We start from the raw sequence: 111,819 nt of genomic DNA, 5'->3' as shown, positions 1-111,819 counted from the left end.
CCTCCGCGGTGCGGCTCGAAGCCGGGCAGCGGGGCCTGCTGGTGGCGGGTCATCTGCGCTTCGTGCAAGAGCGCGAGCAGGCCATCGAGGCGCTGCGTGCCGGCGTGGCCGAACTGCAGCACCTGAGCCGCGCTGACCCCGACCGGCAGGCCCGCCTGGCGCTGCTGGCAGCCCGCATCGCCGATCGCGTGCAGATGGCACGGCGCAATGAGCACGCCGTGCGCGAAGGCCTGTTCGACCGGCAGGCGGCGGTCGAATCGGCCGAAGCCGGGCAGGCGGCCGGCGCCGTGGCCACCGCGATCTCCGAGCTGCGCTCGCACGAGCGCCGGCAGCTCGAACGCCAGCGCGCCCGAGAACTCGACCTGCAGCGGCGATCGGCGGTCCTGCTGGCCGGCGCCTTCCTCGGCGGCGGGCTGCTGGTGGTCCTCATCGTCTGGGGCTGGCGGCGCCAGGCGCTGCGCAACGCCGCCATCGAGCTGCGCATGCACGACCTGGTGCAGGCCCTGCCGGTCAGCCTGTGGCAGCTGCGCGAGCGGCCGGGCGGGCGCATGGCCTTCGAGTTCATCAGCGACAACGCCCGCAGCATCCGGCACATCGACGTGGACGCCGTCCGGCGCGACCAGGCGCAGGTGATGGCCAACATCCATCCACCCGACCGGCCCGTGGTCGAACAGGCGCTGCGCCAGTCGTCGCAGACGCTCAGCCCACTGGACCTCCAGTACCGCGTCGACGCTGGCGCGCAGGGCCTTCGGTGGATCCACAGTGGCGCCACGCTGCGCCGCCAGCCCGACGGCTCGCTGCTGTGGTCCGGCTACTGGGCCGACATCACCGCGGAGCTGGACCTCAAGCAGGCGCTGGAGTCCGCCACCCAGGCGGCCACCCAGGCCAACGCGGCCAAGAGTGCGTTCCTGGCCGCCATGAGCCATGAGATCCGCACCCCCATGAACGGCGTGCTGGGCCTGCTCGAACTGCTCTCGCTGTCCCGACTGGACGACGAGCAGCGCTCCACCCTGGCGGTGGTGCGCGAATCGGGACGCTCGCTGCTGCGGATCGTGGACGACATCCTCGACTTCTCCAAGATCGAGGCCAACAAGCTGAGCCTGCATCCGGAGCCCTCGTCGGTGGCCCAGGTGGTGCAGTCGATCTGCCAGATCCATTCCAGCATGGCGTCCTCCAAGGGCCTGCTGCTGCAGGCGCACACCGATCCGCGCATCAGCCCCGCCCTGATGTTCGATCCCCAGCGGCTGGGCCAGATCCTGAACAACCTGGTGAGCAACGCGCTGAAGTTCACCCAGCGCGGCAGCGTGAGCGTGAATGTCCAATGGCTCGGGCACAGCGAGCGGGGCGAGCGCCTGTGCTTGGTGGTCAGGGACACCGGCATGGGCGTGCCGCGCGAGGACATCGCGCGGCTGTTCCAGCCCTATGTCCAGTCGCAGCAGGCCGCCGCCCGATTCGGCGGCACCGGCCTCGGGCTGGTGATCAGCCGGCGCCTGGCCGAGATGATGGGCGGCAGCCTGGAGATGGACAGCGAGCCGGGCCACGGCACCACCGTCACGCTCCGCTGCGAGTTGATGGTGGCCGCCGACCCCACCGACCCAAGGCGGCCGCCGGCGCAGGAGCCGGCATCCGGGCATCACCCGCCCCGCAGGCCGACGCCAAGCCGCCAGCAGGCCGAGCACGAGGGCCGCCTGATCCTGGTGGTGGACGACCACCCCACCAACCGCATCGTGTTGCGCCGGCAGGTGAACTCCCTGGGCTATGCCGCCGAAGTCGCCGCCGATGGCCGGCAGGCCCTGGACGCCTGGCGCACGGGGCGCTTCGGCCTGGTACTGGCGGACTGCAACATGCCCGAGATGAGCGGCTACGAGCTGACCCAGGCCATCCGCCAGGACGAGGCGGCCCGGGGCCTGCCGCGCACGCCGGTGCTGGCCTGCACCGCCAACGCCATGGCCTCGCAGGCGGCCGCCTGCGAGGAAGCCGGCATGGACGCCTGGCTGGTCAAGCCCTGCGGCCTGCATCAGCTGTCCGAGCAGCTCGGACGCTGGCTGCCGCATCCGGCCGACGAGCCCGGCCACCCTGAGGACGAAGCAGCCATCGACATCGCGCTGCTCGATTCGCTGGTGGGTGACGACGCGCCCGCGCGGGCCGAGATCCTGGCCGATTTCCGACGGGCCACCGAGGCGGACGCCACCTCGCTGCGCACCGCCGTCGCCGATGCCGACCTGGGCACGGTGCGGGCCACGGCTCACCGCATCCAGGGCGCCTCACTGAGCCTGGGGGCGGCGGCGCTGGCCCGGTCCTGCGGTGCGCTCGAGCAGGCGGCGCGGGACGCGGACAGCACCGCCCTGGCGGCGCTGATGTCCACCTTTGAACGTGAGTTCGCCCGCGTCTGCGCGCAGCTGGACGTGCTGCGCGTTGCCACCCTGTAAGGAGGAACACCGCCCATGCCCTGCCGCCACCTGCGCTTCCTGGTCGTCGAAGACCACCCCGTGCAAAGCCGCCTGGCCGCCGCTCTGCTGACCAGCCTGGGCGCCGAGACCGTCCATGTGGCCGCCGATGGCGGCGCGGCGCTGGCGGTGATCCGGGATCCGGCGCGCCCGGTGGACATCGTCCTGAGCGACATCTCCATGCCAGGGATGGACGGCGTCGACTTCGTGCGCCATCTCGCCGCCGCCTCGTCGCCGCTGGCGCTGATTCTCAACAGCACCCTGGGTGCGGCGCAACTCGGCGAAATCGCCCGCCTCTCGCTGGCCTACCAGATCAACCTTCTGGGCGCGATCCGCAAGCCGCTGGCGGCCGTGAAGCTGGTCCCGCTGGTGCAGCGATGGCGGGCGGCGCACACCTGTGCCGTGCGAAACGCGTTCAGCTTCGCGGAGCTTGCCCGGGCCTGGGAGCGCGACGAGTTCCAGCCCTTCTTCGAGCCCCGGGCCGATCTGTCCAGCACCGCGGTGGTCGGCTTCCATGCCACGCCGCACTGGCGTCACCCCGAGCGCGGGGTGCTCGGGCCGCGCGCCTTCATGGACTCGGTCGACGCCTACGGCCTGCACGACGAGATGGTCTGGGACGTGCTGGCCGCCGGTGCCCGCGAGTGCGCCGGCTGGCGCGCGCGCGGCCTGCAGCTGGACCTGTCGGTGTCGCTCTCGTTGTCCTCGCTGGCCGAGCCGGGTCTCGCGGCGCGCCTGCTGAAACTGGTGGACGACGCACGGCTCGAGCCGGCCGCCTTGGTGCTCGGTGTTGCCGCTGCGACCGTGGAGGTCCAGCGCGCCGGCGCCCTCGACCAGCTCGAGCGACTGGACCAGGCCGGTGTCCGGCTGGCGCTGGAAGATTTCGGACAGGCTGCGCTGTCTTCCGGCCTGCTGAACCGCTTGCCGTTGCAGCAACTGAAGATCAGTCGCAACCTCATCGCCGGCCTGAGGGCCGACGCCACCGAGCGTGCCGGCTCGGTCGTCGCCCTGGACGCCGCACGGCAGCACGGCCTGGCCGCCGTCGCGCGGGGCATCGACACACTGGACGACTGGAACCGGCTCCAGGGCTGGGGTTGCGACTTCGGCCAAGGCCGCCTGGTCGGCCCGCCGCTGCCGGGGTCCGAGATCGAACGCTGGCTGCACACGGGCAGTCGCCAGGTGCGCGCGCTCGGCGCAGCCGGCAGGGACCTGGACCTCCGCCTGAAGGATTGAGAGCCACCCAGGAACCGGCTTTGCCGGGCCGCTGGTTGCGCCCCCCCCCTGGGCTGACCGCCGCCCAGGCCACCGCGCAGCGGTAGGCCCCTCCAGCGGCTACCGCGGAACCGGCTTTGCCGGGCCGCTGGTTGCGCCCCCCCTGGGCTGACCGCCGCCCAGGCCACCGCGCAGCGGTAGGCCCCTCCAGCGGCTACCGCGGAACCGGCTTTGCCGGGCCGCTGGTTGCGCCCCCCCCTGGGCTGACCGCCGCCCAGGCCACCGCGCAGCGGTAGGCCCCTCCAGCGGCTACCGCGGAACCGGCTTTGCCGGGCCGCTGGTTGCGCCCCCCTGGGGGGGAGGCGGCGAAGCCGCTCCGGGGGGGGTCACGTCACCGCCACGATCGCCTGCAGCAACAGGTGCGGCGTCAGCGGCTTGCCCAGGTGCAGGTCGAAGCCGGACGCCAGCATGCGCTCGCGGTCTTGCGGGCGCCCGAACGCGGTGAGTGCGATCACCGGCAGCGGACGCGAGCGGTCGCGCTCCATCAGGCGCACCCGGGCCAGCAGGTCATACCCGTCGCGGCCGGGCAGCCCGATGTCGCTGACCATCACCTGCGGCCAACGCTGCGACAGCGCCTGTACGGCGCCCTCATAGTCACGCTCGACCCGCACGTTGGCCCGCCGCTCGGACAGCACCAGTTGCAGCATCTCGGCGGTTTCGCGGTCGTCTTCCACCACCAGCACGTCCAGGCCGTCCAGGTCCAGCGCTTCATGTTCCTCGGGGTCTTCGGGCGCCGCATCGGGAGCGGCCGGGCCGGCCTGGTTGACCGGCAGCCGCACCGTCATGGCCGCGCCCTGCCCCACCCCGGGGCTGGCCGCACTGACGCTGCCGCCATGCAGTTCGGCCAGGTGCTTGACGATGGACAGGCCCAGGCCCAGGCCGCCATGGCGGCGGCTGCCGGGCGAATCGCTTTGCGTGAAGCGATCGAAGAGGTGCGGCAGGAACTCCGGCTCGATCCCTCGGCCATGGTCGCGCACCTCCAGCTCCAGCACGTCGCCGCAGCGACGCAGCAGGACCTGGATCACCCCGCCGGTGTCCGAGAACTTGATGGCGTTGGTCAGCAGGTTGAAGAAGATCTGCTGGAAGCGCGTGGGGTCGAGCCACGCCGGCTCGTGCGCCGCATCGATGTCGGTCTGCACCCGCAGCTGTTTTTCGTCGATGCCCGGGCGCAGCGAAGCCAGCGACTCGGCAACCGTTTCCGCCGGATCGATCTCTTCGCGTTCGAGGTGCAGCTTGCCGGAGTTGATGCGAGAGACATCCAGGATGTCCGAGATGATGCGCGCCTGCGTGATCACGTTGCGCTCGATCGCGGCCAGGCCCCGGGACGACTCGGGCAGCTCCGGCAGGCGCCGCTTCAGGATGTGCACCCAGCCCAGGATCGCGTTCAGCGGCGTGCGCAGCTCATGCGACAGCACCGCGATGAAATCGTCCTTGGTGCGGTTGTGACGCTCGGCGCTGGCGCGGGCCGCCTGTTCCCGCTCCAGCACCTCGCGCCGACGCTGCTCCAGGTCGTGGCGCTCGGAGGCATCGATGGCCACCGCGATGCGACGGCCGGGTTCGATGGGACCGGACACGCTCCAGTCCACATAAACCAGGCGGCCGTCCGCGTGCAGCAGCGGAAACTCGCCTCGCCAGCCTTCCTCGCCCGCGGCCAGCAGGGCCGGCAACTGCCGGGCGGCCTCCGAGCCCGGCCCGCCTGGCGCGAAATCGATCACCGACCGGCCGCTGACTTCATCCGCCGGACGCCCCAGCATGCGCAGCATCGCCGGGTTGGCCTCGCGGAAGCGGCCATCGCCGTCGATGGTGGCGATGCCGCTTTGCGCGTGCTGGTAGATGGCGCGGAAGCGGTGCTCGCTCTGGCGCAGCTGCACCTCGGCCGTGCGGGCGCGGATCAGGGCCTGCACGGTCCCGATCAGCAGCGCCGGTTCCACCGGATGGACCAAGTAGGCATCGGCGCCCGAATTCAGGCCGTGGATGCGGTCCCGGTCCCGCACGTACGCCGCCGACAGGTGCACCACCGGCAACAGCTCCGTGCCGGGGCGCTCGCGGATCCTGCGGCAGACCTCGAAGCCGTCCATGTCGGGCAGGTGCACATCCAGCACCACGGCCGACACCCCGTCCGCGCTGCGCTCCAGCCCCTGGGCGCCGGTCGCGGCTTCGTCGGCCTGGAAGCCGGCCGCGCGCAGCACGCGCACGGTGGCATAGCGGGTGGCGGGGTTGTCATCGACCACCAGCACGGTGTGGCCCGCCCGGTCGATTGTGGTGTTGATGGCGTCGACGTCACTGTCGCTCATGGCCCTCCTCTCCCAGCCGCAGCGGGATGGTCACCGAGAAGGTCGAGCCTTGTCCTGGGGCGCTCTCCAGGTCGACGCTGCCGCCGAGCAACTCCGCCAACCGCTTGCTCAGCGACAGTCCCAGGCCGGTGCCGCGCAGGCGCTTTTGCAAGGGCGAATCCACCTGCGAAAAATCCTGGAACAGCCCGGCCTGCATGTCCGGGGCGATGCCGATGCCGGTATCGACCACGGCGAAGCGGACATGCCCCGCGCCGTCGCGCCGTGCCGTGACCCGCACTTCGCCGCTGGGGGTGAACTTCAGGGCGTTGGAGATGAAGTTGCGCAGGATCTGCGAGAGCTTGCGGTCGTCGGTGTAGAGCTTGGGCACGTCGGCCGGCTCCTCGAAGACGAGGTGCACCGCCGGGTTGGTGAGCACCGGGCGGAACATGCCGCGCAGGGCCGAGAACAGGTCGACCATCTCGAACCAGGCCGGAGAGATCTCCACCCGGCCGGCTTCGACCTTGGCCAGGTCCAGCAGGTCGTCCACCATGTCCGAGAACTCCGAGGCGGTCTGCTGGATGAACTCGACCTGGCGACGCTGCTCGGTCGACAGCGGGCCGTCCACCTCGTCCGCCAACAGGCGCGCGATGCTGCGGATCGAGCCGATGGGCGTGCGGAATTCGTGGCTCATGTAGGCCAGGAAGCGGCTCTTGAGGTCGGTGGCGCGGCGCAACTGCTCGGCTTGCTCGTCGAGCTCGGCATAGAGCGCGACGACGCCACGGTTGGTCTCCTCGAGTTCGGCCCGGAGCGCTTCCAGCTCACGCTGCAGTTCGGTTTCGCGCGATGCCTCCATGCTGCATCAATCCTTGCGCCGTATGACGGCAACGGTTGCGTCGTCCCGCCCGCGGCTGTGGTCCCGCAGCAGCACGGCCGCCGCCAGGGTGGGATCGCGCCGCAGCAGCGGGGCCAGGGCATCGGGTCGCCAGCGACTTTCGATGCCGTCGGAATGCGCCACAAGCAGCGCGTGTTCGGGCCAGGGCGTCTGCGCCACGTCGACCGATCGGATGGTGAGGCCGGCAGTCCCGTGCTGGGTGACCAGGGTTCGATCGGTCACACCTGAAACCAGCCGGGCCAGCACGTTGCCTGCGCCGGCATGCTGGACCGAGGCGTCGTCCCCGTCGAGCCGGTACACGGCGATCGCCGCACCGCGCGTACTCCTCAGGCGGTGGTGGGCCTGCTGCACGAATGCACGGCAATCGGCGAAGGGATCGGCCATGAACGCCTGCACCGCGGCCTGCGCCGCCTCGGCCGCCTGCGGCCCGTGCCCCAGGCCGTCGGCCACCAGCAGGCTGCCGCGCGCGCCGTCCAGGCCGAAGCACCAGGCGTCGCCGCAGACCACCTCGCCGGGCGCGCAGACCGACACCGCACCCACGCGCAGGCTCCGCACGGGGGCCGGGGAAGTTGCCGACCTGACCCGCGCCAGCACGGCCGTGCCCTCGGGCACCGTGCTGTGGATGTCGAAGTCGTCGGCCAGGCGAGCCACCGCGCCCAACCCGGTGCCGGGCGTGCCGCCGGTGGAAAAGCCGTCACGCAGGCTGCGAGCCACGTCGGGCATGCCGGGCCCCTTGTCCAGGGCGATGACCTCGACGTCCGCCGACGAGGTGCGGGCCAGCAGCAGCAGGCCCTGCTTCGCGTGGCGCAGCAGGTTGGTGGCCAGTTCGGTCACCACCAGCGCCACCCGTCCGGCGTCGACCTCGCCCATGCCGGCCTCGTGCGCCAGCTGCACGGCATGGCGCCGCGCCTCGCCGACCCGGCTCGGGTCGGCGATCGGGAAGGCGGCATGCACCGTGCCGTGGATCACTTCCACCGCGTGATACTCACCTGGGTGCCCTGGCCGGGCGCGGATCGGACTTCGAACTCGTGCACCAGGCGCTTGCTGCCGGGCAGCCCCAGGCCCATGCCGCCGCCGGAGGTCCAGCCGTCGGTGAGGGCGAGGTTCAGGTCCGGTATGCCGGGGCCGCTGTCCTCGAAATGAAGGCGCAGTCCGCGCCGCAATCCGTCGTCCAGCAGCTCCCAGCGCATGTGCCCGCCGCCGCCGTGGATCAGCGTGTTGCGCGACAACTCGCTGGCCGCCGTCACCATCTTGGTCTGGTCGACCAGGGAGAACTTCAGCTGTTGGCTGAGCGCCCGCACCTTCTGGCGACTGGCGACGATGTCCTCTTCGGCCCGCAGCGGCAGTTGGCCGCTTGATTGTTCATCGGCCAAGCGAGCCCTCCAGCCGGGCCCGGCGCAGCAGTTCCATGCCCAGCTCCACGTTGAGCGCGGTGCGCACGCCTTCCAGCGACAGGCCGAGTTCCACCAGGGTGATGGCCACCGCCGGCTGCATGCCCACCACCACGGTGGTGGCGTCGAGGATGCGGGCGATGCCCGAGATGCTGGCCAGCATGCGGCCGACGAAGGAATCGACGATCTCCAGGGCGGAAATGTCGATCAGCACGCCGCGCGCACCGGTGGCGGCGATGCGGTCCGACAGGTCTTCCTGCAGCGCCATCGCGGTCTGGTCCTGCATGTCGACCTGGATGGTCACCAGCAGGCAGTCGCCCATGCGCAGGATGGGGATGCGAACCATTGCTCAGCGAGCCTCGCCGGTCCGCTGGATGACGTAACCCCGCTGGCGCAGCGCCAGCGCCAGCGCGTCGGCCAGGCTGGCCTTGGAAGCGATGCCCTCCAGGTCGATGCCCAGGTGCACGATGGTTTGTGCGATCTGCGGGCGGATGCCGCTGATGATGCATTCGGCCCCCATCAGCCGGATGGCGCTGACGGTCTTGAGCAGGTGCTGCGCCACCAGCGTGTCCACGGTGGGCACGCCCGTGATGTCGATGATGGCCAGCGTGGAGCCGGTGTCGACGATGCGCTGCAGCAGCGTCTCCATGACGATCTGCGTGCGGCTGCTGTCCAGCGTGCCGATCATGGGGACGGCCAGCACGCCTTCCCAGAGCTTGATGACCGGCGTGGACAGCTCCAGCAGGTCCTGCTGCTGGCGGCGGATGATCTCCTCGCGGCTTTGCTGGTAGGCGGACACGGTCCACTGGGCCAATCGATCCACCAGCATGGACACGCTCCAGACCAGCGCCACCAGGGCCGAGGCATCGTTGCCCATGGCCTGCTGCAGCGCCTTGAACAGGGGTTTCTTGAAGGCCAGCACGAAGACGCTGGTGTCGGCCGCGCTCTGCCCCTGGGCTGCCCGCGAACGGGACAGCGACTGCAGCACCTCGCGGGCGCGGCCCCAAGCCGAGTCGTCCAGCTGCGCCAGGTCCGCCCCCGACTGGAGCGCCTCGCGGATGCCTCGCAGCACTTCGGCGGCCTCGGAACGCAGGGTCCGGCGTGCGGCGTCGCCGGGGTTGCCGCTGCCCGCGAGGGTCTCTTCGACCCACTCATTGAGGATCCCGTCCTCCTGCCGGGTCAGCAGGTCCAGCAGGACGTCACGAGGGTTGGTGTTCATCAGGGCTCCGGATTTTTTGGCTTTTTGAAGCGGGGCAGTCTACGAGCAACGGCTGAGCGTGCCTGTAGGACGGAACCGCCGCAGCCGGAGGCGCGGCAGGCGGCCAGGCTCAGGCGCGGGCGGCGTCGATGAAGCCGGCCACGAGGTCCAGCTGGCCGGGTACGTTGAGGGCTGGCGCATGGCCGCACCCCGGCACTTCGACCACCCGCAGCAGCCCCAGCGCCCCGGGGCCGCGTCGCTGCATCTCGGCGGTGGTCTCGGGCAGCACCAGGTCGGATTCGGCGCCGCGCAGGCACAGCACCGGAATGCGCAGGCGATCGTAGTGGTCCCACAGCTCGTAGTCGTCGGGATGGTCGACGAACTGGCGGGCCATGGCCGGGTCGTAGTGCGGCGTGACCCGGCCATCGGGCAGGCGCCGCACGGACGTCTCCGTGAGGCGCCGCCATTGCGCGTCGCTCAGCCAGCCATACGGCTTGTAGACCTGCCGGAAGAACGCTTCGAGTTCCGTCACGGTGTCGAACGCCGGCGGGCTGCCGGCATAGGTGCGGATGCGCTCGATCGCCGGCGCGGCCAGGTGCGGTGCGTTGTCGTTCAGCACCAGGCTGAGGATGCGCTCCTGCATGCCGGGCCGGCTCAACCCCGCCGCACAGACCGTGCCGACGGCCCCGCCCATCGAGGTGCCCACCCAGTGGGCGCGCCGGATGTCCAGCTGGTCCATCAGGTCCTCGGCCAGCCGCGCGTAGAACGACAGCTGGTATTCGGCGGACGGATCGGGGCTCCATTGCGACAGGCCCCGGCCGATGGTGTCGGGGCAGATCACGCGCAAGCGCGGCGCCAGGTGCGCGGCGAGCTCGTCCATGTCGCGCCCGGTGCGGGCCAGGCCGTGCCAGGCGATGACGGTCTCCACCTGGCCGGGCTGGCCCCAGTCCATGACGTGCAGTTGCCGCCCGGCACAGGTGAGGTAGCGCGACTTGGGAGTCATCGGGTGCTCGCCTGCACCGCGGGGGCGCCGTTGTGGTCCTTCGAAGGCAAGACCGCACGACGCGCGCTCAGCGCCCGCAGCCGCCCGACCACGCCGGTGGGGAAGTAGTAGACCGACAGCACGAACAGCAGGCCCAGCCAGAGCAGCCACCGGTCGGGCGAGAGCAGCGCGGCCAGCGCCGGCAGTCCGGACACGGATTCGCTGGCCAGCCGCAACAGGTCTTGCAGGTAGCTTTGCGCCACCAGGAACAGGGCCGATCCGATCACCGCGCCGTACAGCGTGCCCATGCCGCCGATCACGACGATCAGCAGCACGTCCAGCATGATCTCGAAGGACAGCGAGGTGTCCGGGCCGTTGTAGCGCAGCCAGAGCGCCAGCAGCGCGCCGGCCAGGGTGGCGAACAGGGCCGACAGGATGCTGGAGACGGTGCGGTAGACCACCACGCGGTAGCCGATGGCCTCGGCCCGGAACTCGTTCTCGCGGATGGCCTGCAGCACGCGGCCGAAAGGCGAGTTGACGATGCGCAGCATCAACAGGAACAGCACCGCAGCCGCGACGAATAGCAGCCAATAGCAGATCAGGCGGCCGTCGATCGTCACTCCGAGGAAGGGCGCCTCGAACGGCTCGAAGCTGGGCGACAACCAGGCCGGGACCTTGAAGCTCAGGCCGTCCTCGCCGCCGGTGAACTCCGACAGCTGCGACGCCAGCGTCTGGAAGGCCGCGGCGAATGCCAGCGTGATCATCGAGAAGAAGATCGCCCTCACCCGCAGCGAGAACAGCCCGATGGCCAGGGCCAGCACGAAGGACAGCGCCAGCGCGCAGGCCATGCCCACCGCCAGGGAACCCCAGCCCGCGCCCATGCGCGTCGAGGCGATGGCCACGCCGTAGGCGCCGATGCCGAAGAACATGGTGTGGGCGAAGCTCACGATGCCGGTGTAGCCCAGGAGCAGGTCGAAGCTGGCGACGAGCACGATGAACACCAGCACCTTGGCCGCCACGTTGAGCGCCTTCACTCCCGGGAAGATGAAAGGCGTGAAGGCCAGCGCGAGCACGATCGCGGCCAGCACCACCGCCAGCAGGCGGTTGCGCGGCAGGTCGTTGGAGAGCAGGCGGATGAACATGTTCCTGCCTTTCAGCGGCTCAAGGCGTAGACGCCCTGGGGCCGCCACAGCAGGATGGCCATCATCAGCGCGATGTTGGAGAAGAGCGCCGCCTTGGGCACCAGGAAGCCGGTGTAGTTGGCCACCAGCCCCACCAGCAGCGCGCCCACCAGGGCCCCGGTGGTGGACCCCAGGCCGCCGATGATCAGCACGATGAAGATCAGCACGTTGACCTGCGCGCCCATCTGCGGCACCACGTTCTGCTGGTACAGGCCCCACATCACGCCGCCCAGGCCGGCGAGCGCGCTGCCGACCACGAACACGCCGATGAACAGGTTGCGGATGCGATAGCCCAGCGACTCCACCATCTCGCGGTCCTGCACGCCCGCCCGGATCAACAGGCCGATCTTGGTGCGCGTGAGCGTCCACAGCAGCGAGCCGAACACCACCAGCCCCACCACCACCGCGATCACACGGTACTTCTCGACCGCGGCGTCCCCCAGCAGGATGCTGCCGCGCATGCCCTCGGGCAGCGGCAGCGGGATCTGCAGCGGGCCCCAGATGACCTTGATCAGTTCCTCGCCGATGATCAGGCCGCCCATGGTGATGAGGATCTGCTTGAGGTGGTTGCCGTACACCGGCCGCACGATGAAGCGCTCGAACACCAGGCCCAGCGCGCCGGCCACGGCCATGGCTGCCAGCATGGCCGGGAACACCGCCACCAGGTTGACCCACAGGCTGCCCGACGCCGTGTAGTCGCCCATCGCGCCCAGCACGGTGGTGGCGACGAAGGCGCCCAGGGCGATGAACACGCCGTGGCCGAAGTTCAGCACGTCCATCAGGCCGAACACCAGGGTCAGGCCCGAGGCGATGATGAAGATGATCATGCCCATGGCCAGGCCCGCCACCGTGAGCGTGAGCCAGGTCGAGCCCGACCCGATGAAGGGCAGCACCACCAGCGAAAGGACCGGCACCAGGGCCAGCGGCTTCCAGTCGACATCGAGGGATTTCATAGCGCCAGTCCCAGCAGCGACCGCTGCAATTGCTCGTCCTCGGCCAGGTCCTTCATGGCACCGGCATGCACCACGCGCCCGTTGTCCATCACGGCCACGGTGTCGCCCAGGCGGCGGGCGAAGTTGAAGTTCTGTTCGACCAGCAGGATGGTCACCCCGCTCGCCTTGAGCTGGCCGAAGGCCTCGATCATGTTGTTGATGATGGCCGGCGCCAGCCCCTTGCTCGGCTCGTCCACGATCAGCAGGTCACGCGGCTCGACGATGGCGCGGGCGACGGCGAGCATCTGCTTCTGCCCGCCCGAGAGCTTGCCCGCGGGGTGGTTCCAGAACTTCTCCACCGCCGGGAACAGCTTGAAGATCCACTGCAGCCGGTCGCCGTCGATCTGCGCCAGGCGCTGCGCCGAACGGGCGGCCAGCAGCATGTTCTCCTTCACGCTCAGGTCCGCGAAGATGCCCATGTTCTCCGGCACGTAGGCCACCCCCAGCCCGGCGATGCGCGGCGTGTCGAGCGCGCCGATGTCGCGCCCCGCCAGCGTGATGCGGCCGGCCGATGCGCGCCACAGGCCCATGATGGTCCGCAGCGTGGTGGTCTTGCCCGCGCCATTGCGCCCCAGCAGCAGCGTGAGCTGCCCACGCGGCACCCGCAGGTCCACCCCGTGCAGGATGTGGTACGCGCCGATGTGGGTGTGCACACCCGAGAGGGTCAGCAGGTCGGTGGTCATGCGGACTCCTCCTGCGCCACCGCGGCGGTGCCCAGATAGGCCTCCTGCACCACCGGCAGCGCGATCACCTCGGCCGGCGCGCCGTCGGCCACCAGCGTGCCGTTGTGCAGCACGATGATGCGGTCGGCGAGTTCGCGTACCACGTCCATCTTGTGCTCCACCAGCAGGATGGTCTTGCTGCGATCGGCCTTGAGGCGGCGGATCAGGTCCAGGATGACCGGCGCCTCGGCGGCGTTCATCCCGGCGGTGGGTTCGTCGAACATGAACACCTGCGGCTCCAGCGCGATCAGCAGCGCCACCTCCAGCTTGCGCTGGTCGCCGTGCGGCAGGTTGGACACCAGCTCGTCCTGCTTCTCGTGCAAGGCCACCTCGCGCAGGATCTCGCGCGCCCGTTCGGTCAGGGCGTGGTGGTCGCTCCAGATCGACCACAGGCTCAGCCCCCGCCGGTGAGGTCCTTCGCGGGTGGCCTGCACGGCCAGGCGCACGTTCTCCAGCACCGACAGCCGCGGGAACAGGTTGGTCAGCTGGAAGGCGCGCCCCAGCCCCGCGCGCGTGCGCTGCGAAGCCGACAGTCCGGACAGGTCGCGCCCATTCAGCAGCACCCGCCCCGCGCTCGCGCGCAGTTGCCCCGAGATCAGGTTGAAGTAGGTCGTCTTGCCGGCCCCGTTGGGACCGACGATGGCCGTGAGCGTGCCCGGCTCGAACGAGCAGGTGACGCCGTTCACCGCCACGTGCCCGCCGAAGCGGATGGTCAATTCGTGGGTGGAAAGCATAAGGGTCCAGGGCCCTGGGGCGGTGCGGCCGGCCGTTTCCCTAGCCCTGGCCCCCAGCCCCCCGGCCCCTGAATGAACTTCAGGCCCCCTTGTTGCGCACCGGCACTTTCATGTCGGCGGGCTTGAGCTCCCGCACCAGTTCCAGCTCGATGGGCTGGCCAGGCTTGATGTCCGGCGCCACGCGGAAGTGGTACATGGACTGCATGGCCTGGTGGTCTTCCTTGCGGAAGGTCATGGGGCCCTTGGGCGTCTCGAAGGTCATGCCTTCCATCGCGGCGATGAGCTTGTTGGTATTGGCGTCGCCGTTGGTCTTCTTCAGCGCCTCGACGACGGCCATGGCGGCGGAGAAGCCGCCCGCGGTGAAGAAGTCGGGCGGGCTGTTGAAGCGGCGCTGGTGTTCCTTGACCAGCCAGTCGTTGGCGGCGTTCTTCGGGAACTTGTAGTAGTAGTAGCTTGCGCCTTCCATGCCGGGGAACTGGCTGTAGGCGGCCATGGCCGGCAGGATGTTGCCGCCGGTGGAGACCTCGATGTTGAAGCGCTTTTTGAGGTCCAGGTCACCCAGGCGGGCGAAGGGCGAGTTGCTGCCGGCCCAGACCACCCAGATCACCTTGCGGCCGGGCTGGTCCTTCAGGCGGTCGATGATGCGCTGCAGGCCCGCGGTGAAGTCGGTGGTGGTGGGCGGCAGGTACTCCTCGTGCACGATCTTGGCCTTGCCGAGCGCGTCCTTGAAGGCCTTCACGCCGTCGCGGCCGAAGGCATAGTCCTGGGCCAGGGTGGCGATGTGCACGTTGGGCTGGTCCAGGCTCACGGCGTTGGACACCGCGTCCTGCGTGCTGTTGCGGCCGGTGCGGAAGATGTACTTGTTCCACTTGTCGCCGGTGATGGCGTCGGCCACGGCCGGCTCGACCAGCAGGATCTTCTTGTATTCCTCGGCCACCGGCAGCAGGGCCAGGGCCACGCCCGAGGAGGTGGGCCCGATCGCGAGGTCGGCCTTGTCGTCGGAGTAGGCGGTGGCCAGCAGCGACTTGCCCAGGTCGGGCTTGCCCTGGTCGTCCTTCTCGATCACGGTGAGCTTCTTGCCGTTGACGGCCATGGTGCCGTTGGTGGCGAACTCCAGCCCCAGCATCAGCCCGGTCTGCGTCTGCTTGCCGTAGGCCTCGAGCGGGCCGGTCCGGCTGTAGACGTGGGCGATGCGCACCTCGCCCGACTGAGCGAGGGCGAGCGGGGTGAAGGCGGTACCGGCGGCGAGGACCGCGAGGGCGATGACGCTGCGTCGTTGCATGCTTGTCTCCTAGTTGGTGGGGGCACCGTTGCATGGCCCATGCCAGCCCGCGGCCAACGGGCGCCACGCGCATGCGTCGCACCACGGACGCGCGGACTGTCCAGCAGTCAGACAGCCGGTGTCCGGATTTCAGGCAAATGTCCGGTTTTCGGTCAGCTGGGGCAGACGCTCATAGAGCGTGGCCCGGGAGATGCCCAGCAGCCGCGCGGCCGCCAGCTTGTTGCCGCCGGTGTGCGCCAGTGCGGCGCGAATGGCCTGCTGCTCCAGCTCGGCCACCTGCTCGGCCAGCGGGCGCAGCCCACTGGCCGCGGGCCGCAGCGGCGGCGCGACATCCGACGGCGGCACGGCCGCGCCGATCGACTCGCGCAGCAGCACCATCAGGTCGTCCGCCGCGATGCGGTCGGACTCGCAGCGCAAGGCCGCCTGCTCCAGCACGTTGCGCAGTTCGCGGATGTTGCCGCGCCAGGGCTGCGCGGCCAGCACCTCCAGGGCCTGCGGATCCAGTTCGGGCGGGTGGATGCCGTTGCGCAGCGCCATGTCTTCGCTGATGGCCTCGACCAGCGCGGCGATGTCGCCGCGCCGCTCGCGCAACGGCGGCACCCGGATCGGCAGCACATTGAGCCGGTAATACAGGTCCTCCCGGAAGCGGCCCTCGCGAACCAGCGCAGCCAGGTCGCGCGAGGTGGCCGCGATCACGCGGGCGTCGAACGGCACCACGCGGTTCGACCCCAGCGGCTCGATCTCGCCTTCCTGCAGGGCGCGCAGCAGCTTGGGCTGCAGGCTCGGCGGCATGTCGCCGATCTCGTCGAGGAACAGGGTGCCGCCATCGGCCAGCTTGAACTTGCCATCACGGCCCTTGCGGTCGGCGCCCGTGTAGGCGCCCGGGGCGACGCCGAAGAACTCGGCCTCGAGCAGGGTGTCCGGCACGGCCGCGATGTTGACGCTGACCAGCGGTCCGCCGGCCCGCGGCGAGGCGGCATGGATGGCGTGGGCCAGCAACTCCTTGCCGGTACCGGTCTCCCCCAGCAGCAGCACCGGGCTGGCGGACTGGGCGGCACGCCGCGCCTGCCGCTTGACCTCGACCGCCGCCGGGCTGGTGCCGATGAAGCTGGCCAGGGTGTACTTGGTACGCCGCTGGCGGGCGAGCTCGCGGCGGGCGTCGTCCAGGTCGCGCTGCAGGTTGGCGAACTTGTGGATCAGGGGCTGCAGGGTGGTCTCGGGCTGGTCGAACAGCACGATGCCGATGGCCCCGATCAACTCGCCCGTGGCGTCGTCGCGCAGCGGCAGTCGGCTGACCACGAAGGTGCCGGCGCGGTTGGTGAGCAGGTCGATCAGGATGGGCCGGCCGGTCTCGAGCACGCGGCGCATCTGCGTGTTGGGCACCACGTCCTCGACGGGGTGGCCGACGAACTGGTCGACCGACGAGAACCCCAGCGCCGGCAGGAATCGCTTGTAGCCCTCGCTGACCCAGACGATGGTGCCGCTGCGGTCCACCAGGAACATGCCCTGGCTGATGTTGGAGAACAGCTCGAACATCGACCGCGCGGCCAGCGCGAGGATGCTCTGGCCATCGCGGGGCAGGTTGTCGGGTACAGCGGCCATCGGGCGATGTTAAGCCGCCCGATCGCCGTGCCCGCAACCGGATCAGGGCAAGGGCGGGATGGGCCGGCCGACGATCGTGCGCTCGATCACCGGCGAGATGGTGACCCCGGGCAAGCCGCCGGCCCCGGCGCCGGCGCGAGCCGTCACCACGCCCGCGGCCCCCATCGTGCCGGTGTCGGTCCTGCCGGCGACCTGGGGCACCGGTACGCCCGGCGGCACCAGCTGCGGACGGGGTGCGGGGCCGGGGGCGACCACCGCCTGGTCCACGCCCGCACCGCGCCCCGGCACGACCACGACGCCACGCTGGGCGGGCACGGCGGCCACCGCCGCCCGCTCGGCCTGGGCGCGGACACGGGCCAGCCAGCCTGCATAGCCATTGGCCCGCGCGGTGTCGTCGGCCGAGCTGCCGCCCTCTCCCCCGCCGCCGCCGCCGCCGCCGCCGCCTCCTCCGCCGCCTCCTCCTCCGCCTCCGCCACCGCCACCGCCCCCACCGCCGCCGCCCTGCGCGTACACGAGCGCTGCGCCGCCCAGCCCCAGGGACAGGGCGAGGACAAAGTTCAACAGAGACAGCCCGATCGCTCTGGCCAACGGTTTCATGGGAAAGCTCCTCCAAAGTCACGCCCGCCGGCTGCTTGCCACCCTTCGGGCCGGATGCGCGGATGCCACGGCGTGCAGGCTCATCCTGTGCCCGCGCGGGGGTCGGGCGGCACCGGCCAAGGCGCAAAGCTCGAGTCGCCCGGCGCTGATGTGCGTGTCCGACAAAGCAGACACAGCCGCAGGATCGCGGCACGAGGGCGTGGTGGCGGTCACGTTGGCGCAAAATCGACCCTCGAATGGAACGACAGCGCATCGACAAATGGCTGTGGGCGGCCCGCTTCTACAAGACGCGCACGCTCGCCTGCGAAGAGATCGGCAAGGGCCGCATCGAGGTCAACGGCCAGGCGGCCAAGCCCGCGCGAGAGGTCAAGCCGGGCGACACGGTGTCGATGCGGCGCGAATCGGTCATCCGGACGGTGCTCGTGCGCGGCCTGTCGCCGACGCGCGGCCCCGCTCCGGTGGCCCAGCAGCTCTACGAGGAGACGCCCGAAAGCGTCGCTGCGCGGCTGGAGGCCGCCGAGCAGCGCCGGCTGGCGCGCGAACCGGCGTTGTCCATCGAGCAAGGCCGCCCCACCAAGCGCAGCCGCCGTGAACTCGACGGCGTGAAGCGCGACTGGGACGACCGCTGGAGCGCCTCGCTGGATGACTGATCGCATCGACGGCAGCCCGTGTCCGACACCTGGCCGGCACAGCCGGGCGCAGACTGGCCCGGCCAGCTTAGGCTGGCATCGTCCTGCTCCTTCGGAGGAAACCCATGACCTACCGCATGCGACCCCAGCTGACCGCATCCGGCGCGCTCCTGTTGGCGCTGCTGGCCGGTTGCGGCGAACGCATCGACACGCCGCGTCCGGCGCCGCCCACGCCCAAGGCCGAGGCGGCCGAGTCGACCGTTGCGGCCGCGGCACCGGTTGCCGCTGCGCCGGAACAGCCGTCCACGCAGCCGGGCAGCACTGCTGCAGCCGGCTCCAGCCGACCCGGTCCACGCATGGGCGGGGCCGCTGCCCGTGACGACACCGGGATCGCCACCGCGATCCGCGACGTGCAGATCACCGCCCGCGTCACCGCGGGGCTGTCCGTCGACAAGCGCCTGAGCGCCAGCCCCATCCAGGTGGCCACCGAAGCGGGCGTGGTGAAGCTGCAGGGCCGGGCCCCCAGCGAAGAAGCCCGGGCGCGGGCGGTCGAGATCGCCAGCCATGTCGACGGCGTGGACCGCGTCAGCAACCAGCTGGAGGTGCGCGAGGCGACCACCGGCGAGCGCCCGGTCGATGCGGTGGTGGGCACGGGCCCGATCAGCAGCCAGTCCGTTCCCTCGGCGCCGACGACCGCCGTGCCCGGTAGCAGCGCCAGCGACATCGAGATCACGATGAAGGTCAGCACGGGCATGTCGGTGGATCGGGAACTGGCCTCCGGGCGCGTGGAGGTGAACACCCGGGGCGGCGTGGTCACCCTCAGCGGGACGGCGCCGAACGACCGGGCGCGGCAGCGAGCCGAGCAGATCGCGCGTCATGTCGAACGGGTCGAAGGCGTGAAGAACGAGCTCAAGGTGATCCGACCGGGCTGAGCCTCGTGGCGGCCCGGTTGCCGCCGCTCCTACGCGATGTGCGCAGCAGACGCAGTTCTGCCGCCGGCATGCGCCGACACGCCGCCCGTCCCGGGTCGTCCTATGGTCGCTCGTTCGGCGCCAGCAGCCGAACTTGACCAACAAGGAGAGACCTCATGACACATCGCTTCCTGATCGCACCCGTGGCCGTGGCCGCCGCCTTGTGCTTCGGCACTGTCGCCGCCCAGACGGGCACCGCCGCCAGCACTTCCGGCTCGAGCACGGCCAGCGGCACCGCAGCAGGTGCCGGTACCGCCACGCCTCGTCCCAGCACGCCTGCGCGCGACGCCCAGGCCGGCAAGTCCGAGAAGAAGGACCTGGCCCGGGGCGACCGCAAGTTCATCGAAGAGGCCGCTGGCCACGGCATGTTCGAGGTGCAAGCGGGGCAGTTGGCCGCGCAGAAGGCCAGCAATCCGTCGGTGAAGTCCTTCGGCGAGACGCTGGTCAAGGACCACACCGCCGCCAACCAGGAGCTGCAGCAGATCGCCAGCAAGCTTCAGGTCGAGGTAAAGCCGGAGCTGCCGCGCTCCATGCGCAACAAGCTGGAGAACCTGCAGAAGAAGAACGGTGCGGAATTCGACCAGGAGTTCATCAAGGAAGTCGGCCTGAAAGCGCACGAGGACGACGTCAAGAAGTTCAAGAGCGCCAGCAAGGATCTGAAGGATCCGCAGCTCAAGGCCTTCGCCGAGAAGACCCTGCCGACCCTCGAAAAGCACCTGGCCGAGGCCAAGCAACTCGACCAGACCATGAGCGCGCGGGGCAAGAGCGACTCGCGCACCTCGGCCAGCGGCGCCGGCCCCGCGCCGGCCAGCAAGGCCGGCAGCACAGGCACCACCGGCGGCGGCATGGGCACCGGCAGCACCGGGCCCGGCAAGGGCAGCTGATCGGGTGACTAGCCCAGCCGGCGCTGCACCTGCTGGCAGCGCTGGAGCAGCTTGTCCGCTCCGACGCTTGCGGCCCACTCGGCGAACGCGGGAGTGGGCCCGCGCCAGCGCAGGACCTCCGGGTCCTGCAGCAGCAGGGGATCGATCCGCAGCGTGGCCAGCTGCTTGAACAGGAGAGCCAGGTCGCGCTGTTCCCCGAGAAGCCCGTCGGGCATGGCCTCGATGGGGCCATGCCTGTTGATCAGGCGCGCCGCGCCCACGGGCCCGATGCCGGCAATGCCGGGGTAGCCGTCGGCCGAATCGCCCACGAGAGCCAGCCAGTCCGGAATCAGCTCCGGCTCGACACCGAACTTCTGCTGGATGTCCGACGCGTGCCGGATCTTCCTGGACTTGCGGTCCACCTGCAGCACGCGCTCCCCGCGCACGCACTGCGCGAGGTCCTTGTCAGGGGTCCAGATCAGGACCTTCTGCACGCGCGGGTCGTCGTGCGCCGCGCTGGCCGCGGAGGCGAGTGCGTCGTCGGCCTCGAGCTCCACCATCGGCCATACGACCACGCCCATGGCGGCCAGTCCCTCCTCCAGTGGGTGGAATTGCGCCAGCAGCGCCGGCTCGATGCCGTCGCCGCTCTTGTAGCCGGGCCAGAGTCGGTTGCGAAAGGAATCGATCACGTGATCGGTCGCCACGCCCACGTGCGTGGCGCGAGACTCGATCAGTTCCAGCACCGTGTTGAGCACACCCACCACCGCGCCATTCGGCCGGTCCTCGCCCTTGTGGGCCCGGCGCAGGCCGTAGAAGTGCCGGAACAACTCATACGTGCCGTCGATGAGATCGATGATCATGCGCAGCCGCCCTGGTGGATGCGCCATTCTGGCCGCGCGCCATCGACTCAGGAGGTGGATTTCGCCTTGTCCCCCAGCGAAGATTGCGACATCCACCCGCACGCGGGGCACTGCCGGTCCGCCTCGTTGAAGTGGTAGCCGCAGCCGAGGCAGAGCACCGCGTCGGCCAGGTTGGCGCCGAGGTCTTCCTGCGGCTTGGTTGCCGGCTCCCACCCCATCGAGGACACCTGCTCCTGCAGGCGCGAGATGCGTTCGGCGATCAGGTCCTCTTCATCACCTTCAGGCGTGGGATAGACCGCCCGGCAATAGGTGCACATGCGCAGCCCCTGCCCTCGGGTGGAGCGGGAGAACAGGCCGGCCAGGCGCTTGAAGAAGGACGATGGCGCGCCACTGGGCGCGTCCACCCATTGGGTGCTGTGGCAGGTGGGGCAGGTCATGGCGCAACCCCGTGGAGTCGCGCGGAGCCCGGTAATGCTTGAGGCTGGATCATGGCGCGCGAGTATAGGAAACGCTCGAGCTCGCGCGGGAGCTTGTCGCGTTGCTCGGCATGGGCTGGGCGGCAGGCGTGGCGCCCAGGCGACGCGGTTGCCAACATCAGCGTGCGCGGTGCCAAGGATGCTTGCGGAAAAGTGCGCCGGGCACCGGCCGTGCGGTGAATACCGCCGCAAAAACAAAAACGCCCCGGAGGGGGCGTCTTCATTCGGTGCTTGGCGGAAACGGAGTCCCCCAATCGCTAGCACTGGCGCGGACTCCCAGCGAGATGCACGATTTACCCAACAAAAAACCCAACTACATCACCGTCGACGTTTTGCACTCTTCGCGGGTTGACTCGACTCGGACGCATCCTTGCCGGACTTCTCTTTGTGTGCTCGACCAAAGATGAATGCTGCCAAGACGCTGCCGATTGTGGTGGTGACCATCGTGGCGGCAAGCCAGGGCTGGCCGTTGATACCCACGTATGTGGCGGCCGCGATGATTGCCATCACGAGCAGGAAAGCAAATAGCTGCGCTCTCTCCTGTGTGCGCGTCTTAGACCTGACTAGTGCCGCCTCTTGATTCATCCGATGTTGAGCTTGCTGCTCGACCAGTTGCACAAGGCGTTCTGGAAGCCCTGGCACGATCTCGGCGTAACCTGCAAGCACGCTTGGATGAGGGAGCGGACCAGAGTGCTCGACGGTGGTGTTGTGATGTACCAGCACCCCAAGCACCTGCTCGCGCGTCGGGAGCGGCACTCGTCCAAGCACCGCCTCCACTTCTTCAACCGCCTGCTTGACTTGGGTAGGCAGTTGCTCCGCTACCGGCTGCGGCTGCTTGCCCGCTTCGTCAGTCACTTCCGACTGCGCCGAGCCATGTCGGCGCGGACTGCGTCAGACATGTCCTTGCCGACCGCCGCGAAGTCGCTGCCTATGACGTCCCAGTCGCTCGCAAGGGGACCAAAGGACGGGGTGGGCAGCTGAGTTGCGCCAAGATCTAGCATGCTTCCCGTGGCGTCAAGCAGCCAGTCGATACGCTCGGCTTTAGCCCGAGCGATCCTAAGCGCCTGTTCCTTCGACGAGACGAGTACCTTCCCGCCCTTAAGGGCGATCTTGATAGTCTTGTCCCGAGGATCGAGGTGTTTGGTCACAGCGAAGAGTCTAGCAAGTAGGCAACCGGCAAGATGCCAGCCGAGTCCTACCCTATCGACGCGGGCCGGCTCATCCATGTTGCGATTAGACACACAAGGTCTAGCAGCGTGCAAGCGAATCCGCATGCTTAGGTGCAGACGAACACCACCGGCCGGCGAGCCGGGGCCGCTACCCCCCAGGTGAAGGTCTTGGTTTCGGATACGGTCCATGTCAGGCCGCTCGCGGTGTACTGGGTTTCCCAAGATGACCCATTCCAGCGGTCGACCGTGAAATCAGCGGGCGCCCATACCTGATTGCCGCCGCCTGGCGCAGTCATGACAACCTCTACGATCGACTTGGCCGAAGCGAACTTGTAGGCCAGCCAGCTCGGCACCTCGCCAGTGGAATACGCCTGCCAGCCTGTGCTCGCGTTGTCATCGAAGGCGGCGAAGGCCCCCATCGTGCTGGTGTTGTTCATCGAGGAGGCGAACGCATAGCCCCCTGAGCACTCGTCTGCGCCGCCGGACGATGCCCGCATCTGCACTTCCATCAGGGAGAAGGTGGACGCCCCCCCCTGCTGGGCGGTCATGTTGATGCGCCACAACTGACCGTCTGCGCCGGAGTCGTGGCGCGTGTCTGCGTTCCATACGGTAAAGGTGCCGGTGCCGCGCCAGTTCGTCTCGCCCTTGACTGTAATCAGGGGCGTCCAACTCGAGTTGTCGTCCGAGTATTGAAGCTCGAAGTCCCGAGGGGTGTATTGCGCCACCCCAGGCGACTTGCCCGCGAACTCAACAATATCCTTCGCGTTGCCAGCGCCGAAGTCGTACTTGATCCACGACGGCAAAGTGCCGCTCGAATACCAGCGGGTCGAGGTGTTGTTGTCGAAGGCGTTGGCTGCGGCGTTGATGCCGTCTACCCCCGAGGCCGACGCAGTGCCCCCGGTGCACTCGTCTGCGCCACCGATAGACGCGCGTAACTCCAACTCCAGAAAGCCCGCGTAGCCTGTAGAACCGTTGGAGTTGTTGGCGGTGACGTAGACGCGCCAGTAGCGATGCGCGGCCATCGGCTTACCTCGCCGCCTTCAGTGCAAAGCCGATGTCGGCCAGGGTGGCGTCCGCGGTGGCCGGCGCGACTATCTCCAGCGTCTGCCCGGCGGTCAGCGAGACAGCGCCGCCCGTGGTGGTGAAAGTGCCCGAACTGCCGGTCGCGGCGAAGGTGATCGAGCCGACCGAGGAGCCGTTCGCCTTCACGTCGAAGACGGTCGAAGCGGTCGCGGCCACCTTAGCGACGGCGTAGCTTCCGGCGAAATCGTCCGGGAAGGTGACGGCGACCGCCACCGGCACGTAGAGAACGATCGCGCTATCTTCAGGCTCGCCGGGGTGGAAAGCGCTGGCGATGTGGATCTGGTCGGCCCAGCCCGTGTCGTGATCGGTTGCGCTGAGCTTGACGAGCACTTGGCCCGTCGTGCCGCCCGTTGGCAGGCCCGCGCCATCGGCACCGGCCGCGCCAGGCGTGCCCGGCGCTCCATCAGCCCCCGGTGTGCCGGGAGCCCCGTCAGCGCCATCCGCACCGGCCGGGCCTTCGGGTCCGATCGGTCCGCGCAGCGGTGCGCGCCAGTCCGTGTAGCTGATGGCACTTCCGGGTCCGGTGACGATCTCGTACAGCGCGATGGCGTCGTCCGCAAGGGGGCCGGGCCAGCCCGTGGGCGCGCTCGTTGCCTTCTGCACTGCGCCCGTGGAGTCGACATAAAGGTAGTTCGTCGCGTTGGGCGTCAAGGCAACGGTGCCGTTTGCTACCGCGATGATGGTTCCATCGGGCTTCTGGAACTTGCCGCCGTAGTAGCCCCAGGTGAGCCCCGCCGTCGTTGATGCCCGTCGACCGAACAAAGCGTTCGCCGACATTGAGTCGAAAAGCGCGTTCGCAACAATTTCTTTAGATGCCTGCGAAGACGAGATCAGGTCGAGTGGTGAATTGCTGTCAGACATGGAGTATCCCCATATGAAGCGGGTCTAGTTCTTGTCCACGCCGAAGGCTGTGGCAGTGGCCACGCGCGTCACTCTGTAGGTTCCTGCGCCCGTGAGCAGCTGCGCCGGGAACTGCTTGGTCAGCTCGCCAACGGTGGAAAACGTGCCGTCCGCGGCCTTGATCTGGACCAGCGCGCGGGCATCCGAGCCGGGCGCGCCTCCGGTGATGTAGATGTTGGCGCTGTCGGTGGTGAGGGTGAACTCGGAAGACGACGCCTCGGTCGTTCCGCTGGCGATGATGTTGGCCATTTGTGTCTTTCGTTGTTGAGGGGTGAGGGAGTTCGGCGCAGCTAGTCAGGCCTGCCATGATCCCTCTCGCGGCTACCGGTCAATTGGAAGTAGGTGCCGGTCGCGCAGCCCTCGATGCCACCGGCTCTTGAATCTGCGCGGCTCAAGCGGGCCGCTCCTGGGAAGGAAACTCCCTGCAGTCGGTTAGGCGCGAAGGCCAGTGATCACCGTGAATGCCTTGGCGTACCACAAGGCAACGTCTGCGCGGGCGTGGCAGACGAAACCGATCTCGCCGGTCCCGGCGTAGAGTTCCTTGAGCATCATCATGGAGAACTGCTCGCGCATGATGAATGCCATCTTGGAGAAGTCCCCAAGGTAGATCTCGGTGCAATCGGTCGAAGTGCCGACAGTCAGGTTGTTGGGCACCTGGCTGGTGCCGATCTGCCGAATGCCCTCAAGCATTCGAGGTACGCGCAGCGGTTGGCCCGTTGAGTCCTCAAGCGCGGCGAGCGTGACCAGACTGCGCGGGCTCATGATCGCTGCTGTCGGTGCGGGCGCGTTGGCGTTCAGCGCAGCCTGGACGCCGCTGAAGAAATTCACATAGCCGAGAGTGGCCAGCGACTCGCCGTTCGTCCCGTTAGCCACGCTGTTGATGCCGCTCGTGTTCAGGATGCCGCGGGGCTCGGGATTTGTGCCGCTACCGCGCAAGCCGGCGCGATCGAGCTCTTTGGCCATCGCCTGCGCGCATGCGGTCGTGAGGGCCTCGTCCATGTTGCGGGCGTCCATCAGCAACTCGCGGCTCACCTTGAACATGAACGCGAGCGATTTGGGCGCAGCGACCACGGCGCGGAACGAGGGCTCTGAAGACGTAACACTTCCGGACTCGAGCCGCCACGCTGCCGTCGGGATGCTGTCGATGCCGGCGGTCGTGAAATCCTTGCCTCCTGGCACCGGCACGATGCCAGCGCCCGCCTGCATCAACGAGGAGGCGGGCACCAAGGCTTCCAGAATCCCAGGCATCAGCACATGAGGGACGGCGTACCCACCTGCGGTGTCCGTTCCTTCGGAGAGGGCGGCCTGCACTTCCGGGGTAGTCTTCATGCCGGCGACGCCGCGGACGAAGGCGGAGAACGAGAGACCCTCGCCCGAGCCGACGCCGGCCGCTCCGCTCTTGCGGTAGTGCGCGCGGATCTCCTTGCCAGTGCGCAGTACCTTCAGGGCGCTCTCGCTCGTGGACAGCTCATCGCCCGCCTCTTCCGCCCGGCCGATGATTGCGCGGATCTCCTCATCGATCTTGTCGACGCGAGCCAGGTTCGACTCGACCTTCACCGCCTCAGTTTGGGAATACTTTCCCTGCGACGTGATGGACGAAGACTGTTCGATGAGCTGATCGCGCTCTGCCCGAAGTTCTGCAAGTTTGGCCATGAGGACCCTCCGTTGTTGATGAGCTAATCGTGCGACTGGAGGGGGATGCGCAGCAACGGGCAAACCGGGATCACGTTGGCGCAGCTTGGTGCTGTTGGCGCGCGGCGATCTTCTTGCGCAGCAGCCAGCGCTCGAACTCACTGCGTTCGATCACCTCAATGCCTGGCGTCAGCGCGAAGAACCGCGGGAACTCGGGGTCACGTTCGATCATGCGCCGCAGGGTGTGACGGCTGACGCCCAGCTCATAGGCGACCTGCTGGCGCCGTAGGAATGCGGCGTGCTCCGGGACTCGGCGCTCGCTCATCTCGCCCTCGAGGACATGTTCATCGAGCGGCGCATGATTACCTCCGATCGCACGTAGTCGGCAATCACCGGGGCCAGCAGCAACCCCAAGTCCGCATATCGGCGGGTCGAGGTGAACCCGCGCAGGCTCGCAGCCATTGCCTGTAGGGCCTGCAGATCCAGCGAGTCGCCGGCCAGCACCTGGCGCAGGAACTGCGCCGCATCTGTGGTCGTGGTGGTTTGCTGATTCATTTTGATTTCTTCTGACGGGGAGCAAGGGACCGAACCGCCCGGAAGTAAGGCGTGGCGCGGGTTTCCGGCCGATTGGGATGGGCCGTTTGAATAACGTTCAAAAGGGGGAAAAGTTTTGCGCGTGGGAAACCGTGCGGTTTCGAGATCGAGTCGAGCCAGCCTTTGACCCGCCCCCCGGCCCTCGCGCGCGCGCACGAGAAGTTGTGGGTTAGCGTTAAAGCAAGGCGAACCACTCGGTTTCCGGGTCGGACGGCCGAAATTCGGACGGTGCCCCTGGGGGCTTGTCGCCGGTTGTCTCCTGTCTCCTCTCCTATAGAGAGAGGAGACAGTTGGAGACACCATGTGCCGGTGTCGCCGAATGTCTCTCGGCGACAGTTGGAGACAGTTGGAGACAGCATCAGAAGCTCACTTCCTGAGCCGACTTGTTGAGGGCCACCACGCCTGCTGTCTCGATCAGCCGGTGAGCGTCGAGCAGCTTGTTGATCTCTCGGTAGACCGACTGGCGCTGGTACTGGTCGAGGTGCTTGGCCAAGTCGCCCCGCTTCATGCCGGTACCGCGGGCACGCAGGGCCTCCACAATCGCGCCGGCGACCTCGGATGGCCGCTTACCCTTGGCCACCTTGGCGGGCGCATCTGCGGGCACCACGACGCAGGAGCTGCGGCGCGTGTCCCATTGGCCCGGTCCCAGGTCGACCACCTCCAGGCGGAAGCCGAAGCGAGAGCCCTTGCCAGGGATGTCGCGCTGCTTTGTGATCTCGGCAACTCGCATCCCAGTCGCCTCGTCTGCCGTCACCTCAATCTCGGTGTCGATCGCAGCGCGCAGCCCTGACCAGCCGCGGGCGCCTCGGGCCTGGTCCTTGCCGCTGTGGTGGATCAGGAGCACATGCACCTGCGCGTCCCGCTTGATCTGCTCGGCGTGCTTGATCACGGTGCCCATGTCCTCGCCGCTGTTCTCGTTGGCGCCAGCCGCCATGCGCGAAAGCGTGTCGCCGATCACCAGCTCGCACTTCTCGCCGACCTCGGACTCCAGTTCCCGGATCAGCGTCACCACCGCCTGCGCATCGGCGCCGCTGTCGAACAGGTTGATCGGGCTCTGCACGATGGCGAAGTTCGGCACCTTGCGACCGTAGTGCCGCTGGTACGCCTGCAGACGGGTGCGAACCGACTGCGGCGACTCGGTGGCCAGGTAGACCACAAGGCCGCCGAGCGTGTGCCGGCCCATCCACTTAGAGCGCTGGGCCAGCGCACAGCCGATGTCCACCGCGAGGAAGGTCTTGCCGGAGTTGCTGTCGCCGTAGAGGACCGACAGCGCCAGGCGCCCGATCACGCCCTCCACGAGCTGCTCCTCGGGGTCAGGCCATTCCGGCAGGTCCGCGGCCCAGGCCCAGTCGAGAGCGGCCCGGTCAGGCGGAGGCATCGCTCTGTCGACCCGGTCGAATGCCGTGGCTCGCCTCACGCGCAGGCCTCCGCGATGAAGTGGATCCGGTTCGCGGCCTGCAGCAGGCGATCGAGCTCCGAACCTGCAAGCTCGATCCCACCAGCCACATTGCACGCAGCCACTGCCACCAGCATGGACTCCTCGCGCAGCACGGTCAGCCCGTCACGCGCTGGGAACGGCATCGGCCGGTGCCGGCTCGGTCGGCCATCCCCGACCCATGCGCCGAGAGCCTTGGCAGCCTCGATAAACGTCTGTCCGTGGGCTGCCATCTGGTAACTCAGGATGTCGCCGCCGCGGGCGCCGCACTGGGCCATGCACACGAACGCGCCCGACTCGATGTTGATGCGCATGGAGTCGCTGCCTCCGTGGAACTGGCACTCGGCGCTTCGCCAGGGCTTGCCGCGCGGGCTCAGGCGAAGCACCTGGCTCTCGTAGTAGGAGAGCGGGTCCGGGAGCCGATCTTTGATGAAGGCCATCACCGCACCCCCACCAGCTTGGCGAACGCGGCGAGTGCGCCCATGTCGGGGCAGTGCTTGGCCAGGTTCCAGCGGCAGACGAGAAAGCCACCTTCGCTCGTCTCGTGGACTGCGAAGCCTGCCAGGGCGAAGCGAGCCTTGAAGTCGGCCGTGCGCTTGCGGCCATCGCTATCGTCGGCAACAATCGCGGTGCTAGTTTCTTCTTTGGTGACTTCCTCAGGCCCGGCGACCACTGGGCCTTTTTCTTGGCCGGAGCGCATTACTTCGCCCTCCGCAGTTCGTTCGCGTGGGCCGTGTGCATCCAGCCGCGCACTCGCAACGCGCACTCCGCGGCATCCAGACCGCATGCATTCACGACGGGCGCCCAGTCCGCGAGTTCGGGCTCTCGTCCAGCAAGTTCGGCCTGGTGCTCTATGTCCGCCACCATGAACGCGGCGAGGTAGGCCGCGTCCTCCGAGCCAGGGATTGAGGGGCGCAGCGACACCACGGTGCCGCTTTTCTGGCGTGCGGGGGCGCGCATCACTTGGCGCCCTTCCCTGCCTGCGCATCACGCCAGGCCTGCAGTTGATCAGCAGGCACTACGGTGACGGTCGGGCCGAGCTTGATGAACTTCGGGAAGTCTTCGCGTTCCTTCGACCACCGCCAGAGAGTGGCCAGGGAGATCCCCAGGAACGCAGCCGCCTGGCGGGGCCGAAGTGAAGTCGATTGCTGTCGCATTTCCATTCCTCCAAGCCGCTACACCTGCGGCATGGGGATGGACGGTATGCGTTTGCGTGCGACTGAAACAGCACGCACGGGGGTCCAGATCTAGACCCCGATCGTGCTCCCCCGTTAACGCGAACGGAGGTAGGCGCGGATCGAGCCGCGAGAGTCTTCTTTGATGCGCAGTGCGCGGAACACGCACTCGCACAGGTCATGGAAGGGCGCAGATTCAGATGCCGTGACGTTAATGCCCGCTCGCTCTGCGATGCTCGCGATTCCGCTCACAAGGAACGTGTGTCCCGCCGTGCGCTGCGACTGTTTGGGCATGGAGTCGATTCGGTCCCCCACCGCAGCCGCAAACTGCTGGAGATCCCTGGCCATCTGCTCACCGAGGGGCAAGCCAGCCGCGTACCTGGCGCCCTCAAGGTGTCCCGCGGCGATGGACGGTGCCTGCTCCATCGCCTTGGCCAGTGCGCGGGCTAGGACCTCGATGCGCTGCAGAATGGCACGCGATTCACCTATGGTCGGCTCCGCCGCATCGCTGTCCTCGACGCTCAAAGCGACCTCGACATGCGCTTGCAGCACGTCGATAGCCTGATCATCGAGCCAAGCGCCCAGCGCCTGCCGATCCTTGGCGGTGAACTCGAATCCGGAGACGAGAGCGCCGGTCTGCTCGGCCAGCTCCAGCCCCGCCAGGAGATCGTCAACCGCCAGGGCTTTCGCCCCGGCTTGCTTCTTCGTGGGCATCAGTGCGTGAGATACAACCGGCTCGCGGCTTCCTTCAGACTGCGTTCATCGTCGTCGTCCTGGACGAATGCCTCATGCACGAGTTCACTCAGTTCCGCGACGCGCCGCAGCATGCCCCGGGCAATGACAGTGTCCTCTGAACCTGTGTCAGACCGCTCGATAACGGTCCACAGCGCGCGTGCGAGGCAACGGATCTCGAAGTTCGCTTCCCTGCCCACGTCTTGCCAGGTGAGGTCAGTCATGGCGCACCTCCCCGCCGAGAGCGCTCTGAAGTTCACGCGTTGGGCGCCGGTCGTCACCCGTGGCAAGGGCCGCTTCGTACACGATTTCGCTCAAGTCTTGGATCCGGCGCAACATGCCGCGCGCCACGGTGGCGAGCTCTGAGCCTCGATCATCGTCTTCGATGACCTTGGTGAGCGTCCTCGCCAGCAGCAAGACTTCGTAGTTCGCACTGAACGCTATAGACCGCCGAGTCTTAGCTTCAACGGCGTCGGCGACGCGATGTACAGTTTCGTGAGCTTGCATGTCCGTTTCCTTTCACGGGGTTGGACGTGTGAGTTAGGTCGGGCTTGTGCTTCACCACTTGCCCGGCCGCCTTGCCGCTGAACCGCGCGGCCCGGTGCCTGAGTGCCGTCAGGCGCGGTTTCTCTCCAGCGGCACCATGCCGCCTCCCTTGATCACGTTGCCGCAGAACGCGGCCCAGTCGTCCATCAGTCGGCGGCGCTTCTCGAACACGTCGCCCCGCAGGTAGGCCGCTACCACCTTGTCAGCGATCGCATGCGCCAGTGCCATCTCCACCACCTCATGCGGGTAGCTGGTGCGCTCGCTGGCCCAGTCCCGGAAGGAGCTGCGGAAGCCGTGCGGCACCGCGTCCACCTTCATGCGGCGCATGGCGGCCAGCAAAGTCATATCGCTCAGCGGCTTGAGCATGGTCGACGGGAACACCAGGTCTGTGCCCTCCATCCGCGGCAGCGCCTGTAGCAGTTCCAGCGCCGGCTTGGACAGCGGCACGCGGTGCTCCTTGCCCGCCTTCATCCGCTCGGCCGGGATGGTCCACTCGGCCCGCCCCAGGTCAATCTCGGCCCAGGTGGCGCCGCGGACCTCGCCCGAGCGTGCCAAAGTCAGGATCGCGAACTCCAGCGCGCGGGCGCCCATGCCGGCCTGCTCGCGGAGCCTGGCCAGGAACGCCGGCACGTCGTCGATCGGCAGCGCCTTGTGATGCTGCACCTTGGCCACTTTGCCCCGCGCAGCTAGAAGCTTGTCCAGGTGCCCCTTCCAGCGGGCCGGGTTGAGCCCTTCTCGGTAGCCATGCACCGTCGCCCAGTCCAGCACCGCCTCGATGCGTCCGCGAACCCTGGAGGCCGTTTCGGTCTTGTCGTTCCAGATGGGCTTGAGCACGCCGAGCACCTGCGGCAGGCCAATGTCGCCCACGAGCAAGTCGCCCAATGTTGGGTAAGCGTAAGTTTCGAGTGTGCTGGTCCACTGCGCTGCGTGCTTGGCGTTGGCCCACTCCCGCGACTTGCCGTCGATGTAGGCGGTTGCGCACTGCTTGAAGGTCTTCTGCGCGGCCTGCTGGGCTGCCAAGGCGCTCTTGGCTTGCCGACGCTGCAGGATCGGGTCAATTCCCTTCTCGACCAGCGCCCGGGCCTGCCTCGCCTTCGTCTTGGCGTCCTCGAGCGTGACGCCTGGATAGCCGCCGAGGCCCATATCCCGCCGCTTGCTGCCGACCGTGATGCGCAGAACCCAGGTGCGGGCGCCGCCAGGCGCAACCTGCAGCGCGAGCCCAGGAACGCCGCCGACAACGTGATGCCCTGGCTCAGTCAGCCGACTGACCTCCAGGGCTTTCAGCTCGCGCGGCTTCTTGGGCATCCGAACTAATCTCCAACGTCTTACCCAACTTTATACGCGCGATTGGGTGCGACGACAAGTGCATGGTCTGAGACACCAGCCAAGGCACTTCCCCAATGAAAAACGCCCCTTTCGGGGCGTTCTGGGGGTCGTCTGAGACTTGTATCTGGCGGAAACGGAGGGATTCGAACCCTCGATGCGGCTCTACACCGCATACTCCCTTAGCAGGGGAGCACCTTCGGCCTCTCGGTCACGTTTCCGTATCGGAGCGAGGATTATGCCTCATGCCAATGGCTGATGCGCCCTTGGCAGCTCGAGTTCAGGCAGCGGGCTGGTCGAGGTCGAAGGCGCGGTGCAGCGCGCGAACGGCAAGTTCCATGTACTTCTCGTCGAGCACGACCGAGGTCTTGATCTCGCTGGTGGAAATCATCTGGATATTGATGCCCTCTTCCGACAGCGCACGGAACATCTTGGCCGCGATACCCACGTGGCTGCGCATGCCGATGCCCACGATGCTGACTTTGCAGATGCGGGTGTCGCCCTCGATGCGATCGGTGCCCAGGCTGGGCAGGACCTGGGTCTTGAGCAGGTCCACCGTGCGCGCGTAGTCGTTGCGATGCACCGTGAAGCTGAAGTCGGTGCGGCCATCCTTGGAGATGTTCTGGATGATCACGTCGACTTCGATGTTGGCCTCGGCCACGGCACCCAGGATGGTGTAGGCGATACCGGGCTTGTCGGGCACGCCCAGGATCGAGATCTTGGCTTCGTCGCGGTTGAAGGCAATGCCGGATACGACGGCTTGTTCCATTTGTTCGTCTTCCTCAAAAGTGATCAAGGTGCCGGACCTGGCCTCGTCCTCGATCGGGATGTCCCAGGGCGTGAAGCTGGACAGCACGCGCAGCGGCACCTTGTACTTGCCGGCGAATTCCACGGAACGGATCTGCAGGACCTTGGAGCCCATGGAGGCCATCTCGAGCATCTCCTCGAAGCTCACGGTATGCAGCCGCCGCGCCTCGGGGACCACGCGCGGATCGGTGGTGTAGACACCGTCCACGTCGGTGTAGATCAGGCACTCGGCGGCCTTGAGCGCCGCTGCCACCGCCACCGCCGAGGTGTCGCTGCCGCCGCGGCCGAGCGTGGTGACGTGGCCGTCGCCATCGACACCCTGGAAGCCGGTGATGATGACCACCTTGCCCGCGGCCAGGTCGGCACGCACCTTCTGGTCGTCGATCGATTCGATGCGGGCTTTGGTGTACGCGTTGTTGGTGCGGATGGGGACTTGCCAGCCGGCGTAGCTCACCGCCCCCAGGCCCTCGGCCTGCAAGGCGATGGCCAACAGGCCCACGGAGACCTGCTCGCCCGTGGAGGCGAGCATGTCGAATTCGCGTTGCAGGGCCGACGTGGTGCTGCCGGGCGCCAGTTCCCTGGCCAGTCCGAGCAGGCGATTGGTCTCGCCGCTCATGGCGCTGGGGACGACCACCATTTGGTGCCCCGCCCGCGCCCATTTGGCCACGCGCTTGGCGACGTTGCGGATGCGCTCGGTCGAGCCCATCGACGTGCCGCCGTATTTGTGAACGATCAATGCCATGGAAGAAGGGAGTGTGTGGCGCGCGAAGCTGCCACGAGGTTCGGGGTGGCCGCATGGACTCGGGTAGTCCTGCGCAAAGCCGCGAAATTATATCGCTGGGGTATACCCCAGCCGCTCGCCCGTGCGCTCGACGAAGCCTCGCGCGACCTTGATGCGGATGCGATGGCCGCGCGTGCGGCAGTCGGCGATCTGATCGAGCAATTCATCGAGCTGCGCGGTGCTGGCCGCCACCCCGTGCGAGCCGCGCAGCCAGTGCCGCAAGGCGTTGGCCTGGCGCGCGCGCGGCAGCTGCCGCAGGCCAGGGATGCTGGGCTCGCCGCCCCAGGTGGCGAGGTCCTGTTCGGCCAATGACTCCAGCAGCTCCTGTGCCTGCGCCAGGTGGCGGGCCGAACGCGCGAAGGTCTGCCGGAAGCCGGGAAAGCAGGACTGCAGCGCGGGCAGCAACTGCTGGCGGATGCGGTTGCGGGTGAAGCCCGTGTCGGCATTGCTCGGGTCTTCCACCCAGGACAGGCCCTGCCCTCGCAGGTAGCCCCGCAAGGTGGCGCCGGGCACGGCAAGCAGCGGCCGCTCGAAGGTGATGCCGTGCTTGCGAAACCGTGCCGGCATGGCGGCCAGGCCCGGCAGCCCGGCGCCACGGCTCAAGGCCAGCAACAGGGTCTCGACCTGGTCGTCGGCGTGATGGGCCAGCGCCACGCTGCGAAGCCCGAGCGCGCGTGCCGATTGGGCCAAAGCGCAATACCGGGCGATGCGCGCGGCGTCTTCAGGGCTTTCGCCCAGCGCGTGGCGCGCGTCCACGCGCTGCACATGCAGCGGCACGGAAGACGCGGCGCAGGCCTCGATGCAGTGCCGCTCGAAGCCGGCCGCAGCGGCCTGCAGCCCGTGGTGGACGTGGATGGCGCGCAGTTGCCCCGGCCAGCGACGGGCCAGCGCGACCAGCAAGGCGGTGGAATCGGCGCCGCCGCTGAAGGCCAGGCCCAGCGGCAACTCGGGGTGGAAGGCCTGCAGCGCTCGGTCGATGACCTCGGCTGCGCCGGCTTCAGCGGGTGTCGGCCTTGGTGTCGGTGAAGCGGCCATAGCTTTGCAGCCGCTCGTACCGCCGGTCGAGCAATTCGCGCGGCTTGAGGTCGCTCAGTTGCCGCCAGGCGTCGTTGAGGGCGCGCTTGAGGAATGCGGCCATCTGCTTGTGGTCGCGGTGGGCACCGCCCACGGGCTCGTGCACGATCTTGTCGACCAGGCCGAGCGCCTTGAGGCGGTGCGCGGTGATGGCCATGGCCTCGGCCGCGTCCTGCGCCTTGTCCGAGGTCTTCCAGAGGATGGAGGCGCAACCCTCGGGGCTGATCACGGAGTACACCGAGTACTGAAGCATCAGCACCTGGTCGGCCACCGCGATGGCCAGCGCGCCGCCGGAACCGCCCTCGCCGATGATGGTGGAGATGATGGGCACCTGCAGCTGCGCCATCTCGAAGATGTTGCGCCCGATGGCCTCGGACTGGCCGCGCTCTTCGGCGTCGATGCCGGGATAGGCACCGGGCGTGTCGACGAAGGTGAAGACCGGCAGCCTGAACTTCTCGGCCGTCTTCATCAGGCGCAGCGCCTTGCGATAACCCTCGGGCCGGCTCATGCCGAAATTTCGCGCCGCGCGCTCGCGGGTGTCACGGCCCTTCTGGTGACCGATCACCATGCACGGATTGCCGTTGAAGCGGGCGAGGCCACCGACGATGGACTGGTCGTCGGCGAAGTGCCGGTCGCCGTGCATCTCGATGAAGTCGGTGAAGACCTCGCCCACGTAATCGAGCGTGTAGGGTCGTTCGGGATGCCGTGCGATCTTGGTGATCTGCCAGGGCGTGAGCTCGCTGTAGATGTCCTTGGTCAGCTGCTGGCTCTTCTTGGCCAGCTGGTCGATTTCCTCGGAGATGTCGACGGCGGATTCGGTCTGCACATAGCGCAGCTCGTCGATCTTGCTTTCGAGTTCGGCGATGGGCTGCTCGAAATCGAGAAAGGTTCTCTTGGCCATGTTGTTCTCTCTGTCAGTTCACCACCGTTGCCGAATACCAAGCCGCTTCCGAAGAAGTAGCCAATCCCAGTGCCACCGCGGATCCGGCTCCGCCGGTCCGCCGGTGGCGCCCCCTGGGGGGGAGGCGCCGAAGGCGCTTCGGGGGGATCAATACTCGACCGGCAGCGGGTCGAGCGAGCGCCAAATATACCAAGTGGCCACGCTGCAATAGGGAGCCCAGGCGGCCGCCACTTCCCGCGCGTCGCTGCGGCTGACGGACTCGCCGGAGAAGTAGTTCTGGCTGATGCCGTTGATCAGTCCCACGTCGTCCAGCGGCAGCACGTTGGGCCTCATGAGGTGGAAGATCAGGAACATCTCGGCCGTCCAGCGGCCGATGCCTCGGATGTCGACCAGCTCCGCGATGATGGCCTCGTCGTCCATCTTCTCCCAGGCCGACACCTTGATCGCGCCCGAATCGAAATGCAGGGCGAGGTCGACCAGGTATTCGATCTTGCGGGCCGACAGGCCGGCCGCGCGCATGTCGTCGACCTTGAGCTTGAGCACGTTGGCCGGGGTCATGCGCGGCGGCAGCACCGCGAAGCGGTCCCAGACGGTCTGGGCCGCCTTCACCGAGATCTGCTGCCCCACGATGCTGCGGGCCAGCGTGGTGAAGGCATCGCCACGCGAACGCAGGCAGGCATCACCGAACTGCGGGATAAGCCGCTTCATCACGCGATCCTTGCGCGCCAGGTGGCTGCAGGCGTCTTTCCAGTAAGGGGGCTGGACCGGCTCGACCGGGCTGCCGACAGCGTCGCTCAAGATTGGCTCTCCCAGGTGGTGCCGGCCGGCGAGTCCTTCAGGACAATGCCCTGGGCCAGGAGTTCCGCGCGGATGCGGTCGGCTTCGGCGAAGTCACGCGCCTGCTTGGCCTGCGCCCGGCGTGCGATCAGCGACTCGATGGTGGCCTCGTCCAGCACGGCGCCGCTGCGCAGGAAAGCGCGCGGCTCGTGCTGCAGGAGGCCCAGGCAAGCGCCCAGGGCCTTGAGCAGCCCGGCCACCCGCGGGGAGCGGCCGCGATTGACCTCACCGGCCAGGTCGAACAGCACCGCCACCGCTTCGGGCGTGGCGAAGTCGTTGTCCATGGCCGCCTTGAAGCGGGCGGCGTACGACTCGCTCCAGTCGATGACCACGTCGTCGGCTGGAACGGCATCGAGGGCGGTGTAGAGCCGGCGCAGCGCACCGCGCGCGTCGTCCAGGTGCACGTCGCTGTAATTGAGCGGGCTGCGATAGTGGGCGCGCACGATGAAGAAGCGCAGGGTCTCGGCGTCGAACTTCTGCAGCACCTCGCGAATGGTGAAGAAGTTGCCGAGCGACTTCGACATCTTCTCGTTGTCGATGTTGACGAAGCCGTTGTGCATCCAGAAGCGCGCGAGCGGTGTGTCGTGCGCCCCCTCGCTCTGCGCGATCTCGTTCTCGTGGTGCGGGAACATGAGGTCGGCACCGCCGCCGTGGATGTCGAAAGGCTGCCCGAGCAGTGCGCGGGCCATCGCTGAGCATTCGATGTGCCAGCCGGGCCGCCCGCGGCCGTAGTCACTGTCCCACTGCGCATCGGCGGGCTCACCCGGCTTGGCCGCCTTCCACAGCACGAAGTCGAGCGGGTCTTCCTTGCCTTCGAGCACCGCCACGCGCTCGCCCGCGTGCAATTCGTCGAGCGACTTCCCCGACAGCTTGCCGTAGCCGGGGAAACGGCGCACCGCGTAGTTCACGTCACCGCCTCCGGTGCGATACGCCAGCTGCCGACCTTCGAGCAGCCGGACCAGGTCGAGCATCTGCGGCACGTAGTCGGTGGCCCGCGGCTCGTGCTGCGGGCGCTCGATGCCGAGCGCGTCGAAGTCGCGGTGCATCTCGGCGATCATGCGATCGGTGAGCTGGCGCACGGTCTCGCCGTTTTCCACCGCGCGGCGGATGATCTTGTCGTCGATGTCGGTGATGTTGCGAACGAAGGTCACACGCCAGCCGCTGGCCCGCAGCCAGCGCTGCACCACGTCGAACGCGACATTGGCGCGGGCATGGCCGACATGGCACAGGTCGTAGACGGTGATGCCGCACACGTACATCCGCACGTGGCCGGGCTCGAGGGGAGCGAAATCTTCCAGCGTCCGCGAAAGCGTGTTGTGGATGCGCAGACTCATGGCGTCCTCGCTGCCGCTGCGCGACGCACGAGGCGCCACAGCGGAAGCGATCTGATTCTCAGGATGTTCGGGGGTTGGCCGACGGACCGCTCGAGCGGGGGGCCGTGGCTACAATCGGCCGCAGTATATAGCCCCCTTCCAGCGCCGCGAGTGTGGCGTTCACGCCTCTTGACTCCGAACGGCTTTTCCATTTTCTTCCGCTGGCAACACCATGTGGCTGCGGTGCTGCTGCTGCTTGCCGCTTCCGCGCGTGCAGACACCTATGCCGACATCCAGGCCCTGGTGCGCGACGGCCGCCCTGCCCAGGCCCTCGAGCGTGCGGAGCAGGCGCTGGCCGAGCAGCCCCGCGATCCGCAGTTGCGCTTCCTGCGTGGCGTCATCCTCTCCCAGGCCGGCCGCACCGACGAAGCCCTGGCGGTCTTCACTGGCTTGACCCAGGAATATCCCGAGCTGCCTGAACCGCACAACAACCTGGCCGTGATCCACGCGCAACGCGGCGAACTGGACAAGGCCCGCAGCGCACTGGAAGAGGCGCTGCGGGCCAACCCGGGCTATGCCGTCGCGCATGAGAACCTGGGCGACATCCATGTCCGGCTGGCCGGCCGCTCGTACCGCCGGGCCGCGCAACTGGAGGCGGGCAATGCGGCTCTGCCGCGCAAGCTGTCGCTGGTGGCGGAACTGCTCGAGCCAAAGCGAGCCGCGGAGTCAGCCGGCCGCTAGCCACGCCCATCACAGCGCCACCGCAGGCCCATCCGCTTTTTCGCGGGCCAAGGCGAGCATGCAAGGTGGTAACCTCCCGCGCGAGCCGGAGGGCGCGGCCAGTGGCCATACGTCAATCAAGGAGTAACGCATGAACCCATCGGCAAGCCGCCTGACCCGACGCGCAGTCGCCGCATGCCTGGCCGCCGCGACCCTGTGCGTCAGCAGTGGCGCGTACGCCGAAGAGAATGCGCCACGGGTCAAGCTGGTCACCAGTGCTGGCGAAATCGTGATCGAGCTTTATCCCGACAAGGCGCCAAAGACCGTGGCCAACTTCCTGCAGTACGTGCGAGACAAGCACTACGACGGCACGATCTTCCACCGCGTCATTCCCAATTTCATGATCCAGGGCGGCGGCTATGACCGCCGCTATGACGAGAAGCCGACGCGCGCCCCGGTGGCGCATGAAGGCCGCGAGGCCCTGGAAAAAGGCGGCCCACGCAACGTGCTGGGCGCCGTGGCGATGGCGCGCACCGGCGACCCCCACTCGGCCAGCGCGCAGTTCTTCATCAACACCAAGGACAACGCCTTCCTCGATCCCATCGTGATTCCGCCGGGCGATCCCGTGCCGCGCTTCGAGTACCAGGGCCGCGTGTACGAGAACGTGCCGCGCGATGCGCTGCTGCGCGCGCCGCAGCTGTACGGCTACACCGTCTTCGGCAAGGTGGTCAACGGCATGGACGTGGTGCGCAAGATCGAGTCGATGCGCACCGGCGCCGGCGGCCCATTCCCAAGCGACGTGCCGCGCACCCCCGTCGTGATCAAGTCGGCGACCGTCGTGTCCTGACCCACCCGCTTTCCCGAAAAACCAGGCATCCGCTTTCCAGGAGGACTCATGCCCCATCCCAAGGTCGAACTCCACATCGCCGACTACGGCGTCGTCACGATCGAACTCGACATCGACAAGGCACCCAAGTCGGTCGCCAACTTCCTGCACTACGTGCGCAAGGGCCACTTCAACGGCACCATCTTCCACCGCGTCATTCCGGGCTTCATGATCCAGGGCGGCGGCTTCGACACCGGCATGAACCAGAAGCCCACCGATGCGCCGATCGAGAACGAGGCCAACAATGGCCTGAAGAACGACAAGTACACGGTGGCCATGGCCCGCACCCAGGCGCCCCACTCCGCCACCGCGCAGTTCTTCATCAACGTGGCCGACAACGCGTTCCTGAACCACACCGCCCCCAGCATGCAGGGCTGGGGCTATGCCGTGTTCGGCCGCGTGGTCGGCGGCACCGACGTGGTCGACCGCATCGAGTCGGTCAAGACCGGCCGCCGCGGCTTCCATGACGACGTGCCCAAGGACGAAGTGCTGATCGACAAGGCCGTCGAGGTCTGAGGCCTCGAGCCCCCGTGCACGGCCAGCCGCCCGATGCCTTCCCGGTCCTGGCTGCCAGGCCGGGCTGGGCCGCGGTCGACCTGATCTCCGACCTGCACCTGCAGGCGGAACAGCCCGCCACCTTTTCCGCCTTCCGGCACCACCTGCAGTCGACCCCGGCCGACGCCGTGTTGGTACTGGGCGACCTGTTCGAAGCCTGGGTGGGTGACGACGCGGCGATCGAGCCCGGCTTCGCCGCCGACTGTGCGGCCGTGCTCCGGCAGGCCAGTGCCCGGCGGCCCGTCTATTTCATGCCGGGTAACCGGGACTTCCTGCTCGGTCCCGACATGGCCGCGCGCTGCGGCATGGGCCTTCTGTCCGATCCGACCGTCCTGGTCTTCGGCGGGCGGCGCTGGCTGCTCAGTCATGGCGACATCCTGTGCCTGGCGGACACGGCCTACCAGCGCTTTCGCGAGCAGGTCCATGCGCCCGAGTGGATCGCGCACTTCCTGCGCAAGCCCCTGGTGCAGCGCGAGGCCTTGGCGCGCCAGATGCGCGAGGCCAGCCGCGTCCACCAGCAGGCCTTGCCGGCCTACGCCGACCTCGACCCGGAGGCGGTGCGCCGATGGCTTGTCGCCGCGGGCGCAGGCACGATGATCCACGGCCACACCCACCATCCGGCCGACCACGACCTGGGCGACGGGCTGCGCCGACTGGTGCTCAGCGACTGGGACCTGGAGCCCACGGCCGTCGCACCCCGGGCGCAAGTGATGCGCCTGCACGCCGACGCTGCGCCCGAGCGCATCGACCTGACCGCCTGATGTTCGGCTGGTGGCGCAAGCGGCCGCCGCCGCCCATACCCGAGGCCTTGTGGCAAGGCGTGCTACGCGCCTATCCGTTCCTGGCCCGCCTGCCGACCTCCGAACGCGACCGCCTGCGCGAGCTGAGTGCGCGGTTCCTGCAGGAAAAGGAATTCCACGGAGCGAACGGACTGGTGATCACCGACGAGATCGCCCTGGCCATCGCCGCGCAAGCGGTGCTGCCCGTGCTGCACCTGGGGCTGTCCGGGTACGACGACTTCGTGGGCATCGTCGTGCATCCCGATGAGGTCGTGGCGCGTCGCATCCAGACCGACGAAGCCGGCGTGGTGCACGCCTACAGCGAGGTGCTGTCCGGCGAGGCCATGGAGCGTGGCCCGGTGATGCTCACCTGGTCGCAGGTCCAACCGAGCGACACACACGCGCAGGCCGGCTACAACCTGGTCATCCACGAGTTCGCGCACAAGCTGGACATGCACAACGGCGGCGCCGACGGCTGCCCCACCCTGCCCCGCGGCCTGCGGCGGCGCTGGCGCGAGGTGATGCAGGCCGAATACCGCGCGTTTCGCGAGAAGGTCATCCTGCACGAGCGCTTCGGGGCCGAAGCGCCCTGGCTGGATGCCTACGGTGCCACCGATCCCGGCGAGTTCTTCGCCGTGGCCTGCGAAGCCTACTTCGTCAATCGCGAGCGCTTCGCCGCCGAGTTCCCCCGGCTGCTGGAGCTGTTCGACCGCTTCTTCGTGCCGGGGGGCTGAGCCCCCCCCCCCCCCCGGATCAAGCGCGCAGCAAGACCTTCAGCACGTTCTGCAGGCGGCGCGCGGAGGCCGCGTCGTACGCGCTGCCCAGCACCCGGGCCACGTCCTGGCCCCAGGTCTGCGCAGGCGACGGATCGTTGCGACGCGTCAGCAGCTTGAGCTGCAGCGCACGACGGGCGTCCAGGTGCTCGGCCGGGGTGGGGACCTCGGCGGCGATCTCCAGCCGCAGCAGGGCTTCGCCGGCATCACCGCCAGGCGCGGCGCCCAGCGCCTGGACCCAGCCGCTTCGCACGGCCGGGGGCACGGACTTGCCCAGCTCGCTCTGAGGGGGCACCTGCTCGGCGCTGCGCTGTTCCCAGGCCGCCATCAGCTGGCCGAGCGCCTCGCCGTGCGCCTGCGCGGCCAGCTTGCGCAGGGCCTGTTGCGCGTGATCCAGGGCGTCTCGTTGGGCGCGGAAGGCCACGTCGCCCAATCGAGGGCCGCGGTCCTCCGCGCCACGATCGCCGAAGCGCGGGCCCCGACCCGCGTCGCGACCACCCGCGGGCGGCCGGTCGCCAAAGCGGCCACCCGGCGCGCCGGGCTTGCGGTCGCCGAAACGTCCGCCCCGCCCCGGAGGCGTCGGCTCGTCCTTCTTCATGCCCGGACGGTCGTCGCCGCGACGGGCGATCACGGGCTTGGGCGCCGGCTTGGGCGGCGGCGCGGCGGCGGTTTCGCCTTCCGGCGCCGCTGCTGCATCGGCTGCGGCGCTGCCTTCAGCCGGCGATTCCGACGTGGCCGCGGGCGGCGCGGCCTGGACCCGTGCCTCGGCCTGGCCCTTCAAGGCCGCATCAAGCTCGGCCATGGCAGTGCGAATCTTCTGGGCATCGCCCGTGGCGTTGGCAGCCTCGAGCGCCTTGGACGCCTCGAGCACTGCCCGGTCGCGCTCGCTCAGCGATGAGGCGGCCCGTTCCCGCTCCTCGCTCTTGCGGTTGAAGGCTTCGTCCAGCGGCTTGCGGAACGCGTCCCAGAGCTTCTGCTCGTGCTTGCGTTCCAGCGGCACGGTCTGTGCCTCGGCCTGCCAACGCTGCTGCAGCGACTTGACCGCATCGATGCGAAGCTGAGGCGCCGCTCCCAACGCCTTGGCCTCGTCGATCATGGCGTGCCGCCGCTCGAGGCTTTGCTTCTGGATCGCCGCAAGTGGCGCTTCGGCGGCACTGATGGCCTCCTTCCATTGCGGCTGCAGCTCGGCGAAGGCCTTCTCGCTCAGGTGGCCGGCTTCGCGCCAGCGCTGCTCGAAATGATGGACGGCGCGTCCGAACCCCTTCCAGTCGCCGCCTGCCGCCGTGGGATGATCGGCGGCCCAGGCACGGACTTCGTCGATGAGGGCGAGGCGCCGGGCACGGTGCTCGGCCGATTCGCTCTTCACCTTCTCCAGCCAGGCTTCCACGACCTTGTAGGCCTGATTGCAGGCCTCGTCGAAGCGCTTCCAGAGGGCGTGATTGGGCGCGCCGCCCTGGTCCAGTTGTTTCCATTGCTCGCGCAGGCTTCGCAGCTGCTCCTGCATCTTGCGACCACCGTAACGGGGTTTGCGGACCAGCGCCGCTTCAGCGGACTCCGCCGAAGCGGGTTCGGCGGCAGCACCCTCGTCGGTCGCGGCCTCCGCGCCAGCCGTTGCCTGTTCGGCCGCCCCGCCGTCGGCCGGGCTTTCAGCGGCGGCCGGTCGGGCCGCCTGAGCAGGCACCTTTTCGAACAGGGCTTCAGCCTTCGCCACGAGTTCCTGGCGCAGTTGATCCGTGCGCCAGCGCTGCCAGCCTTCCATCTCACCCGCGGCTGCCAGGGCTCCATGGGCCTGCGTCTCGAGCTTGTCGTCGACCAGCTTGCCGTGTTCCTTGAGGGCGGTACGCAGCGCGGCGGCGGCTCCGGCACTGGCCTTGCCGTGTCCTTGCTTGACCTCCTCCTCCAGTCGCTGCAGGGCGGCAGCGACCGCTTCATTGGCTTGCAGCCGCACCTGCGGATCGACCTTGGCCTTGGCCGGCTTGTCGGGCGCCACCTCGGGCGCCAGCCCGCGCGCCGCGCGCAATTCATCGGCCCAGACCGGCACCGGCGGCAGCGGCGCGGCCGGATCGGCGTCGGCCGCGGCAGCCTGTTGCAGCGCGCTCTGGAAAGCTTCCCAGACGGCCTGGAGCTGACTGCGCGAAGCATCCAGCAGTGGCGGAAAACGCGGATCCACACTCGACCAGCCGGGGTCCTGCACCAGGGCATCGGCCTGCGCCTGCCACTCGGGCACATCGGTGCGCAGGGCGTCGGCGGCCACCTGGGCGTCGCGCCAGGACTTGGTGGAGAGCACTTCGATCCGCTGCGCCAGCAACACGGCCGCCTCCCGCTGGACCTGGACCCGGTGGTGCAGGTCCTCGATGGCGCGGATCCGCTCGTTGAGCTGCGCCTTCAGGCCGGACAGCGGATCGCGACTAAGGGGCGCGCCGGCCTTGGCGGCATCGCGCTGCCAGGCCATCGCGTCGGCGATGTTGAGCTTGTCGTGGGCCAGTAGCGCCTCGGCTTTGGCCTGCCACTCGGCGGCGATGGCTTCCTGCCCTTTGGCGCGCTTGATTTCGTCCAGGCGCTCGCGCACCAGGCGGGCCGCCCCCTTGTCACGGCCGCTGAGTTCCCGGAAGACCTCTTGCATCTGCTCGGGTGCGGGATTGGACGCCAGCCATTCGCGCAGGCGGGAGGCGCGCTCGCCCGAAGTCGGGGCGGTGAACGCGCCACCGGTCAGCGCGTCCAGCGCCTGGGTGTCGTGGGATTTGAGCGTGGCTTGGGTCACTGTCTTGTCTTGGCCGCGGCAGGCGGCTGTCGTGGAGGCAAAGCGCTATTCTCGCCGCGATTGCCCGCATCGGAATCCGCGCGGCCCGGCCCGAAAAAGATAGCCCGGCAGGGACGCGAGTCCCTGCCGGGCCGGTGGCGGTCGGCGCGAAGCCTCGCCGCCTGTCGCGGGATGGGAGCTTGATTGTCCCGCCCGCTTCCGGAGGCAACGATTGCCTCCAACGAGTTGCCGGGGCCGCCTGCAGCGGTTGATCCGGCGCGCCCGAGGAATCGGGCGAAGCCAGATTACTCCCCCACCGATCATCAAGGCCAATCTCACTTGTCAATCGCCGAACGAAGGTCGATTGAGGCCGCGCGAGCAAGTCGACACTCCGCCCAGGCACATACTGCCGAGTGAATCCAGAATAAAGAAGTGCGCTCTTATTCTTGACCAGATATTAGACCGGCTTCTAGAATCCGCCCGCCTCCGCCCGCTGGCGCTGGGGCATCCTCACCCCGCTGCCGGTCCCGGCGCGGTCCGTCCCGCAGCAGCAAGCCTCGCGGGCCGGCTTCGAAGCCGGGTGTACCACCCATCGAGGAGTCCTCCGGACGGCACACGTCGACCGGCAACGGGCTCCCCGCTAGAAAGGAAGTGCCATGACAGCGCCAGGAACCATCCTCGACGGAGTCAAAGTCTTCGCGTCCGACGTGGCCCAGGGCTTTTTCGAGATCACCCATAACGGGTTCGCCGTGCTCGGGCTTCTGGTGGTGGTCGCAGGCCTCGGCCTGGGCACCCGGCCCGAACTGCGGGAGGCCGGTGAACTCCACCTGATGGACTGGCTGCAGGCCCGCAAGGCCGACGCCATGGGCCTGGTGCCCGACCTCACTGGCATTGCCCGCAGCACCGCCGCCGACCCCAAGGATCTGCCCGACCAGCAAGCCGCCGTCGCTTACTGGCTCAGCCGCAAGTACCGCGTGGCCCCCGAGCCGCTCAGCGCCATCGTGGCCGAAGCGTACGAAATCGGCGTTCGGGCCAAGCTCGATCCCACGCTGATCCTGGCCGTGATGGCCATCGAGTCGGGATTCAACCCCTTCGCGCAGAGCAACGTCGGCGCCCAGGGGCTCATGCAGGTCATGACCAAGGTCCACAGTGACAAGTACGAGTTGTTCGGTGGCCGACTGGCGGCATTCGACCCGGTCTCCAACCTGCGCGTGGGCGTGCGGGTGCTGCAGGAATGCATCCAGCGCGCCGGCTCGCTGGAGGCCGGGCTGCGTTACTACGTGGGGGCGGCCAACCTGCCGGACGACGGCGGCTATGCAGCCAAGGTCCTGGCCGAACACGACCGCCTGAAGCAGGTGGCCGCCGGCCGCAACATCTCCCCCTTCGGTGCCACGCCGCTGCGAACGAACAGCCCGGCAGGCCCGGCGCCACTGCCCGACAACGAAGCGCGCGTGGCTGCCGCATCCCTGTCCTGAACTACACTAGCCCGGCGCGCGACTGGCGATAGGCGCGGCACTCCAGCGACGGCGTCGCCACGGGGTGGCCGGCGCCGACGTGGGTCACCACGGGGGAGCGTGCCGCCGGAGCATCCGGCGTTCAGCCGTTCGCCTGGGCAGCCCTTGTTTCGTGAACAGGGATCATCGTCTGTCAGGACTGCCGCCGTGTACGACCGCAACATCCTCATCGAACAAACCGACCCCGAGCTTTTCGCTGCCATCCAGGCTGAGAACCGCCGCCAGGAAGAACACATCGAGCTGATCGCCAGCGAGAACTATGCCTCGCCCGCCGTGATGGCGGCCCAGGGTACCCAGCTGACCAACAAGTACGCCGAGGGCTACCCGGGCAAGCGCTACTACGGCGGCTGCGAAAACGTGGACGTGGCCGAGCAACTGGCGCTGTCCCGCCTCAAGCAGCTGTTCGGCGCCGACGCGGCCAACGTGCAGCCGCATTCCGGCGCGCAAGCCAACGAAGCCGTGTTCCTGGCGTTCCTCAAGCCCGGCGACACCATCATGGGCATGAGCCTGGCCGAGGGCGGCCACCTGACCCACGGCATGGCCCTCAACATGAGCGGCAAGTGGTTCAACGTGGTCTCGTACGGCCTGAACGACAAGGAAGAAATCGATTACGACGCCATGGAGCGCAAGGCGCGCGAGAGCCGCCCCAAGCTGATCATCGCGGGGGCCTCGGCCTATGCGCTGCGCATCGATTTCGAGCGCTTCGCACGCGTGGCGCGCGAGGTCGGCGCCATCTTCATGGTCGACATGGCCCACTACGCCGGCCTGATCGCCGCGGGCGTGTACCCGAATCCGGTACCGCATGCCGACGTCGTGACCTCCACCACCCACAAGAGCCTGCGCGGCCCCCGCGGCGGCATCATCCTCATGAAGTCCGAGCACGAGAAGGCGATCAACAGCGCCATCTTCCCGGGCCTGCAGGGGGGGCCGCTGATGCACGTCATCGCGGCCAAGGCCGTGGCCTTCAAAGAGGCGCTCGCCCCCGAGTTCAAGACCTACCAGCAGCAGGTCGTGCGCAATGCGCAGGTCGTCGCCGAGACGCTGGTGCAGCGTGGCCTGCGCATCGTGAGCGGTCGCACCGAAAGCCATGTGATGCTGGTGGACCTGCGCGCCAAGGGCATCACCGGCAAGGAAGCCGAGGCCGTGCTGGGCGAGGCCCACATGACCATCAACAAGAACGCCATCCCCAACGACCCGGAAAAGCCGATGGTGACCAGCGGCGTGCGCATCGGCACCCCGGCCATGACCACGCGCGGCTTCGGCGAAGAGGAAGCCCGCCTGACCGCCCACCTGGTCGCCGACGTGCTGGACAAGCCGCGCGACCCGGCCAACCTGCAGGCGGTTCGCGAAAAGGTCAACGCCCTGACGCGCCGCTTCCCGGTCTATCGATAACCCGGCCACGAGGCGCCCGCCATGAAATGCCCCTTCTGCGCCAACGTCGAAACCCAGGTGGTCGAGACCCGCGTTGCCGAAGACGGCAATTTCATCCGGCGGCGCCGGCAGTGCAGCCACTGTGAAAAGCGCTTCACCACCTACGAAAGGCCCGACGTCAACTTCCCGGCCGTGGTGAAGAAGGACGGCCGCCGCATCGAATTCGACCGCGGCAAGCTGGTGGCGTCGCTCAGGCTGGCCCTGCGCAAGCGGCCCGTGAGCACTGAGCAGGTCGACCGGGCCGTCGAGCGCATCGAGGAAAAGCTGCTGAACCTCGGGCTGCGCGAGGTGCCGTCCTCGGGCATCGGCGAGCTGGTCATGCGCGAGCTCAAGAAACTCGACAAGGTGGCTTATGTTCGCTTCGCGAGCGTGTACCGCAGCTTCGAGGACGTGGACGAGTTCAAGACGCTGGTGGACGAGGTGCGCCGCTAGGAGCGCCGGCATTCGCCGCCGGCTGCCATCGAGTGCCTGTTCAGCGCCAGCACTCCGCCGCAGGCGAGCCACTTCGGGTCGTCCCCGCTCGCACGCCCGCCTGGTTCAAGGTCAGGGTCAGGCAGTCGTCCGTTGCACTGACCGGCTTGGCCGTGAGGGTGAAGGTCGTGGCATCCGAGACGCTCACCAGAACGTGCGCGGCCTTGTCTGCCGCCGCGCCCGCTGGCGAGTTCTGCAGCCTGGCCGGCAGGCTCGCCCCCACATAGGTGCTCTTCACGGCGTAGTAGCGGTGCATGAATTGCGCCGCTTCCATCAGGGTCGAGCGTGCCTCGGCGCGCTTCGCACGCTGGATGTAGCTGGTGTACGAAGGCAACGCGACCGCGGCCAGGATGCCCACGATCGCCAGCACCATCAGCAGTTCGAACAAGGTGAAGCCGCGGGCTGCCGGGCGGTGTTGCATGGCTTGCTTCATTTGAACGGCAGGTCGTTGACCAGTCGGCGCCACACCCGGTCTTGAACCTGCCGCGTGGCTGTCGTGAACTGGATCTTCCTCGACCCGCCGGTGCTCTGGATGCTCGCGGTCTGCTTGCCATTGGCGGACGCCCCGATCAGCACCGCGTCCACGCCGTCCGAGGAGGTGCCCCAGCCGACCACCGCACCGGCGTCGCTCGCATCGATGGTTCCGTCGCCGTTGACGTCGATCAGCGGACTGGAGAAGGCTGCGCCGCTGAAGGGTGGCACCACCAGGTTGATGCCCCGCGCGGTGGAACCCCGGCACGGAACCGGCTCTCCAGGGGTCACCAGACCCAGCAGGACACCGGCAGTTCCGACCCGCAGGGTGGGCTGCAGGGCGCGCAGCCCCGCGTAGTCGGGCAAGTCGAGAGGAATCATCCAGCCATGCTGCGCCTTCCAATCCACCGGATCACCCGAAATGCTGAAGAACGGCGTTGCCCCCTGCGGCGGCGTGCCCTGGCCCGCGCTGCCGCCCATGTGGCGCGACAGCTTCCGGCCCTGCAGCATCGGCGGGCGAATCGCGACAAACGGCTTGTTGCCCGATTGATCGCGGACGGCATAGATCGCCTGGACGTCCGTCGAGCCGGCATCGGCCGCCGTGATGAGCCGCCCCGTACCGAAAACGAGCAGCTTGCCCCCCGCAGGGTGGTCGAGCACCAGAGGGGGCTGCAGGATGGGCTGGGAGTTGTCGCCCTCGAAGAGCGCCTTGCCGCCGCCCGCAATGCGGAAGCGAGCCACGGCGGAGGCGTCGTACTCGAACTTCCACATGCGTCCTTTCAGGTCACCCGCGTACAAGGCCGTGATCTGGCCCGCGGCGTCCCGCACGGCGCTGACCCCGCCCAAGCCCCCTTCCTTCAGGTCGATGTCGATCTTCTCGAAGCGGCCGGTCGCGATGTCCACCACCAGCAAGGCCGTGCTCGAGGTGCCATAACCGTTGCCGAAGATCGCCTTCCATTCCCCGTTGGGCAGCACCCCCACCTCGATCGGGAAGAACAGGTGCCCGATGGATGGGTCCGAGATCTCCCAGCGCACCTTGTCGGGGTTGGCCGACTCGGGGTCGGTGATGTCGATGGCAAAGACGGCGCGCGGGCCGGCACCCGTCGATCCCAGGAGAAGGTTGCGCCAGGCGCCGCCTGCGCCGCCTGCGCCGTCCTTCAGGTACACATCGGCCTCCCGCAGCACGCCATCCACGAAATACCGATGCTCGTCGGCCAAGCCATAGCCCTCGGAAACGAGCGATTTCAGATGCGCGTGCGCGCTGCCTGGCACATAGGCGAACACCTCCACACCGTCCTTCGCTGGATCGCCGGTCATGCTGTCTCTGAAGCCGTGCAGCATGCCGGCATTGCCGCCGATATAGACGGTGCGGGCGCGTTGGGACTTGAGGGCGCGGTAGTCCGTCCACGCCGCACCCCCAATTGCCAAGCCGCCATACTCCACCGCCACACGCTCGCCGGCGACCAGGGGCGGGCTGTTGATGAAGTCGCCCAGTGGATGCTGCCGCCTGCGAAAGCCCTCCGCTCCTTCGTTACTGCGGTCGCCGCGCACGTAGTTCAGCTGGTTCTCGGTACCGATGCGGCTGCGGGTTTGCGCGCTGAGCGCCGACCACTTGAACGGCACGGCCTTCGGCGGCTCAGTGCCGGCGTCCCAGGTGACGATCTGGCGAGCGTCTGCCGTTGGCAACCCTTTTTTTGCAGACCACGCAAGCCCCTTGACCTGCCCGTCCGCGTCGAGTTCGAACGCCTCGACATCACCGATCCAGATGCCGGTGCGATAGCTGGCGCGGTACTTGCGCGTGCCGTCGGCCAGTTCTCCGGAGGAGGCGGCCACGCCGGTTTCGAGCAACTCACGCTGGACCACCAGGTTGAGGGCTTCCCGAATTGCATCGGACAACTCGGTTGCGTTCGTCGCGCTGAAGTAGCGGCCACGACTGTTGAGCGCGGCATGCCAAAGATCATCGATCTTGTCGCTAGTCCAGCTTTTCTGTCTGGAGGCAAGCGCGGGCAGGTCGGTGGCCGGATCGAGCGTGCCAGTCACGCCTAACCCAATCATCAGATTGCTCATGCCCTGCCAAAAGGATGGGTCGTCGGGCGTAGGTGGAACCTCGTTGGGAATAGCCGGCTGCAGATCTTCCCGCCAATAGTGCATGGCGAAGTCGGCCAGGGTGTCCGACTGCGTGTCCGAGTACGGCGCGTGCGGTCTGTACTGGAAGGATTCCCCCCCCGACCTCTGCACCAAGGGGCCGGTGCCACCATCGATGTTGCCGATACCCACGAAGCGATCCTCAACGGACCAGTACCCGTCGGTCACCAGCAGGTGGTAGGCACGGCGGCAACTCTTGGTTTCCGTGCTGGAGGTGTCGCCCGGCTTGTCGGTCCATGGGCCACCGGCCGCGGACGTCTGGTAGTAGGTGCCGACCGCCCGCACCGCCTCCCGCAGCGGCGTGCCGCTCTCGGGCACGACGGACTCCAGCCAGCTGAAGGCCTGGCTTTTCCGCTTGGGCGTGTAGTCGCGCACGCCGGATTCGACGATTTCCGCTTTGCTCAGGCGTCCATATCCGAGCCGGATGCTGTCTTGCAGTCCGTACAGAGTCTCGGCCATGGCCGCTTTGGCCAGCAGCATCCTCGAGCGGTAATAGGCGTACCAGTTGGCGAAGTTTCGGCGCTCCTCGGCCTGGCTGCACGAACTCCCCGCACAGTCGGTACGTCCCGGGTAGCGGGTGAAGGATGTCGCGGCTTCCGAGTTCAAGTCGAACTCGCGGTAACTGTCCTTTTTGTAGGGATCGCGGTAGTTGCCTGCGCCGTCACGCTGCAAGACATAGTAGAGCCCCGGGTTGAAGGATTGGCTGCTCTTCCCGCAGCTGTTCGGATCGCGCTCGGTGTAGCACCAGACCGCCTCATACGAATTCAGTTGCGCGGAAAAATCCAGCCTGGTGACACCCGCGGCTGACGGGTCCAGGGGGACAGCCGACCAGTTGATATCGCGCAGACGCGACCCGTCGGCCTGGCGCCAAGGCAGGTATCGCACGCGCGGGTCGTAGTAGATGGTGTTGGTGTCGGCCGAGCGCAAGAAGGGCTGTTGCCACACGCTGGAACCCGTGACACCCGCCACCACCCACACTTCATTTTCAGATTGCCTGCCGTTGTCCTTCGGGTGGAGCTTGCCGCCGAGCGGCATGATCACCTCGAAGCGGCCGACCTTGTGCGTCTTGCGCCTGTCCGGCATGTACGTGTTGCGCATCGAGCCCGAATCGTCCAGCGTGATCATCACGTTGGGTTTGACGCGAGCCGCCGCCGGACTCAAGAGGGGTACTTGAGAAGGCGGGGCCGGCACGGTTTGCGCCAGCCCGGTAGCGGCAATGCAGCCACCCCACGCGCATGCAAGACACCACGCCATTCGCAGGCGGTCCCGAAAATACGGTACAGGCAAGGTGTTCTCCCTCGGTTACTGGAGCGCCAGAATCGATTGCAGCCAGACCACGGCCCCGGCCTTGGTTCGACCATCGGGCTCCGCGTCGTAGCCCGCACTGAATCCGCGAGCCGTCACCAGGTACACCGTGTTGACGGCACCGGCCACCTGGAGCAATTCGACGAAACACTGCGGGTTCTTCTTGGGCGGTTGCGAACCGCTCACGAGCGTGCCGGGCACATCCTTGGCAGCGCCGATGCCCGTGCTGGTCCAGGCCGCCGGCTTTCGCCATGTGCCCGCTCCAATTCCGGCGGTCGTCGACAGGTCGGTGTCCTCGAACCCCGGTTCGCGCTGCGCCTTCTGCAGCTCGGATTCGCAATAGCTCAACGCCAACTCGGCGTACTGCTGCGCGAGCGCCTCCTGCCGCATGTTGCTGGAGACCTGCCGCGCGGATCCTGCCATGCGCATGGCCGTCGCCGCTCCCAACCCGATCAAGACCAGGATCACCAACGCGATGATCAGCACGTTCCCGCGGTGGCAGGTGACGCAAGGCGATGAACGGGCCCGGCGCATCAATTCGCCACCTTGCGTCGCACCGCTGCCGTGGAGAAGAACGCCCGGTACAGGCGCTTGTCGCTCGGTGTCTGCGCCAAACCGGAGCAGTCCGTGTAGCCGAGGTCATCCTCGTCCGTCAGCACCGGGCTCGCGCTTCGCATCAACACGCAGATCCGCACGGCGACCACCTGGCTCCAGTTCGTCACATCGGCTGCGGTCACGTACCGCACCGGATGTTGCGTCGAGCGATCGGCCCGATTCCAGTTACTCGCCTCGCCATAGCGCAGGCCCAAGGCGGAGACGTTCTCGATCAAGGGCTCCGGATTGCCGCGGTCGCTGCCGCAGTACAGGCTGGGGATCCCGTCGACGGTGCGCACGAAGTAACGGTGGCTCGCCGACTGTGGATCCGCCGCTGGAATGCTGGTGCCGGTGCAATCGATCGGAAGATTGGCCCCGGTCAAGGCACTGGTGAACGGATCGAGTTCGAGGTTCACCTCGATCGCGGGGCCCTGATCTCCCTTGCCATTGGTCGCGTTGGCGTGGCAGGTCGCATTCGCGAAACCGACGGTGGCGTCCGCCAGGGCGTTGTCGCACCCTTTGATGGGATTGAACGCGGTTTGCTTGAAGGCCAGCTGTCCATTGACGTCGTCGACCTGTTTGACGTTCACGAGCCCGGCCATCTGCACGTCACGCGACATCAGTTGAAGCGCCAGCTGGGCTTCTTCGGTCATGCTGGCCAAGGCGGCCGTCATGCGCCCGCTGTTCGCGCTGGAGCGATACGCCGTGAGGACGGCTCCGAGCACGAACAAGCCGATGGCCATGGCTACAAGCAGCTCGATCAGGCCGATTCCGGCTTGCGCAGCTCGCTTCATAGCTTGACCCGCAGGAAGAGGCATTGGATGCCGTCGCCCGCGCTTGCCTTGAGCTGGGCACAGTCCGTGGTGTCCGCCACATCCTCGTCACTGGCGCTGGCGGGGTCGCGCCAGGCCAGCCACAGCCGAATCACGTCGGTGACGATGGCATCCTTCTCGATGTAGACGGAGCCTTCCGGCAACAGCGCGCGAACGGACTGGCGCCATTGAAGCAGGTCGTCGGCCGCGATCTCCGCCGCACTGCAAGTGACGGCTTTCGTCGCGCAAGCCGGCTCCGTCTTCGGCACCTGCGCCTGGCCTGACCACGAGTTGGTGAACACGTAGTCCCCCGCCTGGTCTCGTCCCCCATTGGCTCGCATGCGCTCCACGATGTCCGTGGCCAGCTGGGTTGCCACGCTGGCGTGATGGGTCTGCTTGACGCTGCGCAGCGCGCTGAGGTGCGACGCGACCAGGGCCAACAGGCCGATGGAGGTGACCGCGATGGCGACCAGCAGCTCGATCAGGCCGACGCCTCGCGCGCGGCTTCGGCGGATCAGCATGGAGTCGTTCCCTCGGGCAGCAGCACCACGCGCCCCCGGCCGGACACCTTTGCGCATCGGCTGATCTCGGGGTCGGCACCGCTGGCCTTGATGCTCACGCTGGCGTAGACGCCGTTGGCCAGCCCATTCGGGTGGAAGGTGAAGGACGACGGGGTTGCGCCGCGATCGACCAGCAGCTCCCGCAGGCCCCTGGCGGCACCCTGCACCCTCAGAACCGCCTCGCCGGCGTCGACCAGGCGGTTGGCATCTCGGTCTGCGAAGACGATCCAGCCGCCCCGCCAGTCCTTGCTGTGGGTGCACGCGAGGCCATCGCTGCTGCCGCAGACCGAGACAGGATGCCCCCGCTTCAGCGCCTCGGTCCGCGCATACCGGAAGTCAGCCATGAAGTCCGCGGCCGCCGATTCGACGGCGCGCCGTGCCAGCAGCGTCCGGAAGCTCGGCGCGGCAATGGCCGCAAGGATGGCGGCGATGCTCAGCCCCACCATCAACTCGATCAACGTCAATCCTCGCTCGCTCCCCATGCCCATTCAAACTTAAATTTCGAGACGCGAACTTTAGCGTGCATCCGGCTCAGTCGACAATCTTGTTTTCGCCGCCGCCCAACCGATGCCACAGCCCCCTGCCCTGCCCCCGCCGATCGAACGCGCGCTGGTCCTCGCACGCAACCACGCCACGCACACCCCTCCCAACCCGAGCGTGGGCTGCGTCATCACGGCACCCGACGGCACGGTGCTCGGGGAAGGGCACACCCAGCCCACGGGGGGTCCGCACGCCGAGGTCATGGCTTTGCGCGATGCGGCCTCGCGCGGCCACGACACGCACGGCGCCACGGCCTGGGTCACGCTGGAGCCCTGCTCGCACGTGGGGCGCACCGGCCCCTGCTGTGAGGCCTTGGTCACGGCCGGCATCGCCCGCGTGGTCGCCTCGGTCGGCGACCCCAATCCCCGGGTGGCAGGTCGCGGCTTTCAGCGCCTGCGCCAGGCAGGCGTGGAGGTCGAGATCGGTCCCGGAGCCGAAGCCGCGCGCGAGCTCAACCTCGGCTTCTTCAGCCGCATGGTCCGCGGCATGCCGTGGGTGCGCATGAAGATCGCCGCCTCGCTCGACGGCACCACCGCGCTCAGCAACGGGACCAGTCAATGGATCACCTCCGAGGCCGCGCGTCGCGATGGCCACGGCTGGCGCGCTCGCGCCGGCGCGGTGCTCACCGGCATCGGCACCGTGCTGGAGGACGACCCCATGCTGGACGTGCGCCTGGTCGAGACCACGCGCCAGCCGCTGCTGGTGGTGGTCGACAGCCGGCTCGAGCTGCCTCCGGGCGCCCGGCTGCTGCAGCCGGGGCGCGCGGTGCTGGTCTACACCGCCAGTGACGACGCTGCCCGCCGCGCGGCGCTGGAAGCGCAGGGGGCGACGGTCGTGTCGCGCCCCGGCGTGGGCGGCAAGGTGGACCTGGCCGCCATGCTGCGCGACCTGGCCCAGCGGGAGGTCAACGAGCTGCATGTCGAGGCCGGGCACAAGCTCAATGGATCGCTGGTGCGCGACGGCCTGGTCGATGAGTTCCTGGTTTACCTGGCGCCCCGCCTGCTCGGGGCCGGCCGCGGCATGGCCGCCTTCGGCCCCTTGTCCGAACTGGGCGCGGGGATCGGGCTGTCATTCTTGTCTGCCGAACCGGTCGGGCCCGACCTGCGCATCGTCGCCCGCGTCGCCGGTCGGGACGCGTTCTGAGGAGGCTCGGGCGGCCCCTGCGCCAATCCTGCGAAAATGCGCCGATGTTCACCGGCATCATCACCGGCGTGGGGCGCATCGCCGCCATCCATGACCTCGGAAGCTCATTGCAGCACGGCAAGCGCCTGACCCTCGAGGCGCCAGCCGGCTACCTGGAGGATGTCGGCCTGGGCGACAGCATCGCCATCAATGGCGCCTGCATGACGGTCACCTCGCTCGACCTGCGCGCCCGCCACTTCACCATCGACATCTCGGCCGAATCGCTGGCCCGCACCGCGGGGCTGGCCGATGCCGGCGCGCGCGTCAACCTCGAAAAAGCCCTGCGTGCGCACGAGCGCCTGGGCGGGCACATCGTCTCCGGGCATGTCGATGGCATCGGCCAGGTGACGCGCTTCGAGGCCGTGGGCGAGAGCATCGAGTTGTGCGTGCTGGCCCCGTCCGAGCTGGCCAGGTACCTCGCCTACAAGGGCTCGATCACCATCAACGGGGTCAGCCTGACCGTCAATCGCGTGCGCGACCTCGACAACGGCTGCGAGGTCAGCATCAACCTCATTCCGCACACCGTGCAGGGCACCGCCCTCGACGAGCTCGCGCCGGGACGGCCCGTCAACCTCGAAATCGACCTGATCGCCCGGTATGTCGAGCGCATGCTCGGCGCCGCCCAGTCTCCGAAAGCACACCCATGAACGCCCTCACCTCGCCCCTCGTCACGCCGGTCGCCATCTCGCCGGTCGAGGACATCGTCGCCGAGCTGCGCGCCGGCCGCATGGTCATCCTGGTGGACGAGGAAGACCGCGAAAACGAGGGTGACCTGGTCATGGCGGCCGACCATGTGACGGCCGACACGATCAACTTCATGGCCCGCTTCGGCCGCGGCCTGATCTGCCTGACCCTCACCCGCGACCGCTGCGAGCGCCTGCGGCTGCCGCCCATGGTCACCCGAAACGGCACCAAGCACGCCACCGCCTTCACCGTCTCCATCGAGGCGGCCGAAGGCGTGACCACCGGCATCAGCGCCGCCGACCGCGCCCGCACCGTGCGTGCCGCGGTGCACCCGCAGGCGAAGTTCGAAGACCTGGTGCAGCCCGGCCACATCTTTCCGCTGCAGGCAGTGGACGGCGGGGTGCTGATGCGCGCCGGCCATACCGAGGCCGGCTGCGACCTCGCCGCCATGGCCGGCCTCACCCCCGCCTCGGTCATCTGCGAAATCATGAAGGACGACGGCACCATGGCGCGGCTGCCCGACCTGCAGCTGTTCGCGGCCGAACACGGGCTGAAGATCGGCACCATTGCCGACCTCATCGAATACCGCAGTCGCAACGAGTCCTTGGTCGAGAAGCTCGGCTCGCGGCCGCTGCGCACCGCGCAGGGCGAGTTCACCGCGCACATGTGGCGCGACAAGCCCAGCCAGGGCGTGCACCTGGCGCTGGTGCTGGGCCAGTGGCAACCCGACGACGTGGTGCCGGTGCGCGTGCACGAACCGCTGTCGGTGCTGGACGCCCTGGAGGTCGGCCGCTCCATGCATTCGTGGCCGCTCGATGCCACCCTGGCCTACATCGCCCGTGAAGGCCGGGGCGTCGCCGTGCTGCTCAATGCCGGCGAATCGGCCGAACAGCTGGTCGCGCAGTTCGAGGGCACGGCTCGCGCGTCGCACGCTCCCGAACGCGGCCGCATGGATTTGCGCACCTACGGCGTGGGCGCGCAGATCATCCGCGAGTGCGGCGTGCACCGCATGAACCTCATGGGCACGCCGCGGCGCATGCCCAGCATGGCCGGCTATGGCCTCGAAATCACCGGCTACCTGCAGAGACCCGAATGAATCCAGACACCGCTTTCAGAAAGGACGGCGCACCTCATGCTTGGCGCTGACAAAGGCACGGCCGGCGAACTCGACGGCCAAGGCCTTCGCGTGGGCCTCGTGCAGGCCCGCTTCAACGAAGCCATCACCGAACCGCTGGCGGGCGCCTGCCGCGCCGAGCTGCAGCGGCTGGGCGTGGCCGAGGCCGACATCACGCACCTGCGCGTGCCCGGTGCGCTCGAAGTCCCCACGGCCTTGCAAGGCCTGGCCGCCACCGGCCGCTTCGACGCGTTGATCGCCCTGGGCTGCATCATTCGCGGCGAGACCTACCACTTCGAACTGGTGGCCAACGAGTCCGGCGCGGGCGTCACCCGCGTGTCGCTCGACCACCGGCTGCCCATCGCCAACGCCATCCTCACCACCGAGAACGAGGCGCAGGCCCAGGCCCGCCAGCTCGAAAAAGGCGCCGATGCCGCCCGCGTCGTGGTCGAGATGGCCCGGCTGCTGCAATCCCTTCGATGACCCAAGACCCGACACCTGAAGACGGCCGGCCGGCCAAACCTGCACGCGGCCTGACCGCCGATGGCGCGCGCAAGGCCTCGGCCAAGTCGGCCCGCACCCGCGCGCGCGAATTCGCGCTGCAGGGCCTGTACCAGCACCTGGTCGGCGGCAACGAGCCCGACGCCATCGACCGCTTCACCCGTGACCTGGCCGGCTTCCACAAGGCCGACTCGGTGCACTACGACGCGCTGCTGCACGGTGCCATCCGCGAGGCGGCCGAACTCGACGCGCTGATCGTCCCCTTGCTCGATCGCAAGCTGCAGGAGATCTCGCCCATCGAGCACGCGGTCATGTGGATCGGCGCCTGGGAGTTCCAGCACGCGCCCGAGGTGCCCTGGCGCGTGGTCCTCAACGAATGCATCGAGCTGGCCAAGGAATTCGGCGGCACCGACGGCTACAAGTACGTCAACGCGGTCCTCAACGGCCTGGCACCGCGCCTGCGACCGCTGGAGACCGGGGCCGACCCCGGACGGAAAGCCTGACCCATGCGCATCGCCCAGCGGGCCCGGCGGGTCGAGCCCTTCTACGTGATGGAGGTCGCCAAGGCGGCCCGCGAACTCGCGCGCCAGGGCGGGCCCGAGCAGGACCCGATGATCTTCCTGAACATCGGCGAACCCGACTTCACGGCCCCGCCCCTGGTCCAGGAGGCCGCCCGGCGCGCCATCTCGGAAGGAAAGACGCAGTACACGCCGGCCACGGGCCTGCCCGAGCTGCGCGAGCGCATTGCCAACTGGTACGGCCAGCGTTTCGGGCTGCCTGTCGCGCCCGAGCGGATCATCGTCACGGCGGGGGCCTCGGCCGCCTTGCAGCTCGCCTGCCTGGCCCTGGTCGATGCCGGTGACGAGATCCTCATGCCGGACCCCAGCTATCCCTGCAACCGGCAGTTCATCAGCGCGGCCGAAGGCCGCGCCGTTCTCGTGCCCACCAGCCCCGCCGAGCGCTTCCAGCTCAGTGCCGCCACCGTCGAGGCGCACTGGAGCGATCGCACCCGCGGCGTGCTGCTGGCGTCGCCGTCCAACCCCACCGGCACGTCCATCCACCCGCGGGAACTCGAACACATCCACCAGGTGGTGCGCTCGCGCGGCGGCATCACGCTGCTGGACGAGATCTACCTCGGGCTGTCCTACGACGAGACCTTCGGCCAGACCGGCTTGCACCTGGGCGACGACCTGATCAGCATCAACAGCTTCTCCAAGTACTTCAGCATGACCGGCTGGCGGCTGGGCTGGATGGTGGTGCCGCCGGCGCTGGTCTCGGTCATCGAGCAACTGGCGCAGAACCTTTTCATCTGCCCCAGCACCGTGGCGCAGCACGCGGCGCTGGCCTGCTTCGAGCCGGACAGCATCGCCGAGTACGAGCGCCGCCGGGCCGAGTTCAAGGCGCGGCGCGACTGGTTCGTGCCCCGGTTGCAGGCCCTCGGCCTGCCGGTGCCGGTGGTGCCCGATGGCGCGTTCTACGCCTGGGCCGACTGTTCCGGCTGGTGCGAGCGCATGGGCCTGGAGGGCAGCTGGGAGTTCGCCTTCGCCGCGATGCGCCAGGCCCGTGTGGTGATCACGCCGGGGCGCGATTTCGGCAGCCACGACACGGCGCGCTTCGTGCGGTTTTCCACCGCCAGCTCCATGGAACAGCTTCAGCAGGCGGTGTCGCGGCTGCACATGCTGCGCGAGATGACCGGATGAGCTTTTCCTTCCCCATCCGCGTCTATTGGGAGGACACCGACGCCGGCGGCATCGTGTTCTATGCCAACTACCTCAAGTACTTCGAGCGCGCCCGTACCGAATGGCTGCGGGCGCTGGGCTTCAACCAAAGCCGCCTGCGCGATGAAACCGGAGGTATCTTCGTGGTGAGCGAGACTGCGGTGCGCTACCTTCGGCCCGCACGGCTGGACGATGAGCTCATCATCACGGCCCGGATCGAAAGCGCGGGCAAAGCCTCCCTGGTGGTGGCCCAGCAGGCGCTAGGCAGATCCAGCGGCCAGCTGATGGCCGAAGGTTCCATCCGTCTCGGCTGGGTCGAAGCGGCAACGCTTCAGCCTGCCAGAATCCCATCCATCGTCATTGAATCGCTCCTCGACAAGACATGAATCAAGAAATGTCCATCATCCAGCTGGTCCTGGGTGCCAGCTGGGTGGTGCAACTGGTCATGCTTCTGTTGATCTGCGTGTCCATCGCCAGCTGGGCCGCCATCTTCCAGAAGCTTTTCTCCCTCAAGCGCATGCGCTCGCTCAACGACGACTTCGAGCGGGAGTTCTGGTCGGGCACCAGCCTGAACGAGCTGTTCGCCTCGGCCGCGCACAGCCCCCGCAGCGCCAGCCCCATGGAGCGCATCTTCGCCTCGGGCATGCGCGAGTACCAGAAGCTGCGCGCCGGGCGCATCCATGACCCGGCCATCCTCCTGGAGGGCGCCCGGCGCGCCATGCGCGCGAGCTACCAGCGCGAGCTGGATTCGGCCGAGAGCAACCTCTCGTTCCTGGCCTCGGTCGGATCGGTCTCTCCCTACGTGGGCCTGTTCGGCACGGTGTGGGGGATCATGCATGCCTTCACCGGGCTGGCCAGCCTGCAGCAGGTGACGCTGTCCACCGTGGCCCCCGGCATCGCCGAGGCCCTGGTGGCCACGGCCCTGGGCCTGTTCGCGGCCATCCCGGCGGTGCTGGCCTACAACCAGTTCGCGCGCGACATCGACCGCGTCTCGATCCGCCTGGAAACCTTCATCGAGGAGTTCTCCAACATCCTGCACCGCAACGCCGGCGCGGCCGCCGCGCAAGCGCCCAGCAGCGCCGCGCCGCACGCCCCGGCCATCGCGCAAGCGGCCGCCCCGCAGGCGCCCATCTTCCGCTGAGCCATGCCGAACGTCTCCTCCCGCGGCCGGGGCCGGCGTGCCGTGAACGAGATCAACATGGTCCCGTTCATCGACGTGATGCTGGTCCTGCTGATCATCTTCATGGTCACCGCCCCCCTGATCACGCCCAGCCTGATCGACTTGCCCTCCATCGGCAGCGCCAGCCGGCAGCCGGACGAGAAGATCGAAATCGTGGTCAACAAAGACGAGTCGCTCGAGATGCGGCTGGATGGCCGCGCCGAACGGCTCTCCGCGGTCAACGTGCGCTCCGCGGTCCTCAATGCGCAAGCAGGCAAGCCCGCCGGCAGCGTCGCCGTGGTCATCAGCGCCGACCGCAGCGTGCGCTATGAATCCGTCGTGCGGCTGATGGACACGCTGCAACGCGCGGGCGTGCAACGGGTCGGGCTGTCCGTGCAGCTCGCACCCGACCGGTGACGGGCAGGCTGATGGCAGGACCTTCAGACCGCTACGCCCCGCCCCCACCGCCCGGCCGCGCCCGGTCGGTGGGCCTGGCCGTGCTGGTGCACCTGGTGCTGGTCGGCGCGCTCACCTGGGGCGTGAACTGGCGCGACGACCCGGACCGCCTCAACGCCGAAGCGGAGTTGTGGGCCGCCAACGTGCAGCAGGCCGCCCCCCGTGAAATCGAAGCCCCCCCGCCACCGCCGCCGCCGCCGCCTGCTCCCGCCGTGCAGGCGCCGCCGCCGCCGCCGCCTCCAAACGAAGCCGACATCGCGCTGCAGCGCGAGAAGGAACGAGCCGCCGCCGAGGAAAAGCGCCGCCAGGAGCAGTTGCAGGCCGAGCGCGAACGCCAGAAGCGCCAGGAAGCCGAACGCCTTGAAAAAGAGAAGGAAAAGCGCCTGGAGGCCGAACGCGCCGAGGCGCGCAAGCGCGAGCTGGCCGAGCAGAGAAAGCGCGAGGAAGAAAAGCAGCGGCTGGCCGCGGAGCAGAAGAAGCGCGAAGAAGCCAAGCGCCGCGAGGCGCAAGAGCAGCAGGAAGCCCGCCGCATGGAGCAGTTGCGCGAGGAGAACCTGCGCCGCATGCAGGGCCTGGCCGGCGCCAGCGGCGGTCCCACCGCCACCGGCACCGCGATGCGATCGACCGGTCCATCCGACTCCTACGCCGGCCGCATCCGCGCTCGCGTCAAGCCCAACATCGTCTTCACCGATTTGGTCGCGGGCAATCCGAGCACCGAGGTCGAGGTGCGCATGGCGCCAGACGGCACCATCACCGCGCGCCGCATCACCAAGTCGAGTGGCGTGCCCAGTTGGGACGAGGCCGTGCTGCGCGCCCTGGACCGCACGCAGGTTCTGCCGCGCGACCTCGATGGGCGGGTGCACAGCCCGTTGATGATGGAGTTTCGGCCCAAGGGGTGAGGGGGCGGCGCCCGTCGGGCGCATGGCACACCGCTGCAAGCGACCATGAAGAGCAGGTGTCGCAGGCGCCTGTCGGATGGGTTGGTGCTCAAGCTCGCAGCAGCGACATCCTTGGCCCGACACCCTCGGCCGGCTTCGCCACGCCGGACGACTACGGCACGAACGCCCAGCGTGTCAGGTGAAAGAAGATGGGGGCCGAGAACGCCACCGAGTCCAGGCGGTCGAGCATGCCCCGTGCCCAGGAATGCTGTAACCCCAATCCTTCGCACCCAGCGAGCGTTTGACGGCTGAAAGCACCAGGCCACCGAAGAAGCCGGTGACGACAACCGCCAGCGCCATGAGCGCAGCCTGCTCCATCGAATACGGCGTGAACGGATGCAGCGCCGCGCCCAGCGCCGTGGCCAGGGCGCCGCCTCCCAGCAGGCCTTCCCAGGTCTTGTTCGGGCTCAGGACGGGTGCGACCTTGTGGCGGCCGAACAGCTTTCCGCAGACGTACTGCAGGACGTCCGACATCTGCACGATGAGCAGGTAGTACAGCAGGAGCGCACCGCTGCCGCTGTCATACCCGGGGATATCGAGGAACAGCAAGGCGGGCGCATGGCTGACGCCATAGACGCAGACGATGACGGCCCACTGGATCTTGGCGACGCGTTCCAGGAAGTGCTGCGTGTCCCCGTCGAAGGTCGACACCGCCGCGAGCAGGAAGAACCCATAGACCGGCAGCATGACGGCGAACAGCCCGTACCACCCTGCGCCGGTCAGGGCGTACTGGAAGGGAATGGCGACGAAAAAGGCCAGGAACATGGCCAGCCGGTCTCCCCTTCGCGTGGGCGTGAGGGAGACGAACTCTCGCAGCGTCATGAACGACATCAGGGCAAACAACGAGGTGGTTGCGATCCTGCCCATGGCCAGCAAGGGCACGGCCACGCCCACCAGGCGGCGATCCGGTCGTTGAGGTTTCGGATCGTTGGTGTGGCACCGACGCTCCAGGTCAACGCCCGCGAGACGAAAGTGGCGAGCACAAGAAACGCGGAAATACCCGCGGCGAGTGTCCAGAAAGGCGTCATGGTTCAGTGCCCGGACACAGCTCGCAGACGGCGGCATGCGCGCGGGCCAGGAAAGTGGTCTTGTCCTCGGCCTGCAAACGCGCAAGCGCCTGGCCGAAGTGCACCCGATTGATGAGAGGAAGCGGCAGCATGGATCCCTTGGGCAGGATGCGGTGGAGGTTCTCCAGGTAGACGGGCTTCAGGTGCAAATCGGGGAACTCGCTCGCCAGGCGGTAGATGCCGCTCTTGAACTCGCTGGGAAGTTGCTGGTCTCGACGCGTGCCCTCGGGAAACATGATGAGCGACCAGCCTTCGGCCAGCGCGGCTCGCACCGGGTCCAGCGGGTCGCCTGCCTGTCGTTGGCGGTCGATGAACACCACGTTGAGCACCTTCTCGGCCACCCAATGCCGCAGGGGACTCGCACACCAGTAGTCACGTGCGGCCACGGGCCGCGTACGTGCGCGTGCACCCGGGCTCAGGGCTGCCAGCAGCGTGAGGGTGTCCAGATGACTCGTGTGATTGGCGAAGTAGAGGGTCTGCTCGGGGCCGTCGGGTTCGTTGCCCGCCGGGTAGGCCCCGATGAGAAATCGAACCACGACGCACAGCGACTCGCCAAGCAAACGATGAAAGCGAGGGCGACGGGTCACTGAGGCTGCCCCTGCAATCCTGAGCAGATCGCGCGCGTTCGACGGATGCAGGTCAACGCGGCGCCGCCCACGATGAGAAGCAGGCAGGCCAGCGAGAGCCTCGCCGACCATGCTGTCGGCAGTCCGGCCATGCCGATCAAGGCCACCGTGACCACCGCCATCCGATGCTGCTTGGCCATCGGGCCCAGGAAGGACTGCGCTTGGCCCAGGGAACCGCCGAATATCCGAACGTAGGCCGTCAACGCAGCGAGCAAGGCAGCAAGCCAGCCGAGCGCGGGCTGCGACACCGCGTAGCCGAAAGCCACTAGAACGATGGAATCGGCGATGCGATCCGGAAACTCGTTGTACAGGGCGCCGACCCGTGAGCCCTTGCCGCCTTCCACCGCAACCAATCCATCGAGGACGTTGGCTAGCAACCGCAATTGAATCCCGCCGATCGCCACGGCTGCTCCAGCGACCCCATCGATTCCGAACAGCCCTGCGGGAACCAGCAGCGCGAAGAGCACGCTCGCTACGGAGATCTGGTTGGGGGTGATGGACGTCCTTGCCAGCTTGGCGGCTGCGAGCTGTATCCAAGGATTGGAGCGAGAGGTGACGAGACGGCGATCCATTGAGAGGTCTCCTTCTAAGGGTCGACAGTGTGCATCAAACTTAAGTGTCATCTTTGACACGGACATTAGTCACGTCGAATTAAAGTCGCACCTCATTTCGGGCAGATCGAGGGAACATGGACTGGAACTCATGGTGCGCGGCGATCTTGCGAACGGATGGGCATGCCTCCCTTGGAAAGCGCTCCGGACTGATTCAGTTTTTGGATCGGTCTCGCGAAGGGTGCGCAGCGGACGCCGATCATTCAACTGCACTGAGCCGCCCATGGGCGTGATGGTCACTCGGGCCACACACGGCGGCTTCTCAGCCAGGGCCCTGCTGCGCGTCAGTGCGGCGCTGCTGCTGGTGGCACTGGCCGCATGCGCCACGCGGCCGCGCCTCGTGGTGCATGGCCTCACCTACGACGGCTGGCGAGACCGTTGGCATCCGCAAGCCACCTTGCTGGAGTACGCCTACGGCGACAGTTACCTCATGACCTCCCAAAAGATCGAACGCGGACTGCTGCCTGCGAGCGCCGTCTTTGGCGCCATGCCCTTTGGTGAGTTTCTGTACGTGAGATGGCGCCTGAAAGCGACCGGCGAAACCTTCCACGTGCGCGTGGACCTGCGCAATCGACTGCCGGCTGACCTGTTGCGCCACGAACTCACGTTCGTCATCGATGGCAGTCAGCTCTATGTCTTCGTGGTGACGCCCGAGCTCATCAAGCCTCATCTGAGCAGCCCCCCACTCAAGACATGGCGGTCAGCCCACAACGTCACCTACGAAATCTTTCCCACGCTCCGCTCGCCGGATCGCACCGACCTTGGAGAAGCAGCGCCATGGGCACCAGCGTCACGCGACCAGTGACTCCAGCTGAAATGCAGCAGTTGGCAGCGCAGCTCAACTCAATGCGAGACGCGGCCGGTCCGCCGCCTGCAGCGGCGGTTTCGCGCGGGGTTGCTGCGGACTCGGATCACCGCACTGCGTTGACGCGATGATGGGACTGACGGTCACCCGATCCGCTGGCAAGGCCTTTTCGGCACACAACCTGCTGCGCGTCATCGTGGCGCTGCTGCTGGTGATGACACTCGCCGCATGCGCCACGCGGCCGCATGTGGTGGCGCATGGGTTTGCCTTCAACGGCTGGCGTGATCACTGGTATCCGCAGATCACCGTGCTCGAGTACGCCTACGGCGACAAGTACCACATGACACGGCGAAAGAACGAAGACGGAGTGCCACCAGGTACCGCCGTTTTCGGCGCCATGCCGGTTGCCGATTTTCTGTACGTGAGATGGCGTCTGCAGGAAACCGGGGAGACGTTCGAAGAGCGGGTGGATCTTCGCGATCGATTGCCTGCCGACCTTTGGGCCCACTACATCACCTTTGTCATCGATGGCCCACAGCTCTATGTCTACGTCGTCACGCCGGAGCAAATCAAGGTGCGGTTGACCAAGCCGCCTCTGAGGACGTGGTGGTCGATTGACCGGGTCACCTATGAAATCTATCCCACGGTCCGTTCGGCGGATCGGACCTACTTAGGAGCAGCCGCACCATGGGCACCAGCATCGCACGAACACTGACCCCGGCCGAAATGCAGCAGTTGGGGACGCAGCTCAATGCAATGCGAGACGCTGCCGATCACCCGCCTGCAGCGGCGGTTTCGCGCGGGGTTGCTGCGGACTCGGATCACCGCACGGCGTCGACGCGCTTATGCGACTGACGGTCACCCGATCCGCTGGCAAAGCCTTCTCAGCACGAAGCTTGCTGCGAGTCATTGCGGCGCTGCTGCTGGCGGTTGCACTGGCCGCATGCGCCACGCGGCCGCATGTGGTGGCGCATGGCTTCACCTTCGACGGCTGGGACGACCACTGGTATCCGCAGATCACGGTGCTGGAGTACGCCTACGGCGACAAGTACCACATGACACGGAAAAAGAACGAAAACGGGCTGCCACCGGGGACTTCCGTCTTCGGGGACATGCCCGTTGCTAAGTTTCTGTATGTGAGATGGCGCTTGAAAGCGACCGGCCAGACCTTCGAAGAGCGCGTCGACCTGCGCGATCGACTGCCGGCTGACCTGAGCGGCCACGACATCACCTTCGTCATCGATGGCAGCCAGCTCTACGTTTTCGTCGTGACGCCAGAGCAGATCAAGGTCAGGTTGACGAAGCGACCCCTGAAGACCTGGTGGTCGACGCACCGGGTCTCCTACGAAATCTTTCCCGCGGTCCGGTCGCCGGATCGCACCCACCTCGGAGAAGCAGCGCCATGGGCACCAGCATCACGCGAACACTGACGCCATATGAGATGCAGCAGTTGGCGGCGCAGCTTGCTGCAGTTCGAGACGCTGCCGGACCGCCGCCGCAGGCATCAAACAAGCCGATCTTCTTCGCTGCGTTCGACGGTACGAACAACGACAAGGACAATCTGCCGCTGTCGGGCTCTCCCTATCCAACCAACGTAGCCAGGCTTTACGAACAGGCACAAGAGGCTAGGGCTTCAAACCCAAACCTCCGGCCTTATTACTACCCCGGTGTCGGCACCGGCGGCGAAAACGGAAGCCTCATTCACGCGGCCATCGTTCCGACCGCACCCATCCTTGCCACCGCAGAGCGCGCCTACGCCAACTTCAGCAACTGGGTCCAGGAACAGTTTCTCGCTAACCCCAACACCTCCCCCTCCGACCTCACTCCCGTCACCGCCGCCTTCAGCCGCGGCACCGGCACGGCCTTCTTCTTCCTGCAGATGGTGAACGACCGCGGGGTGACTGCTGCCGACGGAACCGTGTTGGTCAAGCCGGGCGAAGTCTCCGCCTACTCCGTGTCGCTCGATCCCGTGAACACGTACGTTCAAGGCGTCGAGGCCCTGCCGCCCATCGTGATCGACAACTTCGCGCCGCAGGCCATCCATGAGACCCGTACCGAGTTCAGGGGAAATGACGTCGCCAACGACCTGCGGACGCACGGGGTCTGGCTCCCGGGCAATCACGTCGGTATCGGCGGCGGCTACGACCAAAACGGTACCGCGGCCGCGGTACTGGAAATGGCCACGGCCTCGCTGCAGGCCAACGGCATTCCCATTGCCGATGTGCCCGAGCACCTGCGCTTCGACCCGAACACGCCCGCCAACCTCTACACCGAGGCCTACCAGACCACCGCCAACGGCCAAGTGGTGCACGACGCCCAGGAGCAGCCGCAGCCGGTACTCGTCTGGCGAGTGGACGCCGGCCCGCGGCGGATGGTGCCCTTCGAGGCCGCCGTCCAAACCCGTGCGCCCACCGACCCGCATTCGGCCTTCGCCGTCAACGGGCTGGATCGACAAAGCGACGCGGTCACCCTCGGCGGGGCCGACCCCTGGGGCTGGCAATCCAGCCCGCACGTCACCAACCCCCACTCGGCCTATGCCGTGAACGGGCTGGACCTGCAAAGCGATCTGCAAAGCGACCTGCACACGGCCAGCGCAGGACTGCAGCCACCGCTGCCCGGCGGCGATGGCTGGCTGGTAGCTGGCCTAGGCGACGGTTGGTGGGCGCCTTCGGACGGCGCAGGATCCATAGCCCAAGCATGGAACCCCAACCCGGCGGCCTGGCCTGCCCAGACCTTCGACAGCGGCCTTGCCATCGACGCGTATTCGTCGCAGGCCGTCAACGGGTTCGATAGCCAGAGCGACAACTTTCGAGCCGAATTTTCCGTAGGGCTGGAGAACGTCTCGCCTGCTTTCGGTGCCGGCTCCCAAGGGCTGGGCGGTGGCGCGCCTGCCATGCCGAGCCCGGTCTCGACGCCGGCCGGTGACCACGTGCGCTTCGTCGCGGGCGACGCGGGCCGCATCACCCCTGTGCTGCACGGCAATTCGACCCCGCAGGCCGCGTCGGCCATCGCCTTGGCAAGCGACGCGCTGAACGCGCTGCAATCCTGGGTCCAGCACGTCAACGACCAGGCAGCGTCGCAGGGCGCCGACGCTTCCACCCGCCTGGCCCTGGTGGCCGAGCGCCTGCCCGGGCTGGCCTTCATTCAGGGGCAGGTCTTCATCGAGACCCGCTTGAACGGCCTTCCCCAGCTGCAGCGCGTCGACAGTGCGGCGCAGCTGGGGCCGGTACTCGCGCAGGCCTTGCAGCAGCAGCACGCCATCGCACCCGCCTGGGCGGTGGAGACCACGCGGCAACAGCACGCGCAGGGGAATGCCGCGGACCTGCCCGACGCGTCCTCCACCACCGCCACGGGCGACCATCAGTTCTTCGAGGTGCTCAGCACCGCCCTACCGGCGCATGTCCTGCAGCGGCTGGGTGGCGCGCAAAGGCCGGACGGGGAAGTGGCCCTGCTCTCCTCGCAACTGCAGCGCCCCCTTGCCGCGGATGAGCGCCTGATGGACGTGGATGGCGATGGCTACCTGGAGCGCAGCTCCTGGGTGGCTTTCGGGCAGGCGGTGCTGGTGATCGACACCGCCGGCGACGGCCAGCTGGCCGGAATCAGCGACTTCCTGCAGCTCGGCACAGGCTTGAACGGCACGAGCTGGCTCGACGCCAGCAGCAACGGCCTGCTCGACGCCAGCGACCCGGCCTTTGCCGCCGTGAGCCTGTGGGTGGACGTGAATGGCGACGGCCAATCCGCGTCGGGCGAGAGCCTGACACTGCCGCAGGCCGGCGTGAGCGCGATCGACTGGCGCCACGGGCAACTGCTCTGGGCCGATGGCACGCGCTCGCCACTGACGGTGCAGCGCCTGGACGCCGAGGTGGCCGGCCAGCGCCTGTCGGCCATCCGCCATCTCGATCCGGCGCTGCAGGCCGGACCCATCGTCGAACACGAAGGCGCAGCGGGCCGGGGACCGCGCTTCGGCACCCACTTCGCGCAGCGCACCGGCGACTGGGAAGGCACGCCCGAGGCGGCGGCGCACCGCCATGGCGGCGAGATCGCGCCAAACGCCCCCACGCTTACCGAGGCCACGGGCGCGACCAGCCACGGGCCGGTGCGCGCCCTCGAGGAGCCGGCCCTGCCGGCGGCCCAGGCCCAGCTGGAAACAGGGAATGCCGGCACCGCGGTCGCGGGTCAGTCCGGCGGCCAGCAGCAGCGCGCGCAGGTGGCCGCCGACAAGCTGCGCCCCGCACCGCTGGCGTTCGTACCGGCCACGGCGTCGTCCCTCGCGCAGGCGCAGCGCGAAGCCGCCGCCGCCCTGGCCCGCGCCAGCAGCGAAGGCATGCTGGTGGCCGCGCCACTGACCGCGCTGGCCCTCGGCGCCTCGGCGGCTGCGTCAGCCGCTGCGGCCACCGAGGGCATTCCCATGGACCCGGCCCCGACCATCGGGCGGCCTGTCGGCACCGGCTACACCGTCCATGCGCTATCTCCCGAGCCACCCGTGGTGGCACCGGCCGCATCACCCGTCCCATCGGCGACCCAGCCAGTCCCGCCAGCGCCGCGTGCGGCGCTGGAACCCGCCCACCCCGGCACTTCCAGGGCCGAGCAGGGCCCGCCGAGCGCGCTGCCGCAAGAAGTGCCGCAACCGGAAGCACCGTCCGGGACCAGCGGCCCAACAGCCGTGCAAGCGACTCGCACCGCCGCGCCCGCCGGCACGCCCGCAGCTGCTGCCGACCCTGCCCCCCCACCCCTCTGGGAGGGCAGGCTTCCCGCAGGGGCCGAAGCCCCGCTGGGCGGGCCTCGGGCCGAGGCCGATCTCCTGCAGGCCCAGGAGGACGAGCCGCTGACCTTGTCCGAGCACGCGCTGCTCGCCAACGACATGAGCGACCAGGGCGGCGGCGTCCACAGCGGCCTGCAGATCGTGGCGGTGGGCCAGGCAAGAGGGGGTGAAGTCCAGCTGCTGGACACGTTCGATGCGCAGGGGCAGCCCGTTCGATCCGTGCGCTTCGTGCCGGACGTGAACCACCACGGTCCGGCCAGCTTCGCGTACACGGTGCGCGACGTGAACGGGATGACGCGCACGTCGACGGCCCATGTCGAGCTGGCGCCGGTGAACGACACCCCGTTTGCCGCCGACGATGCATTCAGCACCGCGGAGGATCAGGCACTGGTGCTGCAGGCCTGGCAGCTCCTGGCCAACGACAGCGATGCGGATGCATCCACCGATCCGCAGGTCGGCACCGGCGACGTCTTGCGCATCGTGCAGGTGGGCCCCGCGCGGCACGGCACGGTGCGGCTGGACGAGCAGGGCCGCGTCGAGTTCGTACCGCAGCCGGATTTCCATGGCCAGGCGTCCTTTCGATATGAGATCGAAGACCTGGCCGGTGCACACAGCTGGGCCACGGCGAACGTGAGCGTCTCGCCCGTCAACGACGCTCCCTTGGCGCGGCCGGACCACCTGGCCACGCAGGAAGACACGCCCTACTTCATCGCACCGCAAGACCTGCTGGCCAACGACAGCGACGTGGATGCATCGGACGATCCGCACACCGGCACCGGGGATGTGCTGCGCATCGCCGCCGTAGGCGAGGCCCGCCACGGCAGCGTGCGGCTCGATGCCGCCGGCCAGGTCGAGTTCGTGCCCGCCGCCGACTTTCACGGTAGCGCCTCGTTCACGTACTGGACCCAGGACCAAGCGGGTGCCCGGGTCTCGGCCACCGCCACGGTGCAGGTCAGCCCCGTCAACGACGCGCCGATCGCGCGTGGCGAGCTCTTGCTGGCGCAGGAGGACGAGCGCCTGCTAATCGCACCCGAGGACTTGCTGGCCAACGACAGCGACATCGACGCGTCGCCAGACCGTCGCATCGGCACCGGCGACGTGCTGCGCCTCGCCGCGGTCGGCGAGGCGCGCCATGGCAACGTGCGCCTGGACCCGCAGGGCTGGATCGACTTCGAGCCACAGCCCGACTTCCATGGCGATGCCTCCTTCACCTACTGGGTGGAAGACCTGGCCGGCGCGCGCAGCGCCGCCACCGTGCGGGTGCGCCTGACGCCCGTCAACGATGCGCCCGTGGCCGGCGCAGACCGCGTGACCACAGCGGAGGACACGCCGCTGTTCATCACGCCCGGGCACCTGCTGGCCAATGACACGGACGTGGACACGCCGACCGACGCACAAAGCCTGCGGATCATGGCGACCGGCGACGCGCGCCACGGCGAGGTGCGGCTCATGGACGACGGCACCCTCCGTTTCATGCCGGATGCGAACTTCCACGGCGTGGCCAGCTTCGTCTACGAGGTGGGCGATGGCCATGGCGGCTCGGCCTCGGCCGTGGTGACCATCGATGTCACGCCGGTCAACGACGCGCCGGTGGTCCCCGGTCAGGCGGCAACACTGGACGAGGACAGCATCGCGATCTTCGCTCCCGGCGTGCTGCTGGCCGCGGCCACCGACGTGGACAGCGCACACGCCGACCTGCAGCTGGTCGCCGTGGATGCAGCGGCGCGCGGCGCGGTGTCCCTGCACGCCGACGGCACCGTGCGCTTCCAGCCGGTGCCCGACCACAACGACGAGAACGGTCCGCTCGCAGGCTTCGACATCCTGGTGGCCGACGGCGCCGGCGGCCTCACCCGGGCGCGGGTCGACATGCACTACACGCCGGTCAACGACGCCCCCACGGTGCGCGGGGAAACCGCTCGCGGCCTGGAGGACCAGCCGTTGGTCTTTACCACCGCGGCCCTGCTGGCCAACGACACCGACGTGGACACGCCCCACGCCAACCTGCGCATCACGCAGCTGCTCGCGCCACGTCACGGCAGCGCCGCGATCGATGCCGAGGGCCGGATCGTCTTCACACCCACGCGAGACTTCGCTGGCACCGCGGGCTTCGACTATCTGGTGGCCGACGGTCAGGGCGGCGTCGGCGGCGGCCGGGTCGACCTGAGCATCGAGCCGGTCAACGATGCGCCCACGGCGCAGGGGGAGGTGGTGCAGGGCGCGGTCCAGAACGCCGTGTTCCACATCCCGGCGCACCTGCTGCTGGCCAATGACCCGGACGTGGACGACCCCGCAGGCGCTTTGCGGGTGGGCTGGGTCGGCAACCCGGTTCACGGCGGCGTGGCCCTGGGTGCGTCGGGCCAGGTCGTGTTCACCCCCGCGCCCGGTTTCAGTGGCTCGGCCTCCTTCGACTACCGGGTGGCCGACGCGGCGGGTGCGCTGTCGCCAGTGGTCACGGCCTCGGTGCCCGTGGCGCCGGCCAACCGCACGCCGGTGGCAGTCGACGACCGCTTCGCCACCACGCGCGGGAGCCAGATGCTCATTGCGGCCGACCAGCTTTTGGGCAACGACCATGACCCCGATGGCGACCCGCTGCACCTCCTGGCCATCGGCAACGCGCAAGGCGGCAGCGTCACTTCGAACGCAGGCGTGGTCGGGTTCACACCGAATGCCGGCTTCTCCGGGTCCGCCTCCTTCGACTACACGGTCGGCGATGGGCGCGGAGGCATCACGACCGCCACGGCCTTTGTCGACGTGCTGTCGCCGCATCGGCCGCCTACGGTGACGCAAGCCATCGCATTTGACTTCACATCAAGAGACGTCCCCCATGCCCCCGTCTATCTGTTCCAAATCGAGGCGCGGAGCGAGGATGGCGCTTCCGTCTACGGAACGATTGAGTCGGCACCAGACACGCGCTTTCGTTTTGCCCGAACCAATAAACTCGTGGACTTCGTGTATCAGGACGTCGGCGCATCCAATCACTACGTCAAACCGTTCACTCTGCGCTTCACCGATGCGCTCGGAAACTCCGTGGTCCAGCAGTTTTGGTTGGACCACAGGCCGTACTACGGCGAGGTACTGTCATCCGCGGTTATTGGCACGTTCGTCACACCCATTGCGGTAGACCTCGATGGCGACGGGTTGACATATGTCAGCACGACGGACTCCATGGTCGAGTTCGAGCTGCACGGCAACGATCTTCGCCATCGCCTGGCCTGGATAGCGCCAAGGGATGGGGTCCTGGCCTGGGATCGCAACGGTGACCACCTCGTCAACGGTCCCGCCGAATTCGCCTTCGCCCGCTACACCCCCGGCGCCACCACCGACCTCGAAGGCCTGCGCGCCTTCGACAGCAACGCCAACAGCCTGCTGGACGCCGGCGACGATGAATGGCGGGCCTTCGGCATCTGGCAGGACGGCGACGACAACGGCCGCAGCGAAGCCCACGAGTTCCGCACCCTGGATGAGGCGGGCATCCAGTCCATCGCCCTGCAGTCGAACGCGCAGGCGCAACGCGTCAGCGAGGACGTGTTCGTGTACGGCGAGGCCGAGGTCGTGATGACCGACGGCAGCCGGCGCGTGGCCGCCGACGCGGCGTTCCGCGCCGAGGCCGTGAACCCGCGCGAGTCCGGCACGGCAGTGGCCGCGATACCCCAAGCCGAACGCGGCACCGCGGACACGGGCGAGCAGGCGTTCATGGCCGAGCTGCAACGCGAGCTGCTGCTCTGGAACCAGGCCCTCAACCAGGTCGAACCCGAGCCCGCGCCACTGGGCTTCATTCCCCTGAGCGCCTGGCAAGACGACCCGCTTATGGACAGCGGGGCCGATGAGCCTCCGTGGCCCCATGCGGGTGTCCACCCACTTCACATGGCGGCCACGGCCTGAAAGCAGCTGAACATGCCCACGATGGACACGACGGACACGACCATGAGCGCCGAAGGCGGACCGACCGGCCCGCCCGTCAACCCCGACGACCCAGCCGGCGACAACCTGCGCCTGATCGCCCTGTTCGCGCAGACGCAGGGTCTTCATCCCTCTTCGGACGACATGGCCCGCCATGCCGCCCCTGCGGGCAACGAGAACGCGGACCCGGCCCTGGCAACCGCCCTGCGCGTGCTCGAGGCCCTGGGCCTAACGGTGCGCGTGCAAACCGGCAGCCTGAAGGCGCTGCTCGAATCCCGCAGCGCGTGCATCAGCGCCGATGCGTCCGGCCGGTTGATGATGCTTGCGCCCGTCGCCAACGGCGGCCTGCTGGTGCGCCGTGCCGGCGAGCTGCAGGCACAGGCGCTCGATGCCCACCAGGCGCGCACGCAGCTGTCCCCGCACTGGCAGGGTCGCTGGCTGCGCGTGCGCGCCGCAGCGCCGGCCGGCGGAGCGAGCGGCGGCGCATTCGGCCTGCCCTGGTTCCTGCAGGCGCTGGCTCCGCACAAGCGACTGTTGGCCGAAGTGCTGATGGCGTCCTTGTTCATCCAGGCGCTGGCGCTGGTATCGCCGCTGGTGTTCCAGGTGGTGATCGACAAGGTGCTGACCCACCGCAGCCTGGCGACGCTGGACGTGCTGGTGCTGGCCCTGCTGGCTACCACCTTGTTCGAGGCGCTGCTGTCCACCATGAGGCTGTACCTCCTGGGCCACACCAGCCACCGCCTGGACGTGCAACTGGGCGCCGGGCTGTTCAGCCGCCTGCTTGCGCTGCCCCTGTCGTACTTCGCCTCGCGCCGCAGCGGCGACACCGTCGCCCGCGTGCGCGAACTGGAAAACGTGCGCAGCTTCCTCACCGGCCAGGGGCTCACCAGCTGGATGGACCTCGCGTTCGTCGTGGTCTTCCTGGCGGTGATGGCCAGCTTCAGCCTCCCGCTCACGGCAGTGGTGCTGGGCGCGCTGCCCATTCTTTTCGGCGTGTCGCTGGTGATCACGCCCCTGATGCGAAGGCGCCTGGAAGGCAAGTTCGCGGCCGGGGCCGAGAGCCAGTCCTTCCTGGCCGAGACGGCCGGGGCCATGGAGGCGCTCAAGTCACAAGCCGTGGAAGCCCAGTGGCAGCGCGAATGGGAGCGCCGGTTGGCCGACCAGGCGCAGGCTTCTTTCCACAGCAACCAGTTCGCCCAGGCCAGCGCGCAGCTCACCGGCCTGCTGGGCAAGGTGCTCACGGCCCTGCTCCTGTGGTTCGGGGCGCGGCTGGTGATCCAGGGCGACCTCAGCGTGGGCGGGCTGATCGCCTTCAACATGCTGGCCGCGCGGGTGCAGGCGCCGATCCTCAAGCTTGCGTCGCTGTGGCAGGAATTCGCGCAGGTGAAGGTCAGCATCCGCCGCCTGTCGGACGTGATGGATGCACCGCCCGAGCCCGGCCTGCAGCCGGCCCGCAGCAGCGCGCCCCCGCTCACCGGCCGTTTGCGCCTGGACGGCGTGAGCTTCCGCTACGGGCCGAATCAGCCCGAGGTGTTGAAGGACCTGAGCCTGGAGATCGCCCCGGGCGAAATCATCGGGATGGTGGGCACCTCCGGCGCGGGCAAGACCACGCTGCTGCGCCTGCTGCAGCGGCTCTACACGCCCGAGCGGGGCCGCGTGCTGATCGACGGGATGGACCTGAGCCAATGCGATCCCGCCTGGCTGCGGCGCCAGCTCGGCGTCGTGAGCCAGGACGCGGTGCTGTTCCACCGGTCGGTCCGCGACAACATCGCGCTGGGACGGCCCGAGCTGCCCCTGGAGGACGTGTGGCGAGCGGCGCGGCTGGCGGGCGCGCACGACTTCATCGTCGGCTTGCCGCAAGGCTACGACACGCTCGTCGGCGAGCGCGGCAGCTGCCTGTCTGGCGGCCAGCGCTCCCGCATCGCCATCGCCCGCGCCCTGGCGCACGACCCGCGCGTGCTGCTGCTGGACGAAGCCACGGCGGCGCTCGACTACGACAGCGAGCGCGCCTTCCACGCCAACCTGGGCCGGATGGCCGCCGGTCGCACGGTGCTCATCGTGGCGCACCGGCTGTCCACCTTGCGCCTGGCGCACCGCATCGCGGTGCTCGATCGCGGCCGGCTCGTCCAGTGCGGCCCGCATGCGCTGCTTGCGGCGCAAGCCGGGCCGTACCGGCACCTGTGGCAGCTGCATCAAATGACGCAGCGGCAGGAGGCGTTCCCCGGCGTTGCGCCGGCGTCCAGCGCGATGCAAGCGGCGGCCGCTGGCCGCGCCGACCCAGCCGTTTGCGAATCATGAGCCGCCCCCTACCCGCCCCCGCGCCCACCGGCGACCCCTTGTCCTTCGCCGCCGCCCTGGTCGAGGCTCCGCCGCGATGGGTCCCGCGCATGGTGTCGCTGGCCATCTGCGCACTGGTGCTCGGCGCCGTCGCCTATGCCTCGCTGTGCAGCGTGGACGTCGTGGTCAGCCTGCCGGGGCGGGTGATCTCCGCCGGCAAGAGCAAGGTCGTGCAGCCCCTGGAGGCCGGCACCGTCCGGACCATCGCCGCCCGGGACGGCCAGTCGGTGAAAGCGGGCGACGTGCTGATCGAACTCGACAGCACGTCGGCCGCCGCCGACCGCGAGCGCCTGGCCCGGGAGCTGTGGGAAAGCCGCGCCGCCATGGCCCGCGCCTCGGCGCTGCTGGAAGGCAGGGACCGGCTCGCGATGCAACCGGGCATGCCGGCGCAAGTGCATGCCCACGAAGGCGCGGTCCTGGCCGCCCTGATGCTCGAGGGGGCGGCCCGGCTCGCCGCGCTCGACGCGGAGGTGGCGCGTCGCCAGTCCGACCGCGATGCCGTGGCCGGAACGCGCGCCAAGCTGGAAGCCGGGCTGCCCCTGGTGCAACGCAAGCACGAGCTGCGCGACGAGCTGGCCCGGGCCGGCTACCTCGCCCCCACCGGCCTCATCGACACCGAGCTGGAACTGGCCAATGTCCGCCACGACGCGCTCGTGACGACGGAGCGACTCAGGGAAGCCGAAGCGGCCCTGGCCGAGGTCCGGCACCGCCGGCAGCAGGCCGTCGCGGAGTTCCGCCTGCGCGCGGCCACGGAGCGGGCGGAGGCCGGGCGCCGGGCCGAAGCCCTGCGCCAGGAACTGCTCAAGGCCGAGCAGCGCGAGCGCCAGCAAGTCCTGCGCGCCCCCATCGACGGCATCGTCCAGCAGCTGGCCGTCACCACCCTGGGGGGCGTCGTCACGCCCGCGCAAGCGCTGCTGACCGTGGTGCCCGATGGCACCGCCCTCGAAGTGGAGGCGCAGGTGCTCAATCGGGACGTCGGCCAGCTTCGGGTCGGCCAGCGCGTGGTCAACAAGATCGAGGCCTTCGACTACACCCGCTGGGGCGGGCTGGGTGGCGAGGTGGCCTGGATCGCCCAGGACGCGGTGGCGGACCCGACCCTGGGGCCGGTGTACCCGGTGCGCATCCGGCTGGACGCCAGCCAGTTGCCCCAGCGGGTGGGAGACCGCACCGGACGACTCAGCGCCGGCATGAACGTCACCACCGACGTGCAGGTCGGGCAACGCCGCCTGATCGACTACTTCCTGGCGCCCCTGCTGCGGGCGCGCCAGGAAGGGCTGCGCGAGCCGTGACCCTGCGTCAGGCGTCGCCCGCCCGACGCTCCTTCGGCGGGAACGGGTAGGCGCCACCACCCTTGCCCGGGTAGCGCAGCGACAGCAGCATGGTCACCACCAGCACCGACACCGTCACGCCCAGCGACCAGGCCACGGGAATCTTGTAGATGTCGATCAGCAGCATCTTGGTGCCGATGAACACCAACACGACGGCCAGACCGTAGGACAGCAGGTGAAAGCGCTCGTGCATGCCGGCCAGCAGGAAGTACATGGCGCGCAGGCCCAGGATGGCGAACACGTTGGAGGTCAGCACGATGAACGGGTCGGTCGTGATCGCGAAGATGGCCGGAATGGAATCGACCGCGAAGATCACGTCGACCACGCCGATCAGCAGGATCACCACGAACAAGGGAGTCGCCATGCGCACGCCATTCACACGGGTGAAGAAGCGCTCGCCGTCGAAGCTGGGGGCGATCTTCATGTGCCGGTTGATCCAGCGCAGCGCCGGGTTGTTGTCCAGGTCGGGTTCCTGCCCGGCGGCCCACCACATCTTGATGCCGGTGAACACCAGGAAGGCGCCGAACACATACATCACCCAATGGAACTGGGTCACCAACCAGGCGCCCACCAGGATCATGCCGGCGCGCAGCACCAGCGCGCCCAGGATGCCGATCATCAACACGCGCTTCTGGAACGCCGCCGGCACGCCGAAGTAGGTGAACAGCATCAGGAACACGAAGATGTTGTCCACGGCCAGGGCCTTCTCGACCAGGTAGCCGGTGATGAACTCCAGCGCCTTGCCATTGGCCAGTGCCTCGCGGGTGGCGTCACCGGAAGTACCGCCGAGATACCACCAGAGCAGGCCGACGAACACGAAGGACACCCCGACCCAGATCAGCGACCAGACGGTCGCCTCTTTCATCGAGACGGTGTGGGCGCCCTGCTTGGTGAGGGCGAAGAAATCGATGAGGAGCGCGATCACCACGAAGATGGCGAACACGGTCCACATCAGGGGCGTGCCAATGGACATGGCTGGGCTTTCCTGAAGGTAAGCCGGAAAACCGGCGGGTTGAACTACGGAGTTCCCCGTCGGTCTTGCGGACGCCGGACCATTGCGGCCGGGCGACCTGCGGCACCGGAAAGCGCCTGTTGCCAAGGCTTTCGTATTGACGGCACCGCAGCAGGGAAGACCGGGTGACGGCCTTCGCGAGCGCTACTCCCCTTCAGAGGCGGGCGGATTATAGGCAGACGAACTGAGCCCCGACCGGCGACCGAGGGTTTCCCCCAAGGCACCCACACAAAGCCGGGGCGCGTGTCTCCCCTAGCTCCAGCCCCTCAGCCCTAGACCTGAACCTCATAAACCACCTGCGCCTGCCCCGCGTCGGCCTGTGCCATCCAGCTGGCCAGGGCCGCGTCGCTGGGGAAGAAGCGGGCCTCCTCCCCCAGCTGCAGTTCAGCCACCGCCTTGTCGCGCCGCAGCGCCAGGCGCACCGGCAGGCCGCGCACCAGCTCGCCCTGCTCGCTCTGCTCGCGCTGCGGCGGGAACTCGCGAACCATGCGGCTCACGTCGGGCGCATGGCCGTTGACAGCGACCCGCAGGTACTTGCCGAAGCGGCAGCGCGCGGTGGCCAGGTCCCAGACCTGGTTGACGCTCAGGCGAAAGCCGCCGCTGAAGCGGTCGGGTTGCTGGCGCGCCATCACGATCACCAGCTCGTCGTCCTTGAGCAGGTGGCGATTGGCATTGAGCACCGCCTCGTCGGCCGTGGCCTCGATCACGCCCGACTTGTCGTCGAGCTTGAAAAGGGCCAACTTGCCGCGTTGGCCGTTGATCACGCGCAGGTCGCTCACGATGCCGGCCAGCAGCTGCGGCTCGCGCGAGTCGATCAGCTCGTCGATGGCGCGCCGGGCGAAACGGCGCACCTCGGAGGCCACCTCGTCGAACAGGTGCCCCGAGAGGTAGAAACCGACCGCCGTCTTCTCGTAGGTCAGCCGCTCCTTCACGCCCCAGGGCGTGGCCTCGACCAGGTCGGGTTCCTGGGTGCTGGCGCCGTGGGCGTCGTCCATGTCGAACAGGCCGCCCTGGTTGGCATTGGCCTCGGTGGTGGCGGCGAACTCGAAGGCGCGGTCGATGGACGCGACCAGCGAGGCGCGATTGAGTTGCAGGGCGTCGAAGGCGCCCGCCTTGATCAGCGCTTCCACGGTGCGCTTGTTCACCCGCGAACGGTCGATGCGCACGCAGAAGTCGTACAGGCTCTGGAAGGCGCCGCCCTCCTCGCGCGCCCGCACGATGGCCTCGATGGCCTGCTGGCCGGTGCCCTTGACCGCGCCCAGGCCGTAGCGGATCACCTTGTCCGAGACGGGCTCGAACCGGTAGTTGCCGCGGTTCACATCGGGCGGCTCGAACGACAGGCCGAAGTTCTTGACCGCGTCCTCGAACAACACCTTGAGCTTGTCGGTGTCGTCCATTTCCACGGTCATGTTGGCGCAGAAGAACTCCGCCGTGTAATGCACCTTGAGCCAGCCCGTGTGGTAGGCCAGCAGCGAGTAAGCGGCCGCGTGCGACTTGTTGAAGCCGTAGCCGGCGAACTTCTCCATCAGGTCGAAGATCTCGTCGGCCTTGTCCTGCGGGATGCCGTTCTTGGCGGCGCCGGCGCGGAAGATCTCGCGGTGCTGCGCCATCTCCTCGGCCTTCTTCTTGCCCATGGCGCGGCGCAGCAGGTCGGCGCCACCCAGCGTGTAGCCGCCCAGGATCTGCGCCGTCTGCATCACCTGCTCCTGGTAGACCATGATCCCGTAGGTCTCGGAGAGCATCTCGGCCACCAGCGGGTGCGGGTATTCCACCGTCTCGCGCCCGTGCTTGCGCGCGACGAAGCTGGGGATCAGGTCCATGGGACCCGGCCGGTACAGCGCGTTCAGCGCGATCAGGTCTTCCAGCCGGGTCGGCCGGGCGTCGCGCAGCATGCCCTGCATGCCGCGGCTTTCGAACTGGAACACCGCCTCGGTCTTGCCGTCGGCGAACAGCTTGTAGGTCGCCGCGTCGTCGAGCGGCAGGTTCTCGTAGGCGAAGTCCTGCTGGCTCTTGTGCCGCTGGCGGATGAACTCGCGCGCGATCTCCAGGATGGTGAGCGTGGCCAGCCCCAGGAAGTCGAACTTCACCAGCCCCGCGGCCTCCACGTCGTCCTTGTCGTACTGGCTCACCGCCGATTCGGACCCCGGCTGCTGGTACAGCGGCGTGAAGTCGGTGAGCTTGCCCGGGGCGATCAGCACACCGCCCGCGTGCATGCCGACGTTGCGGGTCAGGCCCTCGAGCTTTTGCGCCAGGCCGATCAGCGTCTTGACCTCGTCCTCGCGCTCCAGGCGCTCGGCCAGGATCGGCTCCTGCTCGATCGCGCCGGCGATGGTGATGTGCTGGCCCGGTTTGTTCGGGATCAGCTTGCTGATGCCGTCGCAAAAGGTGTAGCTCATGTCCAGCACGCGGCCCACATCGCGGATGGCGGCGCGCGCGGCCATGGTGCCGAAGGTGGCGATCTGGCTCACCGCCTCGCGGCCGTACTTGTCCTTGACGTACTCGATGACCCGGTCGCGGTTGCCCTGGCAGAAGTCGATGTCGAAGTCGGGCATGGACACCCGCTCGGGGTTCAGGAACCGCTCGAACAGCAGGTTGTAGCGCAGGGGATCGAGGTCGGTGATCTTCAGCGCGTAGGCCACCAGGGAGCCCGCGCCCGAGCCCCGGCCCGGGCCCACCGGGCAGCCGTTGTTCTTGGCCCAGTTGATGAAGTCGCCCACGATCAGGAAGTAGCCCGGGAACCCCATCTTGAGGATGGTGCCGATCTCGAACTCCAGCCGCTCCACGTAGCGCGGCATCTCGCGCTGGCGCCCGGCCTCGTCGGGATAGAGCTGCAGCATCCGCTCCTTCAGGCCCTCGTGCGAGGCGAAGCGGAAATACTCCTCGATCGGCATGCCGTTGGGCGTGGGGAAGTTCGGCAGGCGCGGCTTGCCCAGCTCGAGCGTGAGGTTGCAGCGCTTGGCGATCTCCACCGTGTTGGCCACGGCCGAAGGCACGTCGGCGAACAGCTGCTCCATCTGGTCGGCGGTCTTGAAGTACTGCTCGCGCGTGAAGCGACGCACGCGCCGCTGGTTGCCCAGGATCTCGCCTTCGGCGATGCACACCCGCGCCTCGTGCGCCTCGTAGTCGTCCTCGGTGAGGAACTGCACCGGGTGCGTGGCGACCACCGGCAGCTTGAGCTGCGCCGCCAGTTGCACCGCCGCCGCCACGTGCGGCTCGTCGTCGGCGCGGCCGGCGCGCTGCAACTCCACGTAGAAGCGGTGCGGGAAGATGCTCGCCAGCGCGAGCGCGGCGTCGCTGGCTCGTTGCGCGTCATTGGCCAGCAGCGCCTGCCCCACCGGGCCGGCCTGCGCCCCCGACAGCACGATCAGGCCGTCGCCGAGTTCGCGCAGCCATTCCAGGCGGCACACGCCCTGGGCCTTGACCACGTTCAGGGTCCAGGCGCGGGCCAGCAGCTCGCACAGATTGAGATAGCCCTGGCGCTGCTGCACCAGCAGCACGATGCGCGAGAGCTGGGCATCGTCCTTGCCCAGGCCCTGCAGCCAGATCTCGGCGCCCAGGATCGGCTTGACGCCGGCCCCGCGCGCGGCCTTGTAGAACTTGATGCCGCCGAACAGGTTGTTCAGGTCGGTGATGGCCAGCGCGGGCTGGTGATCGGCGGCTGCGGATTTGACGGTGTCGTCGATGCGGCAGGTGCCGTCGACCACGGAAAACTCGGAATGCAGGCGCAGGTGGACGAACATCCGGCGATTGTAGGAAGGCCGCTGCGCACGGTTCGTACAATCGCCGCCCCGTGTCCGCCTTCCTCAACGTCTCCGCGTACAAGTTCGTGGCCCTCGCCGATGGCGAGGCGCTGCGGCAACGCCTGTTCGATGCCGCCTGCGCCGCGGGGCTCAAGGGCACCATCCTGATCGCGTCCGAGGGCATCAACCTGTTCCTGGCCGGCGAGCCCGCCGCCCTTCGAGCGTTCCTGGCCGACTTGCAGGGCGACGATCGCCTGGCGGGCTTGCCGATCAAGGAAAGCTGGTCGCCCGCACAACCCTTCCGCCGCCTGAAGGTCAAGGTCAAGCGCGAGATCATCCGCATGAACCATCCGGCCATCCGTCCGCAAGCCGGCCGGGCTCCGGCGGTGGAAGCCGGCACCCTGCGCCGCTGGCTGGACCAGGGGCATGACGACGACGGCCGCCCGGTGGTGACGCTGGACACGCGCAACGCGTTCGAGGTGGACCACGGCAGCTTCCACGGCGCCATCGACTGGCGCCTGCAGCGATTCAGCGATTTCCCCGCAGCCGTGCAGGCACATCGCGCCACGCTCGAAGGCAAGACGGTGGTGAGCTTCTGCACCGGCGGCATCCGCTGCGAGAAGGCGGCCATCTACCTGCAGGAAGCCGGACTCGAGCATGTGTGGCAGCTCGAGGGCGGCATCCTGCGCTACTTCGAGGAAGCGGGCGGGGCGCACTACCAGGGCACCTGCTTCGTCTTCGACGAGCGCGAAGCGCTCCGCCCCGACCTGCAGCCAACCCGGTCTTGATCACCCGCGCGGGTGGTGCTTGGCGTGCAACTGCTTCAGCCGCTCGCGCGCCACGTGGGTGTAGATGGTGGTGGTGGAGATGTCCGCATGCCCGAGCAGCATCTGCACCGCCCGCAGGTCGGCCCCGTGATTGAGCAGGTGGGTGGCGAAGGCGTGGCGCAGCGTGTGCGGCGACAGCGGTGCGGTGATGCCCGCCGCCCGGGCATGCTTCTTCACGATCACCCAGAACATGGCGCGGGTCATGCCCGCGCCGCGCGCGGTGACGAAGAGGTCTTCGGTCTGCTGGCCGGCCAGGATCTCGGCGCGCGCGTCCTTCAAATAGCGCACCAGCCAGTCGTGCGCCACTTCGCCGAAGGGCACCAACCGCTCCTTGCCGCCCTTGCCGAAGACGCGCAGCACATGCTCGTTGAGCCCGACGTGGACGACCCGCAGCGTCACCAATTCGCTGACCCGCAGGCCGCTGGCGTACATCAGCTCCAGCATGGCGCGGTCCCGCAGGCCCAGCGGCGTGTCGACGTCGGGTGCGGCCAGCAGGGCCTCGACCTGTGCCTGGGTCAGGGTGCGCGGCACCCGCAACGGCCGCTTCGCGGTCAGCAGCCGCAACGTGGGGTCGACCTGCAGCCGCCGCTCCCGCAAGGCCCAGCGGAAGTAACGGCGCAGCACGGCCAGGCGGCGGTTGGCGGAGGTGGCGCGCGTCTGCGCATGGCGGGCGGCGAAGTAGGCGTGCAGGTCGGCCTCGCGCGTGTCGGCCAGGCCGCGGCCCTGTTGTGCGCGCAGCCAGCGGTCATACAGGGTCAGGTCACGCCGGTATGCCGCCAGGGTGTTCTTCGCCAGGCCCTCCTCCAGCCAGAGGGCATCGACGAACAGGTCGATCGACGGATCGGGCTCGCTCAATCCAGCTTCAGGCCCGCGGTGTCCACGACCTTCTTGTAGACGTCGAATTCGGCCTTGATCTGCTGCGCGAATTCAGCCGGCGAGTTGCCGACGATCACGGAGCCGGTGTCCTCGATGCGCCTGCGCACGGCCGGGTCCTTGAGCGCCGCCACGGTACCGGCATGCACCTTGTCGACCACCTCCTTGGGCAGCCCCTTGGGGCCGAGGATGCCGTAGTAGGCCATGCGGTTCACCGGCTCCAGGCCCACCTCCTTGAAGGTCGGCACGTTGGGCAGCGAGGCCAGCCGCTGCGGCGCGGCCACCACGATGGGGATCAGGCGGTTTTCCTTGATGAAGGGCAGTGCCGAGGGCAGGTTGTCGAAGATGATGGGCACCTGCCCCGCCACCGTGTCGTTCAAGGCCGGGCCCGCGCCCCGGTAGGGGATGTGCGTGACAAAGGTCTTGGACATGCTCTTGTACAGCTCCATCAGCATGTGGCCGATGCCGCCGGTGCCCGAAGAGGCATAGGAGTACTTGCCCGGGTTGCGCCGCAGCTCGTTCACGAAGCCCTGGTAGTCGCGCGCGGGAAAGCTCGGATGCACCGCGATGACGTTGGGCGTGGCCGCGATGTTGATGATCGGCGTGAAGTCGGTGAGCGGGTTGTAGGGGGTCTTGGGGTTGATCGCCGGGTTGGTTGCCGTGGTGGACACGGTCGCGACGCCCAGCGAGTAACCGTCGGGCGTGGCCCGCGCGGTCTCGGAGGCGCCGACGATGCCGCCGCCACCCGCCTTGTTCTCGACGATGACCGACTGTCCCAGCGACTTGCCCAGCGGCTCGGAGATCACGCGGGCGATGATGTCGGTCGTGCCACCGGGGGCGAAGGGCACCTGCAGCTTGACGGGCCGGCTGGGATAGCTCTGGGCCAGCGCCGCGCCAGCGGACAACAGCAGGGCGCCAGCGGCGGAAAAAGCGAACCATTGACGGCGTTTCATCGAGGACGTCTCCTAATACGTGAAGTCGTTGAGGTGAATCGCTCGATGGTAATGGCGCCACGCGGCCCTCCGGCAGCCCGGGAGACCGGGGCTAACCCCAAGATGGCGCGGCTATGCTCGAGCCGTGACCTATGCCCAGTTGCTCGTCCCCGACTTCGCGCTCCTCCTCCTGGGATGGGTGATCTGCCGCTACACCTTCCTCGATCGCACCGTGTGGGCACAGGTGGAGGTGCTGGTCTACTACTTTCTCTTTCCGGTCCTGTTGTTCCAGTCGGTCCTGCGCAGCCCGCTGGACTTCGACACGGCCTTGCACCTGATCGCGGCGGGCGTGCTGCTCGGGCTCGCCGCCATCGGCATGGCCTACCTGCTGCCCCGGGTGCCCGGGCTGGGCCGCCACCTGGACCGGCGCGACCACGCGGCGGCGGCGCAGGTGGCTTTCCGCTTCAACTCCTTCATCGCGCTGGCCGTCGCCGAGCGGATGGCCGGCCCCCAGGGCCTGCAACTGATCGCGGTCCTGATCGGGTTCTGCGTGCCCATGTTCAACGTGGCGGCGGTGTTCCCGATGGCCCGGGCGTCGGGCGTCCACCTGGGCTCGGCCCTCATTCGCAACCCACTGATCATCGGCACCGGCACCGGCCTCGCGGCCAACCTGCTCGGGCTGCAGATGCCCGGGTGGCTCGAGCCCACTGTGAGCCGCGTGGGCTCGACCTCGATCGCCCTGGGCCTGATGGCCGCCGGCGCCGGGCTGCAGTTCGGATCGCTCGCCACCGGCAAGGCGCTGGCCGTGTCGGTGCTGTCCATCAAGCACCTGCTGCTGCCGCTGGTGGCCTGGCTGCTCGCACGCCTGCTGCGGCTGGACCCCGCGCAGGCCACCATGCTGCTGACCTTCTCGGCCCTGCCCACCGCCACCAACGCCTACGTGCTGGCGGTGCGCATGGGCTACAACGGTGGCTACGTGGCGGCTTTGGTCACGCTGTCGACGCTCCTGGGAATGGCGAGCCTGCCGTTCGCGCTGTCGCTCCCCAGGGGCTAGGGACCGCTCCTTCCAGCGCCCATTCCACGTGCTCGCGCACCATCGATTCGGGGTGGGCAGACAGGCGCCCCAGCGCTTCACGCAGGCTTGCATCCTCTTGTTGCCGCAGCGCATTTCCGGCCGCCACCGCCACGTTGCGCAGCCATCTCGCATGGCCGATGCGGCGGATGGGACTGCCTTCGGTGCGCCGAAGAAACTCGGCCTCGCTCCACGACAGGTAAGCGGCCAGGGGCTGGTTCACCAGGTGCTCGCGCGCCTCGAAGTCGGGCAGCGGACTGCGCTGCGCGAATTTGTTCCAGGGGCAGGCCAGCTGGCAGTCGTCGCAGCCGTAGATGCGGTTGCCGATGGCCGGGCGCAGGGCTTCGGGAATCGAGCCGGGATGTTCGATGGTGAGGTACGAGATGCAGCGCCGCGCATCGAGCCGGCCTGGCGCGACGATGGCGCCGGTGGGGCATGCGCCGATGCAGGCATCGCACTGGCCGCAATGCGCACTCACCGGCTCGGTGGGCGGCAGCGCCAGGTCGAGGTAGACCTCACCGAGGAAAAACATCGAGCCGGCGTTGCGGTCGAGCACCAGGGTGTGCTTGCCACGCCAGCCGATGCCGCTGCGGGTGGCGAGTTCGGCCTCGAGCACCGGGGCCGAGTCGGTGAAGGCCCGGTGGCCGATGGGACCCACCTCGGCGGCGATGCGCTCGGCCAGCCGCGCCAGTCGTGAGCGGACCACCTTGTGGTAATCGCGGCCCCGTGCGTAGAGCGACACCACGCCTTCGCCCGGCCGCTCCAGGCGTTGCCACTCGATGGCCTGCCAGCCCTCGGGCGTGGCCGAAGGCAGGTAGTCCATGCGGGCCGTGAGCACGCTCACCGTGCCCGGCACCAGCTCCTGCGGCCGAGCCCGCGCAAGCCCATGCGCGGCCATATAGCCCATCTCACCGTGGAAGCCTTGCGACAGCCAGTGCAAAAGCCCGGGCTCGGCCGCCGACAAGTCGATTCCGGCGACACCGATTTGCGAGAATCCGAGCTCATGTGCCCACTGCCGGATGCGGCTCACCAGCGAAGGAGGATCGAGCTGAGCGCGAGCGAAAGTCACCCGCCGATTGTAGGAACGCCCCTCGTGCTGCACTGGGCCGACGAGGAGCAGACCCTGGCCTTCGCGCGCCGACTGGCCGCCCGTCCGGCTCTGGCTGATGCCTTCATCGAACTGCGGGGCGAACTCGGCGCCGGCAAGACCACCTTCGTGCGCCACCTGCTGCGCACCCTGGGCGTGGGCGGGCGCATCAAGAGCCCCACCTATGCGGTGGTCGAGCCCTACCAGGTCGGGCCGCTCGCCATCTGGCACTTCGACTTCTATCGCCTGGCTGATCCGCGCGAGTGGGAAGAAGCCGGCTTTCGCGACCTGTTCGCCGGCCCGGGACTGAAGATCGCCGAGTGGCCCGAGAAGGCCGGCGCGGCCCTGCCGAAGCCCGACCTGGTCCTGCGGATCGACACGCTGGACGACGACAGCCGGCGCGTCACGGCCACGCCCCTCACGCCGCGCGGCCAGGAGCTGCTCGCATGAGCCCGCGCCGACGTTCCCTGGTGCGCGGCGGCGTGCTCGCGCTGCTGCTGGGGCGCCAGCACATCGCCAGCGGCGCGGCCATCGTCGCGGTGCGCATCTGGCCGGCGCACGACTACTCGCGCGTGACCATCGAGTCGGACGCCCAGCTGCGGTCCTCGCAGACGCACGTGGCCAGCCCGCCGCGGCTGGCGGTGGACATCGAGGGGCTCGAACTCGACCCCGCGCTGCGCGAGCTGGTGGGCAAGGTGCGCGCCGACGATCCCTTCATCGCCGGCATCCGGGTCGGGCAGTACGCACCGGGCACGGTGCGCCTGGTGATCGACCTCAAGCAGGCGGTCCGGCCGCAGGTCTTCCACCTGCCGCCGGTGGCGGCGTACAGCCATCGGCTGGTGCTGGACCTGTTCCCCGAGCAACCGGTCGACCCCCTCGAGGCGCTGATCGCCGAGCGGCTGCGTGATACCGGCCCGGCGCCGGACCCCCTGGGTGACCTGATCGCCCAGCGCACGCTGCGCAACGATCCGCCGCGAAGCGCCTCGGCCCCGGCGCCGATGGCGCCCGCACCCGCGGCCGGCCCCGCCCGCACCGACCGGCTGATCATCATCGCGCTCGACCCGGGCCACGGCGGAGAAGATCCGGGCGCGATCGGCCCCAACGGCACGCGCGAGAAAGACGTGGTGCTGCAGATCGCGCGGCGGCTGCAGGCGCGCATCAACGCCAGTTCCGTGAACGGCCACGCGATGCGGGCCTTTCTCACCCGCGACGCCGATTTCTTCGTGCCGCTGGGCGTGCGGGTGCAGAAGGCCCGGCGGGTGCAGGCGGACCTGTTCGTGAGCATTCATGCCGACGCCTTCACCACGCCGCGCGCCCGCGGGGCCAGCGTCTACGCCCTGAGCCACACGGGCGCTTCCAGCACCGCGGCGCGCTGGCTCGCCACCAAGGAAAACCAGGCCGACCTGATCGGCGGCGTGAACGTGCGCGAGCACGACCACCACATGGCGCGCGTGCTGCTGGACATGAGCACCACCGCGCAAATCCGCGACAGCCTGCGGCTGGGCGAGGCGATGCTGGGCCACATCGGCCGGGTCGGGCGGCTGCACAAGCCGCGCGTGGAGCAGGCCGGCTTCGCGGTGCTCAAGGCTCCCGACATCCCCAGCGTGCTGGTCGAAACCGCATTCATCAGCAACCCCGAGGAAGAAGAGCGCCTGCGCAGCGACGCCTACCAGGACCAGCTCGCCGACGCATTGATGCGCGGCATCACCGGCTACTTCACGGCCAACCCCCCGCTCGCGCGCAGCCGCAGCATGTAGCCGGGGGCTGGCACAGCCCATTGTCGGCCGGCGACAGGGTCGCGCTGGCTTGTCTGACACGGACGCGCCTGCCCGCTTCCTAGAGTGGTCCGGCAGGTTGGCCGCGCCTTCAGCGGTCGCACAAATCAAAGGTGAACGGTATGAACCTCAAGCTCGTTGCAGTATTGGCGGCCGCGTCCATGATGGGCCTCTCGGGATGCGCCAACATGACCCCCTCCGAACGCCAGACCGCCGGGACGATCGGCGGCGCAGCCGGCGGTGCCCTGATCGGCGACGCCGTCATCGGCGGCCCGCTGGGCACGCTGGGTGGCGCGGCGGCAGGCGGCTACCTGGGCAACCGGGCCACCGACCCGTATCGCCGCTGAGTCCGACACCACCCCTCCAGGAGAATCGAATGAAAAGCAAGTTGATCGCCGCCCTCGCCGCGGCTTCCCTCATGGGCCTGGCAGGCTGCGCCAACATGAGCCCCTCGGAGCGCCAGCTCGCCGGCACGGCCGGCGGTGTGGCAGCCGGTGCGCTTGCCGGTGGCGCCCTGACCGGCGGCAGCACGCTCGGCACCCTGGGTGGCGCCGCCGCCGGCGGCTACCTGGGCAACCAGGCCACCAATCCGAACCGTTGACCCCCCGAAGCGGCCTGTCGGCCGCTCCGGCAAAGCCGGTTCCGCGGTAGCCGCTGGAGAGGGCTTCCGCTTTGCGCTGGCCGCTGGAGGGGTCTACCGCTGCTTCGCCCGGCTTTGGCCTCGCGGGCTCGGGTTTCAACCAGGCCCTGGCGCGAGCTCCGAACCGTCTTTTGCTCGCTCGCTATTGAACGGCGGCTGCGGCTTTGCGCCGGGCTTGCCACGCGCCGGCCAGGACGAGGGTGCCTGGGACCAGGATCAAGGCCCAGATGATCTTGTCCAGGTGAGCCTGCACGAAGGGGATGCTGCCCAGGAAGTAACCAGCCGTGACGATGCCGAAGACCCAGATCAACGCGCCAGCCACGTTGAACATCGTGAACTTGATGCGCGTCATGGCGGCCACGCCGGCGACGAAGGGGGCGAAGGTGCGCAGGAACGGCATGAAGCGGGCCAGGATGATGGTGATGCCGCCGTACTTTTCGTAGAACTCGTGGGCCTGCAGGAAGGCCTTGCGGTTGAAGTAGCGCGAGTGCTCCCACTGGAACACCTTGGGCCCGAAGAAGCGCCCGATGTGGTAGTTGCACTGGTCGCCCAGGATGGCCGCCCCCAGCAGCACCGCCACCGCCACCCAATAGCTCATGAAGCCCAGGCCGCACAGCGCGCCCACCACGAAGAGCAGCGAGTCGCCGGGCAGGAAGGGCATCACCACCACGCCCGTTTCCACGAACACGATGACGAAGAGCAGGGCATACACCCAGGCGCCGTGATCGCGTACGAAGGCTTCGAGGTGCACGTCCACGTGCAGGATGAAGTCGATGAGGAGGGCGACGTATTCCATGGGCGAGGGATTATGTCCACAGTTGGCCGGCTTGCTGCCGGGCTCTGGCCCGAACGGGCTACGGGCCCGGGGCCCGCTCCTAGAATGCCCGCGTGAACGCCGTCCTCGCCCCAGCCCCGCGCCGCCCCATACGCGAACTTCCGGATGAACTGGTGAGCCAGATCGCCGCCGGCGAGGTGGTCGAGCGGCCCGCCTCGGTGGTTCGCGAGCTGGTCGACAACGCCCTGGATGCAGGCGCCCGACAGGTCACCGTGCGGCTGGCTGGCGGTGGCGTCCGACTGGTCTGCGTGGAAGACGACGGCTGCGGCATCGATCCCGGGCAACTGCCCTTGGCGCTTCGTCGCCACGCCACCAGCAAGATCGCTTCCCTGGCCGAGCTGGAAAGCGTGGCGACCATGGGTTTCCGCGGCGAGGCGCTGGCCGCGATCGCCTCCGTGTCCGAGACCACCGTGCTGTCGCGCGCCGACGGCCAGCCGCACGCCTTCCTGCTCGACGGCGGCACGGGCGAGTTGCGGCCGGCGGCCCGCACGGTGGGCACCACCGTCGAGGTGAAGGAGCTGTTCTTCCGCACCCCCGCGCGCCGCAAGTTCCTCAAGAGCGACGGCACCGAGCTGGCCCACTGCGTCGAGGCGGTGCGGCGGCATGCGCTGGCTCGTCCCGAGGTGGGGTTCGCCATCTGGCACGACGGCAAGCTGGTCGAGCAGTGGCGCCCCGCGGCGGACGCGGCGCAGCGCCTGTCCGATGTCCTGGGCCGTGACTTCATGGCGGCCAGCCTGCCGGTGGCGTGGGAAGGCGGTCCGCTGCGCATCAGCGGCCGCGTCGGCCTGCCCGATGCGGCGCGCGCACGGGCCGACCAGCAGTGGGCCTGGGTCAATGGCCGCCATGTGCGCGACAAGGTGCTCGGGCACGCGGTGCGAAGCGCCTACGAGGACGTGCTGCATGGACAGCGCCAGCCCGTCTACGTGCTGGCGCTGGACATCGACCCCACGCTGGTCGACGTCAACGTCCACCCCACCAAGATCGAAGTGCGCTTCCGCGACAGCCGCGCGGTCCACCAGGCCGTGCGCCACGCCGTGGAGCAGGCGCTCGCCGCGCCCCGCGCCGGCCTGAACCCCTCGGCGATGAGCGACGCCACCGCCGCGCGCCCGCCGGAGCCGCCAGCCGCCATGCCCCGCTGGTCGCAGCCGTCCATGGCGTTCGCCGCGCGCGAGGAAGCCGGCCATCGCGTGGCCGAGCTCGGGCTGCTGTGGCAGCCGCAAGGACGGGCTGCCGAGGCACCCGCCAGCGCCGCCGACGCGCAGCCTTCCACCCCAGCCGCGCCGCTGCCCGACGGCGAGTGGCCGCTCGGCCGGGCCCTCGCCCAGCTGCAGGGCATCTACATCCTGGCCGAAAACGCGCAGGGCCTGGTGGTGGTGGACATGCACGCGGCCCATGAGCGCATCGTCTACGAACAGCTCAAGTCGCAATTCGGCACCGGCGGGCTGGCCAGTCAGCCCCTCCTGATTCCGGCCACCTTCCCCGCCACGCCGCAGGAGCTGGCCACCGCCGAGGGCGCGGGCGAAGCGCTGCGCAGCCTGGGCCTGGAGATCACGCCCTTCTCAGCGCGCACGCTGGCCGTTCGCGCCGTGCCCACCCACCTGGCCCAGGCCGACGCCGTGGAGCTGGCCCGCAGCGTGCTGGCCGAACTGGCGCAGCACGACGCCAGCCACGTGGTGCAGCGCGCCCGCGACGAGCTGCTGGCCACGATGGCCTGCCACGGCGCGGTGCGCGCCAACCGGCGGCTGGGCCTGGAAGAGATGAACGCGCTGCTGCGCCGCATGGAAGTGACCGAGCGCTCCGACCAGTGCAACCACGGCCGGCCCACCTGGCGGCAGCTCAGCCTGCGCGAGCTGGATGCCCTGTTCCTGCGCGGACGTTGAACTTTGCCCGGCGCGCCTGAGTCAGCCTCATGGTCATGAAGCGCTCCCTGCTGTTCGCCGCGCCGGTCCTCGCGGCCCTGCTCAACTTCGGCTGCGCCACGCTCGACGAGAAACAGCGCGCCTGGATCTTCCAGCCCAGTGACCGGGCCTGGGGCGGCAGCGCCGCCCTGGCCGAGGGCATGGAAGACGTCTGGATCAACTTCGACTCGCGCGTCACCGGCCAGAGCGTGCAGCTGCACGGGCTCTGGGCCCAGGCCAGCGAACCGCGCCCCGGGCAGCCGGTGATGCTGTACCTGCACGGCGCGCGCTGGAACGTGGCTGGTTCCGCCGGCCGCATCCGCCGCATGCAGGAGCTGGGCTTCTCGGTGCTGGCGATCGACTACCGCGGCTTCGGCAAGAGCACCCACGCCCTGCCGTCCGAGAACATGGCCTACGAGGACGCGCGCGCGGCCTGGGATTGGCTGGGCCGCAAGTACGCCGACCGACCGCGCTACGTGTTCGGGCACTCCCTGGGCGGTGCCATCGCCATCGACCTGGCCTCGCAGGTGGCCGACGAGCGCGGCACCATCGTCGAAGGCACCTTCACCTCCATCGCCGACGTGGCCAGCACCTTCCGCTGGGGCTGGCTGCCGCTGGGGCCGCTGATCACGCAGCGCTTCGAGTCGGTGCGCAAGGTGCCGCAGGTGGGCTCGCCGCTGCTGGTGGTGCACGGCAGCCGCGACAGCCTGATCCAGTCCAGCCTGGCGCGCCGCCTGTACGACGCGGCGCCCGATCCCAAGCGCTTCGTGCTGGTGGACGGCGGATCGCACCACAGCACGATGTCCATGGGGCTGGCCATGTACCGCGAAGCGATCAGCGATCTGTTCGAGAAATAAGAGTCACCCCGAAGCGCCTCCGTCGCCTCCCCTCGAGGGGCGCCACCAGCGGCCCGGCCGATCCGGTTGCGCGGTGGCACTGGAAGGGCCGGCCGCTGCGCGACGGCTGAGGGTGACGCGGCAGTCCGGCCGCACCCTCTGCTACGCTCGCCGCGATGTCTGCTTCCGTTCCGGCCGGCCCTGTCTCCATGAGCCCCGGCGTCGTCGTCGTCCTGCTATCGCTTCTCCTGGGCCTGCAGCCCCTCACCACCGACCTGTACTTGCCGGCCTTGCCTGGCCTCACCCGCGCCCTGGGCGCCGAGCCGGCCCAGGCCCAGGCCCAGGCCACCCTCGCCGTGCTGCTGCTGGCCTTCGGCATCTCCCAGCTGGCGTGGGGCCCCCTGTCCGATCGATTCGGCCGCCGCCCCGTGCTGCTGGCCGGCATCGGCATCTATGTCGGCGCCTCGGTCGGTTGTGCGCTGGCCCCCTCGATGGACCTGCTGGTCGCCTGGCGCGCCGCGCAGGGCGCGGCCATGGGCGCGGCGGTGATGGGTGCTCGCGCCATCGTGCGCGACCTGTACGAACCGCAGGTGGGCGCACGCACCATGGCCAAGGGCCTGTCCGGCCTGGGCGTCATCGCCTGCCTGAGCGCGCCGCTCGGCGGCGTGGTCGCCGATCTCTTCGGCTGGCGTTGGGCGCTGGCCCTGCTCGGGATCTTCAGTGCCCTGCTGTGGCTCATCATCGCGCGCCACTTCACCGAGTCGCTGCCCGCCGAACGACGCGCGCCGCTGCACCCGGGCGCCATCGCCCGCAGCTGGTGGACCATCATCCGGCACCCCACTTTCCTGGCCGGTTCGGCCCTGGCCACCACGTCGTATGCCGGCCTGTTCACCTTCCTGGCCACCGCGCCCTTCGTGTTCGGCCAGGTGATCGGCCTGGGTGCCACCGAGGTGGGCGTGGCCCTGTTCTCGGTATCGCTGACCTACCTGGCGGGCACCGTGCTGGCGAGGCGCCTGCTCACGCGCATCGGCCTGCGGCGCGCGGTGATGTGGGCCGGCGGCGTCAGCCTGCTGGCCGGCACGGTGCTGGTGCTGCTGGCCTGGGCGGGCGTGCGCGGCATCTGGGCGCTGCTGCCCCCGATCTGGCTGTTCATGCTCGCGCACGGCGTGCACCAGCCCTGCGGCCAGGTCGTCGCGGTGGCGCCCTTTCCCAAGGCCGCCGGCGCCGCTGCGGCCCTGAACGGTTTCCTGATGATGCTGGTGGCTTTCGCGATGGGCGGCTGGCTCGGTCGCCAGGCCATGGACAGTGCCTGGCCGCTGGTCTCGGGCCTGTGGTTCTGGGGCGTCTGCATCGCGGTCGTGGCCTTCACCCTGGTGCGTCGCCATGGCGAGCTGCGGCGCGCCTGACCCGCAGTACCTGGCCTTGGCCGGGCCGACCGCGTCGGGCAAGACCGCCGCCGCCCTGGCCTTGGCGCGCGAGCTGCCCGTCGAGGTCGTGAACGTCGATTCGGCCCTGGTCTACCGCGGCATGGACATCGGCACGGCCAAGCCCTCGCCGTCCGAGCGCGCGGCGGTGCCGCACCACCTGATCGACATCCGCGACCCGCGCGAGAGCTACAGCGCCGCCGAGTTCGCCGCCGATGCGCGCCAGTGCGTGGCGCAGATCCGCGCGCGCGGCGCGCTGCCGCTGCTGGTGGGCGGCACGATGCTGTACTTCAAGGCCCTGTTCGAGGGACTGGCCGCCATGCCGGCCGCCGATGCCGGCACCCGCAGCCGCATCGAGGCCGACGCACGCGAGCGGGGCTGGCCCGCGCTGCATGCCGAACTCGCCCGCGTCGACCCCGCCACCGCGGCCCGGCTGGCGCCGCTCGATGCCCAGCGCATCCAGCGCGCCCTCGAGGTCTGGCAGCTGTCGGGCCGCCCGATCAGCGACTGGCACGCGCAGCCGGCGCCAGGCACCGGGCTCGCGCCCCTGCTGCTGGTGTCACTGGAGCCGACCGACCGGGCCTGGCTGCACCACCGCATCGAGGCGCGCTTCGACGACATGCTGCGTGCCGGCCTGCTGGACGAGGTGCGCCGCCTGCGTGCACGCGGCGACCTGTCGCCGCAGCTTCCCAGCATCCGCTGCGTGGGCTATCGGCAAGCCTGGGAATGGCTGGACGCGCAGGACGCCGGCCAGCCGCTGCCGCTGGGCGTGCTGCGCGAGCGCGGCATCGCCGCCACCCGCCAGCTGGCCAAGCGGCAGCTCACCTGGCTGCGCGGCATGCCGCAGCGACGCGTGGTCGCCTGCGACGCGCCCGACGCCACCACGCAGGTGCTCGAGCTGCTGCGGCAGCAGGCGCGCCGGCTGGAGCTGGCATGAGCGACCTGCCGGCGTCCCCCGTTGCGCCGCCGATCCGCATCGAGGGCCTGGCCAAGCGTTACGGCACGGACACCGTCTTCACCGATGTCTCGCTGCGCATCGACCCGGGCGTGTTCGTCGCCATCCTGGGCGAGTCCGGCGTGGGCAAGTCCACGCTGCTCAATTGCATGGCCGGGCTCGATCACTGGGACGCGGGCACCGTGCACCTGTGCGGCCACGACCTGGGGGCGGCGGGCGACGAGCAGCGCGCGATCCTGCGCCGGCGCCACGTGGGATTCGTGTTCCAGGCCTTCCACGTCCTGCCGCACCTGGACGTGGCGCAGAACGTGGGCTTGCCGCTGCTGCTGCTGCAGGCGCCGGCCGTCGAGCGGACCGATCGTGTGCGCCAGGCATTGGCCGCGGTGGGGCTGGAGGGGCTGGACCAGCGGCTGCCGCAGCAACTCAGCGGCGGCCAGTTGCAGCGCGTGGCGATCGCCCGCGCGCTGGTGCATCGGCCGGCGCTGCTCCTGGCGGACGAGCCCACCGGCAACCTCGATCCCGGCACCGCGGCACGCGTGATGGACCTGCTGATCGCGCAGACCCGCCAGCACGGCGCCTCGCTGGTGCTGGTGACGCACTCGGACACGGCCGCGCGCCGCGCCGACCGGGTGCTGCGCCTGACCGCGCGCGGCCTCGAAGCCGCCGACTGAGCTGCACAGCCACCCCTCGCCGGCCTTCGCGCCTCCGGCACCCGGCCCCGGTGTTTTCCTACGCGCGCGGCTCGGGGCCAACCGGATCATCGCGGCACCACACCGGAGAAACACCATGGCTACACGTGCAAAGGACGCCTGCGATCTGCTCGATGCGGATCACCGCGCGGTCAAGAAAATGTTCAAGGACTACGAAGAGCTGACGCAGTCGCGCGCACGCAGCGCCGCGCAGAAGAAGCTGGAGCTGGCCCGCCGCATCTGCCTGGAGCTGACCGTGCATGCGCAGATCGAGGAGGAGATCTTCTACCCCGCCTTGCGCAGCGCGATCAAGGACACCGACCTGCTGGACGAGGCCACGGTCGAACACCAGAGCGCCAAGGACCTGATCGCGCAGCTGCAGGAGATGTCCGAAACCGACCCGATGTTCGACGCCAAGGTCAAGGTGCTGGGCGAGTACGTGGACCACCACGTGAAGGAAGAGAAAAACGAGATCTTCCCCAAGGCCCGCAGCGCCCGAAAGCTCGACCTGATGGCCATGCGCGACGAGCTGGAAGCGCGCAAGGAGGAGCTCATGGGCGAGCACGAGGCGATGGCCTGACGAACCACCCCGGGGCCCACAATCGGGCCCCATGCTGGCGTCCCTTCTTCGCGGCTTCTCCTGGCAGGAACTGCGCCACCACCCCTGGCGCCACGCCACCGCGGTGGTGGCCGTCATGCTCGGGGTGGCGCTGGCGTTCGCGGTCCACCTGATCAACGCCTCGGCGCTGAGCGAGTTCTCCAGCGCCGTGCGCTCCGTGCAGGGCCGACCCGACCTCGAACTGCGCGCCGCGCAGGGCGGCTTCGACGAGTCGCTGTACGCCCGGCTTGCGGCCCACCCGCAGGTGCGCCTGGCCAGCCCCATCCTCGAACTGAGCACCCAGGCCCAGGGCGGCGCCGGCGGGCGGGCGGCGCTGCGCGTGCTGGGCGTGGACGCCCTGGCCGTGGCGTCCATCGCACCCGCGCTCATGCCCAGCCTCGACGCCGGCGCCGGACGCTTCGACCTGTTCGCCCCGGACGCCGTGTTCCTCAACCCGGCGGCCCGCCAGCAGCTTGGCGACCAACGGGTGCAGGTGCAGGTCGGCCTGCGGCTGCAGCCGCTGCGGGTCGCGGGCACCGTGGCGGCCCCGGGCGCTGCAACGGCGGTGATGGACATCGGGGCGGCCCAGGACCTGTTCGGCCGACGGGGCGAACTCACCCGAATCGACCTGCGGCTGGCCCCCGGAACCTCCGCGCGCGACTTCCTGCGCGGCCTCGAACTGCCGGCCGGCGTGGTGGCGGCCGAGCCCGCAGACGCCGCCCAGCGCATCGACCAGCTCTCGCGCGCCTACCGCGTGAACCTCACCGTGCTGGCCCTGGTGGCCCTGTTCACCGGGGCCTTCCTGGTGTTCTCGGTGCTGTCGCTGAGCGTGGCGCGGCGGCTGCAGCAACTGGCCCTGCTGGGCGTGCTGGGCGTCACCGCACGCCAGCGACTGGGGCTGGTGCTGGGCGAATCGCTGGTGCTCGGCGTGGCCGGCAGCGGCGCCGGCATCGCGCTCGGCACCGGGCTGGCGGCGCTGGCGCTGCGCCTGCTCGGCGGGGACCTGGGCGGCGGCTACTTCTCGGGGGTGGCGCCCGGCTTGCAGTGGAGCGCCCCGGCCGCCGGGGCCTACGGCGTGCTCGGCGTGATCGCCGCCGCGGTCGGCGGATGGTTCCCAGCCCGACTCGCCCAACGCCTGCCGCTGGCGCCCTCGCTCAAGGGCCTGGGCCACGCCGGCACCGGCCGCCGCGGCCATGGCGTCAGCGCCGCCCTGATCGTCGCCGGCTGCCTGCTGGCGCTGATGCCGCCCATCGCCGGCATGCCGCTGGCGGCCTATCTGTCGGTGGGACTGCTGCTGGTGGGCGGCATCACCGCCCTGCCCGCCGCCGTGTCGCTGGTCTACGACCGGCTGGCCCCGCACACGGCAGGCCGGCCGCTGGCGCTGCTGGCGGTGGAGCGGGCGCGGCGTGTGCGCGAGAGTGCCGCCGTGGCCGTGAGCGGCGTGGTCGCCGCGCTGAGCCTGGCCATCGCGCTCACCGTGATGGTCGCGAGCTTCCGGGACTCGGTGACCCGCTGGCTCGACGTGCTGCTGCCGGCCGACCTGTACGTGCGCACCGGCGAGAGCTCGGCGGCGGCCGACACCGCCTTCCTCGACCCGGCATTCGTGCAGGCGGCGGCGTCGCTGCCGGGCATCGCCCGCGCCGGCACCCAGCGGGTGCGCCCGCTGCTGCTGGACCCATCGATGCCGCCGGTGGTGCTGCTGGCGCGGCGGCTCGAGGAGCCGCAGCGGCAACTGCCGATGGTGGGCGAGGCACGGCCCGTGCCGGCCGGCCGCATCGGCGTCTATGTGAGCGAGGCCATGGTGGACCTGTACGGCGCCCGCGTCGGCCAGGGGCTGCCGGCGCTGGAGCAGGCCTTCGGGCAGGCAGGCGCCACGCCGCGCTTCTTCGTCGCCGGCATCTGGCGCGACTACGTGCGCCAGACCGGCGCGGTCATGGTGGACAGCGAGGACTACCGGCGGCTGACCGGCGACACCCGCAGCAACGACCTGCACCTGTGGCTGGCGCCGGGTGCCGACACCGGCGGTGTGCTGGCGGGTTTGCGCCAGCTCGGCGAGCAGCATGCCGGGGCCGCCGGCGTGCTGGAGTTCGCCAGCGCGCAGGACATCCGCGCCGCGTCGCTGCGCATCTTCGACCGCAGCTTCGCCGTCACCTACTGGCTGCAGGCCGTGGCCATCGCCATCGGGCTGTTCGGCGTCGCCGCCAGCTTCAGCGCCCAGGTGCTGGCGCGGCGCAAGGAGTTCGGGCTGCTGCAGCACCTGGGGCTGACCCGCGGCCAGGTGCTGCGGGTGGTGGCCGGGGAAGGCGCGGCCTGGACGGCCATCGGCTCGGCCGCCGGGCTGCTGCTGGGGCTGGCGGTGGCCGTGGTGCTGGTGCACGTGGTCAACCCGCAGAGCTTCCACTGGACGATGGACCTGCTGGTGCCCTGGGGTCGGCTGCTCCTGCTGTGCGCGCTGGTGGTGCTGGCCGGCACGCTCACGGCCTTCCTGGCCGGGCGCAGCGCCGCCGGGCGGGACGCGGTGCTGGCGGTGAAGGAGGACTGGTGATGGGCCCGAATCGCCGCCAGCTGGTCACGGCGCTTGCCTGGCCCCTCATCGGCTCGGTCGCCGTGCCGGCGCGGGCGCTCGAGCCGCGGACCCTGGTGTTCCCGCGCGACCACGGCGCCCACCCCGAATTGCGCACCGAATGGTGGTACATCACCGGCCACGCGAGCGCCGGCGAGCGGATGTTCGGCTTCCAGGTGACCTTCTTTCGCACGCGCGTCGACGTGGCGCAGGCGATCCAATCGCGCTTCGCCGCGCGCCAGCTGGTGTTCGCGCACGCCGCGATCACCGACCTGGCCGGCCGGCGCCTGTGGCACGACCAGCGCATCGCGCGGGCCGGCTTCGGCATCGCCGAGGCGGCCGAGGACGACACCCGCGTGCAGCTGCGCGACTGGTCGCTGCGACGCCGGGCCGATGGCCGCTACCTGGCACGGCTGGGCGGTGAAGAGTTCGCCATCGAGCTGGATTTCATGCCCACCCAGCCCTTGCTGCTGCAGGGCGAGGCGGGCCTGTCTCGCAAGGGGCCCGACCCGCGCCAGGCCAGCTACTACTACAGCCAGCCGCAGTTGCAGGCCTCGGGCCAGCTGCGAGTGGGCGAGCAGCGCTTCGACGTCACCGGTCGCGGCTGGCTGGATCACGAGTGGAGCGAGGAGCTGCTGCACCCCGAGGCCGTCGGCTGGGACTGGATCGGCATGAACCTGGACGACGGCAGCGCCCTCACCGCGTTCCGCTTGCGCCGGGCCGACGGCAGCACGGTCTGGGACGGGGGCTCGTTCCGCGCGGCCGGTGGGGTGGCCCGCGCCTTTGCCGCCGGCCAGACGCGCTTCACGCCGCGCGAGTCCTGGACCAGCCCGGCATCGGGCGCGCGCTATCCGGTGCGATGGCAGATCGAATGCCCGGCAGGGCGGTTCGAGGTGCGCGCGCTCATGCCCACGCAGGAACTCGACAGCCGCGCCTCCACCGGCGCCGTGTACTGGGAGGGCTTGTCCGAACTGCTCGACGCGCACGGCTCCCACATGGGCCTGGGCTATCTGGAAATGACGGGGTATGCGCAGCCGCTGAGGCTGAATTGAATCTCAGTCGTTCGGTGTCAGGCGGAGCTCGGGTGCAACGATCTCGTCTGCCGGAACGGCCCACCCATCACGCGCATCACGTACACCGACTCGACCGTGCCAAGCGCCTGGGGAGTCGGAAAGCGCTGGTACGCCGATACCGGAGTGCAAACGCAAAGACAGACTCCACAAAAGAGGTGACGGCGTCCATGGACTCCACAAGGTCACAGCACCTGGCGCCCCTCGGCCAAATTGATCAGGCGCGGAAAGCACGAGATCGCCGGTCTTCGGCCACTACCTGCCTGCAGCTCACGCAAATGGGGTAAGCCTCGAGGTACTTACGCGCCTGGAACCAGGCGAGGCGGGACCCCTACCCGATCCGCCGCCGCCGCAGGTTGGTCAGCCGCTCGTTGGTTTCGTCCTGCGTGCCGGCGGCCAGGCGGATGCGCAGGGACAGGTCGGTCTTGGAGTCGGCATGCTCGAGCGCGGTCTCCAGGCCGATCTCGTCGCGTTGATACAACTCGAAGAGCGATTGATCGAAGGAGTGCATGCCGACCTCGACCGATTTGGCGATGACGGACTTGAGCTCATCGGCCTCGCCCTTCTGGATCAACTCCGACACGTAGGCGGTGAGCAGCATGACCTCGGTGGCCGGCACGCGCGGGCCGTTGCCGGTTTGCACCAGGCGCTGGGCCAGCACGCCCTTGAGGTTGAGCGACAGGTCCATCAGCACCTGCTTGCGGGCCGCATCCGGGAAGAAATTGATGATGCGCTCGATGGCCTGGTTGGCGTTGTTGGCGTGCAGGGTGGAGACGCACAGGTGCCCGGTCTCGGCATAGTGCAGCGCGTGCTGCATGGTCTCCTGGTCGCGGATCTCGCCGATCATGATCACGTCGGGCGCCTCGCGCAGCGCGTGCCGCAGGGCGTCGCCGAAGGAACGCGTGTCCAGCCCCACCTCGCGCTGGTCGATGATGCACTTGCGGTGCTCGTGCACGAACTCGATCGGGTCTTCCACCGTGAGGATGTGCCCTGGCGCGCGCTGGTTGCGGTGCTCGAGCATGGCGGCCAGCGTGGTCGACTTGCCCGAACCGGCCGAGCCCACCACCAGCACCAGGCCCTGGCGCAGCATGGCCAGGCGCTCGACCACCGGGGGAAGCCGCAGTTCCGGCAGCGTGGGAATGTGGCTGCGCACATGCCGCGCCACCAGGCTCACTTCGCCTCGCTGCACGTACACGTTGAAGCGGAACCGCCCCAGGCCGTCCACCGAGTACGCGAGGTCGCATTCGAGGTCGCGCTCGAAGTCGCGCACCTGGGTAGGCGACATCACCGAATACGCCAGCCGCTTGACGGCGCCGCGCGGCAGCGGCACCGAGCCCAGCGAAACCATGCGGCCCTCGACCTTGACGGCGGGCGGCGCCCCCACGGTCATGAACAGATCCGAAGCCTGCACGCGCACGACGTGTTGCAGGTACGCGCCGAGGTCGTCGGTTTCGACCGAGGGCGGCCGGGGCGCTTCGCTGGTGGGCAAGGACATATCGGAGGCTCGATTCCGGCACCCGAGCGAGCCGGATGCGTGGATGGAAACGCCGCCCGTGCCGGGCACCGGGCGACGCATGAGCGGCCATTCTAGGGACGCTGCTGAGCCGGCATTCCGCTCGATGGCCGCGAATGTCGCGCGCCATCCACGGCCGGGCGGACAAGTTCAATGCAAAGTACTCGTCCGCACGGCTTTGGTGGGTCCAGCTTGTGCCGGACCTCGGCGCCGTACCGTGGATCGGCCCGGTTGAAGTGGTCGACCTGCCGCGCCTGGATCGCCTCGGCCACGCCCGGCATGGCGTTGGCCATGTTCGCGCCTCTCTGTTTTGCAAGCTCCTCTTCGCCATGGGCCAAGAAGGGCGCGATGGGGTGCGGCATAGAATCTTTCGCTCCCCGGGCACGGCCGCCCCCCGGGCACCCCCCTCACAGAACAAGGATCGGGACATCCATGACGAACGAAGAAATCCTGGCGCGGTTCGGGCCGCGCGAATCCATGGCGTACGACGTGGTCGTGGTCGGCGCCGGCCCTGCCGGCCTGTCCACCGCCATTCGGCTCAAGCAACTGGCGGCCGAGGACGGGCGCGACGTGTCGGTGGTGGTGCTGGAGAAAGGCTCCGAGCCGGGTGCCCACATCCTGTCGGGCGCCATCATGGATCCGATCGCGCTCGAAGAACTCTTCCCCGACTGGCGCTCGCGCGGTGCACCGCTGAACCAGCCGGTGACCGAGGACATCTTCCTGTTCCTGGGCGAGCGCAGCGCCTGGCGCACGCCCAACGTGCTGTTGCCGTCCAACTTCCAGAACCACGGCAACTACATCATCAGCCTGGCCAACTTCACGCGCTGGCTGGCCCAGCAGGCCGAAGCCCTGGGCGTGGAGATCTTCCCCGGCTTCCCCGCGGCGGAGGTCCTGTACAACGAGGACGGCTCGGTCAAGGGCGTGGCCACCGCCCACATGGGCCTGGGCAAGGACGGCGAGCCCACTGACAATTTCCAGCTCGGCATGGAGCTGCACGCCCGCTACACCATCTTTGCCGAAGGTTCGCGCGGACACCTCGGCCGGCAACTGATCTCGCGCTTCAAGCTCGACGAGGGACGCGATCCGCAGAGCTACAGCATCGGCATCAAGGAAGTCTGGGAGATCGACCCCTCGCGACACACGCCGGGGCTGGCCCTGCACAGCGCCGGCTGGCCGCTGCGGGGCGACACCTATGGCGGCTCGTTCCTGTACCACCTGGAGAACCACCAGGTCGCCGTGGGCTTCGTGGTCGGGCTGGACTACGCCAACCCGTGGCTGTCCCCTTATGACGAGTTCCAGCGCTTCAAGACCCACCGGAACATCCGCTGGTACTTCGAGACGCCCGCGGGCGGCCGGCCGGCCAAGCGGCTGGCCTATGGCGCACGGGCGCTCACCGTGGGCGGGCTGCTGTCGCTGCCCAAGACGGTGTTCCCGGGCGGTGCGCTGGTGGGCTGCGAAGCGGGCTACCTCAACGCTTCGCGCATCAAGGGCAGCCACGCGGCCATCAAGACCGGCATGCTGGCCGCCGAAGCCGCCTTCCAGGCGCTGGCCCAGGGACGCCAGCACGACGAACTCACCTCCTACCCCGAGCATTTCGAGCGCTCGTGGCTGCACGCCGAGTTGAACAAGGCGCGCAACTTCAAGCAGTGGTTCAAGAAGGGGCTGAGCACGGCCACGGTGATGACCGGCGTCGAGCAGTTCCTGCTCAACGGCCGCATCCCCTGGACGCTGCACCGGGAAAAGGCCGACCACCTGTACCTGAAGCCGGCCGACCAGTGCAAGCCGATCGAGTACCCCAGGCCCGACGGCAAGCTCACGTTCGACAAGCTCTCGTCGGTGTTCATCTCCAACACCAACCATTCCGAGGACCAGCCGGCCCACCTCACCCTCAAGGACCCGTCGGTGCCCGTGGCGGTCAACCTGCGCACCTATGCCGGACCCGAGCAGCGCTACTGTCCGGCCGGGGTCTACGAGTTCGTCAAGGACGACGGGCAGGAGCGCCTGCAGATCAACGCGCAGAACTGCGTGCACTGCAAGACCTGCGACATCAAGGACCCGACGCAGAACATCGTCTGGGTGGTGCCCGAGGGCGGCGGCGGCCCCAACTACCCGAACATGTGAGGCCGATGGCCTGACGCTGGCTACAATGCCGCGTCGTCAGGAGAGCGCCGCCCCGTGCGGCCGCCGAAGGCGCAGGCCCCCAGCCGAACGCTCAGGTACAAAGGACTGGCGACACGCCCCGCAAGGGGCGTTTCCTTGCTGGAGAGAGGTGGTTTCGCAAGGAGCCATCCACCGAAGGAGCAAACCCCGTGACCCGGGGTGAATCTCTCAGGTAAAGCGGACAGCAGGGCCCGCCCATGGTCCCCTACCATGGCCTGCCCGCCCTTGAAAGTCCGCATGCCAGCCGCCACGTCCAGCCCAGCCCTGCAGCACACGCCGCTGCACGCCCTGCATCTCGAACTCGGCGCCCGCATGGTGCCCTTCGCCGGCCATGAGATGCCGGTGCAGTACCCCGCCGGGCTCATGGCCGAGCACCACCACACGCGCCGCGCCGCCGGGCTGTTCGACGTATCCCACATGGGCCAGCTTCGCCTGGCCGGACCGCAGGCCGCGGCAGCGTTCGAAAGCCTGATCCCCATGGACGTGCTCGACCTCGCGCCCGGCAAGCAGCGCTACGGCCTGCTGCTCACCGACGAGGGCACGATCATCGACGACCTGATGTTCATTCGGCGCGACGCTCGTTGCGGCGCGGCGGACGGCGACGACATCCTGGTCATCGTCAATGGCGCCTGCAAGGCCGGTGACATCGCGCACCTGCATTCGCGCATCGGCTCGCGCTGCGACGTGATCCCCCTGCCCGATCGCGCGCTGCTGGCACTGCAAGGACCGCAGGCGGTCACCGCGCTGTCCCGCGTCGTTCCCGGCGTCGAGCGCCTGGTCTTCATGACCGGCGCCGCCTTCGACTGGCAAGGCGCCGACCTGTTCATCACGCGCAGTGGCTACACCGGCGAAGACGGCTTCGAGATCTCGGTGCCCGCCGCCCAGGCCGAGGCGCTGGCGCGCAGCCTGCTGCAGCAAGCCGAGGTGAAGCCGATCGGCCTGGGGGCGCGCAATTCGCTGCGCCTGGAGGCGGGCCTGTGCCTGTACGGCAACGACATCGACACCACCACCACGCCGGCCGAGGCCGCGCTGGGCTGGGCGATCCAGAAGGTACGCCGCACCGGCGGCGCTCGCGCCGGCGGATTCCCCGGCGCCGAGCGCGTGCTGGCCGAGTTGCAGGGCACGGCACCCCTGGCTCGCAGGCGCGTGGGCCTGGTGGCGCTCGAGCGCGTGCCGGTGCGCGAGCACACCGCCTTGCAGGATCCGCAGGGCGCGCCGGTTGGTGAGGTCACCAGCGGCCTGCCGGGGCCCACCGCCGACCAGCCCATCGCCATGGGCTACGTGGGCCCTTCCCTGGCCACGCCGGGCACGCGGCTGCAGGCGCTGGTGCGCGGCAGGCCGGTGCCCATGGAAGTCGTCCCCCTGCCCTTCGTGCCGCACCGCTACCACCGCGGCTGAACCTTTACACACAACCCAGGAGAACCCATGACCATCAAGTACACGCCCGAGCACGAGTGGATCCGCGACGACGCGGGCACCGCCACCGTCGGCATCACCGTGCATGCGCAGGACGCGCTGGGCGACGTGGTGTTCGTCGACCTGCCGGAAGTCGGCCGGCGCTTCAGCAAGGGCGAGGTCGCTGGCGTGGTCGAGTCGGTCAAGGCCGCGGCCGATGTGTACATGCCGGTCACCGGCGAGGTGACCGAGGTCAACGAATCCCTGCGCGCCGATCCTTCGCTGGCCAACAGCGACCCGCTGGGCCAGGGCTGGTTCTTCAAGGTTCGACTGGACGATGCGGCCGAGCTGGAGGGGCTGATGGACGAGACGGCTTACGGGGAATTCGCGAAGAACGCGTGATGCCATCGAAGGCTTGCCGGTTGAACCTGCACCGCGCAGCTCGGCCCCACTTTTCGAAGCCACGCTTCGCGAACCCTTCGACGAGCCCAGGGCGAACGGATGTTGTTGTTCCGTTCAACCCGAGCCCGTCGAAGCCCTAGCGCGCCTGCCCAGCGCCTCGCCTCGAACGCCGAAGCCCCCTCACTCCACACCGCCGCGCCATGCCCCATTCCTTGCGAGACCTCGAGAACCCCGGCGAATTCATCCCGCGCCACATCGGCGTCGACGCCGCCGATGAAGCCCACATGCTCTCCGTGATCGGCGAGGCCTCGCGCCAGGCGCTGATCGAAGGCATCGTGCCGCGCGCCATCGCCCGCAGCCGCGAGATGAACCTGCCGCCCGCGGTGGGCGAAGCCGCGGCGCTGGCCGAGCTGCGCAGGATCGCCTCGCGCAACCAGGTGATGCGCAGCTTCATCGGCCAGGGCTACTACGGCACGACCACGCCGCCCGTCATCCTGCGCAACGTGCTGGAGAACCCGGCCTGGTACACCGCCTACACGCCCTACCAGGCCGAAATCAGCCAGGGCCGCATGGAGGCGCTGGTCAATTTCCAGACCCTGGTCTGCGACCTCACGGGCATGGCCATCGCCAATGCGTCCATGCTCGACGAGGCCACCAGCGCGGCCGAGGCCATGACCCTGGCGCGGCGCAGCGTCAAGGCGCGCAGCAACACCTTCGTCGTGGCAGGCGACTGCCACCCCCAGACCATCGAGGTGGTGCGCACGCGCGCCCGGCCGCTGGGCATCGAGGTGGTGCTCGCCAACTCGGCCGAGGAGTGGCAGCGCCTGCTGGCAGGCGACTATTTCGCCGTGCTGGCGCAGTACCCCGCCACCAGCGGCCGCATCGACGACCTGCGGGCCGACGTGGTGCAGGTGCATGCGAAACAGGCGGCCTTCATCGTGGCGGCCGACCTGCTGGCGCTCACGCTGCTGGTGCCGCCCGGGGAATGGGGTGCCGACATCGTGGTGGGCACCACCCAGCGCTTCGGCATGCCCATGGGCGCGGGCGGCCCGCACGCGGCCTACATGGCCTGTCGTGACGAGTACAAGCGCTCACTGCCGGGACGGCTGGTCGGGGTGAGCGTGGACGCGCACGGCAACCCGGCTTACCGCCTGGCGCTGCAGACCCGCGAACAGCACATCCGCCGCGAGAAAGCCACCTCCAACATCTGCACGGCCCAGGTGCTGCCGGCCGTGGTGGCCAGCATGTACGCGGTCTACCACGGCCCCGACGGGCTGCGCCGCATCGCGCAGCGGGTCGCGTGCTACACCGCCCTGCTGGCCCGCGGCCTGGAGCAGCTGGGGCACCGGCCGCGTTCGCCGAACTTCTTCGACACCGTGTCACTGCACACCGGCAAGTCCACCCAGACGCTGCTGGCCAAGGGCCACTCCCTCGGCGCCAACCTGCGCGTGGCCTGGGACGAGTACCTCTGCATCTCGCTGGACGAGACCACCACCCGCGCCGACATCGAACTGCTGTGGTCCGTCTTCGCGGCGCCCGGCCAGGAGTTGCCCCGCATCGCCGACTTCGAGCAAGGGCTGGAACCCGCCATCGCGCCGGCGCTTCGCCGCACCAGCGGTTTCCTCGCGCACCCGGTGTTCAACACGCACCACAGCGAAACCGGCATGCTGCGCTACATCCGCAGCCTGTCGGACAAGGACCTCGCGCTGGACCGCACCATGATCCCGCTGGGCAGTTGCACGATGAAGCTCAACGCCACCAGCGAGATGATCCCCATCACCTGGCCGGAGTTCGCGAACGTGCATCCCTTCGCGCCGGCCGACCAGCTGGCGGGCTACGCCGAGCTCGACGCGCAGCTGCGTGCCTGGCTGTGCGAAGCCACCGGCTACGCGGGCATCAGCCTGCAGCCCAACGCCGGCTCGCAGGGCGAGTACGCCGGGCTGCTGGCCATCAAGGCCTGGCACGAAAGCCGTGGCGAAGGCCAGCGCAACATCTGCCTCATTCCGTCTTCGGCGCACGGCACCAACCCGGCCAGCGCGCAGATGGTGGGCATGCAGGTGGTGGTGACCGCCTGCGACGAAGGCGGCAACGTCGACCTGGCCGACCTGGAGGCCAAGTGCCGCCAGCATGGCGACAAGCTGGCGGCGGTGATGATCACCTACCCCAGCACGCACGGCGTGTTCGAGACCCGCGTCAAGGAACTGTGCGAGCTGGTGCACCGGCACGGGGGCCGCGTGTACATCGATGGCGCCAACATGAACGCTCTGGTGGGCGTGGCCGCGCCGGGCGAGTTCGGCGGCGACGTGAGCCACCTCAACCTGCACAAGACCTTCTGCATCCCGCACGGAGGCGGCGGCCCCGGAGTGGGGCCGGTGTGCGTCGTGGAAGACCTGGTGCCCTTCCTGCCCGGGCATGCCACCGGCGGCGCGGGTGCCAGCCCGGTGGGAGCCGTTTCAGCCGCCCCCCTGGGCAACGCGGCCGTACTCCCCATCAGCTGGATGTACTGCCGCATGATGGGCGCGCAGGGCCTGCGCCAGGCGACCGAGGTGGCCATTCTTTCGGCCAACTACGTCAGCGTGCGCCTGCGCGAGCACTACCCCACGCTCTATGCCAGCCCCAACGGACACGTCGCCCACGAGTGCATCCTCGACCTGCGCCCGCTGAAGGACAGCAGCGGGGTGACGGCCGAAGATGTCGCCAAGCGGCTGATCGACTACGGCTTCCACGCGCCCACGCTGAGCTTTCCGGTGCCGGGCACGCTCATGGTCGAGCCCACGGAGAGCGAGACGCTGGACGAACTGGAGCGCTTCATAGCCGCCATGATCGCCATTCGCCAGGAAATCCAGCGCATCGAGACGGGCGAGTGGCCGCGCGAGGACAACCCGCTCAAGCACGCGCCGCATACCGCGGCCAGCCTGCTGCGCAGCGACTGGCAACACGCCTATCCGCGCGAAGTCGGCGCGGCGGTGCTGGACGAGCGCCGCCATGCCAAATACTGGCCGCCGGTCGGGCGCGTGGACAACGCCTGGGGCGACCGCAACCTGTTCTGCTCCTGCGTGCCGACCGGCGCTTACGAGTGATGCGCGCGCCGGCCGGCTTGTCGGGCCCGGCTTTGGCGGGGCATCATGGGGCCCGACCACCTCCACGCCCATGGGAATCACCGCGTTCATCGTCGAGGACAGCCCCGCCATCCGCGAGGCCCTGATCGAGACTTTGGCCGAGCTGGCCGACATCCGCACGGTGGGCGCCGCGAGCAGCGAGCGCGCTGCGAAGGACTGGCTGGCAGATCCGGCTCACGCCTGGGACCTGGCGATCGTCGACCTGGTGCTGGAGGGGCCGGGCAGCGGCCTGGGCGTGCTGCGCGCCCTGCGCCCGCGCCGGGCGGGGCAACACGTGCTGGTGCTCACCGCGACCGCGAGCCCTGCCGTCCGTGAACAATGCCTGGCGCTGGGCTGCGACGCGGTGTTCGACAAGGCCATGGAGCAGGACGCGCTGCTGGCCTGGTGCGCGGCGCTGGCAGGGGGCAGCCCCCCTCCTCGAGAGCCGCGCACCTGAAAGGCGCGTCCGAAGGCGGCCGATCCTTGGCCCCGGGAACGGGGGTGTGCCCACACCGCCTCAGTGGGCCGCAATCTGCCGCAGCGCCTGCTCGAAAACCTCCGGCGGCTGGCCGCCCTGGATCAGGTGGCGCTCATTGACGATCACCGAGGGCACGGCGTGGATGCCGGCACTGGTGTAGAACCGCTCGCGCTCGCGCACCTCCTGCGCATAGTCGTCGCCCGCCAGGATCTCGCGGGCGCGCTCCACCTCCAACCCAGCCTCCCGCACAGCCGCCAGCAGCACGTCCGTATCCGCGGGACTCTCGCCCCGTGTGAAATAGGCGGTGAGCAGCGCCTTCTTGAGCGCGTGCTGCCGCGATGCGTCCTGCAGCCCGGCCCAATGCAGCAAGCGGTGCGCATTGAAGGTGTTCCACATGCGGCCGCGCCCTTCCTTGCGGAAGTCGAACCCGACGGCCGCGGCCCGTTGGCGCAGCGCCTCCCAGTTGGCCGCCTGCTGCTCGGGTGTCGAGCCATACTTCTGGGCCAGGTGCTCCGTCAGGTCCTGCCCCTGCGGACCCATCTGCGGGTTCAACTCGAAAGGTTGGAAACGAAGCTCGACGCTCATGTCGCCCTGCAGGCGCACGATGGCCTGCTCGAGTGATGCCAGCCCGACAGCGCACCAGGGGCAGGCGACATCGGAGACGAAATCGATGGAGAGGGTGTGGGATGCGGACATGCAGGCGATGCTACGCCGCGTGGCGCGCAGCAGCACAGGCTTGTGCTCGCACCCTCCCGGCGAACTCAGAAGCTGGCCTGTTGCAGTTGTACCTGGATGGACTTCGCCACCTGCACGCCGTGGGCGTACGAGGTCGTGACGCAGGGGTGCCAGTAGTTGGTGACCTCGCCTGCTGCGAACAAGCCGGGCTGGCCCGAGACTGCGCCTCGCCGGTCGACGGCGACATAGCCGTCCTGCAGAGGCAGCTGCAGCCCGCCCGGGATGCAGGCCTCGAAGCCGAACTGCACCCCGAAGAAGTCGTACGGCGTGCCGTTGATGGTCATGGCGGAGGGGTCCGCCTCGAACGCGCCCACGTGCACGCACTCCGGCGCAACCTGTCGCTGCAAGACCTGCTGTGCGTGCGGCGTGCGGCGGCAATAGATGTCGACGGACCGCGCACCGCGTCGCAGCGCGAACGCCGCCTGGTCGAACGCGTTGTCGCCTCCACCCAGGATCGCCAGCCGCCTTTGGGCCACCTCCAGCCGCTCCATCGAGAGACCGGGGCCAATGCCGATTCGTGGGCCTTCGACAAAGCCATGGTGGCGTGGCCGGGCGCCCGTTGCGAGGACGAGGCATGGCGCCACATGGTGGGCGCATGCACTCGACACGTCCCATCCGCCAGCCCCGGCGTTGTGCGAAATGCGCGTGACGGTGACGTTCAGTTGATAGGGAACGCCAGCCGCATCGAGGTGCGCCTGCAACGACATGGCGACCTCCTGGCCACTTTTCCCCTGCAAGCCGGGCATCCACCGATTGGTGTAGGGACTTCGCAGCTGGAGCCCGCCGACCGCCGCTGCGGCTTCGAGCAACAGCACCCGCAAGCCCAGCTGATGCGCCCACAGCGCACAGGCGACACCGGCTGGTCCACCACCCACGACGATCAGGTCTTCTCCCATTCACCGGCTTTCCGGAGGGTCTGGATGCCCTCGTACGTGCGTCGCGAAGACGACGCAAACCGGCGCTGAGTGGCGCCTGGCTGCCCGCGGTTCCGACGAACACCGGGCGGCAGGGGCGCCGGCTCAGTTCTCGCGGTGCGGGTGTCCCACGTGCAGCACGCCGCGTCGCCGCGGATTCGCCTTCGCCTCGCCGGGGGTGCTGCATTGCAGGACGTGGCGCCCGCGTCCCGGTGGCGTGAAGGCCAACCGCCGTGGCTGCGGCCCGACTCGCACCTTGGGAACGAGGCCGGCGTCGAAGTCCGCTTCGCCGGTGGCGCGAACCGACAGCTCGACGGGCGTGCCAGGCTCGACCACGATCTCCCGCGGATCCATGTAGTCGGGGCCGCACTCGACATGAACCAGTTGGACGCCGCGTGCGTCGGGCACCGCGTACCAGGCTTCGGTGCCGATCTCCTGGGCTTGGGCCGCCGCCAACAGGGCCAGAGGAAGGAAAAGCAAGTGTTTCATGCCAGTCGTGCGCCGCCTGTCAGCAGGTATAGGGCGCCCAGTAATAGGTGCTGATGGTGGGGTTGTAGCCCGGATTGGCATGCCTGGCCCGGTACAGGCGCCCTTGATAGGTCACGATCGTCCCGGCGGCGTAATAGCGCCCGTTCACCCACTCCGGATACGTGCAAGTGACCGGTGCAGGTGCAGGTGCAGGTGCAGGTGCAGGTGCGGGTGCAGGTGCAGGTGCAGGTGCAGGTGCGGGTGCCGGTGCCGGTGCCGGTGCAGGTGCGGGTGCCGGTGCGGGTGCGGGTGCGGGTGCCGCAGCACAGTTGTAGGGCTCCCAGAAATAGGTGCTGATTGTCGGGTTGTAGCCGGGGTTGGCGTACTTCGCCCGATACAACGCCCCTTGATAGGTGACGATGCTGCCGGCGGGATAGGACTGGCCGTTCACCCAGTTCGGATAGCTGCAGGCTGCCGGTGCAGGCGCCGGTGCAGGCGCCGGTGCAGGCGCCGGAGCCGGAGCCGGAGCCGGAGCCGGAGCCGGTGCCGGTGCCGGTGCGGGTGCGGGTGCGGGTGCGGGTGCCGCAGCACAGTTGTAGGGCTCCCAGAAATAGGTGCTGATTGTCGGGTTGTAGCCGGGGTTGGCGTACTTCGCCCGATACAACGCCCCTTGATAGGTGACG

107 protein-coding genes, 1 tRNA gene, 1 pseudogene and 3 riboswitches (1 of these 112 running past the window's edge) are annotated in these 111,819 nt (G+C 68.8%); of the genes and pseudogenes, 48 read left to right on the top strand and 61 right to left on the bottom strand.

What is annotated here, in order from left to right; genetic code table 11:
• Together JI739_RS09330 and JI739_RS09325 are read left to right on the top strand one after the other, a co-directional pair.
• Positions 1–2,429, top strand: partial view of a hybrid sensor histidine kinase/response regulator gene (locus JI739_RS09330; RefSeq protein ID WP_201683613.1) — the 3' portion only. Its footprint begins 172 nt before the window's first position; 2,429 of the gene's 2,601 nt are visible here — the last part of the coding sequence; its start codon lies off the left edge, out of view; its stop codon occupies positions 2,427–2,429.
• Between the two features lie 15 nt (positions 2,430–2,444).
• Positions 2,445–3,677, top strand: coding sequence for an EAL domain-containing response regulator (locus JI739_RS09325; RefSeq protein ID WP_201683612.1), 1,233 nt, complete (start codon positions 2,445–2,447; stop codon positions 3,675–3,677).
• Between the two features lie 365 nt (positions 3,678–4,042).
• Here the strand turns inward: JI739_RS09325 and JI739_RS09320 are convergent, their stop codons facing one another.
• The 14 genes from JI739_RS09320 to JI739_RS09255 all read right to left on the bottom strand — a co-directional run bounded on the left by JI739_RS09320 (position 4,043) and on the right by JI739_RS09255 (position 17,562).
• Positions 4,043–6,010 carry a response regulator gene (locus tag JI739_RS09320; protein WP_201683611.1) on the bottom strand — a complete coding sequence of 656 codons (1,968 nt, stop codon included), beginning with the start codon at positions 6,008–6,010 and terminating at the stop codon, positions 4,043–4,045.
• The gene (locus JI739_RS09315) at positions 5,997–6,842 is read right to left on the bottom strand and encodes a sensor histidine kinase (RefSeq protein ID WP_201683610.1); all 846 of its coding nucleotides are present in this window, start codon (positions 6,840–6,842) and stop codon (positions 5,997–5,999) included. The genes JI739_RS09320 and JI739_RS09315 overlap by 14 nt, the downstream gene beginning before the upstream one ends.
• 6 nt (positions 6,843–6,848) lie before the next feature.
• Complete coding sequence (locus JI739_RS09310; protein ID WP_201683609.1) at positions 6,849–7,856, bottom strand: ATP-binding protein; 1,008 nt, start codon at positions 7,854–7,856, stop codon at positions 6,849–6,851.
• Positions 7,847–8,254, bottom strand: coding sequence for an anti-sigma regulatory factor (locus JI739_RS09305; protein ID WP_201683608.1), 408 nt, complete (start codon positions 8,252–8,254; stop codon positions 7,847–7,849). The genes JI739_RS09310 and JI739_RS09305 overlap by 10 nt, the downstream gene beginning before the upstream one ends.
• Positions 8,244–8,618: an STAS domain-containing protein gene (locus JI739_RS09300; protein WP_201683607.1), complete on the bottom strand. Its 375-nt coding sequence runs from the start codon at positions 8,616–8,618 to the stop codon at positions 8,244–8,246. The genes JI739_RS09305 and JI739_RS09300 overlap by 11 nt, the downstream gene beginning before the upstream one ends.
• A gap of 3 nt (positions 8,619–8,621) precedes the next feature.
• A complete protein-coding gene (locus JI739_RS09295) occupies positions 8,622–9,491 on the bottom strand; it encodes an STAS domain-containing protein (protein ID WP_201683606.1) in 870 nt (289 codons plus the stop codon).
• Between the two features lie 109 nt (positions 9,492–9,600).
• Positions 9,601–10,473: an alpha/beta fold hydrolase gene (locus JI739_RS09290; protein WP_201683605.1), complete on the bottom strand. Its 873-nt coding sequence runs from the start codon at positions 10,471–10,473 to the stop codon at positions 9,601–9,603.
• Entirely contained in the window at positions 10,470–11,594 is a 1,125-nt protein-coding gene (locus JI739_RS09285; protein WP_201683604.1) for a branched-chain amino acid ABC transporter permease, read from the bottom strand. Before JI739_RS09285 ends, JI739_RS09290 begins: the two co-directional genes overlap by 4 nt.
• Positions 11,595–11,605: 11 nt before the next feature.
• Positions 11,606–12,586 carry a branched-chain amino acid ABC transporter permease gene (locus JI739_RS09280; protein WP_201683603.1) on the bottom strand — a complete coding sequence of 327 codons (981 nt, stop codon included), beginning with the start codon at positions 12,584–12,586 and terminating at the stop codon, positions 11,606–11,608.
• Positions 12,583–13,308 carry an ABC transporter ATP-binding protein gene (locus tag JI739_RS09275; RefSeq protein ID WP_201683602.1) on the bottom strand — a complete coding sequence of 242 codons (726 nt, stop codon included), beginning with the start codon at positions 13,306–13,308 and terminating at the stop codon, positions 12,583–12,585. The genes JI739_RS09280 and JI739_RS09275 overlap by 4 nt, the downstream gene beginning before the upstream one ends.
• Complete coding sequence (locus tag JI739_RS09270; protein ID WP_201683601.1) at positions 13,305–14,081, bottom strand: ABC transporter ATP-binding protein; 777 nt, start codon at positions 14,079–14,081, stop codon at positions 13,305–13,307. Before JI739_RS09270 ends, JI739_RS09275 begins: the two co-directional genes overlap by 4 nt.
• Before the next feature lie 79 nt (positions 14,082–14,160).
• Complete coding sequence (locus JI739_RS09265; protein WP_201683600.1) at positions 14,161–15,363, bottom strand: substrate-binding domain-containing protein; 1,203 nt, start codon at positions 15,361–15,363, stop codon at positions 14,161–14,163.
• Positions 15,364–15,492: 129 nt separating this feature from the next.
• Positions 15,493–16,965 (bottom strand): sigma-54 interaction domain-containing protein, encoded by a 1,473-nt coding sequence (locus tag JI739_RS09260; RefSeq protein WP_201683599.1) that lies wholly within the window; start codon positions 16,963–16,965, stop codon positions 15,493–15,495.
• Between the two features lie 42 nt (positions 16,966–17,007).
• Positions 17,008–17,562 (bottom strand): hypothetical protein, encoded by a 555-nt coding sequence (locus tag JI739_RS09255; protein WP_201683598.1) that lies wholly within the window; start codon positions 17,560–17,562, stop codon positions 17,008–17,010.
• A 236-nt stretch (positions 17,563–17,798) separates the two neighbouring features.
• Between JI739_RS09255 and JI739_RS09250 the strand changes: the two genes are divergently transcribed.
• The 3 genes from JI739_RS09250 to JI739_RS09240 all read left to right on the top strand — a co-directional run bounded on the left by JI739_RS09250 (position 17,799) and on the right by JI739_RS09240 (position 20,046).
• On the top strand, positions 17,799–18,212 hold the full coding sequence (locus JI739_RS09250; RefSeq protein WP_201683597.1) for an RNA-binding S4 domain-containing protein: 414 nt from the start codon (positions 17,799–17,801) through the stop codon (positions 18,210–18,212).
• A 104-nt stretch (positions 18,213–18,316) separates the two neighbouring features.
• Positions 18,317–19,123 carry a BON domain-containing protein gene (locus JI739_RS09245; RefSeq protein ID WP_201683596.1) on the top strand — a complete coding sequence of 269 codons (807 nt, stop codon included), beginning with the start codon at positions 18,317–18,319 and terminating at the stop codon, positions 19,121–19,123.
• 155 nt (positions 19,124–19,278) lie between these two features.
• Positions 19,279–20,046 carry a DUF4142 domain-containing protein gene (locus JI739_RS09240; RefSeq protein WP_201683595.1) on the top strand — a complete coding sequence of 256 codons (768 nt, stop codon included), beginning with the start codon at positions 19,279–19,281 and terminating at the stop codon, positions 20,044–20,046.
• An 8-nt stretch (positions 20,047–20,054) separates the two neighbouring features.
• Here JI739_RS09240 and JI739_RS09235 read toward each other — a convergent pair whose 3' ends face one another.
• The 25 genes from JI739_RS09235 to cysS form a co-directional block, all read right to left on the bottom strand.
• Complete coding sequence (locus tag JI739_RS09235; RefSeq protein ID WP_201683594.1) at positions 20,055–20,885, bottom strand: 5'-3' exonuclease; 831 nt, start codon at positions 20,883–20,885, stop codon at positions 20,055–20,057.
• A 47-nt stretch (positions 20,886–20,932) separates the two neighbouring features.
• The gene (locus tag JI739_RS09230) at positions 20,933–21,322 is read right to left on the bottom strand and encodes a hypothetical protein (protein ID WP_201683593.1); all 390 of its coding nucleotides are present in this window, start codon (positions 21,320–21,322) and stop codon (positions 20,933–20,935) included.
• A gap of 357 nt (positions 21,323–21,679) precedes the next feature.
• On the bottom strand, positions 21,680–22,216 hold the full coding sequence (locus tag JI739_RS09225; RefSeq protein WP_201683592.1) for a DUF2335 domain-containing protein: 537 nt from the start codon (positions 22,214–22,216) through the stop codon (positions 21,680–21,682).
• Positions 22,213–22,587, bottom strand: a complete 375-nt coding sequence (locus JI739_RS09220; RefSeq protein ID WP_236589433.1) for a hypothetical protein — start codon at positions 22,585–22,587, stop codon at positions 22,213–22,215. The genes JI739_RS09225 and JI739_RS09220 overlap by 4 nt, the downstream gene beginning before the upstream one ends.
• A gap of 50 nt (positions 22,588–22,637) precedes the next feature.
• Positions 22,638–23,552 carry a discoidin domain-containing protein gene (locus tag JI739_RS09215; RefSeq protein ID WP_201683590.1) on the bottom strand — a complete coding sequence of 305 codons (915 nt, stop codon included), beginning with the start codon at positions 23,550–23,552 and terminating at the stop codon, positions 22,638–22,640.
• 4 nt (positions 23,553–23,556) lie between these two features.
• The gene (locus JI739_RS09210) at positions 23,557–24,474 is read right to left on the bottom strand and encodes a collagen-like triple helix repeat-containing protein (RefSeq protein ID WP_201683589.1); all 918 of its coding nucleotides are present in this window, start codon (positions 24,472–24,474) and stop codon (positions 23,557–23,559) included.
• Between the two features lie 24 nt (positions 24,475–24,498).
• The gene (locus JI739_RS09205) at positions 24,499–24,762 is read right to left on the bottom strand and encodes a hypothetical protein (protein WP_201683588.1); all 264 of its coding nucleotides are present in this window, start codon (positions 24,760–24,762) and stop codon (positions 24,499–24,501) included.
• Between the two features lie 183 nt (positions 24,763–24,945).
• Positions 24,946–26,166 (bottom strand): phage major capsid protein, encoded by a 1,221-nt coding sequence (locus JI739_RS09200; protein ID WP_201683587.1) that lies wholly within the window; start codon positions 26,164–26,166, stop codon positions 24,946–24,948.
• A gap of 70 nt (positions 26,167–26,236) precedes the next feature.
• Complete coding sequence (locus tag JI739_RS09195) at positions 26,237–26,470, bottom strand: helix-turn-helix transcriptional regulator (RefSeq protein WP_201683586.1); 234 nt, start codon at positions 26,468–26,470, stop codon at positions 26,237–26,239.
• Positions 26,467–26,700, bottom strand: a complete 234-nt coding sequence (locus JI739_RS09190; protein WP_201683585.1) for a hypothetical protein — start codon at positions 26,698–26,700, stop codon at positions 26,467–26,469. The genes JI739_RS09195 and JI739_RS09190 overlap by 4 nt, the downstream gene beginning before the upstream one ends.
• Before the next feature lie 397 nt (positions 26,701–27,097).
• Positions 27,098–28,117 carry an AAA family ATPase gene (locus JI739_RS09185; RefSeq protein WP_201683584.1) on the bottom strand — a complete coding sequence of 340 codons (1,020 nt, stop codon included), beginning with the start codon at positions 28,115–28,117 and terminating at the stop codon, positions 27,098–27,100.
• A 35-nt stretch (positions 28,118–28,152) separates the two neighbouring features.
• Complete coding sequence (locus JI739_RS09180; protein WP_201683745.1) at positions 28,153–28,614, bottom strand: hypothetical protein; 462 nt, start codon at positions 28,612–28,614, stop codon at positions 28,153–28,155.
• Positions 28,614–28,874, bottom strand: coding sequence for a hypothetical protein (locus JI739_RS09175; RefSeq protein WP_201683583.1), 261 nt, complete (start codon positions 28,872–28,874; stop codon positions 28,614–28,616). The genes JI739_RS09180 and JI739_RS09175 overlap by 1 nt, the downstream gene beginning before the upstream one ends.
• Entirely contained in the window at positions 28,874–29,134 is a 261-nt protein-coding gene (locus tag JI739_RS09170) for a hypothetical protein (protein WP_201683582.1), read from the bottom strand. Before JI739_RS09170 ends, JI739_RS09175 begins: the two co-directional genes overlap by 1 nt.
• The gene (locus JI739_RS09165) at positions 29,134–29,331 is read right to left on the bottom strand and encodes a helix-turn-helix transcriptional regulator (protein WP_201683581.1); all 198 of its coding nucleotides are present in this window, start codon (positions 29,329–29,331) and stop codon (positions 29,134–29,136) included. The genes JI739_RS09170 and JI739_RS09165 overlap by 1 nt, the downstream gene beginning before the upstream one ends.
• Before the next feature lie 114 nt (positions 29,332–29,445).
• Positions 29,446–30,063 carry a hypothetical protein gene (locus tag JI739_RS09160; RefSeq protein WP_201683580.1) on the bottom strand — a complete coding sequence of 206 codons (618 nt, stop codon included), beginning with the start codon at positions 30,061–30,063 and terminating at the stop codon, positions 29,446–29,448.
• A complete protein-coding gene (locus JI739_RS09155; protein ID WP_201683579.1) occupies positions 30,063–30,305 on the bottom strand; it encodes a hypothetical protein in 243 nt (80 codons plus the stop codon). The genes JI739_RS09160 and JI739_RS09155 overlap by 1 nt, the downstream gene beginning before the upstream one ends.
• The gene (locus JI739_RS09150; RefSeq protein ID WP_201683578.1) at positions 30,298–30,588 is read right to left on the bottom strand and encodes a hypothetical protein; all 291 of its coding nucleotides are present in this window, start codon (positions 30,586–30,588) and stop codon (positions 30,298–30,300) included. The genes JI739_RS09155 and JI739_RS09150 overlap by 8 nt, the downstream gene beginning before the upstream one ends.
• A 108-nt stretch (positions 30,589–30,696) precedes the next feature.
• Positions 30,697–31,932, bottom strand: coding sequence for a tyrosine-type recombinase/integrase (locus JI739_RS09145; protein WP_201683577.1), 1,236 nt, complete (start codon positions 31,930–31,932; stop codon positions 30,697–30,699).
• A 146-nt stretch (positions 31,933–32,078) separates the two neighbouring features.
• A tRNA-Ser gene (locus tag JI739_RS09140) sits at positions 32,079–32,171 on the bottom strand.
• A gap of 59 nt (positions 32,172–32,230) precedes the next feature.
• A complete protein-coding gene (locus JI739_RS09135) occupies positions 32,231–33,499 on the bottom strand; it encodes an aspartate kinase (protein ID WP_201683576.1) in 1,269 nt (422 codons plus the stop codon).
• A gap of 87 nt (positions 33,500–33,586) precedes the next feature.
• Positions 33,587–34,573, bottom strand: a complete 987-nt coding sequence (gene tilS, locus JI739_RS09130; RefSeq protein WP_201683575.1) for a tRNA lysidine(34) synthetase TilS — start codon at positions 34,571–34,573, stop codon at positions 33,587–33,589.
• Positions 34,536–35,513: an acetyl-CoA carboxylase carboxyltransferase subunit alpha gene (locus tag JI739_RS09125; protein ID WP_201683574.1), complete on the bottom strand. Its 978-nt coding sequence runs from the start codon at positions 35,511–35,513 to the stop codon at positions 34,536–34,538. The genes tilS and JI739_RS09125 overlap by 38 nt, the downstream gene beginning before the upstream one ends.
• Positions 35,514–35,660: 147 nt before the next feature.
• Entirely contained in the window at positions 35,661–36,311 is a 651-nt protein-coding gene (locus tag JI739_RS09120; protein ID WP_236589432.1) for a DNA-3-methyladenine glycosylase family protein, read from the bottom strand.
• Positions 36,308–37,684, bottom strand: coding sequence for a cysteine--tRNA ligase (gene cysS, locus JI739_RS09115; RefSeq protein ID WP_201683573.1), 1,377 nt, complete (start codon positions 37,682–37,684; stop codon positions 36,308–36,310). The genes JI739_RS09120 and cysS overlap by 4 nt, the downstream gene beginning before the upstream one ends.
• A 222-nt stretch (positions 37,685–37,906) precedes the next feature.
• Here cysS and JI739_RS09110 point away from each other — a divergent pair, with 222 nt between their 5' ends.
• The 5 genes from JI739_RS09110 (at position 37,907) to JI739_RS09090 (ending at position 41,337) form a co-directional block, all read left to right on the top strand.
• A complete protein-coding gene (locus JI739_RS09110; protein WP_354003699.1) occupies positions 37,907–38,404 on the top strand; it encodes a tetratricopeptide repeat protein in 498 nt (165 codons plus the stop codon).
• A gap of 130 nt (positions 38,405–38,534) precedes the next feature.
• Entirely contained in the window at positions 38,535–39,230 is a 696-nt protein-coding gene (locus JI739_RS09105; RefSeq protein ID WP_201683572.1) for a peptidylprolyl isomerase, read from the top strand.
• 48 nt (positions 39,231–39,278) lie between these two features.
• Positions 39,279–39,785, top strand: a complete 507-nt coding sequence (locus JI739_RS09100) for a peptidylprolyl isomerase (RefSeq protein ID WP_201683571.1) — start codon at positions 39,279–39,281, stop codon at positions 39,783–39,785.
• A gap of 14 nt (positions 39,786–39,799) precedes the next feature.
• Positions 39,800–40,585 (top strand): UDP-2,3-diacylglucosamine diphosphatase, encoded by a 786-nt coding sequence (locus tag JI739_RS09095; protein ID WP_201683570.1) that lies wholly within the window; start codon positions 39,800–39,802, stop codon positions 40,583–40,585.
• Positions 40,585–41,337, top strand: coding sequence for a M90 family metallopeptidase (locus JI739_RS09090; protein WP_201683569.1), 753 nt, complete (start codon positions 40,585–40,587; stop codon positions 41,335–41,337). Before JI739_RS09095 ends, JI739_RS09090 begins: the two co-directional genes overlap by 1 nt.
• Before the next feature lie 19 nt (positions 41,338–41,356).
• Here the strand turns inward: JI739_RS09090 and JI739_RS09085 are convergent, their stop codons facing one another.
• Positions 41,357–44,137 (bottom strand): DUF349 domain-containing protein, encoded by a 2,781-nt coding sequence (locus tag JI739_RS09085; protein WP_201683568.1) that lies wholly within the window; start codon positions 44,135–44,137, stop codon positions 41,357–41,359.
• Positions 44,138–44,772: 635 nt separating this feature from the next.
• Between JI739_RS09085 and JI739_RS09080 the strand changes: the two genes are divergently transcribed.
• The 3 genes from JI739_RS09080 (at position 44,773) to nrdR (ending at position 47,493) form a co-directional block, all read left to right on the top strand.
• Positions 44,773–45,591 carry a lytic transglycosylase domain-containing protein gene (locus tag JI739_RS09080; protein WP_201683567.1) on the top strand — a complete coding sequence of 273 codons (819 nt, stop codon included), beginning with the start codon at positions 44,773–44,775 and terminating at the stop codon, positions 45,589–45,591.
• Between the two features lie 8 nt (positions 45,592–45,599).
• Positions 45,600–45,737: riboswitch (ZMP/ZTP riboswitch) on the top strand.
• Positions 45,738–45,777: 40 nt separating this feature from the next.
• Positions 45,778–47,022: a serine hydroxymethyltransferase gene (gene glyA, locus JI739_RS09075; protein WP_201683566.1), complete on the top strand. Its 1,245-nt coding sequence runs from the start codon at positions 45,778–45,780 to the stop codon at positions 47,020–47,022.
• A gap of 21 nt (positions 47,023–47,043) precedes the next feature.
• Positions 47,044–47,493 carry a transcriptional regulator NrdR gene (gene nrdR / locus JI739_RS09070; RefSeq protein ID WP_201683565.1) on the top strand — a complete coding sequence of 150 codons (450 nt, stop codon included), beginning with the start codon at positions 47,044–47,046 and terminating at the stop codon, positions 47,491–47,493.
• A 40-nt stretch (positions 47,494–47,533) separates the two neighbouring features.
• Here nrdR and JI739_RS09065 read toward each other — a convergent pair whose 3' ends face one another.
• The 6 genes from JI739_RS09065 to JI739_RS09040 all read right to left on the bottom strand — a co-directional run bounded on the left by JI739_RS09065 (position 47,534) and on the right by JI739_RS09040 (position 53,901).
• Positions 47,534–47,953: a type IV pilin protein gene (locus JI739_RS09065; RefSeq protein ID WP_201683564.1), complete on the bottom strand. Its 420-nt coding sequence runs from the start codon at positions 47,951–47,953 to the stop codon at positions 47,534–47,536.
• Positions 47,954–47,961: 8 nt separating this feature from the next.
• On the bottom strand, positions 47,962–51,273 hold the full coding sequence (locus JI739_RS09060; protein WP_201683563.1) for a pilus assembly protein: 3,312 nt from the start codon (positions 51,271–51,273) through the stop codon (positions 47,962–47,964).
• Positions 51,274–51,450: 177 nt separating this feature from the next.
• The gene (locus JI739_RS09055) at positions 51,451–51,939 is read right to left on the bottom strand and encodes a pilus assembly PilX family protein (protein WP_201683562.1); all 489 of its coding nucleotides are present in this window, start codon (positions 51,937–51,939) and stop codon (positions 51,451–51,453) included.
• Positions 51,940–51,986: 47 nt separating this feature from the next.
• The gene (locus JI739_RS09050; RefSeq protein WP_201683561.1) at positions 51,987–52,841 is read right to left on the bottom strand and encodes a PilW family protein; all 855 of its coding nucleotides are present in this window, start codon (positions 52,839–52,841) and stop codon (positions 51,987–51,989) included.
• Positions 52,838–53,380, bottom strand: coding sequence for a type IV pilus modification protein PilV (pilV, locus tag JI739_RS09045; protein WP_201683560.1), 543 nt, complete (start codon positions 53,378–53,380; stop codon positions 52,838–52,840). The genes JI739_RS09050 and pilV overlap by 4 nt, the downstream gene beginning before the upstream one ends.
• Positions 53,374–53,901: a GspH/FimT family pseudopilin gene (locus tag JI739_RS09040; protein ID WP_255520209.1), complete on the bottom strand. Its 528-nt coding sequence runs from the start codon at positions 53,899–53,901 to the stop codon at positions 53,374–53,376. The genes pilV and JI739_RS09040 overlap by 7 nt, the downstream gene beginning before the upstream one ends.
• Before the next feature lie 85 nt (positions 53,902–53,986).
• Here JI739_RS09040 and ribD point away from each other — a divergent pair, with 85 nt between their 5' ends.
• From ribD to tolA, 10 genes are read left to right on the top strand one after another with little or no spacing between them, the layout of a single operon-like run.
• Entirely contained in the window at positions 53,987–55,102 is a 1,116-nt protein-coding gene (gene ribD / locus JI739_RS09035; RefSeq protein ID WP_201683558.1) for a bifunctional diaminohydroxyphosphoribosylaminopyrimidine deaminase/5-amino-6-(5-phosphoribosylamino)uracil reductase RibD, read from the top strand.
• 44 nt (positions 55,103–55,146) lie between these two features.
• Positions 55,147–55,788, top strand: a complete 642-nt coding sequence (locus tag JI739_RS09030; protein ID WP_201683557.1) for a riboflavin synthase — start codon at positions 55,147–55,149, stop codon at positions 55,786–55,788.
• Positions 55,785–56,921 carry a bifunctional 3,4-dihydroxy-2-butanone-4-phosphate synthase/GTP cyclohydrolase II gene (ribBA, locus tag JI739_RS09025; protein ID WP_201683556.1) on the top strand — a complete coding sequence of 379 codons (1,137 nt, stop codon included), beginning with the start codon at positions 55,785–55,787 and terminating at the stop codon, positions 56,919–56,921. The genes JI739_RS09030 and ribBA overlap by 4 nt, the downstream gene beginning before the upstream one ends.
• Positions 56,922–56,957: 36 nt before the next feature.
• Entirely contained in the window at positions 56,958–57,422 is a 465-nt protein-coding gene (gene ribH, locus JI739_RS09020) for a 6,7-dimethyl-8-ribityllumazine synthase (RefSeq protein ID WP_201683555.1), read from the top strand.
• Complete coding sequence (gene nusB, locus JI739_RS09015; protein WP_201683554.1) at positions 57,419–57,943, top strand: transcription antitermination factor NusB; 525 nt, start codon at positions 57,419–57,421, stop codon at positions 57,941–57,943. Before ribH ends, nusB begins: the two co-directional genes overlap by 4 nt.
• Positions 57,944–57,946: 3 nt before the next feature.
• Positions 57,947–59,140, top strand: a complete 1,194-nt coding sequence (locus JI739_RS09010; protein WP_201683553.1) for a pyridoxal phosphate-dependent aminotransferase — start codon at positions 57,947–57,949, stop codon at positions 59,138–59,140.
• On the top strand, positions 59,137–59,544 hold the full coding sequence (ybgC, locus tag JI739_RS09005) for a tol-pal system-associated acyl-CoA thioesterase (protein WP_201683552.1): 408 nt from the start codon (positions 59,137–59,139) through the stop codon (positions 59,542–59,544). Before JI739_RS09010 ends, ybgC begins: the two co-directional genes overlap by 4 nt.
• The gene (gene tolQ, locus JI739_RS09000) at positions 59,541–60,299 is read left to right on the top strand and encodes a protein TolQ (RefSeq protein ID WP_201683551.1); all 759 of its coding nucleotides are present in this window, start codon (positions 59,541–59,543) and stop codon (positions 60,297–60,299) included. The genes ybgC and tolQ overlap by 4 nt, the downstream gene beginning before the upstream one ends.
• Before the next feature lie 3 nt (positions 60,300–60,302).
• Positions 60,303–60,734 (top strand): ExbD/TolR family protein, encoded by a 432-nt coding sequence (locus JI739_RS08995; protein ID WP_201683550.1) that lies wholly within the window; start codon positions 60,303–60,305, stop codon positions 60,732–60,734.
• An 11-nt stretch (positions 60,735–60,745) separates the two neighbouring features.
• Positions 60,746–61,672 (top strand): cell envelope integrity protein TolA, encoded by a 927-nt coding sequence (gene tolA, locus JI739_RS08990; protein ID WP_201683549.1) that lies wholly within the window; start codon positions 60,746–60,748, stop codon positions 61,670–61,672.
• A gap of 151 nt (positions 61,673–61,823) precedes the next feature.
• On the opposite strand, the pseudogene JI739_RS08985 reads toward tolA, so the two are convergent.
• The 3 genes and pseudogenes from JI739_RS08985 to JI739_RS08975 all read right to left on the bottom strand — a co-directional run bounded on the left by JI739_RS08985 (position 61,824) and on the right by JI739_RS08975 (position 63,976).
• A pseudogene (locus JI739_RS08985) lies at positions 61,824–62,739 on the bottom strand (phosphatidate cytidylyltransferase).
• Entirely contained in the window at positions 62,736–63,323 is a 588-nt protein-coding gene (locus JI739_RS08980; protein WP_435531597.1) for a lysophospholipid acyltransferase family protein, read from the bottom strand. Before JI739_RS08980 ends, JI739_RS08985 begins: the two are co-directional and overlap by 4 nt.
• A gap of 38 nt (positions 63,324–63,361) precedes the next feature.
• A complete protein-coding gene (locus JI739_RS08975; RefSeq protein WP_236589430.1) occupies positions 63,362–63,976 on the bottom strand; it encodes a CDP-alcohol phosphatidyltransferase family protein in 615 nt (204 codons plus the stop codon).
• A 262-nt stretch (positions 63,977–64,238) separates the two neighbouring features.
• Between JI739_RS08975 and JI739_RS08970 the strand changes: the two genes are divergently transcribed.
• The 6 genes from JI739_RS08970 to JI739_RS08945 all read left to right on the top strand — a co-directional run bounded on the left by JI739_RS08970 (position 64,239) and on the right by JI739_RS08945 (position 77,108).
• Positions 64,239–64,820: a hypothetical protein gene (locus tag JI739_RS08970; protein WP_201683547.1), complete on the top strand. Its 582-nt coding sequence runs from the start codon at positions 64,239–64,241 to the stop codon at positions 64,818–64,820.
• A 127-nt stretch (positions 64,821–64,947) separates the two neighbouring features.
• Entirely contained in the window at positions 64,948–65,535 is a 588-nt protein-coding gene (locus tag JI739_RS08965; protein WP_201683546.1) for a hypothetical protein, read from the top strand.
• A 130-nt stretch (positions 65,536–65,665) separates the two neighbouring features.
• Positions 65,666–66,250, top strand: coding sequence for a hypothetical protein (locus tag JI739_RS08960; RefSeq protein WP_201683545.1), 585 nt, complete (start codon positions 65,666–65,668; stop codon positions 66,248–66,250).
• Positions 66,223–73,464: a tandem-95 repeat protein gene (locus JI739_RS08955; protein WP_201683544.1), complete on the top strand. Its 7,242-nt coding sequence runs from the start codon at positions 66,223–66,225 to the stop codon at positions 73,462–73,464. Before JI739_RS08960 ends, JI739_RS08955 begins: the two co-directional genes overlap by 28 nt.
• 21 nt (positions 73,465–73,485) lie before the next feature.
• Positions 73,486–75,780 (top strand): peptidase domain-containing ABC transporter, encoded by a 2,295-nt coding sequence (locus JI739_RS08950; RefSeq protein ID WP_201683543.1) that lies wholly within the window; start codon positions 73,486–73,488, stop codon positions 75,778–75,780.
• The gene (locus tag JI739_RS08945) at positions 75,777–77,108 is read left to right on the top strand and encodes an HlyD family type I secretion periplasmic adaptor subunit (RefSeq protein WP_201683542.1); all 1,332 of its coding nucleotides are present in this window, start codon (positions 75,777–75,779) and stop codon (positions 77,106–77,108) included. The genes JI739_RS08950 and JI739_RS08945 overlap by 4 nt, the downstream gene beginning before the upstream one ends.
• A gap of 7 nt (positions 77,109–77,115) precedes the next feature.
• Here JI739_RS08945 and JI739_RS08940 read toward each other — a convergent pair whose 3' ends face one another.
• Together JI739_RS08940 and dnaE are read right to left on the bottom strand one after the other, a co-directional pair.
• Positions 77,116–78,120, bottom strand: coding sequence for a TerC family protein (locus JI739_RS08940; RefSeq protein ID WP_201683541.1), 1,005 nt, complete (start codon positions 78,118–78,120; stop codon positions 77,116–77,118).
• A 311-nt stretch (positions 78,121–78,431) separates the two neighbouring features.
• A complete protein-coding gene (dnaE, locus tag JI739_RS08935) occupies positions 78,432–81,899 on the bottom strand; it encodes a DNA polymerase III subunit alpha (RefSeq protein WP_201683540.1) in 3,468 nt (1,155 codons plus the stop codon).
• A 50-nt stretch (positions 81,900–81,949) separates the two neighbouring features.
• Here dnaE and JI739_RS08930 point away from each other — a divergent pair, with 50 nt between their 5' ends.
• Positions 81,950–82,687: a sulfurtransferase gene (locus JI739_RS08930; protein WP_201683539.1), complete on the top strand. Its 738-nt coding sequence runs from the start codon at positions 81,950–81,952 to the stop codon at positions 82,685–82,687.
• On the opposite strand, the gene xerD is transcribed toward JI739_RS08930, so the two are convergent.
• Together xerD and JI739_RS08920 are read right to left on the bottom strand one after the other, a co-directional pair.
• Positions 82,688–83,581: a site-specific tyrosine recombinase XerD gene (gene xerD / locus JI739_RS08925; RefSeq protein ID WP_201683538.1), complete on the bottom strand. Its 894-nt coding sequence runs from the start codon at positions 83,579–83,581 to the stop codon at positions 82,688–82,690. It lies immediately after the preceding gene.
• Entirely contained in the window at positions 83,578–84,552 is a 975-nt protein-coding gene (locus JI739_RS08920) for a tripartite tricarboxylate transporter substrate binding protein BugE (RefSeq protein WP_201683537.1), read from the bottom strand. Before JI739_RS08920 ends, xerD begins: the two co-directional genes overlap by 4 nt.
• Positions 84,553–84,676: 124 nt before the next feature.
• On the opposite strand from JI739_RS08920, the gene JI739_RS08915 reads away from it, so the two are divergent.
• Positions 84,677–85,585: an AEC family transporter gene (locus JI739_RS08915; protein ID WP_201683536.1), complete on the top strand. Its 909-nt coding sequence runs from the start codon at positions 84,677–84,679 to the stop codon at positions 85,583–85,585.
• Here the strand turns inward: JI739_RS08915 and queG are convergent.
• Positions 85,521–86,624, bottom strand: a complete 1,104-nt coding sequence (gene queG, locus JI739_RS08910; RefSeq protein WP_201683741.1) for a tRNA epoxyqueuosine(34) reductase QueG — start codon at positions 86,622–86,624, stop codon at positions 85,521–85,523. The genes JI739_RS08915 and queG overlap by 65 nt on opposite strands.
• Between queG and tsaE the strand changes: the two genes are divergently transcribed.
• The 4 genes from tsaE (at position 86,607) to JI739_RS08890 (ending at position 89,066) form a co-directional block, all read left to right on the top strand.
• A complete protein-coding gene (gene tsaE, locus JI739_RS08905) occupies positions 86,607–87,140 on the top strand; it encodes a tRNA (adenosine(37)-N6)-threonylcarbamoyltransferase complex ATPase subunit type 1 TsaE (RefSeq protein ID WP_201683535.1) in 534 nt (177 codons plus the stop codon). The two genes, queG and tsaE, sit on opposite strands and share 18 nt — an antisense overlap.
• Positions 87,137–88,447, top strand: a complete 1,311-nt coding sequence (locus JI739_RS08900; RefSeq protein WP_201683534.1) for an N-acetylmuramoyl-L-alanine amidase — start codon at positions 87,137–87,139, stop codon at positions 88,445–88,447. Before tsaE ends, JI739_RS08900 begins: the two co-directional genes overlap by 4 nt.
• 140 nt (positions 88,448–88,587) lie before the next feature.
• The gene (locus JI739_RS08895; protein WP_201683533.1) at positions 88,588–88,812 is read left to right on the top strand and encodes a YMGG-like glycine zipper-containing protein; all 225 of its coding nucleotides are present in this window, start codon (positions 88,588–88,590) and stop codon (positions 88,810–88,812) included.
• Between the two features lie 29 nt (positions 88,813–88,841).
• Positions 88,842–89,066, top strand: a complete 225-nt coding sequence (locus tag JI739_RS08890; protein WP_201683532.1) for a YMGG-like glycine zipper-containing protein — start codon at positions 88,842–88,844, stop codon at positions 89,064–89,066.
• Positions 89,067–89,247: 181 nt separating this feature from the next.
• Here the strand turns inward: JI739_RS08890 and JI739_RS08885 are convergent, their stop codons facing one another.
• On the bottom strand, positions 89,248–89,901 hold the full coding sequence (locus JI739_RS08885) for a DedA family protein (protein WP_201683531.1): 654 nt from the start codon (positions 89,899–89,901) through the stop codon (positions 89,248–89,250).
• Between the two features lie 92 nt (positions 89,902–89,993).
• Between JI739_RS08885 and mutL the strand changes: the two genes are divergently transcribed.
• From mutL to JI739_RS08845, 8 genes are all read left to right on the top strand, one after another.
• Complete coding sequence (gene mutL, locus JI739_RS08880) at positions 89,994–91,820, top strand: DNA mismatch repair endonuclease MutL (protein WP_201683530.1); 1,827 nt, start codon at positions 89,994–89,996, stop codon at positions 91,818–91,820.
• Positions 91,821–91,855: 35 nt separating this feature from the next.
• Positions 91,856–92,695: an alpha/beta hydrolase gene (locus JI739_RS08875; RefSeq protein WP_201683529.1), complete on the top strand. Its 840-nt coding sequence runs from the start codon at positions 91,856–91,858 to the stop codon at positions 92,693–92,695.
• 155 nt (positions 92,696–92,850) lie between these two features.
• The gene (locus JI739_RS08870; RefSeq protein ID WP_201683528.1) at positions 92,851–94,080 is read left to right on the top strand and encodes a Bcr/CflA family efflux MFS transporter; all 1,230 of its coding nucleotides are present in this window, start codon (positions 92,851–92,853) and stop codon (positions 94,078–94,080) included.
• Complete coding sequence (miaA, locus tag JI739_RS08865) at positions 94,058–95,035, top strand: tRNA (adenosine(37)-N6)-dimethylallyltransferase MiaA (protein ID WP_201683527.1); 978 nt, start codon at positions 94,058–94,060, stop codon at positions 95,033–95,035. Before JI739_RS08870 ends, miaA begins: the two co-directional genes overlap by 23 nt.
• Positions 95,032–95,724 (top strand): ABC transporter ATP-binding protein, encoded by a 693-nt coding sequence (locus tag JI739_RS08860; protein WP_201683526.1) that lies wholly within the window; start codon positions 95,032–95,034, stop codon positions 95,722–95,724. The genes miaA and JI739_RS08860 overlap by 4 nt, the downstream gene beginning before the upstream one ends.
• Before the next feature lie 115 nt (positions 95,725–95,839).
• On the top strand, positions 95,840–96,322 hold the full coding sequence (locus JI739_RS08855) for a hemerythrin domain-containing protein (protein WP_201683525.1): 483 nt from the start codon (positions 95,840–95,842) through the stop codon (positions 96,320–96,322).
• 34 nt (positions 96,323–96,356) lie between these two features.
• Positions 96,357–98,885: an ABC transporter permease gene (locus JI739_RS08850; protein WP_201683740.1), complete on the top strand. Its 2,529-nt coding sequence runs from the start codon at positions 96,357–96,359 to the stop codon at positions 98,883–98,885.
• Positions 98,885–99,955 carry a lipocalin-like domain-containing protein gene (locus JI739_RS08845; protein WP_201683524.1) on the top strand — a complete coding sequence of 357 codons (1,071 nt, stop codon included), beginning with the start codon at positions 98,885–98,887 and terminating at the stop codon, positions 99,953–99,955. The genes JI739_RS08850 and JI739_RS08845 overlap by 1 nt, the downstream gene beginning before the upstream one ends.
• A 349-nt stretch (positions 99,956–100,304) precedes the next feature.
• On the opposite strand, the gene JI739_RS08840 is transcribed toward JI739_RS08845, so the two are convergent.
• Both JI739_RS08840 and JI739_RS08835 read right to left on the bottom strand, forming a co-directional pair.
• Positions 100,305–101,468 (bottom strand): PilT/PilU family type 4a pilus ATPase, encoded by a 1,164-nt coding sequence (locus tag JI739_RS08840; protein ID WP_201683523.1) that lies wholly within the window; start codon positions 101,466–101,468, stop codon positions 100,305–100,307.
• A gap of 92 nt (positions 101,469–101,560) precedes the next feature.
• Positions 101,561–101,779, bottom strand: coding sequence for a catalase-related domain-containing protein (locus tag JI739_RS08835; protein ID WP_201683522.1), 219 nt, complete (start codon positions 101,777–101,779; stop codon positions 101,561–101,563).
• A gap of 139 nt (positions 101,780–101,918) precedes the next feature.
• Between JI739_RS08835 and JI739_RS08830 the strand changes: the two genes are divergently transcribed.
• The 5 genes from JI739_RS08830 (at position 101,919) to JI739_RS08810 (ending at position 108,998) form a co-directional block, all read left to right on the top strand.
• Positions 101,919–103,607, top strand: coding sequence for an electron transfer flavoprotein-ubiquinone oxidoreductase (locus tag JI739_RS08830; RefSeq protein ID WP_201683521.1), 1,689 nt, complete (start codon positions 101,919–101,921; stop codon positions 103,605–103,607).
• 27 nt (positions 103,608–103,634) lie between these two features.
• Positions 103,635–103,721, top strand: a riboswitch (glycine riboswitch).
• 14 nt (positions 103,722–103,735) lie between these two features.
• Positions 103,736–103,841, top strand: a riboswitch (glycine riboswitch).
• A 42-nt stretch (positions 103,842–103,883) separates the two neighbouring features.
• Entirely contained in the window at positions 103,884–105,044 is a 1,161-nt protein-coding gene (gene gcvT / locus JI739_RS08825; protein ID WP_201683520.1) for a glycine cleavage system aminomethyltransferase GcvT, read from the top strand.
• 27 nt (positions 105,045–105,071) lie between these two features.
• Positions 105,072–105,443: a glycine cleavage system protein GcvH gene (gcvH, locus tag JI739_RS08820; RefSeq protein ID WP_201683519.1), complete on the top strand. Its 372-nt coding sequence runs from the start codon at positions 105,072–105,074 to the stop codon at positions 105,441–105,443.
• Positions 105,444–105,643: 200 nt separating this feature from the next.
• Complete coding sequence (gene gcvP / locus JI739_RS08815; RefSeq protein ID WP_201683518.1) at positions 105,644–108,523, top strand: aminomethyl-transferring glycine dehydrogenase; 2,880 nt, start codon at positions 105,644–105,646, stop codon at positions 108,521–108,523.
• 70 nt (positions 108,524–108,593) lie between these two features.
• On the top strand, positions 108,594–108,998 hold the full coding sequence (locus JI739_RS08810) for a response regulator (protein WP_201683517.1): 405 nt from the start codon (positions 108,594–108,596) through the stop codon (positions 108,996–108,998).
• Positions 108,999–109,058: 60 nt separating this feature from the next.
• On the opposite strand, the gene JI739_RS08805 is transcribed toward JI739_RS08810, so the two are convergent.
• From JI739_RS08805 to JI739_RS08790, 4 genes are all read right to left on the bottom strand, one after another.
• Positions 109,059–109,715 (bottom strand): DsbA family oxidoreductase, encoded by a 657-nt coding sequence (locus tag JI739_RS08805; protein WP_201683516.1) that lies wholly within the window; start codon positions 109,713–109,715, stop codon positions 109,059–109,061.
• A 65-nt stretch (positions 109,716–109,780) separates the two neighbouring features.
• Positions 109,781–110,650: an NAD(P)/FAD-dependent oxidoreductase gene (locus JI739_RS08800; protein ID WP_201683515.1), complete on the bottom strand. Its 870-nt coding sequence runs from the start codon at positions 110,648–110,650 to the stop codon at positions 109,781–109,783.
• A gap of 123 nt (positions 110,651–110,773) precedes the next feature.
• Positions 110,774–111,157, bottom strand: coding sequence for a hypothetical protein (locus JI739_RS08795; protein WP_201683514.1), 384 nt, complete (start codon positions 111,155–111,157; stop codon positions 110,774–110,776).
• Positions 111,158–111,176: 19 nt separating this feature from the next.
• The coding region (locus JI739_RS08790) for a carbohydrate-binding protein (RefSeq protein WP_494338067.1) at positions 111,177–111,819 on the bottom strand (643 nt) is incomplete at its 5' end.

This window comes from Ramlibacter aurantiacus, assembly GCF_016722895.1.
GTDB classification, from domain to species: domain Bacteria; phylum Pseudomonadota; class Gammaproteobacteria; order Burkholderiales; family Burkholderiaceae_C; genus Ramlibacter; species Ramlibacter aurantiacus.
Note: the sequence above shows the minus strand (reverse complement) of the source record. Positions and strands in the feature narration are given on the sequence as shown.

Bases quoted from the DNA above. Each gene is read 5' to 3' on its own strand.
- miaA (WP_201683527.1), top strand. From the start codon at position 94,058: ATGGCGAGCTGCGGCGCGCCTGACCCGCAGTACCTGGCCTTGGCCGGG.
- JI739_RS09145 (WP_201683577.1), bottom strand. From the start codon at position 31,932: ATGCCCAAGAAGCCGCGCGAGCTGAAAGCCCTGGAGGTCAGTCGGCTG.
- JI739_RS09285 (WP_201683604.1), bottom strand. From the start codon at position 11,594: ATGTTCATCCGCCTGCTCTCCAACGACCTGCCGCGCAACCGCCTGCTG.
- JI739_RS09195 (WP_201683586.1), bottom strand. From the start codon at position 26,470: ATGAGCGAGCGCCGAGTCCCGGAGCACGCCGCATTCCTACGGCGCCAG.
- JI739_RS09210 (WP_201683589.1), bottom strand. From the start codon at position 24,474: ATGTCTGACAGCAATTCACCACTCGACCTGATCTCGTCTTCGCAGGCA.
- JI739_RS09295 (WP_201683606.1), bottom strand. From the start codon at position 9,491: ATGAACACCAACCCTCGTGACGTCCTGCTGGACCTGCTGACCCGGCAG.
- JI739_RS09260 (WP_201683599.1), bottom strand. From the start codon at position 16,965: ATGGCCGCTGTACCCGACAACCTGCCCCGCGATGGCCAGAGCATCCTC.
- JI739_RS09290 (WP_201683605.1), bottom strand. From the start codon at position 10,473: ATGACTCCCAAGTCGCGCTACCTCACCTGTGCCGGGCGGCAACTGCAC.
- JI739_RS09300 (WP_201683607.1), bottom strand. From the start codon at position 8,618: ATGGTTCGCATCCCCATCCTGCGCATGGGCGACTGCCTGCTGGTGACC.
- JI739_RS09280 (WP_201683603.1), bottom strand. From the start codon at position 12,586: ATGAAATCCCTCGATGTCGACTGGAAGCCGCTGGCCCTGGTGCCGGTC.
- JI739_RS08965 (WP_201683546.1), top strand. From the start codon at position 64,948: ATGATGGGACTGACGGTCACCCGATCCGCTGGCAAGGCCTTTTCGGCA.
- JI739_RS08950 (WP_201683543.1), top strand. From the start codon at position 73,486: ATGGACACGACGGACACGACCATGAGCGCCGAAGGCGGACCGACCGGC.
- JI739_RS08940 (WP_201683541.1), bottom strand. From the start codon at position 78,120: ATGTCCATTGGCACGCCCCTGATGTGGACCGTGTTCGCCATCTTCGTG.
- JI739_RS09255 (WP_201683598.1), bottom strand. From the start codon at position 17,562: ATGAAACCGTTGGCCAGAGCGATCGGGCTGTCTCTGTTGAACTTTGTC.
- JI739_RS09200 (WP_201683587.1), bottom strand. From the start codon at position 26,166: ATGGCCAAACTTGCAGAACTTCGGGCAGAGCGCGATCAGCTCATCGAA.
- JI739_RS08835 (WP_201683522.1), bottom strand. From the start codon at position 101,779: ATGGCCAACGCCATGCCGGGCGTGGCCGAGGCGATCCAGGCGCGGCAG.
- JI739_RS08840 (WP_201683523.1), bottom strand. From the start codon at position 101,468: ATGTCCTTGCCCACCAGCGAAGCGCCCCGGCCGCCCTCGGTCGAAACC.
- JI739_RS08800 (WP_201683515.1), bottom strand. From the start codon at position 110,650: ATGGGAGAAGACCTGATCGTCGTGGGTGGTGGACCAGCCGGTGTCGCC.
- tilS (WP_201683575.1), bottom strand. From the start codon at position 34,573: ATGGCCGCTTCACCGACACCAAGGCCGACACCCGCTGAAGCCGGCGCA.
- gcvT (WP_201683520.1), top strand. From the start codon at position 103,884: ATGCCAGCCGCCACGTCCAGCCCAGCCCTGCAGCACACGCCGCTGCAC.
- JI739_RS09215 (WP_201683590.1), bottom strand. From the start codon at position 23,552: ATGGCCGCGCATCGCTACTGGCGCGTCTACGTCACCGCCAACAACTCC.
- JI739_RS09155 (WP_201683579.1), bottom strand. From the start codon at position 30,305: ATGACTGACCTCACCTGGCAAGACGTGGGCAGGGAAGCGAACTTCGAG.
- JI739_RS09175 (WP_201683583.1), bottom strand. From the start codon at position 28,874: ATGCGCTCCGGCCAAGAAAAAGGCCCAGTGGTCGCCGGGCCTGAGGAA.
- JI739_RS08995 (WP_201683550.1), top strand. From the start codon at position 60,303: ATGCCGAACGTCTCCTCCCGCGGCCGGGGCCGGCGTGCCGTGAACGAG.
- JI739_RS08970 (WP_201683547.1), top strand. From the start codon at position 64,239: ATGGGCGTGATGGTCACTCGGGCCACACACGGCGGCTTCTCAGCCAGG.
- tolA (WP_201683549.1), top strand. From the start codon at position 60,746: ATGGCAGGACCTTCAGACCGCTACGCCCCGCCCCCACCGCCCGGCCGC.
- JI739_RS09245 (WP_201683596.1), top strand. From the start codon at position 18,317: ATGACCTACCGCATGCGACCCCAGCTGACCGCATCCGGCGCGCTCCTG.
- JI739_RS08810 (WP_201683517.1), top strand. From the start codon at position 108,594: ATGGGAATCACCGCGTTCATCGTCGAGGACAGCCCCGCCATCCGCGAG.
- nrdR (WP_201683565.1), top strand. From the start codon at position 47,044: ATGAAATGCCCCTTCTGCGCCAACGTCGAAACCCAGGTGGTCGAGACC.
- JI739_RS09230 (WP_201683593.1), bottom strand. From the start codon at position 21,322: ATGACCTGCCCCACCTGCCACAGCACCCAATGGGTGGACGCGCCCAGT.
- JI739_RS08860 (WP_201683526.1), top strand. From the start codon at position 95,032: ATGAGCGACCTGCCGGCGTCCCCCGTTGCGCCGCCGATCCGCATCGAG.
- dnaE (WP_201683540.1), bottom strand. From the start codon at position 81,899: ATGTTCGTCCACCTGCGCCTGCATTCCGAGTTTTCCGTGGTCGACGGC.
- JI739_RS09185 (WP_201683584.1), bottom strand. From the start codon at position 28,117: ATGCCTCCGCCTGACCGGGCCGCTCTCGACTGGGCCTGGGCCGCGGAC.
- JI739_RS09125 (WP_201683574.1), bottom strand. From the start codon at position 35,513: ATGGCCAAGAGAACCTTTCTCGATTTCGAGCAGCCCATCGCCGAACTC.
- JI739_RS08895 (WP_201683533.1), top strand. From the start codon at position 88,588: ATGAACCTCAAGCTCGTTGCAGTATTGGCGGCCGCGTCCATGATGGGC.
- JI739_RS08845 (WP_201683524.1), top strand. From the start codon at position 98,885: ATGGGCCCGAATCGCCGCCAGCTGGTCACGGCGCTTGCCTGGCCCCTC.
- JI739_RS09170 (WP_201683582.1), bottom strand. From the start codon at position 29,134: ATGCGCGCCCCCGCACGCCAGAAAAGCGGCACCGTGGTGTCGCTGCGC.
- JI739_RS09080 (WP_201683567.1), top strand. From the start codon at position 44,773: ATGACAGCGCCAGGAACCATCCTCGACGGAGTCAAAGTCTTCGCGTCC.
- tolQ (WP_201683551.1), top strand. From the start codon at position 59,541: ATGAATCAAGAAATGTCCATCATCCAGCTGGTCCTGGGTGCCAGCTGG.
- ribBA (WP_201683556.1), top strand. From the start codon at position 55,785: ATGAACGCCCTCACCTCGCCCCTCGTCACGCCGGTCGCCATCTCGCCG.
- ribD (WP_201683558.1), top strand. From the start codon at position 53,987: ATGCCACAGCCCCCTGCCCTGCCCCCGCCGATCGAACGCGCGCTGGTC.
- nusB (WP_201683554.1), top strand. From the start codon at position 57,419: ATGACCCAAGACCCGACACCTGAAGACGGCCGGCCGGCCAAACCTGCA.
- JI739_RS09050 (WP_201683561.1), bottom strand. From the start codon at position 52,841: ATGAAGCGAGCTGCGCAAGCCGGAATCGGCCTGATCGAGCTGCTTGTA.
- JI739_RS09250 (WP_201683597.1), top strand. From the start codon at position 17,799: ATGGAACGACAGCGCATCGACAAATGGCTGTGGGCGGCCCGCTTCTAC.
- JI739_RS09235 (WP_201683594.1), bottom strand. From the start codon at position 20,885: ATGATCATCGATCTCATCGACGGCACGTATGAGTTGTTCCGGCACTTC.
- JI739_RS09060 (WP_201683563.1), bottom strand. From the start codon at position 51,273: ATGATCACGCTGGACGATTCGGGCTCGATGCGCAACACGTACATGCCG.
- JI739_RS09220 (WP_236589433.1), bottom strand. From the start codon at position 22,587: ATGGATGAGCCGGCCCGCGTCGATAGGGTAGGACTCGGCTGGCATCTT.
- JI739_RS09165 (WP_201683581.1), bottom strand. From the start codon at position 29,331: ATGCGACAGCAATCGACTTCACTTCGGCCCCGCCAGGCGGCTGCGTTC.
- JI739_RS08855 (WP_201683525.1), top strand. From the start codon at position 95,840: ATGGCTACACGTGCAAAGGACGCCTGCGATCTGCTCGATGCGGATCAC.
- JI739_RS09105 (WP_201683572.1), top strand. From the start codon at position 38,535: ATGAACCCATCGGCAAGCCGCCTGACCCGACGCGCAGTCGCCGCATGC.
- ybgC (WP_201683552.1), top strand. From the start codon at position 59,137: ATGAGCTTTTCCTTCCCCATCCGCGTCTATTGGGAGGACACCGACGCC.
- JI739_RS08805 (WP_201683516.1), bottom strand. From the start codon at position 109,715: ATGTCCGCATCCCACACCCTCTCCATCGATTTCGTCTCCGATGTCGCC.
- JI739_RS08945 (WP_201683542.1), top strand. From the start codon at position 75,777: ATGAGCCGCCCCCTACCCGCCCCCGCGCCCACCGGCGACCCCTTGTCC.
- JI739_RS08830 (WP_201683521.1), top strand. From the start codon at position 101,919: ATGACGAACGAAGAAATCCTGGCGCGGTTCGGGCCGCGCGAATCCATG.
- JI739_RS09190 (WP_201683585.1), bottom strand. From the start codon at position 26,700: ATGAATCAGCAAACCACCACGACCACAGATGCGGCGCAGTTCCTGCGC.
- JI739_RS09040 (WP_255520209.1), bottom strand. From the start codon at position 53,901: ATGGGGAGCGAGCGAGGATTGACGTTGATCGAGTTGATGGTGGGGCTG.
- JI739_RS09275 (WP_201683602.1), bottom strand. From the start codon at position 13,308: ATGACCACCGACCTGCTGACCCTCTCGGGTGTGCACACCCACATCGGC.
- gcvH (WP_201683519.1), top strand. From the start codon at position 105,072: ATGACCATCAAGTACACGCCCGAGCACGAGTGGATCCGCGACGACGCG.
- JI739_RS08890 (WP_201683532.1), top strand. From the start codon at position 88,842: ATGAAAAGCAAGTTGATCGCCGCCCTCGCCGCGGCTTCCCTCATGGGC.
- JI739_RS09010 (WP_201683553.1), top strand. From the start codon at position 57,947: ATGCGCATCGCCCAGCGGGCCCGGCGGGTCGAGCCCTTCTACGTGATG.
- JI739_RS08900 (WP_201683534.1), top strand. From the start codon at position 87,137: ATGAGCCCGCGCCGACGTTCCCTGGTGCGCGGCGGCGTGCTCGCGCTG.
- JI739_RS08870 (WP_201683528.1), top strand. From the start codon at position 92,851: ATGTCTGCTTCCGTTCCGGCCGGCCCTGTCTCCATGAGCCCCGGCGTC.
- pilV (WP_201683560.1), bottom strand. From the start codon at position 53,380: ATGCTGATCCGCCGAAGCCGCGCGCGAGGCGTCGGCCTGATCGAGCTG.
- JI739_RS09160 (WP_201683580.1), bottom strand. From the start codon at position 30,063: ATGCCCACGAAGAAGCAAGCCGGGGCGAAAGCCCTGGCGGTTGACGAT.
- ribH (WP_201683555.1), top strand. From the start codon at position 56,958: ATGCTTGGCGCTGACAAAGGCACGGCCGGCGAACTCGACGGCCAAGGC.
- JI739_RS09065 (WP_201683564.1), bottom strand. From the start codon at position 47,953: ATGCAACACCGCCCGGCAGCCCGCGGCTTCACCTTGTTCGAACTGCTG.
- JI739_RS08955 (WP_201683544.1), top strand. From the start codon at position 66,223: ATGGGCACCAGCATCACGCGAACACTGACGCCATATGAGATGCAGCAG.
- JI739_RS09100 (WP_201683571.1), top strand. From the start codon at position 39,279: ATGCCCCATCCCAAGGTCGAACTCCACATCGCCGACTACGGCGTCGTC.
- JI739_RS09135 (WP_201683576.1), bottom strand. From the start codon at position 33,499: ATGGCATTGATCGTTCACAAATACGGCGGCACGTCGATGGGCTCGACC.
- JI739_RS09030 (WP_201683557.1), top strand. From the start codon at position 55,147: ATGTTCACCGGCATCATCACCGGCGTGGGGCGCATCGCCGCCATCCAT.
- gcvP (WP_201683518.1), top strand. From the start codon at position 105,644: ATGCCCCATTCCTTGCGAGACCTCGAGAACCCCGGCGAATTCATCCCG.
- JI739_RS08975 (WP_236589430.1), bottom strand. From the start codon at position 63,976: ATGGATCGCCGTCTCGTCACCTCTCGCTCCAATCCTTGGATACAGCTC.
- JI739_RS08885 (WP_201683531.1), bottom strand. From the start codon at position 89,901: ATGGAATACGTCGCCCTCCTCATCGACTTCATCCTGCACGTGGACGTG.
- JI739_RS09315 (WP_201683610.1), bottom strand. From the start codon at position 6,842: ATGGAGGCATCGCGCGAAACCGAACTGCAGCGTGAGCTGGAAGCGCTC.
- JI739_RS08875 (WP_201683529.1), top strand. From the start codon at position 91,856: ATGAAGCGCTCCCTGCTGTTCGCCGCGCCGGTCCTCGCGGCCCTGCTC.
- JI739_RS09265 (WP_201683600.1), bottom strand. From the start codon at position 15,363: ATGCAACGACGCAGCGTCATCGCCCTCGCGGTCCTCGCCGCCGGTACC.
- JI739_RS09180 (WP_201683745.1), bottom strand. From the start codon at position 28,614: ATGGCCTTCATCAAAGATCGGCTCCCGGACCCGCTCTCCTACTACGAG.
- JI739_RS09240 (WP_201683595.1), top strand. From the start codon at position 19,279: ATGACACATCGCTTCCTGATCGCACCCGTGGCCGTGGCCGCCGCCTTG.
- JI739_RS09090 (WP_201683569.1), top strand. From the start codon at position 40,585: ATGTTCGGCTGGTGGCGCAAGCGGCCGCCGCCGCCCATACCCGAGGCC.
- JI739_RS08920 (WP_201683537.1), bottom strand. From the start codon at position 84,552: ATGAAACGCCGTCAATGGTTCGCTTTTTCCGCCGCTGGCGCCCTGCTG.
- JI739_RS08795 (WP_201683514.1), bottom strand. From the start codon at position 111,157: ATGAAACACTTGCTTTTCCTTCCTCTGGCCCTGTTGGCGGCGGCCCAA.
- JI739_RS09320 (WP_201683611.1), bottom strand. From the start codon at position 6,010: ATGAGCGACAGTGACGTCGACGCCATCAACACCACAATCGACCGGGCG.
- JI739_RS09270 (WP_201683601.1), bottom strand. From the start codon at position 14,081: ATGCTTTCCACCCACGAATTGACCATCCGCTTCGGCGGGCACGTGGCG.
- JI739_RS09325 (WP_201683612.1), top strand. From the start codon at position 2,445: ATGCCCTGCCGCCACCTGCGCTTCCTGGTCGTCGAAGACCACCCCGTG.
- JI739_RS08960 (WP_201683545.1), top strand. From the start codon at position 65,666: ATGCGACTGACGGTCACCCGATCCGCTGGCAAAGCCTTCTCAGCACGA.
- JI739_RS09150 (WP_201683578.1), bottom strand. From the start codon at position 30,588: ATGCAAGCTCACGAAACTGTACATCGCGTCGCCGACGCCGTTGAAGCT.
- cysS (WP_201683573.1), bottom strand. From the start codon at position 37,684: ATGAGTCTGCGCATCCACAACACGCTTTCGCGGACGCTGGAAGATTTC.
- tsaE (WP_201683535.1), top strand. From the start codon at position 86,607: ATGTGCCCACTGCCGGATGCGGCTCACCAGCGAAGGAGGATCGAGCTG.
- JI739_RS09205 (WP_201683588.1), bottom strand. From the start codon at position 24,762: ATGGCCAACATCATCGCCAGCGGAACGACCGAGGCGTCGTCTTCCGAG.